The sequence below is a fragment of the Massilia arenae genome, from assembly GCF_008014745.1.
Lineage (GTDB): Bacteria > Pseudomonadota > Gammaproteobacteria > Burkholderiales > Burkholderiaceae_D > Telluria > Telluria arenae.
On record NZ_VPFD01000024.1, the window covers coordinates 1 to 96446 of the forward strand.

General features: G+C 64.0%; 88 protein-coding genes and 2 tRNA genes. 43 read left to right on the plus strand and 47 right to left on the minus strand.

Annotated features, from left to right (window positions below):
- Positions 1-367 precede the first annotated feature (367 nt).
- The 4 genes from FVD38_RS19465 to FVD38_RS19480 form a co-directional block, all read right to left on the minus strand.
- Positions 368-443 (minus strand) — tRNA-Lys (locus tag FVD38_RS19465).
- 73 nt (positions 444-516) lie between these two features.
- Complete coding sequence (tfpB, locus tag FVD38_RS19470; protein WP_147936352.1) at positions 517-2313, minus strand: type IV pilus assembly ATPase TfpB; 1797 nt, start codon at positions 2311-2313, stop codon at positions 517-519.
- 19 nt (positions 2314-2332) lie between these two features.
- Entirely contained in the window at positions 2333-3115 is a 783-nt protein-coding gene (locus FVD38_RS19475) for a spermine/spermidine synthase domain-containing protein (protein WP_147936353.1), read from the minus strand.
- Between the two features lie 137 nt (positions 3116-3252).
- Complete coding sequence (locus tag FVD38_RS19480; RefSeq protein ID WP_123069141.1) at positions 3253-3798, minus strand: glycine zipper 2TM domain-containing protein; 546 nt, start codon at positions 3796-3798, stop codon at positions 3253-3255.
- A 263-nt stretch (positions 3799-4061) separates the two neighbouring features.
- Between FVD38_RS19480 and FVD38_RS26965 the strand changes: the two genes are divergently transcribed.
- The 5 genes from FVD38_RS26965 (at position 4062) to FVD38_RS19505 (ending at position 9311) form a co-directional block, all read left to right on the plus strand.
- Entirely contained in the window at positions 4062-4589 is a 528-nt protein-coding gene (locus FVD38_RS26965) for a barstar family protein (protein WP_370660651.1), read from the plus strand.
- A 63-nt stretch (positions 4590-4652) separates the two neighbouring features.
- Positions 4653-5294 (plus strand): phosphoribosylglycinamide formyltransferase, encoded by a 642-nt coding sequence (gene purN / locus FVD38_RS19490; protein ID WP_147936354.1) that lies wholly within the window; start codon positions 4653-4655, stop codon positions 5292-5294.
- Between the two features lie 12 nt (positions 5295-5306).
- Positions 5307-6641: an RsmB/NOP family class I SAM-dependent RNA methyltransferase gene (locus tag FVD38_RS19495; protein WP_147936355.1), complete on the plus strand. Its 1335-nt coding sequence runs from the start codon at positions 5307-5309 to the stop codon at positions 6639-6641.
- Between the two features lie 9 nt (positions 6642-6650).
- Positions 6651-8006, plus strand: coding sequence for a mechanosensitive ion channel family protein (locus tag FVD38_RS19500; RefSeq protein WP_147936356.1), 1356 nt, complete (start codon positions 6651-6653; stop codon positions 8004-8006).
- 93 nt (positions 8007-8099) lie between these two features.
- Positions 8100-9311, plus strand: a complete 1212-nt coding sequence (locus FVD38_RS19505; RefSeq protein ID WP_147936357.1) for a DesA family fatty acid desaturase — start codon at positions 8100-8102, stop codon at positions 9309-9311.
- A 70-nt stretch (positions 9312-9381) separates the two neighbouring features.
- On the opposite strand, the gene FVD38_RS19510 is transcribed toward FVD38_RS19505, so the two are convergent.
- From FVD38_RS19510 to radC, 4 genes are all read right to left on the minus strand, one after another.
- Entirely contained in the window at positions 9382-10956 is a 1575-nt protein-coding gene (locus tag FVD38_RS19510) for a DUF418 domain-containing protein (RefSeq protein ID WP_147936358.1), read from the minus strand.
- A gap of 85 nt (positions 10957-11041) precedes the next feature.
- Entirely contained in the window at positions 11042-11209 is a 168-nt protein-coding gene (gene rpmG / locus FVD38_RS19515; RefSeq protein WP_005665735.1) for a 50S ribosomal protein L33, read from the minus strand.
- 13 nt (positions 11210-11222) lie between these two features.
- Positions 11223-11459 carry a 50S ribosomal protein L28 gene (rpmB, locus tag FVD38_RS19520; protein ID WP_123069134.1) on the minus strand — a complete coding sequence of 79 codons (237 nt, stop codon included), beginning with the start codon at positions 11457-11459 and terminating at the stop codon, positions 11223-11225.
- 220 nt (positions 11460-11679) lie between these two features.
- Positions 11680-12351, minus strand: coding sequence for a RadC family protein (radC, locus tag FVD38_RS19525; RefSeq protein ID WP_147936359.1), 672 nt, complete (start codon positions 12349-12351; stop codon positions 11680-11682).
- A gap of 102 nt (positions 12352-12453) precedes the next feature.
- Between radC and FVD38_RS19530 the strand changes: the two genes are divergently transcribed.
- From FVD38_RS19530 to FVD38_RS19555, 6 genes are all read left to right on the plus strand, one after another.
- Positions 12454-12906 (plus strand): FKBP-type peptidyl-prolyl cis-trans isomerase, encoded by a 453-nt coding sequence (locus tag FVD38_RS19530; RefSeq protein WP_147936360.1) that lies wholly within the window; start codon positions 12454-12456, stop codon positions 12904-12906.
- A 17-nt stretch (positions 12907-12923) separates the two neighbouring features.
- The gene (gene ispH / locus FVD38_RS19535) at positions 12924-13883 is read left to right on the plus strand and encodes a 4-hydroxy-3-methylbut-2-enyl diphosphate reductase (RefSeq protein ID WP_187271651.1); all 960 of its coding nucleotides are present in this window, start codon (positions 12924-12926) and stop codon (positions 13881-13883) included.
- 198 nt (positions 13884-14081) lie between these two features.
- The gene (locus FVD38_RS19540) at positions 14082-15011 is read left to right on the plus strand and encodes a branched-chain amino acid ABC transporter permease (RefSeq protein WP_147936362.1); all 930 of its coding nucleotides are present in this window, start codon (positions 14082-14084) and stop codon (positions 15009-15011) included.
- 16 nt (positions 15012-15027) lie between these two features.
- Entirely contained in the window at positions 15028-16239 is a 1212-nt protein-coding gene (locus tag FVD38_RS19545) for an ABC transporter permease subunit (RefSeq protein ID WP_147936363.1), read from the plus strand.
- 14 nt (positions 16240-16253) lie between these two features.
- The gene (locus FVD38_RS19550) at positions 16254-17024 is read left to right on the plus strand and encodes an ABC transporter ATP-binding protein (protein WP_147936364.1); all 771 of its coding nucleotides are present in this window, start codon (positions 16254-16256) and stop codon (positions 17022-17024) included.
- Complete coding sequence (locus FVD38_RS19555; RefSeq protein WP_147936365.1) at positions 17024-17746, plus strand: ABC transporter ATP-binding protein; 723 nt, start codon at positions 17024-17026, stop codon at positions 17744-17746. Before FVD38_RS19550 ends, FVD38_RS19555 begins: the two co-directional genes overlap by 1 nt.
- Before the next feature lie 74 nt (positions 17747-17820).
- On the opposite strand, the gene FVD38_RS19560 is transcribed toward FVD38_RS19555, so the two are convergent.
- On the minus strand, positions 17821-18405 hold the full coding sequence (locus tag FVD38_RS19560) for a phasin family protein (RefSeq protein ID WP_109346610.1): 585 nt from the start codon (positions 18403-18405) through the stop codon (positions 17821-17823).
- A gap of 337 nt (positions 18406-18742) precedes the next feature.
- Between FVD38_RS19560 and FVD38_RS19565 the strand changes: the two genes are divergently transcribed.
- From FVD38_RS19565 to pbpG, 3 genes are all read left to right on the plus strand, one after another.
- Positions 18743-19651 (plus strand): DMT family transporter, encoded by a 909-nt coding sequence (locus tag FVD38_RS19565; protein ID WP_147936366.1) that lies wholly within the window; start codon positions 18743-18745, stop codon positions 19649-19651.
- Complete coding sequence (locus tag FVD38_RS19570; RefSeq protein WP_147936367.1) at positions 19648-20346, plus strand: nitroreductase; 699 nt, start codon at positions 19648-19650, stop codon at positions 20344-20346. Before FVD38_RS19565 ends, FVD38_RS19570 begins: the two co-directional genes overlap by 4 nt.
- Positions 20347-20567: 221 nt before the next feature.
- Entirely contained in the window at positions 20568-21674 is a 1107-nt protein-coding gene (pbpG, locus tag FVD38_RS19575) for a D-alanyl-D-alanine endopeptidase (RefSeq protein ID WP_147936368.1), read from the plus strand.
- Positions 21675-21800: 126 nt separating this feature from the next.
- Here the strand turns inward: pbpG and FVD38_RS19580 are convergent, their stop codons facing one another.
- Entirely contained in the window at positions 21801-22586 is a 786-nt protein-coding gene (locus FVD38_RS19580; RefSeq protein WP_123069122.1) for an IclR family transcriptional regulator, read from the minus strand.
- A gap of 139 nt (positions 22587-22725) precedes the next feature.
- On the opposite strand from FVD38_RS19580, the gene FVD38_RS19585 reads away from it, so the two are divergent.
- The 6 genes from FVD38_RS19585 (at position 22726) to FVD38_RS19610 (ending at position 27891) form a co-directional block, all read left to right on the plus strand.
- Positions 22726-23124 carry a diacylglycerol kinase gene (locus FVD38_RS19585; RefSeq protein ID WP_370660650.1) on the plus strand — a complete coding sequence of 133 codons (399 nt, stop codon included), beginning with the start codon at positions 22726-22728 and terminating at the stop codon, positions 23122-23124.
- A gap of 90 nt (positions 23125-23214) precedes the next feature.
- On the plus strand, positions 23215-23853 hold the full coding sequence (locus FVD38_RS19590; protein WP_147936369.1) for a peroxiredoxin: 639 nt from the start codon (positions 23215-23217) through the stop codon (positions 23851-23853).
- Between the two features lie 250 nt (positions 23854-24103).
- Positions 24104-24973: a sulfate ABC transporter permease subunit CysT gene (gene cysT / locus FVD38_RS19595; RefSeq protein ID WP_147936370.1), complete on the plus strand. Its 870-nt coding sequence runs from the start codon at positions 24104-24106 to the stop codon at positions 24971-24973.
- Complete coding sequence (gene cysW, locus FVD38_RS19600) at positions 24970-25875, plus strand: sulfate ABC transporter permease subunit CysW (protein WP_147936371.1); 906 nt, start codon at positions 24970-24972, stop codon at positions 25873-25875. The genes cysT and cysW overlap by 4 nt, the downstream gene beginning before the upstream one ends.
- A 16-nt stretch (positions 25876-25891) precedes the next feature.
- The gene (locus FVD38_RS19605; protein ID WP_123069117.1) at positions 25892-26965 is read left to right on the plus strand and encodes a sulfate/molybdate ABC transporter ATP-binding protein; all 1074 of its coding nucleotides are present in this window, start codon (positions 25892-25894) and stop codon (positions 26963-26965) included.
- Positions 26962-27891: a CysB family HTH-type transcriptional regulator gene (locus FVD38_RS19610; RefSeq protein WP_147936372.1), complete on the plus strand. Its 930-nt coding sequence runs from the start codon at positions 26962-26964 to the stop codon at positions 27889-27891. The genes FVD38_RS19605 and FVD38_RS19610 overlap by 4 nt, the downstream gene beginning before the upstream one ends.
- Here the strand turns inward: FVD38_RS19610 and FVD38_RS19615 are convergent.
- From FVD38_RS19615 to FVD38_RS19635, 5 genes are all read right to left on the minus strand, one after another.
- Complete coding sequence (locus FVD38_RS19615; RefSeq protein ID WP_147936373.1) at positions 27824-29383, minus strand: PepSY-associated TM helix domain-containing protein; 1560 nt, start codon at positions 29381-29383, stop codon at positions 27824-27826. The two genes, FVD38_RS19610 and FVD38_RS19615, sit on opposite strands and share 68 nt — an antisense overlap.
- Before the next feature lies 1 nt (position 29384).
- Positions 29385-31805, minus strand: coding sequence for a TonB-dependent siderophore receptor (locus FVD38_RS19620; protein WP_229493848.1), 2421 nt, complete (start codon positions 31803-31805; stop codon positions 29385-29387).
- Positions 31806-31887: 82 nt separating this feature from the next.
- On the minus strand, positions 31888-32874 hold the full coding sequence (locus FVD38_RS19625) for a FecR domain-containing protein (RefSeq protein WP_147936374.1): 987 nt from the start codon (positions 32872-32874) through the stop codon (positions 31888-31890).
- A 2-nt stretch (positions 32875-32876) separates the two neighbouring features.
- Complete coding sequence (locus FVD38_RS19630; protein ID WP_147936375.1) at positions 32877-33407, minus strand: sigma-70 family RNA polymerase sigma factor; 531 nt, start codon at positions 33405-33407, stop codon at positions 32877-32879.
- A 69-nt stretch (positions 33408-33476) separates the two neighbouring features.
- Positions 33477-33956, minus strand: coding sequence for an Lrp/AsnC family transcriptional regulator (locus FVD38_RS19635; protein ID WP_187271652.1), 480 nt, complete (start codon positions 33954-33956; stop codon positions 33477-33479).
- 73 nt (positions 33957-34029) lie between these two features.
- Here FVD38_RS19635 and FVD38_RS19640 point away from each other — a divergent pair, with 73 nt between their 5' ends.
- Positions 34030-34926: an EamA family transporter gene (locus tag FVD38_RS19640; protein WP_147936376.1), complete on the plus strand. Its 897-nt coding sequence runs from the start codon at positions 34030-34032 to the stop codon at positions 34924-34926.
- Between the two features lie 39 nt (positions 34927-34965).
- Here FVD38_RS19640 and FVD38_RS19645 read toward each other — a convergent pair whose 3' ends face one another.
- The 5 genes from FVD38_RS19645 to FVD38_RS19665 form a co-directional block, all read right to left on the minus strand.
- The gene (locus FVD38_RS19645) at positions 34966-36012 is read right to left on the minus strand and encodes an aldo/keto reductase (RefSeq protein WP_147936377.1); all 1047 of its coding nucleotides are present in this window, start codon (positions 36010-36012) and stop codon (positions 34966-34968) included.
- A gap of 2 nt (positions 36013-36014) precedes the next feature.
- Positions 36015-37067 (minus strand): quinone-dependent dihydroorotate dehydrogenase, encoded by a 1053-nt coding sequence (locus FVD38_RS19650; RefSeq protein WP_147936378.1) that lies wholly within the window; start codon positions 37065-37067, stop codon positions 36015-36017.
- A 117-nt stretch (positions 37068-37184) separates the two neighbouring features.
- The gene (locus FVD38_RS19655; RefSeq protein WP_147936379.1) at positions 37185-37913 is read right to left on the minus strand and encodes an arginyltransferase; all 729 of its coding nucleotides are present in this window, start codon (positions 37911-37913) and stop codon (positions 37185-37187) included.
- Positions 37914-37976: 63 nt separating this feature from the next.
- Entirely contained in the window at positions 37977-38795 is an 819-nt protein-coding gene (gene aat, locus FVD38_RS19660; RefSeq protein ID WP_147936380.1) for a leucyl/phenylalanyl-tRNA--protein transferase, read from the minus strand.
- Position 38796: 1 nt separating this feature from the next.
- Complete coding sequence (locus tag FVD38_RS19665; protein WP_147936381.1) at positions 38797-39378, minus strand: NUDIX hydrolase; 582 nt, start codon at positions 39376-39378, stop codon at positions 38797-38799.
- A 183-nt stretch (positions 39379-39561) separates the two neighbouring features.
- Here FVD38_RS19665 and FVD38_RS19670 point away from each other — a divergent pair.
- Together FVD38_RS19670 and FVD38_RS19675 are read left to right on the plus strand one after the other, a co-directional pair.
- Positions 39562-39638: transfer RNA gene (locus tag FVD38_RS19670), tRNA-Met, on the plus strand.
- Positions 39639-39846: 208 nt separating this feature from the next.
- Positions 39847-40260 (plus strand): T6SS immunity protein Tdi1 domain-containing protein, encoded by a 414-nt coding sequence (locus tag FVD38_RS19675; protein WP_147936382.1) that lies wholly within the window; start codon positions 39847-39849, stop codon positions 40258-40260.
- 33 nt (positions 40261-40293) lie between these two features.
- On the opposite strand, the gene FVD38_RS19680 is transcribed toward FVD38_RS19675, so the two are convergent.
- The 18 genes from FVD38_RS19680 to FVD38_RS19765 form a co-directional block, all read right to left on the minus strand.
- Positions 40294-41358 (minus strand): glycosyltransferase family 2 protein, encoded by a 1065-nt coding sequence (locus tag FVD38_RS19680; protein ID WP_147936383.1) that lies wholly within the window; start codon positions 41356-41358, stop codon positions 40294-40296.
- A gap of 62 nt (positions 41359-41420) precedes the next feature.
- Positions 41421-42320 carry a DNA-3-methyladenine glycosylase family protein gene (locus FVD38_RS19685; protein ID WP_147936423.1) on the minus strand — a complete coding sequence of 300 codons (900 nt, stop codon included), beginning with the start codon at positions 42318-42320 and terminating at the stop codon, positions 41421-41423.
- Between the two features lie 3 nt (positions 42321-42323).
- On the minus strand, positions 42324-43244 hold the full coding sequence (locus tag FVD38_RS19690) for a DMT family transporter (protein WP_229493850.1): 921 nt from the start codon (positions 43242-43244) through the stop codon (positions 42324-42326).
- 96 nt (positions 43245-43340) lie between these two features.
- A complete protein-coding gene (locus FVD38_RS19695; RefSeq protein ID WP_147936384.1) occupies positions 43341-44336 on the minus strand; it encodes an XdhC family protein in 996 nt (331 codons plus the stop codon).
- Between the two features lie 259 nt (positions 44337-44595).
- A complete protein-coding gene (locus FVD38_RS19700) occupies positions 44596-45687 on the minus strand; it encodes a M48 family metallopeptidase (protein ID WP_147936385.1) in 1092 nt (363 codons plus the stop codon).
- Positions 45688-45699: 12 nt separating this feature from the next.
- Entirely contained in the window at positions 45700-46149 is a 450-nt protein-coding gene (gene dut, locus FVD38_RS19705) for a dUTP diphosphatase (protein ID WP_123068883.1), read from the minus strand.
- Between the two features lie 19 nt (positions 46150-46168).
- A complete protein-coding gene (gene coaBC / locus FVD38_RS19710) occupies positions 46169-47389 on the minus strand; it encodes a bifunctional phosphopantothenoylcysteine decarboxylase/phosphopantothenate--cysteine ligase CoaBC (RefSeq protein WP_147936386.1) in 1221 nt (406 codons plus the stop codon).
- 12 nt (positions 47390-47401) lie between these two features.
- Positions 47402-47929 carry a signal peptidase II gene (lspA, locus tag FVD38_RS19715; protein WP_147936387.1) on the minus strand — a complete coding sequence of 176 codons (528 nt, stop codon included), beginning with the start codon at positions 47927-47929 and terminating at the stop codon, positions 47402-47404.
- An 81-nt stretch (positions 47930-48010) separates the two neighbouring features.
- Positions 48011-50908: an isoleucine--tRNA ligase gene (gene ileS / locus FVD38_RS19720; protein ID WP_147936388.1), complete on the minus strand. Its 2898-nt coding sequence runs from the start codon at positions 50906-50908 to the stop codon at positions 48011-48013.
- Between the two features lie 99 nt (positions 50909-51007).
- A complete protein-coding gene (locus FVD38_RS19725; RefSeq protein WP_147936389.1) occupies positions 51008-51979 on the minus strand; it encodes a bifunctional riboflavin kinase/FAD synthetase in 972 nt (323 codons plus the stop codon).
- 241 nt (positions 51980-52220) lie between these two features.
- The gene (locus tag FVD38_RS19730) at positions 52221-53450 is read right to left on the minus strand and encodes a tetratricopeptide repeat protein (RefSeq protein WP_147936390.1); all 1230 of its coding nucleotides are present in this window, start codon (positions 53448-53450) and stop codon (positions 52221-52223) included.
- A 70-nt stretch (positions 53451-53520) separates the two neighbouring features.
- Positions 53521-53952, minus strand: a complete 432-nt coding sequence (locus tag FVD38_RS19735; protein WP_183407367.1) for an ExbD/TolR family protein — start codon at positions 53950-53952, stop codon at positions 53521-53523.
- 79 nt (positions 53953-54031) lie between these two features.
- On the minus strand, positions 54032-54448 hold the full coding sequence (locus FVD38_RS19740; RefSeq protein WP_123068877.1) for an ExbD/TolR family protein: 417 nt from the start codon (positions 54446-54448) through the stop codon (positions 54032-54034).
- Positions 54449-54451: 3 nt separating this feature from the next.
- A complete protein-coding gene (locus FVD38_RS19745; RefSeq protein ID WP_187271653.1) occupies positions 54452-55387 on the minus strand; it encodes a MotA/TolQ/ExbB proton channel family protein in 936 nt (311 codons plus the stop codon).
- Positions 55388-55471: 84 nt separating this feature from the next.
- Entirely contained in the window at positions 55472-56134 is a 663-nt protein-coding gene (locus FVD38_RS19750; protein ID WP_123068891.1) for an energy transducer TonB, read from the minus strand.
- 814 nt (positions 56135-56948) lie between these two features.
- Positions 56949-58475, minus strand: coding sequence for a SpoVR family protein (locus FVD38_RS19755; RefSeq protein WP_147936391.1), 1527 nt, complete (start codon positions 58473-58475; stop codon positions 56949-56951).
- A gap of 35 nt (positions 58476-58510) precedes the next feature.
- Positions 58511-59782 (minus strand): YeaH/YhbH family protein, encoded by a 1272-nt coding sequence (locus FVD38_RS19760; protein ID WP_147936392.1) that lies wholly within the window; start codon positions 59780-59782, stop codon positions 58511-58513.
- 347 nt (positions 59783-60129) lie between these two features.
- A complete protein-coding gene (locus FVD38_RS19765) occupies positions 60130-62052 on the minus strand; it encodes a PrkA family serine protein kinase (protein ID WP_147936393.1) in 1923 nt (640 codons plus the stop codon).
- 629 nt (positions 62053-62681) lie between these two features.
- On the opposite strand from FVD38_RS19765, the gene FVD38_RS19770 reads away from it, so the two are divergent.
- The 4 genes from FVD38_RS19770 to FVD38_RS19785 are packed head-to-tail and all read left to right on the plus strand — an operon-like array spanning position 62682 to position 68061.
- Positions 62682-63689 carry an adenosine deaminase gene (locus FVD38_RS19770; RefSeq protein ID WP_147936394.1) on the plus strand — a complete coding sequence of 336 codons (1008 nt, stop codon included), beginning with the start codon at positions 62682-62684 and terminating at the stop codon, positions 63687-63689.
- A 22-nt stretch (positions 63690-63711) separates the two neighbouring features.
- A complete protein-coding gene (locus tag FVD38_RS19775; RefSeq protein ID WP_147936395.1) occupies positions 63712-66243 on the plus strand; it encodes an ABC transporter permease in 2532 nt (843 codons plus the stop codon).
- Positions 66244-66297: 54 nt separating this feature from the next.
- Positions 66298-66723 (plus strand): group II truncated hemoglobin, encoded by a 426-nt coding sequence (locus tag FVD38_RS19780; protein WP_147936396.1) that lies wholly within the window; start codon positions 66298-66300, stop codon positions 66721-66723.
- 9 nt (positions 66724-66732) lie between these two features.
- Entirely contained in the window at positions 66733-68061 is a 1329-nt protein-coding gene (locus FVD38_RS19785; RefSeq protein WP_147936397.1) for a DNA recombination protein RmuC, read from the plus strand.
- Positions 68062-68210: 149 nt separating this feature from the next.
- Here the strand turns inward: FVD38_RS19785 and FVD38_RS19790 are convergent, their stop codons facing one another.
- The 4 genes from FVD38_RS19790 to FVD38_RS19805 form a co-directional block, all read right to left on the minus strand.
- Complete coding sequence (locus FVD38_RS19790) at positions 68211-68450, minus strand: type II toxin-antitoxin system Y4mF family antitoxin (RefSeq protein ID WP_147936398.1); 240 nt, start codon at positions 68448-68450, stop codon at positions 68211-68213.
- Between the two features lie 142 nt (positions 68451-68592).
- Positions 68593-70476 carry a molybdopterin molybdotransferase MoeA gene (gene moeA, locus FVD38_RS19795; RefSeq protein WP_147936399.1) on the minus strand — a complete coding sequence of 628 codons (1884 nt, stop codon included), beginning with the start codon at positions 70474-70476 and terminating at the stop codon, positions 68593-68595.
- Between the two features lie 11 nt (positions 70477-70487).
- Positions 70488-71600, minus strand: coding sequence for a GTP 3',8-cyclase MoaA (moaA, locus tag FVD38_RS19800; protein WP_147936400.1), 1113 nt, complete (start codon positions 71598-71600; stop codon positions 70488-70490).
- A gap of 134 nt (positions 71601-71734) precedes the next feature.
- Entirely contained in the window at positions 71735-74914 is a 3180-nt protein-coding gene (locus FVD38_RS19805; protein WP_147936401.1) for an Rne/Rng family ribonuclease, read from the minus strand.
- Between the two features lie 659 nt (positions 74915-75573).
- Between FVD38_RS19805 and FVD38_RS19810 the strand changes: the two genes are divergently transcribed.
- Genes FVD38_RS19810 through FVD38_RS19825 form a run of 4 tightly spaced genes read left to right on the plus strand, consistent with a single transcriptional unit; the run spans position 75574 to position 78693 of the window.
- Positions 75574-76557 (plus strand): RluA family pseudouridine synthase, encoded by a 984-nt coding sequence (locus tag FVD38_RS19810; RefSeq protein WP_183407470.1) that lies wholly within the window; start codon positions 75574-75576, stop codon positions 76555-76557.
- 60 nt (positions 76558-76617) lie between these two features.
- The gene (locus FVD38_RS19815) at positions 76618-77277 is read left to right on the plus strand and encodes an HAD-IIIA family hydrolase (protein ID WP_147936402.1); all 660 of its coding nucleotides are present in this window, start codon (positions 76618-76620) and stop codon (positions 77275-77277) included.
- Between the two features lie 16 nt (positions 77278-77293).
- Positions 77294-77671: a Rieske (2Fe-2S) protein gene (locus FVD38_RS19820; RefSeq protein WP_147936403.1), complete on the plus strand. Its 378-nt coding sequence runs from the start codon at positions 77294-77296 to the stop codon at positions 77669-77671.
- 26 nt (positions 77672-77697) lie between these two features.
- On the plus strand, positions 77698-78693 hold the full coding sequence (locus FVD38_RS19825; protein ID WP_147936404.1) for a S49 family peptidase: 996 nt from the start codon (positions 77698-77700) through the stop codon (positions 78691-78693).
- Between the two features lie 366 nt (positions 78694-79059).
- On the opposite strand, the gene FVD38_RS19830 is transcribed toward FVD38_RS19825, so the two are convergent.
- Complete coding sequence (locus tag FVD38_RS19830) at positions 79060-79476, minus strand: hypothetical protein (RefSeq protein ID WP_147936405.1); 417 nt, start codon at positions 79474-79476, stop codon at positions 79060-79062.
- Positions 79477-79738: 262 nt separating this feature from the next.
- Here FVD38_RS19830 and FVD38_RS19835 point away from each other — a divergent pair, with 262 nt between their 5' ends.
- The 3 genes from FVD38_RS19835 (at position 79739) to FVD38_RS19845 (ending at position 82771) form a co-directional block, all read left to right on the plus strand.
- Positions 79739-80455 (plus strand): pseudouridine synthase, encoded by a 717-nt coding sequence (locus FVD38_RS19835; protein ID WP_147936406.1) that lies wholly within the window; start codon positions 79739-79741, stop codon positions 80453-80455.
- A 143-nt stretch (positions 80456-80598) separates the two neighbouring features.
- On the plus strand, positions 80599-81735 hold the full coding sequence (locus FVD38_RS19840; RefSeq protein ID WP_147936407.1) for a phospholipase A: 1137 nt from the start codon (positions 80599-80601) through the stop codon (positions 81733-81735).
- A 37-nt stretch (positions 81736-81772) separates the two neighbouring features.
- Positions 81773-82771 carry a fumarylacetoacetate hydrolase family protein gene (locus FVD38_RS19845; protein ID WP_147936408.1) on the plus strand — a complete coding sequence of 333 codons (999 nt, stop codon included), beginning with the start codon at positions 81773-81775 and terminating at the stop codon, positions 82769-82771.
- Between the two features lie 119 nt (positions 82772-82890).
- On the opposite strand, the gene FVD38_RS19850 is transcribed toward FVD38_RS19845, so the two are convergent.
- Entirely contained in the window at positions 82891-84078 is a 1188-nt protein-coding gene (locus FVD38_RS19850; protein ID WP_147936409.1) for a hypothetical protein, read from the minus strand.
- A gap of 292 nt (positions 84079-84370) precedes the next feature.
- Between FVD38_RS19850 and FVD38_RS19855 the strand changes: the two genes are divergently transcribed.
- From FVD38_RS19855 to flhA, 3 genes are all read left to right on the plus strand, one after another.
- A complete protein-coding gene (locus FVD38_RS19855) occupies positions 84371-85657 on the plus strand; it encodes an MraY family glycosyltransferase (protein ID WP_229493852.1) in 1287 nt (428 codons plus the stop codon).
- Between the two features lie 126 nt (positions 85658-85783).
- Positions 85784-86953 (plus strand): flagellar biosynthesis protein FlhB, encoded by a 1170-nt coding sequence (flhB, locus tag FVD38_RS19860; RefSeq protein ID WP_147936411.1) that lies wholly within the window; start codon positions 85784-85786, stop codon positions 86951-86953.
- Positions 86954-86974: 21 nt separating this feature from the next.
- Positions 86975-89089 carry a flagellar biosynthesis protein FlhA gene (flhA, locus tag FVD38_RS19865; protein ID WP_147936412.1) on the plus strand — a complete coding sequence of 705 codons (2115 nt, stop codon included), beginning with the start codon at positions 86975-86977 and terminating at the stop codon, positions 89087-89089.
- A 29-nt stretch (positions 89090-89118) separates the two neighbouring features.
- Here the strand turns inward: flhA and FVD38_RS19870 are convergent, their stop codons facing one another.
- The 3 genes from FVD38_RS19870 to FVD38_RS19880 form a co-directional block, all read right to left on the minus strand.
- Positions 89119-89400 carry a hypothetical protein gene (locus FVD38_RS19870; RefSeq protein ID WP_123070314.1) on the minus strand — a complete coding sequence of 94 codons (282 nt, stop codon included), beginning with the start codon at positions 89398-89400 and terminating at the stop codon, positions 89119-89121.
- Entirely contained in the window at positions 89397-89855 is a 459-nt protein-coding gene (locus tag FVD38_RS19875) for a DUF2778 domain-containing protein (RefSeq protein WP_147936413.1), read from the minus strand. The genes FVD38_RS19870 and FVD38_RS19875 overlap by 4 nt, the downstream gene beginning before the upstream one ends.
- A 695-nt stretch (positions 89856-90550) precedes the next feature.
- Positions 90551-90898, minus strand: coding sequence for a hypothetical protein (locus FVD38_RS19880; protein ID WP_123070316.1), 348 nt, complete (start codon positions 90896-90898; stop codon positions 90551-90553).
- Positions 90899-91164: 266 nt separating this feature from the next.
- Between FVD38_RS19880 and flhF the strand changes: the two genes are divergently transcribed.
- The 6 genes from flhF (at position 91165) to FVD38_RS19910 (ending at position 96233) form a co-directional block, all read left to right on the plus strand.
- Positions 91165-92547: a flagellar biosynthesis GTPase FlhF gene (gene flhF / locus FVD38_RS19885; protein ID WP_147936414.1), complete on the plus strand. Its 1383-nt coding sequence runs from the start codon at positions 91165-91167 to the stop codon at positions 92545-92547.
- Entirely contained in the window at positions 92540-93361 is an 822-nt protein-coding gene (locus tag FVD38_RS19890) for a MinD/ParA family ATP-binding protein (RefSeq protein WP_147936415.1), read from the plus strand. The genes flhF and FVD38_RS19890 overlap by 8 nt, the downstream gene beginning before the upstream one ends.
- Before the next feature lie 45 nt (positions 93362-93406).
- Positions 93407-94135: an RNA polymerase sigma factor FliA gene (locus tag FVD38_RS19895; RefSeq protein WP_147936416.1), complete on the plus strand. Its 729-nt coding sequence runs from the start codon at positions 93407-93409 to the stop codon at positions 94133-94135.
- Positions 94117-94860 carry a flagellar motor protein gene (locus FVD38_RS19900; RefSeq protein WP_147936417.1) on the plus strand — a complete coding sequence of 248 codons (744 nt, stop codon included), beginning with the start codon at positions 94117-94119 and terminating at the stop codon, positions 94858-94860. The genes FVD38_RS19895 and FVD38_RS19900 overlap by 19 nt, the downstream gene beginning before the upstream one ends.
- 16 nt (positions 94861-94876) lie before the next feature.
- Entirely contained in the window at positions 94877-95632 is a 756-nt protein-coding gene (gene motD / locus FVD38_RS19905) for a flagellar motor protein MotD (protein ID WP_147936418.1), read from the plus strand.
- A 97-nt stretch (positions 95633-95729) separates the two neighbouring features.
- Positions 95730-96233 carry a hypothetical protein gene (locus FVD38_RS19910; RefSeq protein ID WP_147936419.1) on the plus strand — a complete coding sequence of 168 codons (504 nt, stop codon included), beginning with the start codon at positions 95730-95732 and terminating at the stop codon, positions 96231-96233.
- Positions 96234-96446 lie beyond the last annotated feature (213 nt).

Below are 96446 nucleotides of genomic sequence, written 5' to 3' on the forward strand. Positions count from 1 at the left end.
CAAAACGCCCGTCCTCGCGCTCAAGGAATGGCAACAGAAGCGACCTGAGTTATTCGTTAAACGCGTTTATGATCAAACGGGACTCGACAGTTATTGACGATATCGATTTGATCCAGGTACTCAGGCTTCGTACAACAATTCCATGTCGAGTCGTAATGACGATTTATCTCAGGAAGCCATACTACTCGACGATAATGAACATTCCGACGGCTGACATCGTCGCAGAGGTAAATCGATGATCGGACGAGGGAATAGGCACGCTTATGACGACGAACGCGTCATGAAAACGTAAGTGGAGGCGGCGGAAAACACGAAAACAAAAAAGGCGTCACGATCTCGTAACGCCTTCTTTTGCTGCAACATATTCTGGTAGGCCGTGCGTGGCTCGAACACGCGACCAACGGATTAAAAGTCCGCTGCTCTACCAACTGAGCTAACGACCCGAAGAGGCAGCATTATAGCGGGCGATTGCGGTTTGCGCTAGGGTGGCCCAACATTTTCGACACAAGCCCCCGCTCACGCCAGCGCCGACGTGACCTTCAACACTTCATCCGCCGTCGTCACCCCTTCGACCACCTTCATGGCCCCAGCAATGCGCAGCGGCTTCATCCCATCCTTCACACTCTGCTCACGCAAGGTCCGCATCTCTCCCGATTCACGAATCAAACGCCCGAACCCTTCGCTCACGGTCAGCAACTCATAAATGCCGGTCCGTCCCCGATACCCGGTCTGCCGGCATTCCGGACACCCCACCGCCCGATACACGGTCGCAGGCTTTGCGATCTTCCACGCCCCGCCTATGCTATCCCACACCTCATCGCTCATTTCCCCGCCCGGCGCCTTGCACACAGGGCAGAGCGTACGCACCAGCCGCTGCGCCATCACGCCGATCAGGGTCGCCTCCAGCAGATAATCCGGCACGCCCAATTCCAGCAGGCGCACCACCGCCGACGGCGCATCGTTGGTATGCAGCGTCGAAAACACCAGGTGTCCCGTCAACGCCGCCTGGATCGCCATCTCGGCCGTTTCCAGGTCGCGGATCTCGCCCACCATGATGATGTCGGGGTCCTGCCGCATCAGCGAACGCACGCCGTCGGCAAATGACAGGTCGATCCCCGGCTGCACCTGCATCTGGTTGAATGCCGGTTCGACCATCTCGATCGGATCCTCGACCGTGCACACATTCACTTCGCTGGTCGCCAGCGCCTTGAGCGTCGTGTAAAGCGTCGTGGTCTTGCCCGATCCTGTCGGTCCGGTCACGAGAATGATGCCGTGCGGGCGCTTCGTCAGCCCATCCCAGCGCTGCGCATCGTCGGGCGGGAATCCCAGTTCCGGCAGGGTCTTGACGACGACGTCCGGATCGAAGATACGCATCACCAGCTTTTCGCCGAACGCGGTCGGCATCGTCGATAGCCGTAATTCGACTTCCTGCCCGCCCGCGGTGCGCGTCTTGATGCGGCCATCCTGCGGCCGGCGTTTTTCGATCACGTCCATCCGCCCCAGCAGCTTGATGCGCGCGGTCATCGCGATCATCACCGCCGCCGGCACCTGATAGACCTGGTGCAGCACGCCATCGATTCGAAAACGCACGGTCGCGAATTCGCGCTTGGGTTCGAGGTGGATATCCGAGGCGCGCTGCTCGAAGGCATAGCCCCACAGCCAGTCGACGATATTGACGATGTGCTGGTCGTTGGCGTCGAATTGCTTGTTCGATTTTCCCAGCTCGACCAGTTGCTCGAAGTTGTTGCGCATCGCGACGTCCTGCCCGCTGCTGCGGCTCGCGTCGCGAATCGATTTGGCCAGCGCGAAGAACTGCGAAATGTATTGGGCGATGTCGAGCGGACTGGCCAATACGAGCTCGATGCGGCGGCGCGAGACCTTGGCGATCTCGGCTTCCCATTCGGTCAGCGCCGGATCGGCCGTCGCCACCACCAAGGTGGTCGGCGTCATCTCCACCGGCAGGATATTGAAGCGCGCCGCATAGCTGGCCGACATCACGTCCGCCACCTTGGTGAAATCGATCTTGAGCGGATCGATGCGTATGAAAGGCAGGCCGACCTTGGCCGCGCACCATTCGGTCAGCACATCCAGCGTCAGCAACCGGTGCGGCGGCAGGTGTGACACCAGTTTGCACTGCGCCACCGCCGTCAGCGGATGCATGATGCCCGGCGCGTTCTTCATTATTCCCTGGGCCTGGGCGAAATCGGCTTTGACTTTATCCTTGGTGACGATCCCGTCGGCCAGCAGCCACGAGAAAATCGATTGCAGGTCGAGCTTGCGCAGGCTGGCGGGTTTTTGCGGGATGGCGTTCACGGTGGCCCTGGCTGAATAGTCAATCGGTGGCGAACAATCCCTTGACCCAGGATTTCGCAGGCAGCTTGGTCTGCGCCACGATCTGCGCGGCGCGCGCCGCGAGCGTGTCCTTGTCGAGCGTGGGGCGGGTCTTGAAGCACAGCGCCACCACATTCCCGTCGTGCACTTCGGGCAGGCAGATCACGTGGCCGAAGGCGAATTTCATCGCCTTCAGGTTCTTGGCGAAGCTCGGGTGGTCGCCGAACAGGTTGACGGTCATGATGCCATCCTGCGTCAGGCAGGCGGCGCAGGCCTGGTAGAACTCGGGCGTGTCGAGCACCGGGCCGCGCGCGGTGGCGTCGTACAGGTCGCACTGCAGCACATGATAGGCCTCGTGGTTGGCAGGATCCTCGACGAAGTCGAGCGCATCCATCTCCAGCACGCGCAGGCGCTCGTCCTCGGGTGGCAGCTTGAACATCGAGTTGCAGATCGCGATCACGGATTCGTTGAGTTCGACGGCGGTCACGCTCGCCTCGGGGAACTGGCGGTAGCAGAACTTGGTCAGGGTGGCCGTTCCCAGGCCAAGCTGGGCAATGGCCTGCGGCGTCTCGTTGAACAGCATCCACGCCATCATCTGTTGCGCATATTCGAGCTCGGGCCAGTCAGGCTTGCGGATGCGCATGGCGCCTTGCACCCATTCCGTGCCGAAGTGGAGATAACGGACACCGTCCTGTTCGGACAGCGTGACGGGTGCGAATTTCGGTTTGCGCGCCGGACGGCGCGAGGATTCGACTTGTTCGATGGATTTACGTTTGATGAGCATAAAGAAGCCTGGTGGAATCGCCCTATTATCGGGGGACGGGTTCCCCCGGCGCAAGCTCGGGGATAAGTTCTAAATGCAACAACGCGGCCTCTTGGGCCGCGTTGCTCGATTCCCAACGGCGTGGATCGACAGCGCGATCAGTATTGGCTGTATGCCTGGCCCTGGCCGTTGTAGCTGTCCAGAGGCTCGACCGAGACGCGCAGGCGCACGCGGTTGCCCGGATCACGGCTCATCAGCGACGTGTAGTTCTGGCCACGGTATTCATAGGTCACGTTGTAGCCGGCGGTGCGCGATTCGATCGCTTCCACGGTGCGGCATTGCTGCACCGCTTGTTCTTGCACACTGCTGCCTTGCGGACGGCCATTGTTCTGGACGCGGTCGCCCACCATGGCGCCGGCGATCGCGCCCGCTGCCGATGCGGCCACCTTACCGTTGCCGCCGCCGACCTGGCTGCCCAGCAGGGCGCCGGCGATACCGCCGATGATCGTGCCGCCTGCGCCGCGTTCCTGCTGCACTGGCACTTGCACGTATTCGGTACGGCATTCCTGGCGCGGGGTACGGACCTGCTCGAGACGCGGCTCGACACGCACCACACGGCCGAAGTCTTCGAAGTCGGCGGCCTGGGCCAGCGGCAGGGTAGCGATGCCGAGTGCCGAGATGATCAGTTTGGCTTGCAAGTTCATGGTAGTACCTCGTTGAGTGGTGCGACTTGGTTCGTCGATTCGTTACAGACTTGATGGTACGCCTATCGCAAAAAACCATCGAATCCGCGTGGCAACAAAATGTAACAGCGAATAAAGCGCGCAACAACTCGCGCCAGAATGAAACCGGCCCCCAATACGGTGTTTTCGTGTCACATATGTACCTACCGATTCTTACAAATAGGCATCTGAAACTCACATTTGGGTTGCTTCCAATACCACAAAACGTTACCCTTACACAAATCATGGACTTATTGGCGTATAGCAACGACAGCGAGGTAAGAAGTAGCAGCGCTACCCAGCGCCGCGAGGGGTGGCGCCATGGCGCGTTATTGACAGGTCGATTTGAGGAAAAAATGAGTTTGTTGATGAGAGTGGCGCCAAATCTTGTTCAAGCGATTCGCGCGTTTAACGTTGGCGATTTGCAACAGGAGGCCGGGCGCCTCGGTCATCACTTCTTGTATGCCCACTGCGCCAATACGCTCACCAAGCAGCAGGTCTGCGCCCGCATCGGCGAGAATTTTTATTTCCCCAAACCGTGCAGCAAGAATTTCGATGCGCTGCGCACCTGCCTGACCGAGACCATCCACGCAGCTGGCCCGCAGCCGGGCTTCATCGTGGTGCTCGAGCAGTTGCCGAGCGCTCAGAAATTCGACAAGGAAGCGCGCGAAAACCTGCTCGACGTGTTCCGTGATGCGGCCGAATTCTGGGCCGAGAAGAAGGTGCCGTTCCGCGTGTTCTACTCGTTTGCAACGGTCCCGCCGACCGCCTGAGGCCACGGGAAACCCTCCCTGAGGGCTGCGGTTGGCAGCCGGCGTTACGGTACAATGCCGGCTATGAAAAACATCGTGATCCTCATTTCCGGCCGCGGAAGCAATATGGAAGCGGTCGTGCGCGCGGCCCAGGCTGAAGGCTGGCCTGCCCGTATTGCAGCGGTGATCAGCAACAAACCCGACGCCGGCGGCCTGGCGTATGCGCAGTCGCGCGGCATCCCGACCGCCGTGGTGTCGAACAAGGATTTCGCCACCCGCGCCGAATTCGACGCCAGATTGCAGGAAGTCATCGACACCTTCCAGCCCGACCTGGTCGTGCTGGCCGGCTTCATGCGTATCCTGACCGCGCCCTTCGTGGAGCACTATGCGGGCCGGATGTTGAACATTCACCCGTCGCTGCTGCCCCTGTTCCCGGGGCTGCACACGCACCAGCAGGCGCTTGACGCCGGCATGACCGAACACGGCGCGACCGTGCACTTCGTCACCGCCGAACTCGATCATGGCCCGTCGGTGCTGCAGGCCAGGATTCCCGTCCTGCCGGGCGACACGCCGGACCTGCTGGCTGCCCGCCTGCTGGCCGAGGAACACAAGATCTACCCACGCGCCGTACGCCTGTTCATCGAAGACCGCCTGGTCATCGAAGACGGCGCGGTGCGCATCGTCGAGTCCATGGATCGCTCCCGGGCCGACGCCATCAGTATTTAATCAAGGATTTACATGAGATTGCCTCCAGCGATCGTCGCCAAGACCGAAGAAGTCTTGCGCGAGATTCTCCGTTTTACTTCGCCAGCCGACGTCACCCTGTCGCGCTTCTTCAAGGACAACCCGCGCTTCGGCGGCCGCGAGCGCGGCGTCATCGCCGAAGCCGTGTATGCCGTGCTGCGCAATAAATCGTTCTTCACCGACTTCGCCGGCCATGGCAACACGCCTTCGATGCGCAAGCTGGCCCTGCTGGGCCTGGCCGAGACTGTCGGCATCGACAGCATCGGCGGCCTGACCGAAGACGAGACCGAGTTCCTCACCCGCATCAAGGAAGTCGACCGCAACCTGCTGCCGGGCCCGATCCGCGCGAACCTGCCGCAATGGCTGTACGACAAGCTGGTGGCCCAGTTCGGTGAGCAGGAAGCCCTGGAACTGGCGGCCGTACTGAACACCTCGGCGCCGCTGGACCTGCGCGTCAATTCCATCAAGGCCGATCGCGACGACGTGATCGCCCAGCTGGCGCAAGCGCCGATCGTGGCCGAGCCGATGCCGTTCGCGCCGCTGGGCCTGCGCGTGATGAAAAAGCCGGCGCTGCAGAACCTGCCGCTGTTCAAGGAAGGCGCAATCGAAGTGCAGGACGAGGGCAGCCAGGTGCTGGCCCAGATCGTCGGCGCGCGCCGCGGCGAGATGGTGGTCGACTTCTGCGCCGGCGCCGGCGGCAAGACGCTGGCCCTGGGTGCGCTGATGCGCAATACCGGCCGCCTGTACGCCTTCGACGTGTCCGAGAAGCGCCTGACCAAGCTGAAGCCGCGCATGGCGCGCAGTGGCCTGTCGAACGTGCATCCGGTGGTGATCGCGCACGAGCGCGATGCGAAAGTTAAACGTCTGGCCGGCAAGATCGACCGCGTGCTGGTCGATGCACCATGCTCGGGCCTGGGTACCCTGCGCCGCAATCCGGACGTCAAGTGGCGCCAGCAGGCGGGCGCCGTGGCTGAGATGCAAGAGAAGCAAGCCTCGATCCTGGACGCCGCCGCGCGCCTGGTCAAGGGCGGTGGCCGCCTGGTGTATGCTACCTGCAGCCTGCTGAACGAAGAGAATGACTTCATCGTCGAAGGCTTCCTGGCCAATCACGCCGATTTCGAGCTGGTGCCGATGAGCCAGGTGCTGGCCGAACAAAAGATCCCGCTCGAGATGGGCGACTACCTGAAACTGCTGCCGCACCAGCATCAAACGGACGGCTTCTTCGCCGCCGTCCTGCAGCGCAAGGCGCTGGCCAAGCCGGTCAAGGCCGTTGTCGCCGATGAGGCGGACGCGGACGCAGCCGCAGCCGCAGCCGCGGACGGAGAGTAAGGAGTTCCGATGCCGCTGTCAGACCTGCTGAACGTCCTGCTGGACGATGCCCGCCGTCCCGCCATCGTCTGGCAGATCGTCGCCCTTGCCCTGTGCGTAGCGGTGAGCTGGGGCCTGGCGCGGCTGATTCACCGCTCGCTGCTGAAAGACCGGGCCCAGACGGGCGGCCTGATCAGTGTCGGCCTGGGCAGTTTCAGCCGCGTGCTGTGGCCGCTCCTGACCGTCGGTCTGCTGGCGCTGGCCAAGACCGTGCTGGAGCAATACCAGGGCGTGTCGCTGCTGCGCGTGGCGCTGCCGCTGTTCATCTCGCTTGCGGTGATCCGCACCTTCTTCTACCTGCTGCGGCGCGCCTTCGCGCGGCGCGGCCAGGTGGGCGCGGCCTTGCAGACCTTCGAGAAGGTGTTTGCCTTCGTGGTCTGGATCATCGTCGCCATGCACCTGACCGGCATCCTGCCGGACGTGATCAGGGTCCTCGAAAATACCGTCCTGCCGGTCGGCAAGAACAAGATTTCGATCGCCGACCTGTTGCAGGGCGCGATCTCGATCGTCGTGCTGATGATGCTGGCGCTGTGGGCCGGCGCCGCGCTCGAAGAACGCCTGATGGGCTTCGAGCGCATGCACAGCTCGCTCAGGGTGGCGATGGCGCGCGTGGGCCGCGCGGCCCTGATCCTGGTCGCGGTGCTGTTCAGCCTGTCGCTGGCCGGGCTCGACCTGACCGTGCTGTCGGTGTTCGGCGGCGCGTTGGGTGTCGGCCTGGGTCTGGGCATGCAGCGCATCGCCAGTAACTACGTGTCCGGTTTCATCATCCTATTCGAGCGCAGCCTGTCGATCGGCGATCCGATCACGCTGGATAAATATTCCGGCAAGGTGGCGCGCATCAACACGCGCTACACGGTGTTGCGCGGTTCCGACGGCACGCAGACGCTGCTGCCGAACGAGATGCTGATCACGGGCGTGGTGCTGAACCAGTCGGGCACCAACCGCAACGTGCGCGCGATCACCAAGCTGGTCGTGTCCTACGACAGCGACCTGTCCGTGGTCATGCCGCTGCTGGAAGCTCAGCCGATCGGCGTGGCGCGCGTGCTCGAGACGCCGGCGCCGAACGTGCTGCTCAATGCCTTCGTGGCCGACGGCTACGAACTCGAAGTCGGCTTCTGGCTTGGCGACCCGGAGAACGGGCAGGGCGGTCCGATCTCCGAAGTGAACCGCAAGATCTACGCACTTGTGCATTCCGGCGCGATCAAACTCGGACATCCGTCGATGGACACGCGCTTGCTCGACGCCCACATCACGAAGGTGGTGGGGCGGACTCCACAGGAAGAAGGCCGGGACGACATCGGGGCTGACGCAAATTTGGGCAAGTAAAACTGCCGTGCGGCAGTAGAACCACGTAAAATGCCCGGGTTATAGGTGTGCGGTCACAGTGGTTGCACATTGAATAAGCCCTTTGGAGACTGAATGAATTTCTTTAACGACGCCCTGCACGCCGTGCTGTCGTTCTTGTCCACCGGCCTGCTCGATTTCTCGGCCTGGCAAATCGTGATCTACACGCTGGTGGTCACGCATATCACGATCGCCGCCGTGACGATCTATCTGCATCGTCACCAGGCGCACCGTGCGCTCGACCTGCATCCGATCCCGAGCCACTTCTTCCGCTTCTGGCTGTGGCTGACCACCGGCCAGGTCACCAAGGAATGGGCGTCGATCCACCGCAAGCACCACGCCAAGTGCGATACCGAAGAAGATCCGCACAGCCCGCAGACGCGCGGCATCCGCAAGGTGCTGTTCGAAGGCGCCGAGCTGTACCGTGCCGAAAGCAAGGTCAAGGAAACCATGGACAAGTATGGCCATGGCACGCCGGACGACTGGATCGAGCGCCATGTGTACACCGGCCGCAGCATGCTGGGCGTCGCGTCGCTGCTGGTGATCAACGTTGCCCTGTTCGGCGTACTCGGCCTGACCGTGTGGGCGATCCAGATGATGTGGATCCCGATCACGGCGGCCGGCATCATCAATGGCCTGGGTCACTGGTGGGGTTATCGCAACTACGATTGCAACGATGCCGCGACCAATATCTTCCCGTGGGGCATCCTGATCGGTGGCGAAGAGCTGCACAACAACCACCACACCTATGCCACCTCGGCCAAGCTGTCGAGCAAGTGGTATGAGATCGACCTGGGCTGGGGCTATATCCGCATGCTGGAAATGGTCGGCCTGGCCAAGGTCAAGAAGGTGGCGCCGAAGCCGAAGCTGGCCAAGGACAAGGTGCAAGCCGACTTCGATACACTGCAGTCGGTGATCGCCAACCGCTACGACGTGATGGCCAAGTATGCCAAGTCGGTGCGCCACGCCTTCCACGAAGAATTCGAGCACCTCAAGCACAAGGCGCAACTGGAATCGCGCTTCCTGAAAAGTTCGCGCAAGCTGATGCAGCGCGAGCCGGCCAAGCTGGAATCGTCGCAGCAGCAGCAACTGGTCGAGCTGTTCCAGCACAGCAAGGCGCTGGAGACCATGCACACCATGCGCGTGGAGCTGGGCGCCATCTGGGAGCGTTCGCATTCGACCCGCGACCAGCTGCTGCACCAGCTGCAGGACTGGTGCAACCGCGCCGAAGCATCGAAGATCAAGGCACTGCAGGACTTTTCGATCCGCCTGCGCACCTACGCCTGATCCTGGCGATCGGTAGATGGTAAAGACAACGGCTTCTTCGGAAGCCGTTGTTGTTTGTGCCGTTTGTGCCTTAAGCGCCACGCCGCATCGGCGGCCAGCTCAGGTAAGTCAGCGCCCGCCACGCCCACTCGAGCGGCCCGTACTGGAATCGCGTCAGCCACCAGTGGCTGAACACGATCTGCAGCGCACACAGCAGCAGCGCGATACCGACCTGCTCCGTCCTGCCGATGCCCCACAGCCCCAGCCCGTGGGCGTAAAACAGCAGCGAAAACACGAGCGACTGCATCAGGTAATTGCTCAGCGCCATACGCCCGAACGGCGCCAGGATGCGCACCCGGGCCAGCATGCCCTTGCTGTACAGCGCCAGCAGCACCGCCGCGACGTAGCCGAGCGAGGCGGGCAAGCTGCCCAGGGTCATCAAGGCGTTCGCCAGGTCATAGCCCCCGTCGTCGGCGCCGGGCGGACGGCCGGTGCTGATCAGGCTGCTGAGCAGGCCAAGCCCAACCCCGAAGCCGATCCCGCCCACGGCCAGGCGCCTGAACAGGGGCAAATGGCGGACGGCGTTGGCGATCACGCCGGAGCGCACGAACCAGACCCCGACCAGGAACACGCTCACGCCCACCACGACGAAGCCGGTTTCGTCGCGCATGCGCGCCTCCAGGTGGCCCACGCGCATCGCGACCGCGTCCGCATAGCTGCCGTTGGTAAGCACCTGCTTCTCTTCGATGCTGCGCGCCGTGCGCTCGCGGTATTGCAAGAGGGTGGCGGACGCGGCGTCGGTCTCTTCGCCGGTGGCGCTGACGCTGGACGCTGGCGCCAGCTGGGGCGCGAAGTGGCGGATGCCGCCGTCGAGCGCGGTCAGGCCATAAGTGAGCATGAAGATCGCGATGCCGGCCCGCAGCGGCCGTGCTCGTTCGGGCTGCTCGAAGCCCCAGGTTAGCAAGCCGAGCAGCACCAGGACGGCGCCGATCGCCAGCAGCGCCCCCATATCGCCCTCGCCACGGACCAAGTTGAGCACGGCCGCTAGCAGCATCAGGCTGCCCGGGACGATCGCCACCAGCGGGAACAGCGCGCGTCGTTCGCTGCGCAGGTACACGCCCACCAGGCCGGCGAACACGAGCGGCGTGACCAGCCAGCCGGCGAAGCGAAAGGCCGGCAGCTGGGCCAGCAGGAAGCAGGCGGCCATGGCGGCGATCATCCAGCGTCCGCTGGCGAACAGCATCAGCATCAAGGCCAGCGCGCCGATCGCATAGCTGATCAGGATGTCGCCGCTCCATAGCAGCACGTAGTGCAGCAGGCCGAGCAGGCCGAGGACGGCGATCCGGCGGCCATAGGCGGGCAGGAAAGGGCGCTCGGCCGTGCGCGCGCGTTCCAGCATCAGGGCGAAACCCATGCCGAACAGCAGCGAGAAAATGGTCCAGAACTTGCCGCTAACAAAATACGCGGCGACGAAGGCCACCAGCCAGTCCAGGCCGTGCAGCCCGGCCGGAATGCCGTTGCCGGTTTCGGCCACGGGGCGGTTGAAGAATTCGACGTTGGCGATGCAGATGCCGATCAGTGCAAAGCCGCGCAGAACATCGAGGGCATCGAGACGGTTTTGGCTAGGGGTGGGAACGAAGGTGGAAGAGGAAGGCAGACAGGTCATCCCCCGATGGTAGCGCGGATTGAGGGGACAACAAAAAAGCCGCCGGGCTTGCGCGCCGGCGGCTTCGTCAAGAAGACAAGATCGATTACTTGATCTTGGTTTCCTTGTAGATCACGTGCTTACGTGCTTTCGGGTCGAATTTGGTGATTTCCATCTTCGCCGGCATCGTGCGCTTGTTCTTGGTGGTGGTGTAGAAGTGACCGGTACCTGCGGTCGATTCCAGCTTGATTTTGTCGCGGCCAGTTTTTGCCATGATAGCTCCCTAATTAAACTTTTTCGCCGCGGGCGCGCATGTCGGCCAGCACGACGTCGATGCCGAGCTTGTCGATCACGCGCAGGCCGGCGTTCGACAGACGCAGCGAAACCCAACGGTTTTCGGATTCGACGTAGATACGACGGTTCTGCAGGTTAGGCAGGAAACGACGCTTCGTTTTGTTGTTAGCGTGGGAGACGTTGTTACCAACCATCACACCCTTGCCGGTTACTTGGCAAACACGTGCCATAGTGCACTCCTTAAATATGTTCCAGACTTGGAAAAATGAGAGTATAGCGTGAAAAGCAAAGCGGAATCAATCACTTACGAAAAACAAAGGTGTCTTTATTTGATGGAAAAATTTAACAATTCCTGATGAGTGTCGTAACTCGCTGTTTACGCTGTGTAATTTCAAGCAAACATGACAGCGTGCGTAAGGACGCGGGCGAGGCTTTGCTGAGGTTTATCCGTCACAACTGCCCACTCTCGGCAAAGGAATGCACCTGGTTGCCCGCCACCACGAAGTGATCGAGCACCCGGATGTCGACCAGAGACAGCGCCTGCACCAGGGCACTTGTCAGCCGCAGGTCTGCTTCGCTTGGTTCGGCCACGCCGGATGGGTGGTTGTGCGCCAGGATCACGCCGGCCGCATTGCGCCGCAGCGCCGCCTTGACCACCTCGCGTGGATAGACGCTCGTATGCGTGAGCGTGCCTCTGAACATTTCTTCGCAATTGATCAGTCGATTCTTCACGTCCAGGAACAGCACCATGAACGATTCATGGGTCTGCAGTGCGAACTGGCTGCGCAGGTAGTGGCGCACCGCCTCGGGCGAGCACAGCGCCTCGCGCCGGAACTGTTCGGCCACCGCGCGCCGCGCCAGCTCGAGCGCGGCCTGCAGTTGCGCGTACTTGGCCGGTCCCAGGCCGTGCAGCCGGCCGAACTCGCCCGACTCGGCATGCAGCAGCCGGTGCAGCGAGCCGAAGTGCGCCAGCGTATCGCCGGCCAGGGTCACCGCGCTTTTTCCCGCCACGCCCACGCGCAGGAAAATCGCCAGCAATTCGGTGTCAGACAGCGCATGCGGTCCATCGCGCAGCAGGCGCTCGCGTGGACGGTCTTGTTCAGGCCAATCGCAAATTCCCATATTTGATTCCTCGCTAAAAAAAGAGGCAGCCAAGGCGCAAGCGGCGCGCGTGGCTTACAATAGCGCTTTGCCTGATCAGGTATGCCCGTCATCACAAAGAACATGTCCAACGCTGCTCCCGTCGTCAACGAATCCTCTTACCTGACCCTGCATTACCGCCTGGCAGTCGCCGGCGGTTCGGATGTGGTCACGACTTTCAATGGCACACCCGCCACCTTGCTGCTGGGCCAGGGCCAGCTGGCGCCCTTCCTCGAGGCGCGCCTGATCGGCATGCCGGAAGGCACGCACCAGACCTTCGAGCTCAGCGCTGCGGAGGCATTCGGCGAGCGCAATCCCGAGCTGATCCAGTCGGTGTCGAAAGCCACGCTGGAAGAAAATTCAGTGCCGGGCACGGAGTACAACGTGGGCGAGGTGGTCGAGTTCAACGCGCCGAAGGGCGGCCGTTTCGCCGGAGTCCTGCTGGAATCGCGCGCCGATTCGGCCCTGTTCGATTTCAACCACCCGATGGCCGGCCGCGCCCTGCAATTCGAAGTGAAACTGATTTCGGTTCTGTAAGGACGACAGGAATAATGATGGAAAACGAAATTCTGCTGGCCCAGCCGCGCGGCTTCTGCGCCGGCGTGGACCGTGCGATCGAGATCGTCGAGCGCGCCCTGAAACAATTCGGCGCGCCGATCTACGTGCGCCACGAAATCGTGCACAACGCCTATGTAGTCGAAGACCTGCGCACCAAGGGCGCGATCTTCATCGAGGAACTCGAAGACGTCCCGCCAGGTAACACGCTGGTGTTCTCGGCCCACGGCGTCTCGAAGGCCGTGCGCGCCGACGCCGAGGCGCGCGGACTCACCATTTTTGATGCCACCTGCCCGCTGGTAACCAAGGTCCACGTCGAAGTGGCGAAGATGAGGAAGCAGGGCGCCGAGATCATCATGATCGGCCACGACGGCCACCCCGAGGTCGAAGGCACCATGGGCCAGGCCGAAGAAGGCATGCACCTGGTCGAGACGGTCGACGACGTGCAGACGCTGCAAGTGCGCAATCCGGAACTGCTGGCCTATGTGTCGCAGACCACCCTGTCGGTCGACGACACCCTGGACATCATCGCGGCGCTCAAGGCGCGCTTCCCGAACATCATCGAGCCGAAGAAGGGCGATATCTGCTACGCCACCACCAACCGCCAGGAAGCCGTGAAGTTCATGGCGCCGCAGGTCGAGGTCGTGGTGGTCGTGGGCAGCCCGAACAGCTCGAACTCGAACCGCCTGCGCGAAGTGGCCGAAAAAATGGGCACGCCGGCCTATATGGTCGACAACGCCGGCAAGATCGACCCCAGCTGGATCGCGGGCAAGAAGCGGATCGGCGTGACCGCCGGCGCCTCGGCGCCCGAGGTGCTGGTGCAGGCCGTGATCGACCGCCTGAAAGAACTGGGCGCGGCCAGCGTGCGCGCGCTCGAAGGCGTTGAGGAACACGTGACCTTCCCGCTGCCAAAAGGCCTGGACGGCGCAAGGACCGAGCCGGCACCGCCATCCGCCTGAACTTTATTTTTCGTTTTCTCAGAAAACAAAATTTGCTACAGTAACGATTTACCATGATTAGTTTTCCAAAAGCCAAGTTATGATGGCGAGCTCGGAAAATTAGTCATGGTGAACCAGACCATGAACGGCACTTCGGGAGTCATCCCGCGGTGCCGTTTTTGCTGGAATCAATACAGGCGGCTCAATACAGGCGGAACGATGGAAACATTTATTCAACAGCTACTGAACGGCCTGGTGCTGGGCAGTATGTATGCGCTGGTCGCGCTCGGCTACACGATGGTGTACGGCGTGCTCAACCTGATCAACTTCGCCCACGGCGACGTGCTGATGATCGGCGCCATGCTCGGCCTGACGATCCTGCAACTGCTCGAGGCGTATATTCCCGGCCTGCCGGGCTATGTCCAGCTGGCGGTCGCCATCCTCGGCGCGATTCCCCTCACCATGCTGGTCAGCATCCTCATCGAACGCGTCGCCTACCGCCGCCTGCGCAACGCGCCGCGGCTGGCGCCGCTGATCACGGCGATCGGCGTCTCGATCCTGCTGCAGACCTTCGCCATGATGATCTGGGGCCGCAGCCCGATCCCGTTCCCGCAACTGCTGTCGTCCGAACCGATCATGATCGGCGGCGCCATGATCTCGCAGACGCAAGTGCTGCTGCTGGTGCTGGCGGCCGTCGCCATGGGCGCCCTGGTGCTGCTGGTCGAGCGCACCAAGATGGGCCGCGCGATGCGCGCCGTGGCCGAAAACCCGCGCGTGGCCGGCCTGATGGGCGTGGACGCGAATCGCGTGATCGTCGCCACCTTCGCCATCGGTGCCGCGCTGGCGGCCGTCGCCGGCGTGATGTGGGGCGCCAACTATGCGTCGATCACCTTCACCATGGGCGTGCTGCCGGGCCTGAAGGCCTTCTGCGCCGCGGTGCTGGGCGGGATCGGCAACATCTATGGCGCCATGCTCGGCGGCCTGCTGCTAGGGATCATCGAAGCGCTCGGCGCCGGCTATATCGGCGACCTGACCGGCGGCTTCCTCGGCAGCCACTACCAGGACATCTTCGCCTTCGTGGTGCTGATCCTGGTCCTGACCCTGCGGCCGTCCGGCATCATGGGCGAACGCGTGGCCGACCGCGCCTGACCACGAGGAGCACACCATGGCACTCCTTACCTTCGATACCCAGCACAAGCCGCGCCAGGCTTATATCAGCATGGCGGCGGTGCTGATCCTGATGCTGATCTTCCCCTTCGTCGCTTCGCAGTTCGGCAACTCGTGGGTGCGCATCATCGACATCGCGCTGCTGTACATCATGCTGGCGCTGGGCCTGAACATCGTGGTCGGCTTCGCGGGCCTCCTCGACCTGGGCTATATCGCCTTCTTCGCGGTCGGCGCCTACCTGGTCGGCCTGTTCTCGTCGCCGCAGTTCGCGGCGCTGCTCGAATCGCTCATCTATTATTCGCCGGCCATCGGCGAAGCGCTGGTGGCCTTCTTCGGTCCCGAGATCGCCACCAACGGCATCCACCTGTCGCTGTGGGCCATCGTGCCGCTGGCGGCGCTGTTCGCCGCGCTGTGCGGCGCGCTGCTGGGCGCCCCGACCCTCAAGCTGCGCGGCGACTACCTCGCCATCGTGACGCTGGGCTTCGGCGAGATCATCCGCATCTTCATGAACAACTTGAACGACCCGATCAACTTCACCAACGGGCCGCAGGGGATCAATATGATCGACCCGATCCGCGTGTTCGGGGTGTCGCTGGCGGGCGAGCCGGGCTCCGGCGCCAACGTCATGATCGGCGACTATGCGATGCCCTCGGTGAACGCCTATTACTTCCTGTTCCTGGCGATGGTGATCGCGACGATCTTCATCACCAGCCGCCTGCAGCATTCGCGCCTGGGCCGGGCCTGGGTGGCGATCCGCGAAGACGAGATCGCGGCCAAGGCGATGGGCATCAATACCCGCAACGTCAAGCTGCTGGCGTTCGCGATGGGGGCGTCCTTCGGCGGCGTGGCCGGCGCGATGTTCGGCGCGTTCCAGGGGTTTGTATCGCCCGAATCGTTCTCGCTGACCGAATCGATCGCGGTGCTGGCGATGGTGGTCCTGGGCGGCATCGGCCATATCCCGGGCGTGGTGCTGGGCGGCGTGCTGCTGGCGGCCTTGCCCGAGGTGCTGCGCCACGTGGTCGATCCGTTGCAGCAGGCCGTGTTCGGCAAGGTGATCATCGAGGCCGAGGTGCTGCGCCAGCTGCTGTACGGCCTGGCCCTGGTGCTGATCATGCTGATCCGCCCGGCCGGCCTGTGGCCGTCGCCGAACAAGGAAGAGCGTCCCAACGCCGCTTTGGCGCGCGAAGAAGAAGAAGGTTTGAGCGCGTGATGAGTGAACAGACCATGAGCGAACAAATCCTCCTCGATATCCAGGGCGTCAATAAACGCTTCGGCGGCCTGCAGGCGCTGACCGACGTCGGCATCCGGATCATGCAGGGCCAGATCTATGGCCTGATCGGCCCCAATGGCGCCGGCAAGACCACCTTCTTCAACGTGATCACGGGCCTGTACCAACCGGACAGCGGCAGCTTCGAGCTGGCCGGCAAGCCGTACTCGCCGTCGGCGCCGCATGACGTGGCCAAGGCCGGCATCGCGCGCACCTTCCAGAACATCCGCCTGTTCGGCGAGATGAGCGCGCTCGAGAACGTGATGGTCGGCCGCCACGTGCGCACGAAGCAGGGCGTGCTGGGCGCGATCCTGCGCCACAAGGCGGCGCGCGAAGAGGAAGCCGCGATCCGCCTGCGCGCCCAGGAGCTGCTCGATTTCGTCGGCATCGGAAAGTATGCCAACCGCACCGCGAAGTTCCTGTCGTACGGCGACCAGCGCCGCCTGGAAATCGCGCGCGCGCTCGCCACCGATCCGCAGCTCTTGGCGCTGGACGAACCGGCGGCCGGCATGAACGCCACCGAAAAGCTGGCGCTGCGCGAGCTGCTGGTAAAAATCAAGGCCGAGGGCCGGACCGTGCTGCTGATCGAGCACGACGTCAAGCTCATGATGGGCCTGTGCGACCGCATCACGGTCCTCGAATACGGCAAGCAGATCGCCGAAGGCCTGCCAGGCGAGATCCAGAAAAACCAGGCCGTGATCGACGCCTACCTGGGAGGTGCCCACTGATGGCTGACATCGTTCTGAAAATCGCCGGCCTGAAGGTCGCCTATGGCGGCATCAAGGCGGTCAAGGGCGTCGACCTCGAGGTGGCGAAAGGCGAGCTGGTGACGCTGATCGGCGCCAACGGCGCCGGCAAGACCACGACCCTGAAGGCCATCACCGGCACCCTCCCGCCGTGCAAGGTCGAGGGGGCGATCGAGTATCTCGGCCAGCCGCTGCGCGGCACGCAGTCGTTCCGGATGGTGCGCCAGAAGCTGGCCATGGTGCCGGAAGGGCGGGGCGTGTTCACCCGCATGTCGATCCACGAAAACCTGTTGATGGGCGCTTACACGCGCGACGACAAGGCCGCGATCGATGCCGACATCGAGAAGTGGTACACCGTCTTCCCGCGCCTGAAAGAGCGCTCCAGCCAGCTGGCCGGCACCCTGTCGGGCGGCGAACAGCAGATGCTGGCGATGGCGCGCGCGCTAATGTGCCATCCGACCCTGCTGCTGCTGGACGAGCCGTCAATGGGCCTGGCCCCGATCATGGTCGAGAAGATCTTCGAGGTGATCCGCGACGTGTCGCAGCAAGGCATCACGATCCTGCTGGTGGAGCAGAACGCGAAACTGGCGCTGCAGGCCGCGCACCGCGGCTACGTGATGGATTCGGGCGCGATCACCATGACCGGCAATGCGCGCGATATGTTGAACGATCCGCGGGTACAGGCGGCGTATCTGGGCGAGTAGGTTCGCCGGGCAGAAATAAAAAGGCCGCCAGACGCGACTGCGTCTGGCGGCCTTTTTATTTGACCAGCCGCAGCTTAGGCCGCAGCGGCAGCCGTGGCAGCGCTGGCAGCATTGCCAGCTTTAGCAGCAGTCGCAGAAAATTGCGACACGGCGGCGTTCATATTGCTTTCCAGCGCTTCGACCGCCTGCTTGGAGGTCTTGCTGAATTGCTCGTAGCCGGCGTTGGCGTTGCTGATCGCGGTCTTGACGGCGGCGACGAAGCTTTCCGAGCCGGCCGGGGCGTTCTTGCTCACTTCGTCGACCAGCGAGATGACCTTGCGGTTGGCTTCGACGATCTGGCTTTCGGCGGCTTTCGAGAATTCGGCGCCGGTGCCGGTGGCGATCGAGGCCAGCTGGCGGCTGTACGACAGGGCTTTCTCGGCGTTCGGCTGGGCTTGCGAGGCGGTCAGCGAGAAGAATTCTTGTGGGTCCTTGGCGCTCAGCAGCTGGCGAGCAGCGGCCGACGAATCTTCCAGGGTCGAGCGTGCGGTGCTGATGTTCAGCTCAACCAGCTTCTCCACGCCTTCGAAGGTCTTCGAAGTCAGTGCCGAAAACAGGGCGAATTGGGATTCCAGGCTAGCCTTGGTGGCGTTCGAAAATTGTTCAGGGATTGCAAACATGTGGCTCTCCAAATATGTCGTTTCAAGAATGGACTATTGCTCTGTGAGACAGGTTCTTCATAAAAAGCGACGAAACTCTTTTTGTGCACCGCAACAGGGCAGATTTTCTGTCAGTTCGCTTCATGCGTCAAGCGTTTTTGATGCGATGCACCATCCAAGATACATAATTTTCTTGAATGCATTTAATGCAAGAAAAGTCAATTGATCTGGCGCAAATCGAATGCATCTTTCAGCCGCCCAAAACCCCATGGTAGAGCGCATGCTAGACTCGGTGCTTGCGATTTGCGCTTGTATATTCAATAAGTGCCGTGCACTATCACGGCGCATTGCCAGGACCATGTCGACCCACGCACCTTCCATCTCCGGCAGCTCCTGGCTGTCGCCCGTGCCCCTGTTCTTTGTCTTCCTCTGGAGCACGGGTTTCATCGTCGCGAAGCTCGGCCTGCCGTACGCGCCGCCGCTGACCTTCCTCATCGTGCGTTGCCTGGGTGTGCTGGCGGTGCTGCTGCCCCTGATCCTGCTCTGCCGCGCGCCCTGGCCGCGCGGCCAGGTCCTGCACCTCGCGGTCTCGGGCCTGCTGCTGCAGGCGGGCTACCTGGGCGGCGTGTGGGCCGCCATCAAGCTCGGCATGCCGGCGGGGCTGACCGCCCTGATCGTCGGCATGCAGCCTATCCTCACCGCCGCCGCCGCGCCGCTGATCGGCGAGCGGGTGCGGCCGATCCAGTGGCTGGGCCTGCTGCTCGGCCTGTCCGGCGTGGCCCTGGTGGTCTATGCCAAGCTGGGCCTGGCCGGCCTGTCGCCCGCCGCCCTCGGCCTGTGCGTGTTCGCGCTGCTGAGCATTACGGCCGGCACCATGTACCAGCGCCGCTTCTGCCCCCGCTTCGACCTGCGCAGCGGCACCGCGATCCAGTTCGGGGCCACGGTGCTGGTGCTGGCGCCGATCGCGGTGTGGCTGGAAGACCTCGATCCGGCGTTTTCGACGGTGACCTGGAGCGCCGACTTCATCATCGCCTGGCTGTGGTCGGTGTTCGCGCTGTCGATCGGCGCCATCTTCCTGCTGTTCAAACTCATCGGGCGCAGCCAGGCGACCGAGGTGACGAGCCTGATGTACCTGACCCCGCCGACCACGGCCATCATGGCCTGGCTGCTGTTCGGCGAAGCCTTCAACGCGCTCGGCCTGGCGGGAATGGCGGTGGCCGTCACCGGCGTCGCCTTCGTCGTGCGCAAACCAAAGGAGACCACATGACCATCGAGAATCCCGGCCAGGCAGCGGTCGACGCCGCCATCACCTCGCGCCGTTCGATCCGCGCCTTCCTCGACAAGCCGGTCGCGCGCGAAGACATCGCCCGCATCCTGGACGTGGCGGCGCGCGCGCCGTCCGGCACCAACACCCAGCCGTGGAAAGTCCACGTGCTGACCGGGGAAGCGCGCGCGCGCCTGTCGGGCGCGATCCTGGCGGCGTACGCCGACCCCGGGCAGGCCGCCCAGCACCACGAGGAATATCCCTACTATCCGCGCGAATGGGTGTCGCCGTATATCGACCGGCGCCGCAAGGTCGGCTGGGATTTATATAGCCTGCTGGGCCTGACGCGCGATAACAAAGCCGGCATGGCGGCCCAGCATGGGCGCAACTTCGCCTTCTTCGATGCGCCGGTCGGGATGATCTTTACTATCGACCGCATCATGGAGCAGGGCTCCTGGCTCGATTACGGGATGTTCTTGCAGAACATCATGGTGGCGGCGCGAGCGAGGGGACTGGATACCTGCCCGCAAGCCGCTTTTACGCAGTATCATCGGATCATCGCGGCCGAACTGGGGCTGCCGGCGAGCGAGATGGTGGTGTGCGGCATGGCGCTGGGCTGGGCCGATCCGGCGCGGATCGAGAACAGCCTGGCAACCGAGCGCGAACCCAGCCACGTGTTCGCCCGCTTCATGGACTAAAGTAACAAGTAATAATATCTCGTTGATATTAAACGAAAGTTTCGCAAGGAAGAGTCTGTTGGTTTTTGCGGATTATTGCCGCACAGAATATTCTTTTCTCTTGCGATCGAGCGTCGTTCCGCTACACTTCCATCTGTATCTCATCAGTTTGGTCCAGGGGCGTCTCGATGTTTAAACTTGCTTTGGCTGCAGTTGTCGCCACGTTGTTCGCTATTGCACCCATGCAGGCATCCGGTGCGGGGGCGGGCGCAGGTGCGGGCGCAACCGAACAAGCGAAGAAAGCCAAGCCTGCCAAGGTTGCCAAGAAAAAGCCCAAGCGCAAAGCCAAGGCCAAGACCACCAAGAAGCGCAAGGAAGTCGCGGTCGCCGGCGACAATGGCCAGCGCATGGTGCGCCGGGTCCGGACCGTCAACGGCAAGCGCGTCGTCACCTATCATCCGGCACGCACCGCGGCAGCAGGCGCCGTCGCAGTTGCGGCGGCCGCGACGGCGGGCGACAAGGCTGGCTTGCACAAGACCGACGATCCGCTGTCCCTGCGTTCCAGCGTCGCCTATGTGGTCGACCAGAACAGCGCCGAAGTGCTGTTCGAGAAGAACGCCAACGTCGCGCTGCCGATCGCCTCGATCACCAAGCTGATGACCGGCATGGTCGTCATGGAGGCAAAGCAAGACCTCGACGAAGTGCTGCGCGTCACCGACGCCGACGTCGACCGCCTGAAATACAGCAGCTCACGGCTGTCGGTCGGCTCGCGCATGACGCGGCGCGAACTGCTGCACATCACCCTCATGAGTTCCGAGAACCGCGCCGCCTCGGCGCTGGGCCGCAACTACCCGGGCGGCATCGAGGCCTTTGTCACCGCGATGAACGCCAAGGCGCGCGCACTCGGCATGATGGATACCCATTACGTCGATTCGAGCGGCCTGTCGAGCCGCAACGTTTCGAGCGCGCGCGACCTCGTCAAGCTGGTGATGGCGGCCCACGAAGACCCGCTGCTGCGCGAATTCTCCACCACGCCGAAATCGACCGTGCAGGCCAGCGGCCGCACCATGCATTACGCGAACACCAACTACCTGGTGTCGCTGCCTGACTGGAATATCGGCCTGCAAAAGACCGGCTTCATCAACGAAGCGGGGCGCTGCCTGGTGATGCAGGCCATGATCCATGGCCGCAATGTGGTGATGGTGTTCCTGGATTCAAAAGGCAAGATGTCGCGCACGGCCGACGCCGGCCGCATCCGCCGCTGGATCGAGTCGCTGCCGGACCGCATGGATGTCGATGCGGTGCGCGCGCCGACCATCACGGCCAGCGCGCCGGCGTTGCCGCATTAATGCCGTCGTTCCCGCGGAGGCGGGAACCCAAGCTTGCCGGCATCGACCCTACGTTATTTATTTCGTCGATGCGAAAGACTTAGGTTCCCGCCTTCGCGGGAACGACGTGTTAGTGCCGCGGGTGAGTTATACGTTCGGCACCGCCCGATAGCCCAGCGTCGACGAAATCCGCGACGCCGTCTGCACCAGGTCTTCGAGCCAGTCTTCCTGCAAGCGGTCGGCCGGCGCCGAGATCGACAATCCCGCCACCAGCTTGCCGCTGTCGTCATGGATGCCGGCCGCCATGCAGCGCACGCCCAGTTCCAGTTCTTCGTTGTCGCGCGCATAGCCGCGCGCCCGCACCAGGCTCAGTTCGCGTTCCAGCCGCGCCAGTTCGGTGATCGAATTGCGCGTGTGGCCGGACAGCCCCGTGCGGGTGGCATAGGCGCGGATCGCCTTGACGTCGTCCACCGACAGAAACAGCTTGCCGGTGGATGTCAGGTGCAGCGGGCCGCGTCCGCCGATGGCGCGCACCACCTGCATCCCCGAACGCTCCGAGAAGGCGCGGTCGATGTAGACGATCTCGTCGCCCTGGCGCACCGACAGGTTGACCGTCTGCTGGGTCTTGCGGTGCAGGGCGCGCATGGCGTCGAGCGCCGCTTCGCGCACCGACAGCCGGCTCTTGACCACATTGCCCAGTTCCAGCAGGCGCATGCCCAGGCGGTAGGTTCCCGGCTCGACCCGGTCGACGAAGCGCGTGACGACCATGTCGTTGAGGATCCGGTGCGCGGTCGAAGGATGCAGGCCTGACACCCGCGACAATTCCTTGAGGCTCACAGGGTCGGTATAGCTCGCCAACGCATCGAGCAGCGCCATCATGCGTTCGATGACCTGGATCGACGTCTTGGCTGGAGTAGGGGTTTCCATTTTCATGATGTGGTTGGTGCAGTGCAGTATCGTTCACTTTATACCATGATGTGAAAAGACCATGCAAACCGGCGGGTTGCGTCGCAGGCCAACTTGCCACATGCTTGTGCGCGGACGGGGCATAATGTCGTTCCTGCATGTTTGAATGCCAAGAACGATGGAAAACCCGATCAGCGAATTCAAGACCTTGCGCGGCCTGGAGCGCATTGGCGCCGCCTGCCGCAATACCTGGGACGGCCTGCGCTGGGCCTGGCGCAGCGAAGCGGCGTTCCGGCAAGAGGTGGTGTTGATCGTCATCGCCACCGTGGTGGCGCTGCTGTTGCCGGTGTCCGGCTTCCAGAAGCTGGCCCTGGTCGGCGTGCTGGTCGTGGTGCTGGTGGTCGAGCTGATCAATTCGGCGATCGAGGCGGTGGTCGACCGCATCTCGCTGGAACGGCATCCGCTGTCCAAGGCGGCCAAGGACCTGGGCAGCGCCGCGGTGGCCTTGACCCTGCTGCTGGCTGCCGCCACCTGGGCCGTCGTGCTGTACAACCGCTTTGTTTGAAGCCATCCGCGTGGATGGCGCGTTTATTGAGAGCCGTCCCTGCCCACACCTGCGGGCGGCGCTATGTATGACTCAACCATGGAGAAGACTATGACCTTACGCCTCGGCGACACCGCTCCCGATTTCGAACAGGATTCCAGCATCGGCAAGATCCGCTTCCACGAGTGGGCGGGCGATTCCTGGGTGGTGCTGTTCTCGCACCCGGCCGACTTCACGCCGGTGTGCACGACCGAACTGGGCCTGACCGCCAAGCTCAAGCCGGAGTTCGACAAGCGCAACGTCAAGGCGATCGCGCTGTCGGTCGACCCGGCCGACAAGCACATCGACTGGATCAAGGATATCGAAGAGACGCAGAAAACCGTGGTCGGCTTCCCGATCGTGGCCGATGCCGACCGTTCGGTGTCGACCCTGTACGACATGATCCATCCTGAGCAGTCGGCCACCGCCACCGTGCGCTCGCTGTTCGTGATCGATCCGAACAAGAAGATCCGCCTGACCATTACCTACCCGATGAGCACCGGTCGCAACTTCGACGAAGTGCTGCGCGTGATCGACGCTCTGCAGCTGACCGACGGCTACACCGTCGCCACGCCGGGCAACTGGAAGGATGGCGACAACGTCATCATCCCGCTGACCGTCACCGATCCCGACGTCATCAAGCAGAAGTACCCGAAAGGCTTCGAAGCGCCGCGTCCTTATCTGCGCCTGACGCCACAGCCGAACAAGTAATCCGCACCTCACGCCTCGCACCGATGCGGCGAGCCCGGCAATGCCAGGCTCGCCGTTTTTATTTGGTGTTTCACAACGACGGCCAAAAAATAACGCGCTCCGTACGAATTTTTCCGCATAAGAACATGCGTTTTTGCCTCGCTGCCACATAGCAATTCGCATCTAAACAAATAATTATTCTTTCGTTTGCTTTATGAGCATAGCGTGAGAATATGCGATTCCGATAGAAGAATTTGTAATAAGGACTCGCATGACTTCGCTTGCATTGCCGGGAAACGCGGCAGCAACCAAGCCCAGGCGGCCGGGACGGGTCATTCCCGGTTTTGGCATCTCGCTGGGCTTTACGCTGTTCTACCTGGCGCTGATCGTCCTCATCCCGCTGTCCGCGGTGTTCCTGAATACCTTCAGCATGAGCTGGGCGGATTTCTGGGCGACCGTCACGTCCGAGCGCGTGATGGCGTCCTACCGCCTCAGTTTCGGCGCGTCCCTGATCGCGGCTGCCCTCAACGTCGTCTTCGGCGGCATCGTGGCCTGGGTGCTGGTGCGCTACCAGTTCCCCGGCAAGCGCCTGGTCGACGCCCTGGTCGACCTGCCGTTCGCGCTGCCGACCGCGGTGGCCGGCATCACGCTCACCGCGCTGTACGCCCACAACGGCTGGATCGGCCAGTACCTGGCCACGCTGGGCATCAAGGTGGCGTTCACGCCGCTGGGCGTGGTGGTGGCGCTGACCCTCATCGGCCTGCCGTTCGTCGTGCGCACGGTGCAGCCGGTGCTCGAAGAAGCCGAGAAGGAACTGGAAGAAGCCGCCGCCAGCCTGGGCGCCGCGCCGCTGCAGACCTTCATCCGCGTGGTGCTGCCGACCATCACCCCGGCGCTGCTGACCGGCTTCGCGCTGGCCTTCGCGCGCGCCACCGGCGAATACGGTTCCGTCATCTTCATCGCCGGCAACCTGCCGATGGTGTCCGAGATCACGCCGTTGCTCATCATTTCCAAGCTGGAGCAATACGATTACGCCGGCGCGACCGCGATCGCGGTGGTGATGCTGGTGTTCTCCTTCATCCTGCTGCTGGCGATTAATCTTCTCCAGGCGTGGACGCGCAAACGGGCGGGCAAGTCATGAGCGCGGTCCTCGACAACGTGGCGCCGGCCAAGCGCCCGGCGACCAATAAACGCCTCGACACCAGCGTGCTCGAGCCGGGCTGGGTGCGCATCAGCCTGATCGCCGTCGCGCTCATCTTCCTGACCCTGTTCCTGTTCATCCCGCTCGCCGCGGTGTTCACCGAGGCGCTCAAGAAGGGATGGGAGGTGTATGTCGAATCGGTGATCGATGCCGATGCACTGTCGGCCATCAAGCTGACCCTGATCGCAGCCGCGATCTCGGTGCCGCTGAACCTGGTGTTCGGCGTGGCGGCGGCATGGGCCATCGCCAAGTTCGAATTCAGGGGCAAGAGCATCCTCTTGACCCTGATCGACCTGCCGTTCTCGATCTCGCCGGTGATCGCGGGCCTGATGTATGTGCTGGTGTTCGGCGCCTCGGGCTGGTTCGGCCCATGGCTGGCGGAACACGACATCAAGATCCTGTTCGCGGTGCCGGGCATCGTGCTGGCCACCGTGTTCATCACCTTCCCCTTCGTGGCGCGCGAGCTGATTCCGCTGATGCAGCAGCAGGGCACCGAGGAAGAAGAAGCCGCGCTGGTGCTGGGCGCCTCGGGCTGGTCGACCTTCTGGCGCGTGACGATGCCGAACATCAAATGGGGCCTGCTGTATGGCGTGATCCTGTGTAATGCCCGTGCGATGGGCGAGTTCGGCGCGGTGTCGGTGGTCTCGGGTCACATCCGCGGCGAGACCAACACGATGCCGCTGCACGTCGAGATCCTCTACAACGAATACAACTTCACGGCCGCCTTCGCCGTCGCATCGCTGCTGGCACTGCTGGCACTGGTGACGCTGGCCATCAAGTCCTTTATCGAATGGCGTCTGCACGAGTCCCGCAAGGCCTCGACCGCAGCCGCCCCTCACTGAAACGCCGGAGTCACGCATGACGATCGAAGTACAACATATCCGCAAGCAGTTCGGCCAGTTCACCGCGCTCGACGACGTCTCGCTGCAGTTCCCCGATGGCGAGCTGACCGCCTTGCTCGGCCCCTCGGGCTGCGGCAAGACCACGCTGCTGCGCATCATCGCCGGTCTCGAATACCCGGATTCCGGTTCCGTGCTGCTCGACGGCCAGGATTCCTCGCACCGCCACGTGCGCGAACGCCAGGTCGGCTTCGTGTTCCAGCACTATGCGCTGTTCAAGCACATGACCGTGTTCGAGAACGTCGCCTTCGGCCTGCGCGTCAAGCCGCGCAAGGATCGCCCGAGCGAATCGCAGATCCGCGAGAAAGTCAAAAAGCTGCTCGAGCTGGTGCAGCTCGACTGGATCGCCGACCGCTATCCGCCGCAGCTGTCGGGCGGCCAGCGCCAGCGCATCGCCCTGGCGCGCGCGCTCGCGGTCGAGCCACGCGTGCTGCTGCTGGATGAACCGTTCGGTGCGCTCGACGCCAAGGTGCGCAAGGAATTGCGCCGCTGGCTGCGCCGCCTGCACGACGACCTGCACGTGACCTCGATCTTCGTCACCCACGACCAGGAAGAGGCGCTCGAAGTGGCCGACCAGGTGGTCCTGATGAACAAGGGCCGCGTCGAGCAGCTGGGCAGCCCGGACCAGGTGTACAACAACCCGGCCTCGCCCTTCGTCTACGGCTTCCTGGGCAACGTCAACCTGTTCCACGGCCGCGTCACCGACGGCGTGCTGGCCAGCGGCGACGTGAGCTTCCAGGCGCCCCAGCATGCCGGCGTGCGCGATGGCGCCGGCATCGGCTACGTGCGTCCGCACGACCTGGACGTCGAGCGCTACACGCCTGGCGCCGCGGGCGTGGTGGCAAAACTGCGCCGCGCGCATGCGATCGGCCCGCTGGCCCAGCTCGACCTGGAGCGCGCCGACAACCAGCAGATCATCGAGGCGGTGATGCCGAACGAGCGCTTCGCCAGCCTGGGCCTCAAGGAAGGCGAGACGCTGGTCGTGCGTCCGCGCCGCATCGAAGTGTTCGTCGACGAAGGAAACGCGATATGAACTTCCAGCAGCTGCGCTCGGTCCGCGAAGCGGCCCGCCGCGATTTCAACCTGACCGAAGTCGCCAACGCCCTGTTCACCTCGCAGCCGGGCGTGTCGCGCCAGATCCGCGAACTCGAAGAGGAACTCGGCGTGGTCATCTTCGAGCGCAACGGCAAGCGCCTGACCGGCCTCACGCCGCCCGGCAAGGGCATCCTGCGCATCGTCGAAAAGCTGCTGGTCGAAGCCGAGAACCTGCAGCAGGCCAGCCGCGAATACGCCGCGCAAGACAGCGGCACGCTCACGGTCGCCGTGACCCACACCCAGGCGCGCTATGCGCTGCCGCAGGTGGTGCAGTCGTTCCGCGCCGCCTTCCCCAATGTGCGCATCGCCCTGCAGCAGAGCTCACCGGAACACATCGCCGAATGGGTGGCGTCGGGCAAGGCCGACGTCGGGATCGCAACCGAAGGCCTGTCGGCCTTCCCCGACCTGGTGTCCTTCCCGTGCTACCGCTGGAGCCACCTGATCGTGGCGCCCGAGGGGCATCCGATCTTCGCCAGCAAGACGCCGCTGCGCCTGGAAGACCTGGCCGAGCATCCTTTGATCACCTACGACGTCGGCTTCACCGGCCGCAGCCACATCGACGCGGCTTTCGTCGAAGCCGGACTGGCGCCGGACATCGTGCTCACCGCGATGGATTCGGACGTCATCAAGCAGTATGTGTCGCTGGGCCTGGGCGTGGGCATCGTGGCGTCGATGGCTTTCGATCACGGCCGCGACAAGGGGCTGCGCGCGATCGAGGCCTCGCACCTGTTCGCCCAGAACGTGACGCGCCTGGCGGTGCGCCGCGGCAGCTATCTGCGCGCGTATGCCTTCCACTTCATCGAGCGTTTCGCCCAGGGCTATACGCGGGCGGATATCGAGAAGGCGATCGCGACCGCCGACTGACGAACCAGCTGATGCCAGCCATGCAGATGAAGGCGGCATCGAAGGCGAGGAAAGAGCGGCCGCTGGTCCAGGCATTCACCAGCGGCAGGCTGGCCCACAGCGCGCCCGACACCAGCGCCAGTGCGCGCCAGCCCCGCGCCGCCGGGCGGCAGGCCGCATAGATTGCCGCCACGGCCCAGGCCAGGAAGAAGCAGTGGACTTCCCACTGCGCACGCGCCGCCAGCTCCAGCGGCAGCAGGCGGTTGGCCAGCATGAATGCCGCCACCGCGATCGACAGGCCGGCCACGCAGGCCACATTCCCCCGTTCGACCAGCAGCAGCCCGACGCCGGCTTGTTGCGCCTTTTGCCGGCGCTTGACCGCCCACAGCATCATGCCGGTCGCTACCATCGCGGCGCCGGCCAGGCTGCTCATGAAGTACAGCCAGCGCAGCAGGGGATCGGCAAAGCGCCCCAGGTGCAGCGCGTAGGCGCCGCCCCAGGTGCTGACTGCGGCGCTGCTGGTGTCGTGCGCCGTCAGCAGGGCGCCGCTGGCGCCATCGAACAGCAGCCAGGACGGTGCGACCGAGACCCGGTCGCCGTCGCCGCGCACGATCGCGATGCGCGCCGCGCTGGCGCCGGGATGGGTCACGACGATGCGTCCCACCTTGCCGGCGCCCCAGCGCGCGTCCGCCTGCGCCACCAGCGGCGCCAGCCCGGCCAGCGGCGCCGCGCTGCCAGTACGCGGCGGCGTATCGAAGCGCGGCTGCATCACCTTCGCCATTTCCGGGCGCGCCTGCTGCGCACCGAAGGCCGCCAGCGCCGGCCACGGCATGTAGAAGAACATCAGCGTCACCAGCCCGGTGTACAGGATCATCAGGTAGAACGGCAGCGACAGCACCGAGAAGCCGTTGTGCGCGTCGAGCCAGGAGCGCTGTCCCTTGCCCGGCCTGAAGGTGAAGAAGTCGCTGAAGATGCGGCGGTGGATGACGATCCCGCTCACCACGACGGCCAGCGACATGATCGTGCACAGGCCGACGATCCAGCGGCCGAGCGTGGCCGGCAGGTAGTGCAGCGAGAAGTGGAAGTAATAGAAGAATTCGCCGCCCTGGGTTGCGCGCGGCGTGAGCACGGCGCCGCTGGCGGGGTCGAGCAGCGCGCGTTCCCTGATGTTGCCACGCCCTTCGCCGCTCTCCCATGCGGCCTCGATCGCATTGGCGCGCGCGCCGGGCAGGACGACTTGCCACTGGTCGGCGTTAGCGCCTTGCCGCGCCAGCGTGTCGAGCGCGCGCTGCGCCGCCACGGCCTGGTCGAGCACGGCGGGCGGGGCCGGGATCTCGGGCCGCAGCCACTGCGTGAGCTCGTCGCGGTAGTAGCTGATGCCGCCGGTGACGAAGATGGCGAACAGCAGCCATCCGCCCAGCAGGCCGGCCCACAGGTGCAGGCCGGCCATCGACTGGCGCAGGCGCGCTGGCGCTGGCGCTGGTGCCGGCGCTGGTGCTGGACGAGTGGTCACGTCAGAAGCGATAGCTGGCGCTCACATTGGCGGTGCGCTCGGCGCTGCGATAGCAGAAACTACGGTCGCAATCGAACAGGACCTGCTTGTCGAACAGGTTGTTGAGGTTGACCGAGAAGCGCCATGGGCCGCGCTCGACGCCGAAGGCGGCATCGACCATGCCGTAGTCCGGATTGGTGAGGCCTTCATAGCCGTAGTCCTGGTAGGAGCGCGACTTGCCGTAGTAGCGCAGTCCCAGCGCGCCATAGGCTTGCACGGCGTCAAACAGCCTGAAGTCGTAGCGCGTCCACACCGAGGCGCTGTGCTTGACCGCGCCGGGTTGCCACAGGCCGCGGTCGCCGTAGTTGCTGCGCGTGATCTCGGTATCGAGCCAGGTGTATTGCGCCACCACGCTCAGGTTGCGCGAGATATTGGTGCGCGCCTCGAGCTCGAGGCCCTGCGATTCGACTTCGCCGGTCTGCACCGTGGCGGCCGGATCCTGCGGCGCGGCGGTCGTGACGTTCTGGCGCACGAGGTTGAAGACCGAGGCGGTGTACACCGTGGTGGCGTTTTCCGGCTGGTAGCGCAGGCCGGCCTCGAGCTGGCGGCCGGTAGACGGCTTGAGCAGCTCGCCGGTGACGTCGCGGCCGATCGTGGGCGTGAACGAGGTGGCGTAGCTGACATAAGGCGCCCAGCCGGAATCGAACAGGTAGACGCCGCCCAGGCGGCCGGTGGTCTTGCTGGCCGACTGGCGGTAGGCCAGGGTAGAGGTGCCGGCGGCCGGCAGCTCGCGCGTGTTCGAATTCCTGGCGCGGTCGTGGCGCAGGCCGGCGGTCACCACCCACTTGTCCCATTTCAGCTGGTCTTGCAGGTACAGGCCGGTCTGCTCGAGCGGATACACCTCGTTGCGTGGCGCGGCCGCCGGTACGATGGTCTCGTGCCCGCCGTAGACCGGCGCGTACAGGTCGAGGTTCGGCATCGGCGTGATCGCATACGGATAACGGTCGGTGGTCTTGTTGTCGGCGTAGTCGAGGCCGACCAGCACCTGGTGGGCCAGGGCGCCGGTCGTGAAGCTGGCCTGCAGGCGGGTATCGGCCTGCAGTCCGCGCCAGGCCGAACCGCGCGGATAGAACAGGCGCGTCACCGAGCGACCATCGGGCAGCAGCGCGCGCGGGAAGACGTTGGTCTCGTCGCGATCGAGTTCGGTGTAGCGCAGGTTTTGCTGCACCGTCCAGGTGTCGTTGAAGCGGTGCTCGAACTCGTAGCCGACCGCGTGGTTCTCGCGCTCCCAGCGGTTGTCGCGCCCGCCCAGGTTCACGCTGGCCGCCGGCTGGCCCAGCGGGTCGGGATTGCGCAGCTGGTTGGGCCAGGCATACGACTGGTCGTCCTTCTGGTATTGCGCCAGCAGGGTCAGGCGGGTGTCGGCGCTCGGCTGCCAGGTCAGGGCCGGCGCCACGTAGACACGGTCGTCGCTGTCGAGGTCCAGGCGAGTGCCCGATTCGCGCGCCAGCACCGTGAGCCGCCAGGTCCACTCGCCATGTTCATCGAGCGCGCCGCCGACGTCGGCCTTGAACTGCTTGCGGTCGTAGGTGCCGTATTCGACGCCGATCTCGCGTACGGCGTCGCGCGAGGGCCGCTTGGAGACGGCGTTGATCATGCCGCCCGGGGGCGACTGGCCGTACAGCACCGAGGCCGGACCGCGCAGCACTTCCAGGCGTTCCAGGCCATATGGTTCGATCGGCGCGGCATAGGCCCGGCCGGAAGTGAGCAGGCCGTCGCGGAAGATGCCGGCGGCGCCCAGGTCGAAACCGCGCAGCATCGAGAATTCATCGACCGCCCACGGTTTCATGTTCGGCGTCACGCCGGCCGTGTAGCGCAGCGCTTCGTCGAGCGTCTCGGCCTTGCGGCTGGCCAGTTCGTCGGCCGTGATCACCGACACCGATTGCGGGTTCTCGATCAGGCGCGTCAGGGTCTTGGTGGCGGTGCTGCTGCGCCTGGCGACGAAGCCGTCGACGTCGCCCGGTGCCTGCGTGCGGTCGGCCCGCACCAGCACCTTCGGCAGCGCCGGCAGGGTGGCCGAACGCGGCATGGCGGCGGCCGGCGCTGCCGGAGCCTGCTGCAGGATATAGCGGCCCTCGCCCTGCGATACGGCCTGCAGCCCGCTGCCGGCCAGCAGGCGCGACAGGGCCTCGTGTGGCGGCAGCATGCCTTGCACGCCGGGGCTGGAAACGTCGGCGGTGAGCGCGCCGTTGGCGGCGACGTAGACACCCGACTCGGCCGAGAAGCGCGCCAGCACGGCGTTCAGCGGGCCGGCCGCGATGCTGAAGTTGCGTGGCGCGGCTTGCTGGACCGGGGCGGCGTCGGCCGCGACGGCGGGCAGGGAAGAGGCGAACATGCTGCATGCCAGCAGGCGGGCGGCGAGGGCGGTTGGCGATCGTGTCATACGGGCTTTCGGAAAGGAGCAAGAATGAAGGTCTTCACCCTGCTTTCCGAACGGTGCGCAAAAAGGGGAACCAGATGCCGTATTATTTTTCCGGGCCGACGCTGACCCACCATGGCAACACCTGGCGCACCCGCACCGGTAGCGCCGCCTCCAGCATGGACAGCGCCTGGCCGGTGTCGTCGAGCGGGAAGGCGCCGACCACGCGCAGCCCGGCGATCGCCGGATCGCAGCCCAGGTGGCCATGCCGGTAGCGCGACAGTTCGGACAAAAACGCTTCGAGCGACAGGTCTTCGGCGATCAGCATGCCCCGCGTCCACGCGTCGCGCGTGGCCGGCAGTGCGACGGCGTCCGAGACGCCATCGCGCGTGAACGTGATCTCCTGGCCCGCCTCGACGACCAGCATGGGGCCATGCGCGTCGAACGGCGTGACCTCGACCCGGCCTTCGCTCACGCCAAGGCGCGAGCGGCCGTCGAATTGCCGCACCTGGAAGCGGGTGCCGAGCGCGCGCATGCTGCCCTGGCGGCTCCGCACCACCAGGGGACGGCGCGCATCCTGGCCGCTCTCGAGCAGGATCTCTCCCTGGTGCAGCACCACCAGGCGCAGCGCGTCGTCGAAGCGCTGGTCAACGACCGTGCCGGAGTCGAGCCAGAGCCGGGTGCCGTCGTCGAGCACCGTCTCGCTGCGTTCGCCCACGCCGACGCGGTGCGAGGCCGCGAGTCCGGCCAGCGCCACCTGCACCTGCTCCTGGCGCGCCATCTGCCAGCCAAGCCCCGTGGTGAGGGCGGCCAGTGCGAGCGTCTTGAGCAGCTTTCGGCGCTGGCGCTGTGCGCCGGAAGCGTGAAGGGCCGCGCTGGAAGCTTCCGGCGTCTGCCTGGCGATGGCGACGTTCTGGCTGATGGCTTCCACCCGTGCCCAGGCCTGCCGGTTGCCGGTATCGCGCGCCAGCCAGTCTTGCCAGTGCCGCCGTTCGGCATCGTCGACCGCGCCGGAGCGGAAGGTGGCGTACCACTCGGCCGCCTGCTCGAGACTGGCGTAGGGGATGTCCTGCGGCGCGGTCCGGGCGGGCATGCTCAGGCCAGCGCCGCGTGGAAGGACGATGCCGCCGTCAGGCAGTGCAGCATGGCCTGGGCCATGTATTTCTTGACCATGCGCTCCGACACCTGCAGCCGCGCGCCGATTTCGGCATACGTGAGATCGTGCAGGTGCGCCAGCAGGAAGGCCGCGCGCGGCTTGTCGGGCAGGGCGGCGAGGATGCGGTCGACCTCGACCAGGGTCTCGATGATGATGGCCTGGTGCTCGGCCGAGGGCTGCAGCGCGTCGGGACGGTCCATCATGGCGGCCAGCCAGGCGCGCTCGATGTCCTCGCGGCGCCAGTGGTCGATCACCAGCCCCCTGGCGATGGTGGTGAGATAGGCGCGCGGGTTGCGCTCGCCGTCCAGCGCGCGCGGGCGCACCAACAGGCGCAGGAAGGTGTCCTGGACCAGGTCCTCGGCCGTGAAACCGCAGCCCAGCTTGCGGCGCAACCATGCCTGCAGCCAGCCGTGGTGGTCGGCGTAGAGCATGGCCAGCTGGGGTTGCGCGACGGTGTCAAGACCCGCCATCCGGGTAGTCCTTTAATAATTGAGAATGGTTCTCATTATTATATAGGTCTTGGCGAAGTCAATAAAAATTCATGCCAGAGGCACGTAGGAGCCGGTTTTGAGGCAACGCAAAGCGACGGACGTCTGGAAGCGCTGCACATTGTCGTCGCCGCCGAACAGCCGTTGCGCGATGTCCTCGAAGTCGAGCATCGTGGCGGCGGAGATCATCAGCAAGAAGTCGGTCTCCCCCGTAATCATGTAGCACTGCTGGACCGCCGGCTCGGCCATGATTCGCTGGCGCATTCCTTCGGTACGCTGAGGGTGCTCGTCGTGCACGCGCACCGAGACAGTCAACAGTAGCGGGCGCCCGAGCCGATTGGCATCCAGGATGGCAAGCTCGGCCTGGATGACTCCGCTCTCGCGCAGTCGCTGGATGCGGCGCTGGACGGCCGGCGCCGAGAGATTGACGGTTTTGGCGATCTCTCGCTGCGAGACCGTGTTGTCGCGCTGCAGAAGGTCGAGGATGGCCAGGTCGAATTTGTCCAGGCCTGGAAGGGGCGGTAGCATCATCCGAGAGCGAAAGTTGCGCGAGGAGGGTTGAACAAGAGTGCAAATATCGATTCTACCGCACTAGAATTTCGTGATGTCCTCCTATAAATCCCACCCACTCGTTCCGATACTGTCGGTGTTTGGCTCGATCACGTTTCTCTGCCTGGGTACGTCACTGGCAAAGCACACCTTGTTTCCGCTATTCGGTGCACAAGGGACGACCGCGATCCGCGTCGGTTTTTCAGCACTCCTGCTGCTTGCGGTCTGGCGCCCATGGCGTCAGGCGATATCGCGAACCGACGCCGGCACGCTCATTTGTTACGGTGTTGCCCTGGGCTTGTTGAACCTGTGTTTTTACTTGTCGCTCCGTACCATTCCGTTCGGTGTCGCGGTGGCGATCGAGTTCTCCGGGCCGCTGGCGGTAGCCTTGTTCTCGTCACGCCGGCCCCTGGATTTTGCCTGGATTCTGGTGGCAGTGATGGGCCTTGGATTGCTTCTCCCGATGGGGAACACGGTAAGCGAACTCGATCCCGTCGGCGTGATGTATGCGCTGGCGGCAGCGGTGTTTTGGGCTGGCTATATTCTGTGTGGCAGACGAATGGAACATCTGCACGCGGGACACTCGGTCGCTCTGGGACTGGCGGTAGCTGCCCTGGTGGTCGTGCCCGTCGGGCTTCCCTATATCGGAACCGCGCTGTTTTCGCCCTGGGTGTTCGCAGTTGGCCTGTGTGTGGCGATCGCTTCCAGCGCGATTCCGTTTTCGCTTGAAATGATCGCTCTCAAACGGCTGCCGCCGCAGGCTTTTGGCGTCATGATCAGCATGGAGCCGGCGCTCGCGGCATTGCTGGCGCTGGTACTGCTGGATGAACGACTGAGCTCGCTCCAATGGTTGGCAATCGGTTTGATCGCCCTGGCGTCGGCAGGCAGCAGCGTCACGGTGCGCAGGACGGGAAACAGCTCACCGGGCAGCCGCACCTCGTTTGCCGAATAAAGTCAGCGGTCCGGCAAAATACACGCCGGCGCCGTTCGCTCATTGACCTGGATTCGTGATCCGGCCGTGGATCTCGTCGATCCGTTTGACCACCTCATCGCTGAGCACGATCTGCGCCGCATCGATGTTTTCCTCGAGCTGCGCCAGCGTGGTCGCCCCGACGATGGTCGAACCCATGAACCAGCGCGAATAGCACCACGCCAGCGCCATCTGCGCCGGCGTCAAGCCATGCTCGCGCGCCAGCGCCGCGTACTCGCGGGTCGCGTCGAACACCGCCGGTCGCAGATAGCGCGGGCTCCAGGTGGGCGGATAGATTGTCAGGCGGCCGCGCGCCCGCGGGTCGTCGACGTACTTGGCGCTCAGCTGGCCGAATGCCAGCGGGCTGTAGGCCAGCAGGCTGACGTCTTCGCGGTAGCAGACTTCGTCCAGCAAGGTGGTCTCGAAGGCGCGCGCGGTCAGGTTGTACAGATTCTGGATGGTGGCGATGCGCGGCAGGCCGTGGATCTCGGCCTGCTTGACGAACTCGCACACGCCCCACGGGCTTTCGTTCGACACGCCGATGTGGCGGATCTTGCCCTCCCTGACCAGGTCGGCCAGGGCGCGCAGCGTCTCTTCGATCGCCACGCCGTTGCGTTCCTTGCGCGGATCGAACTGGTTCGCGCCGAAGATCGGCACGTTGCGGCTCGGCCAGTGCAACTGGTAGAGGTCGATGTAGTCGGTCTGCAGACGCTGCAGGCTGGCGTCGACGGCCGCGCGCAGGTTGGCGGCGTCGTGGTTGTGTTTTGAACCGCGGATCCAGGCCTGGCTGCCGTTCGGGCCGGCGATCTTGGTCGCCAGCACCAGCTTGTCGCGGCCGCCGCGCGCCTTGAGCCAGGAGCCGATGAAGCGCTCGGTCGAGCCCTGGGTCGCCGCGTTCGGCGGCACCGGATACAGCTCGGCGGTATCGATGAAGTTGATGCCGCGCTCGAGGGCGTAGTCCAGCTGGGCGTGCGCGTCCTGCTCGGTATTCTGCTCGCCGAAGGTCATCGTGCCGAGGCAGACGGTGCTCACCTCGAGGTCGGTACGGCCCTGTGTCTTGCGTTGCATGTTCACTTCTTCTTTTTCTTTTCGCGCAGCGCATCGGCGCATTCGCGCACCAGGCCCGGGCCGGCGTAGATCAGGCCACTGTACAGCTGTACCAGCTTGGCGCCGGCCTCGATCTTGGCCTTGGCGTCCGGGCCGCGCATGATGCCGCCCACGCCGATGATCGGGATGTCGTCGCGCAGCTCGGTCTTGAGCGCGCGGATCACGATGTTCGATTGCTCGAACACCGGCGCGCCGGAGAGGCCGCCGGCCTGCTGCGCATGCTTCATGCCTTCGACGTCGCGCCGGTTGAGCGTGGTGTTGGTGGCGATCACGCCGTCGATCTTGTGGCGCAGCAGGGCGCCGGCGATGTCGCGGATCTGGTCGCCGTCGACGTCGGGCGCGATCTTGAGCGTGATCGGCACGTAGTGGCCGTGGTGGTCGGCCAGCTTGGTCTGCTCCGCCTTCAGCTGCGCCAGCAGGTCGTCCAGTTCAGACGCGCCCTGCAGCTGGCGCAGGTTCTTGGTATTGGGCGACGAGATGTTGACCGTCACATAGCTCGCATACGGGTACACCTTGCGCAGGCAGTGCAGGTAATCCTCGGCCGCGCGTTCGATCGGCGTGTCGGCGTTCTTGCCGATGTTCAGGCCCAACACGCCGCGGCGTTCCTGGTAGAAGCGCGAGGCCTGCACATTGGCCACGAAGGCGTCGACGCCGCCGTTGTTGAAGCCCATGCGGTTGATGATGCCGCGCGCGCGCGGCAGGCGGAAGATGCGCGGCTTGGGGTTGCCGGCCTGGCCGCGCGGGGTCACAGTGCCGATCTCGATCGAGCCGAAGCCGAGGGCGGCCAAGCCGTCGATGTAGGCGCCATCCTTGTCCAGGCCGGCGGCCAGGCCGACCGGGTTGGGGAAGGTGATGCCCATGACGGTGCGCGGGTCGGGCAGGGGCTTCCTGAACGCCCCCGTCAGGCCGAGCGCGCCTGCCCGCCGCAGCATGGGCAGGGTCAGGTTGTGGGCCGTCTCCGGATCGAGGGAGAACAGTGCGGGGCGAACGAGGGTGTACAGGAATTTATCGGGCATGGGGAACTCAGTTAAGTTTTCCCCATCATTTTAACTTGACGCGCTGCGGCAAACGTATTCGTGTGTCAATGACTTTGTTAGCACATGTATCACAAGCGGCAAGGGCGGCCTGGAATGCTAGCGCTGCAGCACACCCCATTCGCCGTCAATGCGGGCTTCGAGCGGCCGGAAGTTGATCTTGTAGGCCATCTTGGGGCTCTGTTCGATCCAGTACCCGAGATAGACATAGGACAGTCCGAGCTCGTGGGCCTGGTTCACCTGCCACAGGATGTTGTAGGTGCCGTAGGAGGCATTCTCGACGTCGGGATCGAAGAAGGTATAGACCGACGACAGGCCGTCGGACAGCACGTCGATGATCGACACCATGCGCAGGGTGCCGTCGCGCTCGCGGAATTCGACCAGGCGCGTGTTGACGCGGCTTTGCAGCAGGAACTGGGCATATTGGTCGCGGCTGTCCTGGTCCATGCCGCCGCCCACGTGGCGCGTGGTCTGGTAGCGCAGGTAGAGCGCGTAGTGCTCGTCGGAGAAGGCCAGGTTGGCCACCATCGCGACCAGGTCGCCATGGCGCTTCCAGGCGCGGCGCTGGGTGCGGTTGGGCGTGAAGTCCTCGCACTTGACGCGCACCGGGATGCAGGCCTGGCAGCCGTCGCAGTAGGGGCGGTAAGTGAAGATGCCGCTGCGCCGGAAGCCGTTCTTGACCAGTTCGGAATATACGTCGGCGTTGATGAGGTGCGACGGTGTGGCGACCTGCGAACGCGCCTGGCGCGCGTCGAGATAGCTGCAGGGATAGGGCGCCGTCGTGTAGAACTGCAGCGTCGCGAATGGCAGGTCGTGTAGGTGCGTCATGCAAAAAACTCTCGAGACGACGTGTGATGAACCTATTCTAGCGAAAACCCGCGCGCGATACCGTTAGCCATCCAACGGTATCGCGGGCGAGTTGCCGGATCGGTCGGGCGCCGCGGCTGATGCTGCGGGCGTTACGGAAGCTGCGGACGGTATGTCGTCCCGCGCCGCGAACGGCGGGCCGACCGTCCAGTCGCCGATAGGCGGCTCAGCGATTGCGGCGCGCAGGTGCTCCAGGAAGCGGCTGCGCGGGATCGGCGCCGCGCCGAGCGAGGCCAGGTGGCCGGTCTCCTGCTGGCAGTCGACCATCCGCACGCCGTGCCGGCGCAGGAAAGCCACCAGGTAGGCCAGCGCGACCTTGGAAGCGTCGGACACGCGCGCGAACATCGATTCGCCATAGAACATGCGGCCTATGCAGACGCCATAGGCGCCGCCGACCAGTTCGCCGTCGAGCCAGACTTCGGACGAGTGGGCATAGCCCAGCGCGTGCAGGCCGCTGTAGCCGTCGACGATCTCGTCCGAGATCCAGGTGCCGGGGCCGTCGCGGCGCGGCGCGGCGCAGGCGCGCATGACGTCGCTGAAGGCGGAGTCGAAGCGCACGTCCCAACGGCCCCCGGCTAGGCGGCTGCGCTCGACCTTGCGCAGCGTCTTGGCCAGGCTATCGCTTACCTTGAAGTCGGCCGTGTACAGCACCATGCGCGGGTCGGTGCTCCACCACAGGATGGGCTGGCCTTCGGAAAACCAGGGAAAGATGCCGTTGCGGTAAGCCTGCAGCAGGCGCGGCGGCGACAGGTCGGCGCCGGCCGCGAGCAGGCCCGGCGCTTCGACCGTCAATGCCTTGGATACGTCGGGAAACGGCGTATCGGTCTCGAGCCAGGGAATCATCTCAGTCCGGTTCGCGTGGGGCGATCATCGGGCGATGGATGTCGCGGCTGTGAAAGCCAAAGGCGCCCCCCTCGCGCACTTTGATCCGGTCGGCGAAGAACAGTTCCAGCGTGCTGCGGATGGTGGGGAAGGCCAGGTCGTCCCACGGGATTTCGTCTTCGGTGAATAATTGGACGTCGAGGCTTTCGATGCCGGCCGCGAAATCGAGGTCGAGCAGGCGCGCGCGGTAGAACAGGTGGACCTGGTGCACGTGGGCCACGTTGAGCAGGGTGAACAAAGGCCCGAGCTCGACGTTGGCGCCGGCTTCTTCCTCGGTCTCGCGCACGGCGGCCTGTTCGGTGGTCTCCTCGTTTTCCATGAAGCCGGCCGGCAGGGTCCAGTAGCCGTAGCGCGGCTCGATGGCGCGCTTGCACAGCAAGACCTGGATGTTGCCTTCGCGCTCCCAGACGGGGATCGAGCCGACGACGAGTTTCGGATTCTGGTAATGGATCGTGTTGCAATGGGTGCAGACGTAGCGCGGCCGGTTGTCGCCTTCGGGGATGGAAAGCAGCACGGGGTGGGCGCACTCGGAGCAGAATTTCATGGTCGTGTGACGAATTGGTATTGGCATTACTTTACACCGAATGCGGCGGCGGTAGGGCAGTGCCCGGGTGGTGAGCAGGGCCTGTTTGGCGCAGGCCATGAGTTATATCGTGTTGCAATCGCACATGGGCGCAGTATTGCATTTGCCTAATGAGGTGAATGGGCGTATAATTCATTTCACAGACGCGGGGTGGAGCAGTCTGGCAGCTCGTCGGGCTCATAACCCGAAGGTCACAGGTTCAAATCCTGTCCCCGCAACCAGATTCAAAGCCGCTGATTCGCAAGAGTCAGCGGCTTTTTCGTTTTTCAGGCCGACATTTTTCATGTCTGGCAACTACCTTTCCCCGTCTTAACGGCCTCGACGCAGGTCAAACCCGCTCGTCTCTGCTGCAATGCACACGAGCCCGCCCTGTCCAACCCTGCGAACCGCCGCGCGCATGCGCCATGGCGACATTCAGGGGCGATGACCATGATCGATGTAGACGACATCAACGAGGCCTGGGGCTGGGTCGGCATGAGCGCCGTCGAAGTTCTCGGGGCCAATGCCTTCGGCAACCTCATCATCCGCGACGAGGACGACCATTTCTGGTGCCTGCGTCCGCAAGAACTGGTGTGCGAGCCGCTGGCGCGCAGCCGCGCCGCGCTCGATGCGCTGGCCTACAACCAGGATTTCCTCAACGACTGGTATATGCCCGAGGCGGTGCGGCTGGCCGAAGCCGCGCTGGGGCCGCTGACCGAAGGGCGCAAATACTGTCTCAAGATTCCCAGCGCGCTGGGCGGGAATTATGGCTGCGACAATCTCGCCACCGTGCCGCTGGCTGAGCTCATCCGGTTCTCGGGCGAGGGCGCGCAGCAGTTCGATGGTTTGCCGCGCTGGTGCTGAGCGCCATGCCGGCGTCTTTCGGCCGGCAATCGTCTAGCGGCTGCCGCCTTCCCTGCGCCCTGCCGCCTGGGAGCGAAGACGGCCGGCGACAATATGCCACGCCGCCGACGGCACGAACAGTGGAAGCATGGGGTCCATCGCCAGATGCTTTCTCAGCAATGGTGGGTTGATGGTCTTGCGGTTCACCAACCGGTGCAGGATGTCCTTCAACATGGTCTGACGCAGTTCGGACAGCCGCGCACGGTTTCGTTTCAGCTGTGCTTCATCGAGCTGGAACAAACGAGGCAGGGCCAGTTCCAGCTTGGTTTCATAATGCAGCCGGTCCAGCGATTTTTCGGTGCCCCAGCCCGAGCCGGCATGGATGTTCACGCCACGGCCGCAGGTGACTTCCGCCGTGGTGCCGAAGGCATAGGCATCCGTCAGGGTACTCAGCTGCAGCCAGAACAGGAAGTCTTCACCGGCATTGACGAATTCCTCGCGAAAGCGCAGCGCGGCAAACTTCTTGAAGCGGTACACCACGGTCGGGGTTCCAATGACGTTCGCCCTCAGGATCTGCTCCGTCATATTGCCGCGGTAGTGTGCTACCGGCCCGCAGTCGGTGAGGGCCGGGTGTTCGTCTATCCTGAAGCCACTGGTTTGTTCAAAAACCGTTTTTGTCTGGCCAATGCGAAAATAATCGGAAAAATAAAAGTCGTTGCCACGCTCCAAGGCGGCATGTGCGCGCAAAAGATGCGCCGGATGCCACGTGTCGTCTGAGTCGAGGAAGGCCACGTAGTGGCAATGCGGCGACACATTGTCCAATCCCTTGTTGCGGGCGGACGCGGGGCCGCCGTTGGGCTGTTCGACGACACGGACCTTGAGCTGCGGGAAATTTCTCAGCACAGCCGCAACCTCGTCCCGCGCCGGTATCGGCGAACTGTCGTCGACCACGATCACTTCTTCAGGCAAAAGTTCCTGGTTGACAATTGAGGCAAGGGCTTGCTGGAGAAGGCCCTCCTGACGCTGGAAGTAGGGAATCACGACCGCAATCGCCGCGTCGGAAACATGCGTTTCAGCTCCGCTCGGGCCGCTGTTTGGATGGGAAAACGTCGTACTCATGTTGCTGAATATATCACACGCACACGACGATCCACCGTCCGTTTTTCCTGGCGAAAACGGTGTCAACCGCGATCGTCTTCGTGCTTTGCAGTCAGGCTCGCCCACAGATAGGCGGCCGCCATGGTGCGGTGCGGCGCATAGCGCGCCAGCAGGTGCTGGGCTTCGAGCAGCGTCGGCCGCTGGGCGCTGCCGGTCAGATTGTGCAGGGCGTTGCGCACGGCCACGTCGCCTTCGAGCGAACAATCCGTGTAGCCGTAGCCGCGCAGCAGCACGTAATTGACGGTCCAGGGGCCGATGCCCTTGATCGCCAGCAGTTCCTGGCTGACCACGGCGGCATCGCGTTCCCGCTCGAGCGACAGGCTGCCATCGACCACCATGCGCGCCACGCGCAGCACGGTCTCGGCCTTCGCGCCGGAGAACTTGCGGCTGGTCAGGTCTTCCAGGGCGAGGCGGGTGACGTCTTGCGCTTCCGGATAGCACCACAAGCCACTTGAATGCGGGCGGCCGGCCAACTGGATCAGCGTGCGGCGCAGCGCGATCGCGAACGTCAGATTGATCTGCTGGCCGATGATGGCCCAGGTGAGCGCTTCGAATACGGTGGCCGATTGCACGATGCGCAGGCCGGGCTGGCGCGCCAGCATGGGGCCGAGCACGGGATCGTCGTGCGCAAAGGCGGCGAAGGCGGCCGGGTCGATGCGCAGGCCCAGCACGTTCAGCAGCGCATCCTGGACCAGGGTTTCCAGCGCCGGCGTGGCCGGCCCATCGCAGGCGATGCGGCAGCGGGCCTGGCGGCCGTCGAAGCGAATGTCGAGCAGGGTCGGCACGCCGCCCAGCAGCACGCCCTTGCGCAGCCCTTCGGGCGACACCTGCTCGGCCACGCCCTCGGCGTCGCGGCCATGGAAGGCGATGACGTCGGCGATGCGGTAGCCAGGCGGCAGGATGATGTCCTGCGTCGTCTCCATCATTTATTTGCCGCCCGCCGGTGCGGCGGCGCGCCCGAAGCGTGGCCTGAAGCCCGTCACCAGCGCGGTCCCGAGCAGCACGATGGCCGAGCCGGCGATCGTGTGCCAGCCGATGGCTTCATGCAGGAACAGCGCACCCCACAGGATCCCGAACAAGGGATTGAGGAAGGTGACGGTGAGCGCCGAGGTGGTGCCGACTTCCTCGATCAGCTTGAAATAGATGATGTAGGCGATGCCGCTGCAGACCACGCCCAGCGCCAGCACGGCGGCCATGATGCCCATCGACGGCTCGCCCGGCGCCGGGAAGAAGAACACCAGCGGCAGCACCAGGATGGCGGCCGCCCACATCGAGCCGTGGGCGTTGGCGAACGGCGCCACCTTATTTCCCCCACCTTGGGCGGACTTGGCGTACTGGCTGGCGATGCTGTAGCTGAAGGCCGCGACCAGGGCCGCGCCGACGGCGATGCCGGCGCCAGGCCGTTCTGCCACGTGGTCGAAGCCGACCAGCAGCGCCACGCCGCCGGTGCCGAGCAGCAGGCCGAGCGCGCTGCGTCCGGACACCTTCTGGCGCGCCCACGCGGCGCCGACCAGCGCGCCCCACATCGGCGCGGTGGCGTTCAGCACCGACAGCACCGACGCCGACAGGGTGCGCGCGGCGAAGGCGAACAGCAGGAAGGGCAGGGCCGAATTGAACAGGCCGAGGATCAGGTAATGCTTCCAGTGGCGGCGTACGCCGAGCGGGGCGCCCTTGCCGCGCAGGTGGAGGAAGCAGGCCACCAGCGCCAGGAACAGGGCGGCGAAGCCGACCCGGTATTCGATCAGCAGCGCCGGTCCGAGCACGGGCGCGGCGATGCGCATGAAGAGGAAGGAGCCGCCCCAGATGGCGGCCAGCGCCACCAGGCGCAGCATGTTCGCGGTGTTCATTGGTAAAAAGATGGCCCGTCTGATAACGGGCCATTGTGGCAGGACCGGCGTTTTCCTGCCAGCCGCTCCTTGCTTTTGAATTGAAGCTGCCGATCGTCAGGCGGCGCTGGCCAGCGTCAGCGCGGCGGCGTGCGGCACCAGCATCTGCTGCGGCACCGCGTTCTTCACGGCCGTCATCTCGGCCATGATCGAGATCGCGATCTCGGCCGGCGTCTTGCTGCCGATGTAGATGCCGATCGGGCCGTGCAGGCGCGCCAGTTCGGTCTCGGTGAGGTCGAACAGCTTGAGGCGCTCGCGCCGCTTGGCGTTGTTGGCGCGCGAGCCGATGGCGCCGACGTAGAAGGCGTCGGACTTGAGCGCTTCCATCAGCGCCAGGTCGTCCAGCTTGGGATCGTGGGTCAGCGCCACCACGGCGCTGCGCGCATCGAGCTTCGCCTCGATCACCAGGTCGTCGGGCATGGCATGCACCAGGCTCACGCCGGGGATGGAAAAGCCGCTGCGGTATTCCTCGCGCGGGTCGCACACGGTGACGCGGTAATCCATGCCGGCCGCGATCGTGGCCAGAAAGCGCGACAGCGGGCCGGCGCCGATGATGTACAGGCGCCAGCGCGGGCCGTGCAGCGTATGCAGCACGCCATCCTCGATGCGCTGGATGGCGCTGGCCTGCGCTTTGCCGAGGGTGACCGCGCCGCTGGCCAGGTGCACGCGGCGCTCGACCAGCTCGCCGCCATCGAGGCGCTCCAGCAGTTCGGGAATGCGGCTCTCGGTCGACAGCGGCTCGATCGCCAGTTCGATGGTGCCGCCGCAGGGCAGGCCGAAGCGGTGCGCCTCGTCGGCGCTGATGCCGTAGCTGATGATCTCGGGGAGGGCGATCTCGATGCCGTTGTCGCGCACGCGGGCGATCAGGTCGTCCTCGATGCAGCCGCCGGAGACCGAGCCGACCACCTGGCCGTCCTCGCAGATGGCGAGCGTGGCGCCGACCGGGCGCGGGCTCGAGCCCCAGGTCTTGATCACCGTGACCAGCTGGCAGCGCTGGCCGCCCGCCAGCCAGGCGGCACAGGTTTTCAGTACGTCGAGGTCGATGCTGTCCATGGTGTGGTCGCCGCCATATGCGGGGTAGGTACAAGATGGACAATCATACAAAAAAAGCGGGGAGGGCGTTGGAGGTGGCGTGCGAGGGTCGGGAAGCAGGGGGCTGCTCGAATGACTTGGGTTCCCGCCTTCGCGGGAACGACGGTTTTTCGGCTAGCGGTCGATAAGTGACCGTAGCTGCCAGCTTCAAGACCGTCGTTCCCGCGCAGGCGGGAACCCAAGCAAGTGCCGCAGTGTTATCCCCCGCAGCCCCCCAACCTCAAGGCACCAGCGGCTTCTTGCCACTCTTCTTGGCCTTCACCTCGGCCACCGTCTTGTCGATCGCCGCGATGCGCTGCGTGGTCGACGGGTGGTTGGCCGTGTAGCCGTTGAGGATGCGGGCCGGGTAGGTGGCCGCCAGGCGCTTCCAGAAGGCGGACGCGCCTTCGATGCGGTAGCCGGCGCGCGCCACCAGGTAGACGCCTAAGCGGTCGGCCGCCACGTCGTCGGCCACCGGCATGGCCTTGATGCCGCCGCTGCCGATCAGCATCGAGGTGTCGGGCGTGATCGCGGTGAGGTTGTCGATGATGCTGCCGATGGTGGCCGCATTGCGCTGCGTGGCCGCGTGGCCCAGCATATTGTGCGCCATCGTGCGCGCCACGACATAGGCCAGTTCGTCGTCGTTCTGGGCGAAGCCCAGCATGCCGCGGGTGACCATCACGCGCGAGCCGTCGGCGTAGGCGTTGATATTGTCGGCGTTGCCCAGTTCGATCGCGAAGGCGCAGGCGCGGGTGACCGGGATGGTCAGGTCGCGCTGGTTGCCGTTGCGTTCGATCGTCAGCGGCAGGCTGGCCTGCTTCGACATGATCGGGCCGAACACGGCGCCGGCCTGGGACAGGGCGTTCGGGCCCTCGGGCAGCTGCGTGCCGGCCGCCGCCAGCAGGCGGTCGCCCTGGCGCAGGCCGGCCCGCGCCGCGCCGCTGCCATTCAGAACGTTAGTGACCTGCAGGCGCTCGCCCATGCCCAGCACCACCCAGGCCGCCTCGTTGTACTGGCCCGGATAGGTGTAGCGGTTCTTGGCCGTGAAGCCCAGCAGGTTGCGGGCGTGCTTGGTGCACAGCTCGGCGTTGTCGATCAGGAGGGGAGCCGCGATCCGGTACAGGCGGTCGTGCTGGGTCGCCATGCGGGTGAGCGTGTCGGCTGCCGCCGCCATTTGCGGCGTGACCTCGGGCTTGCCCGGCGCCTGGCTCGGGATCACGCCCGGCGTGGTCGACGATTGCATCTGGCCTGGCGTGCTGCAGGCGGCTAGCAAGGCCGCCGTGCCCGCGACCAGGGCCGCGGACTTGAAGCGTTGAAGACGGTTTGGGATCATGGTCCTCCTCTATTATTGTTTGCCGGTGCTGCCGAATCCTCCGGCGCCACGGTCGCTCGATGCGAACTCCTCTACCACATTGAAGCCGACCTGCAGCACCGGCACGACGATCAGCTGCGCCAGCCGGTCCATCGGCTGCAGCACGAAGGTGGTGGCGCCGCGGTTCCAGGTGGAGACCATCAGCTGGCCCTGGTAATCGGAGTCGATCAAGCCTACCAGATTGCCCAGAACGATGCCGCTCTTATGGCCGAGCCCACTGCGCGGCAGGATCATGGCGGCATAGCCCGGATCGCCGATGTGGATGGCGAGACCGGTCGGCACCAGCACCGTCTGGCCAGGCTCGATGGTGAGCGGCGCATCGATGCAGGCGCGCAGGTCGAGGCCCGCGCTGCCCGGGGTGCCGTAGGCCGGCAGCAGGTCTTGCATGCGCGGGTCGAGGATCTTGAGGTCGATATTCTTCATGTGATACTTGTTATGTGTTTTAGGTAAGCAGGGAGCGCTGTTCGAGTCGCTTGGCGATCTCGGACACCAGCTGGCGCGCCAGCGTGAGCTTGTCGGCCCGCTCGAGCACCGTGTGGCCGCTCTCGTCGAACAGGATCACGGTATTGTCATCCTGCCCGAAAGTCTGGTGGCCGATATTGCCCACCAACAGAGGGATGCCCTTCTTTTCGCGCTTGGCCGCGCCGTACTGTTCCAGCTGCTCGGATTCGGCCGCGAAGCCCACGCAGTAGGGCCAGCCCGAGAGGGTGACGGTGGCCGCCACCGACGCCAGGATGTCGGCGTTCTGCGCGAACTCCAGCTGCGGCGGCGCGCCATCAAGCGTCTTCTTGATCTTCTGGTCGCTGGCATTGGCCACACGCCAGTCGGCCACCGCCGCCACGCCGATGAACACGTGCTGGCCTTCCACGCCCGCCATCACGGCGTCGTGCATCTGCTGCGCGGTGAGCACGTCGATGCGGCGCACGCCATGCGGCGTGGGCAGCGACACCGGACCCGAGACCAGGGTCACTTCGGCGCCGGCTTCGCGCGCCGCGCGCGCCAGCGCATAACCCATCTTGCCCGACGACAGATTGGTGATGCCGCGCACCGGATCGATCGGCTCGAAGGTCGGGCCGGCCGTGATCAGCACGCGCCGTCCGGCCAGCACCTTGTGCTGGAACGAGGCGATCAGTTCTTCGACCAGTTCCTCGGCCTCCAACATGCGGCCCAGGCCCGTCTCGCCGCAGGCCTGCGAGCCGCAGCCGGGGCCGAACAGCTTGATGCCGTCCTCACGCAGCTGGGCGACGTTGCGCTGGGTGGCCGGGTTTTCCCACATCTCGACGTTCATCGCCGGCGCCACGTGCAGCGGCACATGGCGCGGGCGCGCCACGCACAGCGTCGACAGCAGGTCGTCGGCCGCGCCGTGCGCGAGCTTGCGCATGAAGTCGGCCGAGCAGGGGGCGATCAGGATCGCGTCGGCGTTGCGGGTCAGGTCGATGTGGGCCATATTGTTGGCCATGCGCGCGTCCCACTGGTCCAGGTAGACCGGCTGGCCCGACAGGGCCTGCATGGTGACCGCGCCGATGAAGTGCGTGGCGGCCTCGGTCATGACCACCTGCACGCTGGCGCCCTGCTTGACCAGGGCGCGACACAGCTCGGCCGCCTTGTAGCAGGCCACGCCGCCGGTCAGGCCGAGGACGATGCGCTTGCCTTTCAGCTCCATGTTCAAGCTCCTTTAAGTCTTGTTCACCCGGCGCAGCTCGTCGAGGACGAACAGCACCGCACCCACCGAGATGCCGATGTCGGCGATATTAAAGGCCGGGAAGTGGCCGATGCCGTTCCAGTAGAAATCGAGGAAGTCGATCACGTGGCCGTGCACCACGCGGTCGATGCCGTTGCCGATCGCGCCGGCCATGATCAGGGCCAGGGCGAAGCAGAACAGGCGCTGGCTCGCGTTCTTCGACATCATATAGATGCAGAACACCACGGCGCCGATCGCGATCCCCAGGAACAGCCAGCGCTGCCAGCCGCCGGCGTCGCCCAGGAAGCTGAACGCGGCGCCCGGGTTGTACACCTTGATCAGGTTGAAGAAGCTCGTGATCGGCAGCGTTTCGGCATAGGCGAAAGTACGTTCGACGGTGATCTTGGTGACCTGGTCGAGCAGGACGATGATCAGGGACAGGCCGATCCAGGGGAACAGGCTGGCCTTGCTGCTGGTGACGAGTTTCAGTCCTGGTACGGCTGGTTTCTTTTTGGTTGCCATGGTGTGTGGTATCGGTACGCGCCATGCCGCCCGGGAGGCGGCATGGCGGAAAAACCCGCGGGTCGATCGACCCGCGGGAGCTTAGGCGTAGCGGCGCTTCTCGCCGGCGCCGAACAGGTTGCTGGTGCAGCGGCCGCACAGCGTCGGATGCGCGTGGTCGTGGCCGACGTCGCGGCGGTAGTGCCAGCAGCGCTCGCACTTTTCGGCCGTCGACGGTTCCACGGTCACGCTTTCGTCGGCCTCGGCCGCCACTTCGCTGACGGTCGCCTGCGAGGTGATGAAGACGAACTTCAGGTCGTCATCCAGGCTGGCCAGCGCGCGGTACTTGTCGCCAGACGCCTTGATCGCCAGCTCGGCCTGCAGCGAGGAGCCGATGGCGCCTGAGGTGCGGACTTCTTCGAGCTGCTTGGTGACGTCGAGGCGCACCTGGCGCAGCAACGCGTACTTGGCCAGGAGGGCGTCGCCGTCTTCGAGTGCAGGGAAGGTCCACAGCGTCTGGGTGAAGATGGTCTCGTCGCTGGCGGCAAAATCCTCGGCGCCGGCAAACTTCTCCCACGCTTCTTCAGCGGTGAACGACAGGATCGGTGCCATCACGCGCAGCAGCGAGTGGGCGATGTGCCACAGCGCGGTCTGCGCCGAGCGGCGCGCCTGCGATTCCACGCCGGTGGTGTACAGGCGGTCCTTCAGGATGTCGAGGTAGAAGCCGCCCAGGTCTTCCGAGCAGTAGTTCTGCAGGCGGGACACGACCGGGTGGAACTCGTAGCGCTCGAAGTGGGCGGCGACGTCGTTCTGCAACTGGGCCATCGAGGCGATCGCATAGCGGTCGATCTCGAGCAGCTCGGCCATCGGCACCGCGTGCTGCGCCGGGTCGAAGTCCGAGGTGTTCGCCAGCAGGAAGCGCAGCGTGTTGCGGATGCGGCGGTACGACTCGGTCACGCGCTTGAGGATCTCTTCGCCGATCGACAATTCGCCGGTGTAGTCGGTCGAGGCCACCCACAGGCGCAGGATGTCGGCCCCGAGGGTGTCCGAGATCTTTTGCGGCGCCATCGTGTTGCCGAGCGACTTGGACATCTTCTTGCCGTGTTCGTCGACGGTGAAGCCGTGGGTCAGCAGCGCCTTGTACGGCGGTTCGCCATTGAGCATCGACGAGGTCAGGAGCGACGAGTGGAACCAGCCGCGGTGCTGGTCCGAGCCTTCCAGGTACAGGTCGGCCGGGAAGCTCGACTGCGCCTTGTGCGAGCCGCGCAGCACGGTCTGGTGGGTGCTGCCCGAATCGAACCAGACGTCCAGCGTGTCCTTGTTCTTTTCAAAGATCGCGGCGTCCTCGCCCAGCAGGGTGGCCGGGTCGAGTTCGTGCCAGGCCTCGATGCCGCCCGCTTCGATCAGCTTGGCCACCTGCTCCAGCAGTTCCGGGGTGCGCGGGTGCAGCGCGCCGGTTTCCTTGTGCACGAAGAAGGCCATCGGCACGCCCCACTGGCGCTGGCGCGACAGGGTCCAGTCCGGACGGTTCTCGATCATGCCGTGCAGGCGTGCCTGGCCCCAGTCCGGGAAGAACTGCGTCTTCTCGATGCCGGCCAGCGCGGTCTGGCGCAGGGTGGCGCCGCCATCCTTCGGCACGACGTCCATGCCGGCGAACCACTGGTTGGTGGCGCGGTAGACGATCGGGGTCTTATGGCGCCAGCAGTGCATATAGCTGTGGTCGAACATCTTCAGTTCGAACAGGGCGCCCGCTTCGGTCAGCGCGCCGCAGATCGGTTTACTCGCTTCCCAGATCGTCATGCCGCCGAACAGCGGCAGGGTCGAGGCGAAGCGGCCATCGCCCATCACGGGCTTGAGCATCTCGTCGTCCTTCATGCCGTGTGCCTTGCACGACTGGAAGTCTTCCAGGCCGTAGGACGGCGCCGAGTGGACCACGCCGGTGCCGCTGTCGACGGTCACGTAGTCGGCCAGGTAGACCGGCGACAGGCGATCGTAGAACGTGTCCTGCGCGTGCAGCGGGTGCTTGAAGCGGATGCCTTCGAGCTTGGCGCCGACGGTGGTGGCGATGACCGTGCCTTCCAGCTTGTAGCGGGCCAGCACCGACTCCACCAGCTCCGAGCCCAGGATCAGCAGTTGCGGCTGGCCGTCACGCTCGACCTGCACCAGTGAGTAGCCGACTTCCGGGCCCACGTTCAGGGCCTGGTTGGACGGGATGGTCCACGGGGTCGTGGTCCAGATGACGATGAAGCCTTTGTCGACCGGGAGTTTATCCAGGCCGAAGGCGGCGGCGATCTTGTCGTGTTCGTAGAACGGGAAGCCGACGTCGATCGCCGGGTCGCGCTTGTCCTGGTATTCGACTTCGGCCTCGGCCAGCGCCGAACCGCAGTCGAAGCACCAGTTCACGGGCTTCAGGCCCCGATAGACATAGCCTTTTTCGAGCAGGGTGCCGAGCGCGCGCAGCTCGTCGGCCTCATTGCCGTGGGCCATGGTCATGTACGGGTTGTCCCACTCGCCCAGCACGCCCAGGCGGATGAAGCCGGTGCGCTGGCGGTCGATCTGCTCGAGCGCATAGGCGCGTGCCTTTTGCAGCACTTCGGCGGTCGGCAGGTTCTTGCCGTACAGTTTTTCGATCTGGATCTCGATCGGCATGCCGTGGCAATCCCAGCCCGGCACGTAGGGCGCGTCGAAGCCGGCGATGGTGCGCGACTTGATCACCATGTCCTTGAGGATCTTGTTGACGGCGTGGCCCAGGTGGATGTCGCCGTTGGCGTACGGCGGACCGTCGTGCAGGATGAAGGTCGGACGGCCCGCGGCCGCCTTGCGCACGCGCTCGTAGATTTTTTTATCCTGCCATTGCTTGATCCAGCCCGGTTCGCGCTTGGCGAGGTCGCCCCGCATCGGGAACGGGGTGTCGGTCATATTGACCGGGTATTTGCTTTCAGGCTTTTTTGGGCCCTTGGGCGCCTTGGACTGGCCGTTGTTCTGTGTGGTATCGGACATAAGCTTCTTCTGGTAAGTGTTCGGTGTGCACGGCGCAGCGCGCCGCGGCAGAGTCTGGTGAGGCGCTTCCAACAAGCCGTTACGGCCCGGGAAGCGCGCTCAAATTCGGTCGGTCGCCGTCAGCGCGCTGTTGCGGTGGGCGAAGAACGCGCGCGCCTGGGCCGCGTCGTTGTCGATCGCGGCGGTGAGCGTGGCCAGGTCGTCGTATTTCTCTTCGTCGCGCAGCTTGGCCAGGAATTCCACGCGCACCAGCTTGCCGTAGCATTGCTGGCCATAGTCGAAAACATGGACTTCAAGCAGCATACGGCCGGCATCCTCGACGGTCGGACGCACGCCCAGGCTGGCCACGGCCGGCAGCGGCGCGTCCGCCAGGCCGTGCACCTGCACGACGAAGATGCCAGACAGGGCAGGGCGGTGCGCGACCCGCAGGTTCATGGTCGGAAAGCCCAGCGTGCGGCCCAGCTTCTGGCCATGGATCACGTGGCCCGACATCGCATATGGATGGCCGAGCAGCTCCCTGGTACGGGCGAAATCGCCTTCCAGCAGGGCAGCGCGCACGGCCGAGGACGAGATGCGCTGGTCGCCATGCATGACGGCGTCGAGGGTGTGGACGTCGAAGCCGAACTCGCGGCCGGCCTCGACCAGCATCGCGATATCGCCCAGGCGCCGGGCGCCGAAGCGGAAATCGTCGCCGACCATCAGCCATTTGACGTGCAGGCCGTCGACCAGCACGCGCTCGATGAAGTCGCGCGGCGACATGGCGGCGAACTGTTCGTTGAAATGCTCGACGATGACGCGGTCGATGCCGGCCTGGTCGAGATCTTCGAGTTTGTCGCGCAGGTTGGCGATGCGGGCCGGGGCGCGCGACAGGTCGCCGGATTTGCGGGCGAAGTATTCGCGCGGATGGGGTTCGAACGTCATCACGGCCGCTTCCAGGCCGAGCCCCTCGGCGGCGCTGCGCACGTGGGCCAGCAGGGCCTGGTGGCCGCGATGGACGCCGTCGAAATTGCCGATCGTGAGCGCGCAGGGCGCACGCGCCCTGTCGTTGGGAAGTCCGCGAAATACCTTCATCAAATCTGGGTCCGGTTGCGCGCCGCGCTACGTTGGAGCGGCGCCAAAACCCTGATTATACGGTAACTCGGTAGTTGCATATGGGCGACGGCCGTAGGGATCGTTAACGCAAAAACGTCGTCCCCGCGAAGGCGGGGACCCAAGCTTGCCAGCGCAGCTACTTCGTTGGACCGAAGTGGACTGCGCGAAACCTTGGGTCCCCGCCTGCGCGGGGACGACGGGGTAATGCCGCTGTTGCTGATTAGCTCAGCGGATTGTTGATCGCCAGGATCCAGTAGCGGGCCAGTTCGGCGGTGCCGTCCTTGCCGCCCACGGTCTTGAGCGTGGCGATGGCTTGCTGCTTCTTGCCAGCAACAGCGTAGGCTTCGCCCAGGCGCAGCTTGGCGTCTTCAGGGTTCTTCAGGCCACCGGCCTTGATCGCCGCATCCATCATCTTGAGGCCCTTGTCAGCCTGGCCAGCCTGCACCAGTGCATAACCCAGGCCCACCAGCGAGTCCTGGTCCTTGACCGCGGTGTGCTCGGCTTCCAGTGCAGCGAAGTTCTTGTTCTGCTCTGCCAGGTTCTTCTCGGCCAGGTCCTTCAGGCGCTGGTGACGCGCGGCGTCGGTGCCGGTGCCCAGGGCGCCAGCCTTGTAGCCCTTGTCGATGATCTTGAGCGCTTCGGCCGGGGCTTTCGCCTGCAGCACCAGCTGGGCCATTTCCATGTACTCGCTCGGCTTCTTGAGCAGGTTGTTGGCCAGCTTCAGGCGGTACACGTCGACGTTCAGGCGCTGCGAGTAGCCTGGCTGACGCTGCACGCGGTTCAGCAGGTCGGTCCAGTACTGGGCCTTCGGATAGCTGGAGGCCAGCTTCTCGATAGTGCGCACGTAGCCGGCGGTATCGTTCTTCTTGAGCTGGATATTGGCCAGCATGCCGAGCTGGTCTTCGCTCAGGCGGCCGCTTTTCTCGATGGTGCGCAGTTCTTGCTCGAGGGCAGCGGTATTGCCTTGTTTGTAATAGTTCTGCAGCAGGTAAGCGCGCAGTTTTGGATCTTCTTTCTGCTTGAGCAGGGTCTGGATGGTGCTGTTCGCCTTGTTCAGATCGCCTGCACGCATATAGATACCCACCAGGCCTTCGGCGAATTGCGAACGCTCGTTGGCGTTCAGCTTGCCAGAGGCGAGCAGGGCTTCGAAGGATTTGGCGGCAGTATCGTAATCGCCGGCCGACGATGCTGCCCCGGCGCGCACGCGCTCGATCAGGTAGCTTTCATTGGCGGTCTTGTTGCCCACCTTGTCCAGTCCGCGCAGGGTAGCCAGTGCTTCTTTGTGCTTGCCCTGTTTCATCTGGGCCTGGGCTTGCTGCAGCGGTTTGCCAATCTCCGGGCGCATCGCTTCCTGCGCGACGGCGGAAGACAGGCCGATTACCGGGGTGAGCGCGGTAAAGCCCAGAGCGGCCATTGCAAGGCTGAGGTGAGCGAGACGGAACTTGATCATCTGAAAAATCCTTATTTCAAAATGGACACGGCAGGGATAGCCCTGCCGTGTTGGTCAAAACATGGAACGATTACTGGAACTGCTCGTTACCGACCATGCCGATTTTGGTGACGCCAATACGCTGGGCAGATGCCATGACACCGGCAACAACCTTGTACTCTACCAGCTTATTCGGACGCAAGTGCACTTCGGGCTGGTCAGGGATGGCGGCAACAGCGTTCATCTTGGCTTCCAGCGCAGCGCGGTCCGGCACGACTTCGCCATCCCAGAGGATGGTACCGTCGAAGTCGACGTCGATCGTGATCACGACAGGCTTGATATCGCTCAGCGGCGGGTTACCAACTGGCATGTTCAGATTGACCGAGTGATCTTGCTTCGGAATCGTAATAATCAGCATGATGATAAGAACGAGCAAGACGTCGATCAGCGGCGTCATGTTCATTTCCATCATCGGTTCCGGATCCGCATCCGCTGCGGAGCCTCCACCTACGTTCATACTCATGGTGTGTCCTTATCAAATGTTGGGGAGAAGGTTACGGCGCCCGGCGCGAAAGCCAGGCGCCGCGTGCAGCGCTATCAGCTTATTGCGGCTGAATAACGAAACCAACCTTCTGCACACCAGCACGTTGTGCCGTGTAAATGACCCGGCCGATTGCTTCGTAGCGGGCTTCCTGGTCGCCACGAACTTTCACCGCCGGTTGCGGCACTTTCACCGACTGCTCCGCGAGGAACTTGAACAGCTCGTCCGTGTTCGCGAGGTGAGTCTGGTTGTAGTACATCTCACCGTCTTTATTGACGGTGATATTGACGTCTTCCGGTTTGGACAGGGTGACCTGGTTCTCTTCTTCAGGCAGCGTAACTTTCTGCAGATTCAGAACCACCGGGCTCGTGATCAGGAAGATGATCAGAAGAACCAACATGATGTCAACGAGTGGCGTCGTGTTGATCTCTGAATTCAGTGCATCTTCGCCGGAATCGGAACCGACACTCATCGACATAATTTATCCAATCTTTTTAGCTTGTGCAGCTGCGTTCGAGGTCGACATTGCGCCCGAGATCAGCACCGAGTGCACGTCAGCCGAGAACGAGCGGACTTCTTCCAGCACGGTCTTGTTACGACGCACCAGCCAGTTGTAACCCAGGACGGCAGGAACTGCAACGAACAGACCGAAGGCGGTCATGATCAGTGCTTCACCGACTGGACCTGCGACCTTGTCGATCGAGGCGTTACCCGACATGCCGATGGCGGTCAGTGCGTTGTAGATGCCCCAGACGGTACCGAACAGACCGATGAACGGCGAGGTCGAACCGACGGTTGCCAGGAACGACAGGCCATCTTGCAGACGCGACTGGACGCGGTCGACCGAACGCTGGATCTGCATGGTGACCCAGGTCGACAGGTCGATCTGCTCGAGCAGGGCGCCGTCGTGGTGCTGGGTAGCCTTGGTGCCGGTTTCAGCGATGAAGCGGAATGGCGAGCCTTCTTTCAGCTGAGCCGAACCAGCAGCGATCGACGGTGCTTTCCAGAACTTGGATTGCATTTCTTTGGCTTGACGCATCACTTTTTGCTGATCGATCAGCTTGGTGATGATGATGTACCACGAACCGATCGACATCAGCGACAGGATGATCAGGGTGCCCTTGTTGACGAAGTCGCCGTGTTCCCACATGGCTTGCAGGCCGTACGGGTTGTAGACTTCTTCGGTCTGCTCGCCACCTGGAGCAGCGGCTGGCGCGCCAGCATCTGCAGGAGCAGCAGCGTCAGCAGGAGCAGCAGCTGGATCGACAGCTGGTGCAGCTGCGTCGGTCGCCACTGGAGCCGCGTCGGCTGCCGGGGTTTCTTGAGCGAAGGCCGGGGCCGAGACCAGAGCCGATGCTGCAGTAACCGACAACAGGACAGCCGCCAGGAAAGCGGACAAACGGGTATTCTTAAACATGCTTCCTCCAAAGATATTAAATAGACAGTTCGCTGAACTAATGACAACGACAATCAAAATTTGAGACGGTGTTCTGCCTCGGTTTTATTCCAGCGTCCAGACGTACTGCACCGCTGTCCACGCCTGTTCCGGCTTGCCATCAATCATGGCGGGCTTGAATCGGCATTTGCTCAGAGCCGATTGCGCGGCCCGGTCCAAGTCACGGAAGCCACTCGACTTCGCCAGCTTGGCTTCGATCACCCGACCATCGACACCGATCAGGAACTGCAGGGTCGTGGTACCGGTTTCTTCATTGCGCTGCGACGAACGCGGATATTCCGGACGTGCGCAAGTATTAAAGTCAGCGACTGCCTCGGTGCGGCTAGGACCACGTGCCGGCGGTGCCGGCGGAGCCGGAGGTGCTGGCGGTGCCGGCGGAGCCAGCTGGGTGGTTGGCGGCGGCGTGTTGGTCGCGGTAGCGATCGTGTTTTGCGGTGGCGGCGGTTGCTGCACCTGCACTTCGACCGGCGGGATGAACGGCGGCGGCGGCGCTTTCATTTCTGGCGGCGGCGGCGGCGGCGGAGTTTCCGGCGGCGGTGGCGGCGCGGTCTCTTCAATCAGCTTGGTTTCCACAGCTTCGGTCACCGTGGTGACAATCCGGGTACCCAGGCCAGCCACGAGTGCCCATCCCACGAGAATGTGGAAGATGAGGACAACGATGAATCCTGTGAGATTCTTCCCGGGTTGCTTCTCATTCGAAAAATTCATGCCATATTTCTCCAATACCAACTCTTTTTTGTTGCTACCAAACCCACTAAACACGACAAAAGCCTAGAGCCGCATCCGGGACATCGAAGAATTATACCTACGAATTCTTTTTTGCACATACATTTTTACAGCACCGAAAGGTGCGCTAACTACCTGTAAATGCAGGCAAACAAGCTCATCTATACAAGCCTGGCGAGGTCGATTTGAGGGGTTCGGAAGGCCGGAAAATGTGTAGTTTTATGTATCGATTCTCCTCATCGCGTGGAAGATCAGTGCAGATGCCATATTCACCAAATTTCTGACGCTAAATCAGCAAGTTGACGAATTTCATATGACACCACAATGGCCTTTCTGCAAACAATAGCCTATTCTCATCAGCCCCCGACTTCCTGCATTGTCCTGGAAGTCGTCCCGAGTGTACATACGGTATAGATAAAAGCGATACCCGTTATTGCATTTGAGCTGCCTCAACAGTGCGTCAGTTGATGACTTCGGCTTGACAGGAATGAAAGCTGCGCACTCCTACACCCTGCGAGACAAACTATATTACTTAGTTAGTGCTAGACCCTTCACCGACAAATTGCCATGTCGTGGTTGTGACAGCGCTAACATGTGATGTCGCGAACATACCATGAAATCTGTATGTTGGCGATACCGGATGAGCGTAATTGAACATGCATAAGCAAGGCGCGTTGCTTGAGGCGCGTCGCGTCGGCGGCTTTGCCGCCGACGCGACGGCAGTTCGTGGTTTGAGCGCGTGAGCGGGCCGCCGCAACAGCCGGCGGCGACCCACACGCATGAGGTGCTTGGGAGGTTAGCGCCCGCGCTTCTCGCGCCGGCACTCGAGGAAGCTGACCACGTGCCCGGCCGGATCGGCTGTCTCCAGCCGCACGTCGAAGCCCCATAGCCGGGCCACGTGCTTGAGCACCTCTTGCGCCTGGCCGTTGAGCGGGCGGCGGTTGTATTGGGTGTGGCGCAGGGTGAGGGCGCGGTCGTCGCGTGTATTGACTTGCCAGACCTGGATGTTCGGCTCGCGGCTGCCCAGGTTGTATTGCTCGGCCAGCTTGTGGCGCACGTAGCGGTAGCCGGCTTCGTCGTGGATGGCCGAGATGGTCAGCTTGTCGCTGCGGTCGTCGTCCAGCACGGCAAAGAAATGGAAGTCGCGAATCAGCTTGGGCGACAGGTACTGGGCGATGAAGCTCTCGTCCTTGAAGTTGCGCATCGCGAAGTCGAGCGTCTTGAGCCAGTCGCTGCCGGCGATGTCGGGGAACCAGGTTTTGTCTTCATCGGTCGGGTTTTCGCAGATGCGCCGGATGTCGGTCATCATCGCGAAGCCGAGGGCGTAGGGATTGATCCCGCTGTAATACGGGCTGTTCGCCGGCGGCTGGTAAACCACATTCGTATGGCTTTGCAGGAACTCGAGCATGAAGCCGTCGCCGACGATCCCCTCTTTATACAGGTCTTGCAGGATCGTGTAGTGCCAGAAGGTGGCCCAGCCCTCGTTCATCACCTGGGTCTGGCGCTGCGGATAGAAGTACTGCGAGATCTTGCGCGTGATCCGCACCAGTTCACGCTGCCAGGGCTCGAGCAGCGGCGCGTATTTCTCGATGAAATACAGCAGGTTTTCCTCGGGCTCGGGCGGAAAACGGTGGGTCGGCGCATCCGCCGCCGCCTGTTCTTCGCGCTGGGGCAGGGTGCGCCAGATCGAATTGACCTGGGATTGCGCGTATTCCTCGCGTTCCTTGGTGCGCGCCGCCTCTTGCGCCACCGACAGCTTGGCCGGCCGTTTATAGCGGTCGACGCCGTAGTTCTGCAACGCATGGCAGGAATCGAGCAGCTCTTCGACCGCATCGATGCCGTAGCGCTGCTCGCATTCGGCGATATAGTTCTTGGCAAACACCATATAGTCGACGATGGCGTCGGCATCGGTCCAGCTGCGGAACAGGTAATTTCCCTTGAAGAAAGAATTGTGGCCGTAGGCGGCATGGGCGATCACCAGCGCCTGCATCGTCAGGCTGTTTTCTTCCATCAGGTAGGCGATGCAGGGATTCGAGTTGATGACGATCTCGTAGGCCAGGCCCATCTGGCCGCGGCGGTAGCTCTTCTCGGTGCTGAGGAAGTGCTTGCCGAACGACCAGTGGTTATAGGAGACCGGCATGCCTACCGAGGTGTAGGCATCCATCATTTGCTCGGCGGTAATGATTTCGAGCTGGTTCGGATAGGTGTCCAGGCCGTAGCGCTTGGCCACCCGCTTGATTTCTTCGTGTGCCTGCTCGATCAGGTCGAAGGTCCACTCCGACTGTTCGGGCAGGGCGCGCGGATTGCTTGGATCTCTTGGCATGGGGCGCCTCGTTGTGAATGCATCTGTTCCGCAGGCTATTTGGCCTGCTTCTTGAACAGTTCCCGGAATACCGGGTAGATATCGGCCGGGGTCACGATCTTTTGCATCGCGAAGTTGCGGTGCTGGGCGGCGACGTCGCAGTATTGTTCCCACAAATTCTGCGGCGGGCCATCGGTGATCTCGACATAGGTGTAATACTGCACGCGCGGCATGATCGCGCTGGTCAGAATCTGCTTGCACAGCACCGAGTCGTTATCCCAGTTGTCGCCGTCCGAGGCTTGCGCCACATAGGCGTTCCAGTCGGCGCTGCCGTAGCGTTCGGTGATCACCTTCTGCAGCAGGTGCAGGGCCGAGGAGACGACGGTGCCGCCCGACTCGCGCGAATGGAAGAACTCGTTCTCGTCGACCTCGGCCGCCGCCGTGTGATGGCGGATGAAGACGACGTCGATCTTTTCGTAGACCCGCTTGAGGAAGAGATACAGCAGGATGAAGAAGCGCTTGGCCGTATCCTTGCGCGTCTCGTCCATCGAGCCCGATACGTCCATGATGCAGAACATCACGGCCTGGGTGCTGGGCTTGGGGACCTTGATCCGGTTCGAGTAACGCAGGTCGAACGGATCGATGAAGGGAATGGCATTCAGGCGGATGTGCAGGTGGTGGATGCGGTCCTTCAGTGCGACCACCTGTTCGTCGTCGGATGGCGCGCCTTCGTTGAGCAAGGCCTGCAGCGCTTCTTCCGCCTCGGCCAGCTGGCGCCGGGCAGGGCCACCGACGGCGATGCGGCGCCCGAGCGCGCCGCGCAGCGAGCGCAGCACATGGATGTTCGAGGGCGTGCCGGACACGTTGTAGCCGGCGCGCTGGTTCTTGTATTCGATGGTCTGGGACAGCTGCGTCTTGACCATGTTCGGCAGCTCGAGATCCTCGAAGAAGTAATTCATGAATTCTTCGCGCGACAGCTCGAAGATGAAATCGTCCTCGACGGTCTGGTCGCTATTGCCGGCGCGGCCGCGCCCGGCGCCGCCACCGCCGCCGCGGGGGCGGTTGAACTGGTCGCCTTTTTGGTATTCGGTATTGCCGGGGTTGACGGTTTCGTACACGCCGCCATGGGCGTGGCCGAAATGCGGTTCGTTCACGTCCTTGACGGGAATGGTGACTTTTTCACCGTTCTCGATGTCGGTGATCGAGCGGCCCTTGATGGCGCGGCCGACAGCATCCTTGATCTGCGCCTTGTAGCGGCGCAGGAAACGTTCGCGGTTGACCGCTGACTTGTTCTTGCCCTGCAAGCGACGGTCGATGAGGTAAGTCAAAACAGGCCTCCTGCTTAATATGGAGCCTATCCCGGTAGGTGGGAGTCGCTCCTGCCGCGCCTGGTAAGCGTGCGCTGCGTTGCTCGTCGTTGCATGGCTCGCCATGCGGCCTCCTCGCGCCTTGCTCACGCGTACCATGCATCGGCATTAGCTTCCCCCCACTTACCGGGATAGGCTCCAGGCGCGGAACTGTCGGCACAAGATCTACCGCTCGCGCTCTGGCGCCGTCGCATGCGACGGCACCTCTATCTTAATACGCTGCGCGAACGAGCGTGCGACGCACGCGCAGCGTCGCGTGTTGCCGGTGGCGGCCTGCGGCGAACCGGCAACACGGGAGTTTCCCCCCGTTACGAGGATTTCCGCACGCGCAGATACCATTCGCACAACAGACGCACCTGCTTCGGTGTATAGCCTTTCTCTACCATGCGGGCGACGAAGTCGGCATGCTTGTTCGCATCCTCGGCACTCGCTTTTGCATTGAAGGAAATTACCGGCAAAAGTTCCTCAGTATTCGAGAACATCTTCTTCTCGATCACGCTGCGGAACTTCTCGTAGCTAGTCCAGGCCGGATTCTTGCCGGCATTGGTGGCGCGCGCCCTGAGGCTGAAGTTGACGATCTCGTTGCGGAAATCCTTCGGATTCGATATCCCGGCCGGCTTTTCGATCTTTTCCAGCTCGGAATTGAGAGATTCGCGGTCGAAGCTTTCGCCGGTATCCGGATCGCGGAATTCCTGGTCCTGGATCCAGAAGTCGGCGAAGGTCACGTAGCGGTCGAAGATGTTCTGGCCATACTCGGAATAGCTTTCCAGGTAGGCGGTCTGGATCTCCTTGCCGATGAAATCGACGTAGCGCTGCGCCAGGTGCTCCTTGATATAGGAGAGGTAGCGCTGCTCGGTCTCGGGCGGGAACTGCTCGCGCTCGATCTGCTGTTCGAGCACGTACAGCAGGTGTACCGGATTGGCCGCCACCTCGGTATTGTCGAAGTTGAAGACCTTGGACAGGATCTTGAAAGCGAAGCGGGTCGACAGGCCGTTCATGCCTTCGTCCACGCCGGCATAGTCGACGTATTCGTGCAGCGACTTTGCCTTGGGATCGGTGTCCTTGAGGTTATCGCCATCGTAGACCAGCATCTTGGAGAAAATGCTCGAATTCTCGGGATCCTTCAGGCGCGACAGCACGGCGAACTGCGACATCATGCGCAAGGTGCCGGGTGCGCACGGCGCCTTGTCGAGCGAGGAATTACGCAGCAGCTTGTCGTAGATCTGGATTTCATCGGACACGCGCAGGCAATACGGCACCTTCACGATATAGATGCGGTCGAGGAAAGCCTCGTTGTTGCGGTTGTTGCGGAAGGTCTTCCACTCGGATTCGTTCGAGTGCGCCAGCACGATGCCGTCGAAGGGAATCGCGCCGAAGCCTTCGGTACCCTTGTAGTTGCTCTCTTGCGTGGCGGTCAGCAGCGGATGCAGCACCTTGATCGGCGCCTTGAACATCTCGACGAATTCCATCAGGCCCTGGTTCGCCAGGCACAGGCCGCCGGAATAGCTGTAGGCGTCCGGATCGTCTTGCGGGAAATCCTCGAGCTTGCGGATATCGACCTTGCCGACCAGCGAAGAGATGTCCTGGTTGTTTTCGTCACCCGGTTCGGTCTTGGAAATCGCGATCTGTTTCAGGATCGATGGATAGCGTCTGACGACGCGGAATTTTTCGATGTCGCCGCCAAATTCGTGCAGGCGCTTGACGGCCCACGGGCTTGGAATGGCGCGCAGGTAGCGGCGCGGAATGCCATAGTCTTCTTCGAGGATGGTGCCGTCTTCTTCTTCGCTGAACAGGCCCAGCGGCGATTCATTTACCGGCGAGCCCTTGATTGCATAAAAGGGCACGAGTTCCATCAGGCTTTTGAGTTTTTCGGCGATCGACGATTTGCCGCCGCCGACCGGGCCGAGTAAATACAGGATCTGCTTGCGCTCTTCGAGTCCTTGCGCCGCATGGCGGAAATAAGACACCACCTGCTCGATCACTTCTTCCATGCCGTAGAACTCGCGGAAGGCCGGATAGATCTTGATCACCTTGTTGGCGAAGATGCGCGACAGGCGTGGATCGAGGCGGGTATCGACCAGGGTGGGTTCGCCGATCGCGGCCAGCATGCGCTCAGGCGCGCTGGCATAGGTCAGCGGGTCTTTCTTGCACAGTTGGAGATATTCCGTCAGGGAGTATTCTTCTTCCCGAGTACGCTCATAGCGGGCCGCGTAGTTTTCAAAGATGCTCATTGAAGTTCCTTTAATGTGCCAACAACGAATCACTGTCACAGCAGCTACTGTCGAAGCTGCCCGGGGCCCCGGTAACTTTGTCGCGTACTCCCTGTTCGGTCGTCACGTGCCGCGCCGGGATGGCCGGCGCCGTTTGTGGAATTCACGTGCGATTGCTTTTGTCGATTCGGCGGCTCGCCAAGGCGGTGCGCCAAGGCGGTGCGCCAAATCCTCGCGTGGTGGAGAACGCTTTTTTGCGTTTATGAAATTTATTATGTGCCTATTAGTTTCCGAAGTCAAAGCAGTGTCGTGCAAGCTGTTGAGGCGGTGCCAAGTGCTTGATTCAACTATCGAAAGTCGGTTTTTGCAGGCGTCGCGGCGGCCCAGAGAAGGTGGGGCCGGAACACGGCGTCGAGGCCGGTTTGAACGAAAGAACGGCGTGCCGGCGGCACCTCCATTTTCTTCCGTTGTGCGCCGATAGTGCACGAACTGCTCAACACGCGGCGCACGCGAATCGTGCATGTCATAGAGCCGAACGCAGCCATTTTCGCCTTGCCGCAGGCGGAAAGCGCGCATGCGTTACACTTGCCGGTCGGGTCGGAGTGACCCGGACTATTGAATATTGTCTGATGTACCTGTTGGAGAAAACCATGCTCGACGAACGCCTGCGCAAGCTGCTGCGAAACATGCCCAAGGCAGAACTGCACATCCACATCGAGGGCTCGCTCGAACCGGAACTGATTTTTGAGCTTGCGCAAAGAAACGGCGTCGACCTCGCCTATAGCTCGGTCGAAGCGTTGCGTGAGGCCTACGCTTTCACCGATCTCCAATCTTTCCTCGACATTTATTATGCCGGCGCCAGCGTACTGCTGAAGGAACAAGACTTCTACGACATGACCGCGGCCTATCTGGCGCGCGCCCATGCCGACAATGTCCGCCACGCCGAGATCTTCTTCGATCCGCAAACCCATACCGCGCGCGGCGTGCCGTTCGAGACCGCCATCAACGGCATCTGGCGCGCCTGCCAGGACGCCCCGCTCAGCGCCAGCCTGATCATGTGCTTCCTGCGCCACCTGTCCGAAGACGAGGCGCTCGCCACGCTCGAAGAATCGCTGCCGTTCCGCGATAAATTCATCGGCGTCGGCCTCGATTCGTCCGAGGTCGGCCACCCGCCCGAGAAATTCGCGCGCGTGTTCGAGCGCGCCCGTGCGCTCGGCCTGCGCCTGGTCGCGCATGCGGGCGAGGAGGGCCCGCCGGCCTATATCGAAAGCGCGCTCGACGTGCTCAAGGTCGAACGCATCGACCACGGCGTGCGCAGCCTGGAAAGCCCGGCCCTGGTCGAGCGCCTGGCGCGCGAGCAGATGGCGCTCACCGTATGCCCGCTGTCGAACATCAAGCTGCGCGTGTTCGACGTGATGGGTTCGCACAATCTGCGCACCCTGCTCGACGCGAACCTGGCGGTGACCGTCAACTCGGACGATCCGGCCTATTTCGGCGGCTACGTCAACGAGAACTACTTCGCCGCCTTCGACGCGCTGCCGCTGGATGAAGGCCATGCGCGCCAGCTGGCGCGCAACAGCTTCCAAGCCGCCTTCGTCGACCCGGAGCGCAAGCGCGCCTTCCTCGCTGAAGTCGACGACTTCTTCGCCAACGCCTGACCTTTTAGAACGGAGCGGATCCATGTTCGTCCAGGCTCTTCGCATGACGGCGCGCGACTGGCGCGCCGGTGAGCTGCGCTTCCTGCTGGTGGCGCTGATCGTCGCGGTCGCGGCTTTGAGTTCGGTCGGCTTCTTCATCGACCGCATGCGCTCGGGCATGGACCGCGACGCCCACCAGCTGCTCGGCGCCGACCTGCTGGTCAATACCGACGACCCGGTGCGCCAGGCGTGGCGCGACGAAGCCCTGAAACGGGGCCTGCTGCTGGCCGACACCGTCACCTTCCCGAGCATGGCGCAAGCCGGCGAGGGCGACGACTCGCTGGCCCAGCTGTCGTCGATCAAGGCGGTATCGACAGGCTATCCGCTGCGCGGCCAGGTGAGCATCACGACCGATCCCGTCGCCGCCGGCGGCGCGCAGGGCACGCCCACGCGCGAGGTGCCGGCGCGCGGCACGGTCTGGGTCGATCCGGGCCTCTTGCCGCAGCTGCGCACCGAGGTCGGCGCCACGCTCACGCTCGGCAACAGCCAGTTCCGCATCGCCCAGCTGATCGCCACCGAACCCGATAAAGGCGCCTCGTTCGCCAACTTCGCGCCGCGCGTGATGCTGGCGCTGGAAGACCTGCAAGCCACCGGCCTGATCGACGACTTCGCGCGCGTGAGCTTCCGCCTGATGGTCGCATCGAAAGACGCGAACGACATGGCCGCGGTGCGCGACTACGAACAGTGGATACGCGCCCAGATCCGCGATAACAATATCAAGGGCGTGCGCATCGAGACGCTAGAAAACGGCCGCCCCGAGATGCGCGCGACGCTCGACCGCGCCGGCCTGTTCCTGTCGCTGGTGGGCTTGCTGTCGGCGATGCTGGCGGCGGTCGCGGTGGCGATGGCGGCGCGCCGCTTCATGGGCCGCCACCTGGACGCCTGCGCCATGTTGCGCTGCCTGGGCCTGACCCAGAACCAGGTCACCGTGCTGTACCTGCTCGAATTCGGCTTTATCGGTCTGCTGGGCAGCGCGCTCGGGGTGCTGGTCGGCTTCGGCGCGCACTTCGTGCTGCTCGAAATGATCGCCTCGCTGATCAACACCGATTTGCCGCCGGTGTCGGTGCTGCCCGCGCTGCAGGGCGTGGCGACGGGGATGCTGCTGCTGGTCGGCTTCGCGCTGCCGCCGATTCTCCAGTTGCGCAACGTGCCGCACAACCGGGTGATCCGGCGCGAGCAGGGCGCGCCGCAGCCGGCCGCGCTGGCGACCTATGGCCTGGGCATCGGCGTGTTCTTCCTGCTGCTCCTGTGGCAGGCGGGCGACCCCACCCTGGCCCTGATCACCGCCGGCGGCTTCCTGGGCGGTTTCGCCTTCTTCGCCCTGGTGGCCTGGCTCGGCCTGCAAGGCCTGCGCCGGATGCGCGGCGCCTTCCAGCACCAGGCCTGGCGCTTCGCCGTCAACTCGCTGCAGCGCCGGCCCGGCGCCACCGTGGTGCAGGTGGTGTCGCTGGCGCTGGGCCTGATGGCGCTGCTCTTGCTGACCGTGGTGCGGGGCGACCTGATGTCGGCCTGGCAGCTGGCCACGCCGGCCGATGCGCCGAACCGCTTCGTGATCAACATCCTGCCCGAGCAAAAGCAGGGCGTCGAAGGCCAGCTGATTGCGGCCGGCGTCAAGGAACCGGTGCTGTATCCGATGATCCGCGGCCGCCTGACGGCCATCAACGGCGACGCGATCACGCGCGACACCTTTGCGGACGGCGAGGCGCGGCGCCTGGCCAACCGCGAATTCAACCTGTCGACCACGGATGTGCTGCCGCAGGCGAACGAGGTGGTACAGGGCGAGTGGTTCAAGGACGCGCCGGGCGTGGCCGAGGCCTCGGTCGAGCAGAGTATCATGGAGCGCCTGGGCCTGAAGCTCGGCGACAGCATGCGCTTCGACATGGCGGGCTTGCTGGTCGAGGCGAAGATCACCAGCGTGCGCAAGCTCGAATGGGGCTCGATGCGCGCCAACTTCTTCGTCATCATCAATCCGGCGGCGATGATGGACGCGCCGACCACCTATATGACGGCCTTCCACGTGCCGCCCGAGGGCGCGAACCTGGGCAATGCGCTGACCCGCAACCACCCCAACCTGACGGTGATCGACGTCTCGGGCATCATCCGCCAGCTGCAGGACGTGCTGGACCAGGTGGTGACGGCAGTCGAGTTCCTGTTCCTGTTCACGCTCGCTTCCGGCGTGCTGGTGCTGTATGCGGCGCTGATGGGATCGCAGTCCGAGCGCACGCGCGAGGCCGGCCTGCTGCGCGCACTGGGCGCCACGCGCCAGCAGCTGGCGCAGTCTCAGCGCATCGAGTTCGTGCTGGTGGGCGGCCTGGCCGGCCTCCTGGCGGCGAGCGGCGCGGCGGCGCTGGGCTGGGCTTTGGCCACCTACCAGTTCAAGTTCCCATGGGTGTTCGAGCCGGGCGTATGGATCGCGGGCCTGTTCGTCGGCGCGCTGTGCGCGATCGTGGGCGGCTGGCTCGGCCTGCGCGGGGTGCTGCGGCAGCCGCCGTTGCAGACGTTGCGCGAAGCATAAGCGACGATGGCACGGCCGCGGACAAGGTCCGCGGCCGTGCGCTATCATGGCGGGATGTCCGAACACAACACCGAAACACAGACCGACGTGCAGGCCGAACCCCAGACCCTGTACGAGATGATGGGCGGCGGCGAGCGCTTGCGGGCGTTGGTCGACCGCTTCTATGACCTGATGCAGCTGGAGCCCGATTTCGCCGGCATCCACGCCATGCATCCGGTGCCCAACGACAGCTCGCGCGAGAAGACCTTCATGTTCCTGTCCGGCTGGATGGGCGGTCCCGACCTGTACATCGAACGCTACGGCCACCCGCGCCTGCGCGCGCGCCACCTGCCGTTCGCGATCGGCAGCGCGGAACGCGACCAGTGGCTGCGCTGCATGGCTTGGGCCATGGAAGACATGGGCTACGACGACACGCTGCGCGTGCGCATGATGAATTCCTTCTTCCAGACCGCGGACTGGATGCGCAATAAACCTGATTGATTGTCACCCATGACCGTTGCCGAAATCCTAATCCTGGTCGGCCTCGTCATCGTGGCCGGCCTGCTGGTCGCCGTGCTGATGCTGCTCCTGCGCATGCGCGGCAATGGCGACGGCAACCACGTCGAGCGCCTCGAGCGCGAACTGCGCCAGGAGCTGCAATCGAGCGCCCAGGCTACGCGCCAGGAACTGTCCTCTCATTTGGCGCAATATCACAATGCCACCGTCCAGCAACTGGACAGCATGCGCCAGCAGATGCAGCTGCATTCCAGTAGCGGGCGTGAGGAACAGGCGCGCGCACTGAAGCGCTTCGCCGACACCTTGCAGCAGACGCTGGGCAATCTCACCGAATCGAACGCCCAGCGCATGCTCGAGGTGCGCACCACGCTGGAAACCAAGATCCGCGACTTGCAAAACGATAACGCCAAGCGCCTCGAAGAGATGCGCCAGACGGTCGACGAAAAACTGCATGCGACGCTGGAGACGCGCCTCTCCGAATCGTTCCGCCAGGTGTCGGAGCGGCTGGAAAAAGTGCACCAGGGCCTGGGCGAGATGCAGCAGCTGGCGATCGGCGTGGGCGACCTGAAGCGGGTGCTCACGAACGTCAAGACCCGCGGCACCTGGGGCGAGGTGCAACTGGAAATGCTGCTGGAGCAGGTGCTCACTGTTGAGCAGTATGCCAAGAACGTCGAGACGGTGGCCGGTTCGAACGCGCGGGTCGAGTTCGCGATCAAGCTGCCCGGCGCGGGCGATGGCGGCAAGCCGGTATGGCTGCCGATCGACGCCAAGTTCCCCAAGGAGCAGTACGAACGCCTGCTGGCGGCAGCCGATGTCGCCGATGCCGATGGCGTGGCGCGCGCCGGCGCCGAGCTGGAACGGGCGGTGCGGGGCGAAGCGCGCACCATCTGCGACAAATACGTGTCGCCGCCGCAGACCACCGACTTCGCCATCCTGTTCCTGCCCACCGAGGGCCTGTACGCCGAGGTGATGCGCCGTCCCGGCCTGGCCGACGACCTGCAGCGCACCTTGCGGGTGACGATCGCCGGTCCGTCGACCCTGGCCGCGCTGTTGAACAGCCTGCAGATGGGCTTTCGCACGCTGGCGCTCGAGAAGCGTTCTTCCGAGGTGTGGCAGGTGCTGGGCGCGGTCAAGACCGAGTTCACCAAGTTCGGCGACGTGCTGGCGACCACCAAGCTGACGCTGGAGAAGGCCGCCAAGAACATCGAAAACGCCGAGGTGCGCAGCCGTCAGATGGCGCGCAAGCTCAAGTCGGTGGAGGCGTTGCCGAGCGAGGCGGCGCAGCTGATGCTGGGGCCGGATGGCCTGGAGCGGGACGACTGACGTTCGGCCGCTCTGGCGTTCTCAATGAGAGGCGCCGAGCATGTTGGTGCGCAGCTTTTTGGTGAGCGATCCCGTGAAGCGACGCGCCGTTACACGGTGGCCCGGCATCAATATGGGAAGCGTTTGGGGCCATGCGGACTTGGTCACGATTAGCGCTTCCTGATGACGAGATCGAGGCCCAGCAAGTTGAGGACGTCGATCACCTTTTGTGCCTGGACCGTTTCCTTGCCGTGTTCGAGGTCGATGATGAACCTGTTCCCAAGTCCCGCCAGGCCCGACACGTCTACTTGCGTCAATTTCTGGGCCTTGCGTGTTTGCCGGATCAGTTTGCCAAGTTCACCTACCGATGTAATGGAGATCTCATCAACGGTATTGCGCGGCGTCTCCATACCTTTTCCTTTCAACCCGATCGGTAAGATTTGAAGTGATTATGCCTGAAAATTGGGCGAAAATCACCGATCGGTAAGGATTGCTATGATCTTGAGCAAAAAACGACCGTGCAATACCGATCGGTAAGATTTTTTTATTGTTTTAGAACAGGCCCTCGAACGGCAGAATATCCACCATCTCTCCCGCCGCGACACTGCCTTGCCCATCATGCAGCACAACCATGCAATTCGCCTCCGACATCGAGCGCAGGATGCCCGAGCCCTGCGACCCGGTGATGCGCACTTCAGGTTCCCCGTCCGCCCCGCGCGCGACGATGCCGCGCTGGTATTCGGTACGCCCAGGCTTCTTGCGGATCGCCTCGCTTGATCGCGCACGCAGCAGCGGCAGCGGCGCCTCGGCCCCCATCATGCGCAGCAGCGCCTCGCGCGCGAAGAAGTAGAACGACACCATCACCGCCACTGGATTGCCCGGCAGCCCGAACAAGAAAGCGCTGCGGCCGTTGGACGATACCCGGCCGAAGGCCAGCGGCCGGCCCGGACGCATGCCGATCTTCCAGAACGTCACGTCGCCCAGCCGGGCCATCACCTGCCTGGTGTAGTCGGCCGCGCCCACCGACACGCCGCCCGAGGTGATGATCGCGTCGGCGTTCTCGCAGGCGGTGCGCAGCGCTTCTTCCAGTGCTTCGGGACTGTCGCGCACCACGCCCATGTCGATGATCTCGCAACCCAGGCGCTGCAGCATGCCGTAGATCGTGTAGCGGTTGCTGTCATAGACGCAACCTTCATCGAGCGTTTCGCCGATCGAGCGCAATTCATCGCCGGTCGAGAAGAAGGCGACGCGCAGGCGGCGCTGAACGGGGATCTCGGCGAAGCCGAGTGAGGCGCACAGGCCCAGGTCGGCCGGACGGATGACGCGGCCGGCCTTCAACGCAGCGCTGCCGGCCTTCAGGTCTTCGCCGGCCAGGCGGCGGTTGTCCCCCGCACGAATCGCGCCGGCGCGCAGGGTGACCGTGTCGTCGGTCGTGCTCTCGGCGAATTCCTGCGGCAGCACGCTGTCGCAACCGGCCGGCATCACTCCGCCGGTCATGATGCGCACGCATTCGCCGGGATTGATAACGATGTCGAGCGGCTTGCCGGCATAGGCGATGCCGACCACGTTCAAGGTGACGGTGCCGTCGGCCGGCAGGTCGCCGCCGCGCAGCGCGTAGCCATCCATGGCCGAGTTGTCGTGCGCCGGCACGTTGATCGGCGAGACCAGGTCACGCGCCAACACGCGGCCGAGCGCAGTGCGCAGCGCGACCATCTCGACCGCGCGCACGGGTTGCACGAAGTCGCGGATGATGCGCTGGGCGTCCTGCACGCGCAGGGCGTCCGGATCGTAGCCGTTGATGCAGCTCGCTACCTGGGCCAGGCTGGCGGGAAAGGGCGGAGAAGCGTCGTCCAGCCCGCGCAGCTCGTCCAGCGTATTGATGTTGCGGAAGGCGTCGGCGTCGTCGAAGACCACTTCGACCGCCTTCAGGTCGCGGTGCCAGCCGTCGACGCGGCGGCCGCCCTCGGCAAGATAGGCCGACAGCTGAGGCAGGCGGTCCACGCGCACCAGGCAGAACACGGGATGCGGCTGTGGGCGCTGGCCGGCTTCCTGCGTTGCGGCGTAGGCGACGTCGGCGTCGGCTGCCTCCAGCGCGGTGGACAAGCGAGAAGCCAGGTCGGCCGGCAGGAAGGGCGAGTCGCAGGGGACGGCCAGCAGGTAGGGCGTGGCACAGTGGCGCAGGCCGGCTTCGAGACCGGCGAGCGGCCCCGGGTAGGGTTCCACTCCGTCGGCTATCTCATCCGGCAACACCATCACATCGAACCCGCGATAAGTGTCGAGATTGCGGTTGGCGCTGATCGCCACCGGCCCGACCTGCGGCCGCAGGCGCGCCAGCACGTGCTCGACCATGGTGCTCGACCGGAAGGGCTGCAAGCCCTTGTCGACATTGCCCATGCGCGAGCCGCGACCGCCCGCCAATACCAGTCCGCTGATCATCCCTTGTTCCATCATCCGCCTATATAGGACATTTCAACCTTGCGCGCCCCGTCGCGCTGCCCGATGCCGGTCTGGGCCGTACGTGTCTCTGAATAGCGGTCGGCCCGTCCGCGCCACAGCTGGGCAATGGCGCCCGACAGTTCGAGGTCGCTGCGATCGGCGCGCAGCAACGCGCGCAGGTCGTGGCCGCGGGTGGCGAACAGGCAGGTGTACAGCTTGCCTTCGGTCGACAGGCGCAGGCGCGAACAGTCGCCGCAGAAGGCCTGGGTGACGCTCGAGATGACGCCGATCTCGCCGCTGCCGTCCGCGTAGCGCCAGCGCGAGGCGGTCTCGCCGCTGTAGTTGGCCGCGACCGGTTCGAGCGGCAGCTCGGCCGAGATGCGCCGCACCACTTCGTGCGACGGTACGACGTCGCGCATATTCCAGCCGTTCGAGGCGCCGACGTCCATGAATTCGATGAAGCGCAGGATGGTCGGCGAGCCCTTGAAGTGGCGCGCCATGGGCAGGATCTGGTCGTCGTTGGTGCCGCCCTTGACCACCATATTGACCTTGACCGGCCCAAGGCCGGCCGCGTGGGCGGCGTCGATGCCGTTCAGTACGTCGGCGACGGCGAAGTCGACGTCGTTCATGCTGCGGAACACCGTGTCGTCCATCGCGTCGAGCGAGACCGTGACGCGGTCCAGGCCGGCGTCTTTCAGGGCCTGGGCCTTGCGCGCCAGGATCGAGCCGTTGGTGGTGAGCGTGAGGTCGAGCGGACGGCCGCTGGGCGTCGGCAGCGCGCGCAGCATCGCGACCAGGCGTTCGAGGTTCTTGCGCAGCAGCGGCTCGCCGCCGGTCAGGCGCAGCTTCTCGACGCCATGCGCGATGAACAGCCGCGCCACGCGCGTGATTTCCTCGAACGACAGCAGGTCGCCGTGCGGCAGGTACTGGTAATCCTTGTCGAACACTTCCTTCGGCATGCAGTACACGCAGCGGAAGTTGCAGCGGTCGGTGACCGAGATGCGCAGGTCGTGCAGGGGCCGGCCGAGGGCGTCGCTCAAGAGGCCGGTCGGAGCTTCGGGCACGGCCGGGACCTGCAGCGCGGATGATCGCAGGTCATTGATCAGAATGATTTTTTCAGCCATTTCAGTACGATAGCACGGTGCTGATGAAGCTGCCCGTGCCGATCCAGATGGAAGTGCTGCGGCTTAACGCAGTCCAATAAAAAACGCCGTTCCCGGCTATGCGGGAACGGCGTATGGGTCTTCCCGACTAGCGCTTACTGGCGCGTCGTATCGACCTGCACCAGCGGCTCGTCGACCGGCGCGACCACGGCCTTGCGGGCGCGGCCCAGGCGAACCGGGGTTGCCACTGCGGCTTCCTGGGCGGCGCGCAGTTTTTCAGGGTCGGTGGCTGCCAGTTGCAGGCCGGCCTGGGCCAGCACGTCGTCCAGCTTGGCCGGTGCTTCGACAGGCGCTGCCGGCGCTGCCGGAGCAGCAGCCAGCGCGGCGCCAGGCGCCGGGGCGCTGACCGCAGGCACGGCGGCTGGCGTCGGCGCGACGGTGATGGCCGGTGCGGCTGCAGGAGCCGTCTCGACCGCCGATGCGGCGACCGGTGCAGCCACCGGCGCGGTGTCGACCACCGGAGCCGGTGCTGGCGCCTGCTCGACCGGAGCCGGGGCAGGTGCAACTGCCGGGGCCGGCGCAGGTGCAGGCTCGGCGGCGGCACTTGCCGCAGCCACCGACGCAGCCGTCGGGAACATGTTCTGCTGAGCAGCAACCGAAGCCGCAGTCGGGAACGGGATCTGCTCGGCAGCCACTGGCGCCGGTGCGACCGGGGCAGCAGGTGCTGGAACTGGTGCAGGAGCAGGAGCAGGAGCAGGAGCGGCAGCCTTCTCGGCCTCCGCTTTCTCAGCCGCCACCGACGCCGAGGTCGGGAACGGCCATGCATCCTGGGCAGTGGCGCGTGCCGGCTTGGCCTTGGCTGCCTTGGCGGCTGCGGCAACCTTGGCCGCTTCTTCATCGGCTACCGGGGTGAATGCCGGCGCTTCGTCCGAACCTTCCAGCGCCTCGCAGCCCTCGACCTGGTCACGGTCGCGGCGGTTGCGGTTGCGGCCACCACGGCGGCGGCGGCGGCGTGGCTCGTCGCCATCGCCTTCGCCATCGAGTTCTTCGCCATCCGGGCCGATCGTCGTCACCGACTTCACGACCTGCTGCACGATTTCCTGGCTGCCTTCGGGACCGGTCGTGCTCACCGAGACGACCTCGGTGGAAACGACCTGGCTCACGCTCACTTCATCGAGCTTGGCTTCGATGGCCTGGGTGGTGCGTTCGGTACGCTCGGTACGCTCGCGCGGCTGGCGTGGCTGGCGCTCCTTGCGCTCAGGACGCTCGGTGGCTTCGACACGCGGTGCGCCTTCGACCAGCTCGCGCGGCTCACGCGGCTCGCGTGGCTTGCGCTCGCGTGGCTGACGTGGCTGGCGGCCTTCGCGGGTCTCTTCGCCCGGTGCGCCCTTGGTAACTTCCTCGCCCGGCGCGCCCTTGGCGACGGTGGTGGCAACCGCGTCGCGCTCTTCGCGCTCACGGCCCGGCTTGGCGCCGCGTTCGCCATTGCGGCCGCCGTTGCGGCCACCCTTGTTGCGGTTGTTGCGCTCGCCGCGCTCGGCTGGCGCAGGCGCGGCCGGCTTCTCGGCCACGGCTGGCGCCGGAGCCGGTTCTTCAGGTTTGCCGAAGAAGAAGTCGCGCAGGCGGCCAAAGAAACTCTTCTCGGCCGGCGCAGGAGCAGGAGCGGCGGCCGGGGCGGCTGCGGCTTTCACCGGCTTGGCCGCTTCGCTGCGGTCGACCACCGGGGCCGGCTGGGCCGGGGTGATGGTCTTGACGACGGCTTCCTGGCGTGGCTTCGCTTCTTCTTTCTGGCGCTTGGCGTAGGCCATGTCGGTGTCGGCGGTCTCGGCCATCGCATAGCTGGCGTGCGCGTCTTCCAGGCGCGGATCGTCGTGCTTGATGCGCTCGAGCTTGTAGTGCGGGGTGTCCAGATGCTTGTTCGGGATCAGGATCACGGTGATGCGGTGGCGGTTCTCGATCTTGAGCACTTCGCCGCGCTTTTCGTTCAGCAGGAAGGCAGCGACGTCGACCGGCACTTGCACGTGGATCGCGGCCGAATTCTCTTTCATGGCCTCTTCCTGGATGATACGCAGGACTTGCAGGGCCGACGATTCGGTATCACGGATGTGGCCGGTGCCCGAGCAGCGCGGGCAGGTCACGTGCGAGCCTTCCGACAGCGAAGGACGCAGGCGCTGGCGCGAAAGCTCCATCAAGCCAAACCGCGAAATCTTGCCCATCTGGACGCGGGCGCGGTCGTGGTGCAGGGCGTCCTTGAGACGCTGCTCGACTTCGCGCTGGTTCTTGGCCACTTCCATGTCGATGAAGTCGATCACGATCAGGCCGCCCAGGTCGCGCAGGCGCAGCTGGCGGGCGACTTCGTCGGCCGCTTCGCAGTTGGTGTTGAAGGCGGTGGTCTCGATGTCCGAGCCGCGGGTGGCGCGGGCCGAGTTGACGTCGATGGAGACCAGGGCTTCGGTGTGGTCGATCACGATCGCGCCGCCCGATGGCAGCGGCACGGTGCGCGCGTAGGCGGTCTCGATCTGGTGTTCGATCTGGAAACGCGAGAACAGCGGCACGTCGTCGCTATAACGCTTCACGCGGTGCGCCATGTCGGGCATCACGTGGCTCATGAACTGCTGGGCCTGTTCGTAGATCTCGTCGGTGTCGATCAGGACTTCGCCGATATCGGGCTGGAAGTAATCGCGGATGGCGCGGATGACCAGCGACGATTCCTGGTAGATCAGGAAAGCGCCGGCGGACGACTTGCCGGCGCCTTCGATTGCGCGCCACAGCTGCATCAGGTAGTTCAAGTCCCACTGCAGCTCTTCGACGTTGCGGCCGATGCCGGCGGTGCGGGCGATCACCGACATGCCTTGCGGCAGGTCGAGCTTGTCCATGGTTTCGCGCAGTTCCTGACGCTCTTCGCCTTCGACGCGGCGCGACACGCCGCCGCCGCGCGGATTGTTCGGCATCAAGACCAGGTAGCGGCCGGCCAGCGAGATGAACGAGGTCAGGGCGGCGCCCTTGTTACCGCGCTCTTCTTTCTCGACCTGGACCATGATTTCCTGGCCTTCGCGCAGCGCTTCCTTGATGGAGCAGTTGCGGACGTCGACGCCCTCGCGGAAATACGTGCGGGCGACTTCTTTGAAGGGGAGGAATCCGTGGCGGTCTTCGCCGTAGGAGACGAAGCAGGCTTCGAGGGAGGGTTCGATGCGGGTGATGACACCCTTGTAGATATTGGACTTGCGCTGTTCGCGACCGGCAGTCTCGATATCGATGTCGATCAGTTTTTGACCGTCGACGATCGCTACGCGCAGCTCCTCTTGCTGCGTAGCGTTAAACAACATGCGTTTCATTTTTATAAACTCCGCGACCCGTGGGCCGTGTGATGGCCGCCCTCGCGGGCGGCGCAGCTACAGGGATGTATGCGGGGATGGGAGTTCAGGAGGGGGAATGCCCGTAGCGTGCGATACAGCGAGAAAAACCGCTGCAGCAACAGGGCGCTGTGGGGCCGAACGTCATTGTCTACGCACGCCGCAACCTCAGCCGGCCGATTGCCACCACGTTGGGGTTGGCACAGCGGCGAGCGAAAGGGACGTGCTAACAGCCAGCCGGATCGATGCCAGCAACCGTCCAGGACCTGGAGGCGAACAGACAGCCTTGCTCAAGTCATGAGGATGGTTCTGCATCGAGCCCGGCGAAAAACGACAAGCGTTATCGACACCATCACCCGGCAAGCAAGATCTGCTTGCCGGTACTTATCCTTAAGAATCCTGACAATCCAATCCTGCATCCTTGCGCGCAACCCGATTACAACTGCAGGTGCAACCCTGATCGGCGCGAGGATGTGCGTACACATTTCTTTCCATCGAATTTGCAATGAGCAGGGCCGATGGAGCGCGCCCCTGTGTAAAATATCGTTTTAATTCTTACACCAGCAGAGGTTTGACCGCCGCCTGTCGATTATATATTCAAAATGAAGGACTTACAGAGAATTTCTGGGAAGACAGAGCGAATGGCGACCCAAAACGATGTTGTTTCCCCTTCATCACAACAGGCTCTGCAGGCGCAGTTCGTGACAATCGGCGAAGAAGACGCCGGACAGCGTATCGATAACTACCTGTTGCGTGTCTGTAAAGGCGTACCGAAGAGTCATATTTACCGCATCCTCCGTTCGGGTGAGGTCCGTGTCAACAAGGGCCGCATCGACCAGCTGTACCGGCTGGCCGAGGGCGATACCGTGCGCATCCCGCCGATCCGCATCGCCGAAAAAGCCAATAATGACACCGTGCCGGGAACCGAATTCCCCATCGTGTTTGAAGACGCGCATTTACTCGTCATTAACAAGCCGGCCGGCGTGGCCGTGCATGGCGGCTCCGGCGTGTCCTACGGCGTGATCGAGCAGTTGCGCGCGGCGCGGCCGGACGCCAAGTTCCTGGAACTGGTGCACCGACTCGACCGCGAAACCTCGGGCCTGCTCCTGATCGGCAAGAAGCGCAGCGCGCTGACAAACCTGCACGACCAGATGCGCGACGGCACGACCGACAAACGTTATTTCGCGGCCGTGAAGGGCGACTGGCAGAACAAGCGCCAGCACGTCAAATTGCCGCTGCATAAATACACGACGGCCGATGGCGAGAAGCGGGTCGTGGTCCAGGCCGGTGGCCAGGAGGCGCACACGATTTTCAATCTATTGAAAAAATGGCAGCATTTCGCCTTGCTCGAAGCTGAGCTCAAGACCGGCCGCACGCACCAGATCCGTGTCCACCTGGCATCAAGCGGCTTCCCGATCCTGGGCGACGAAAAGTATGGCGACTTCGCATTCAATAAACAGTTGCACAAGGCGGGGCAGGGACGCGGGGCGCTCAAGCGTATGTTCCTGCACGCGCACCAGATCACGTTCACCCACCCGGACAGCGGCGAGCGGATGACCTTGCGCGCGCCGATGCCGGAAGAGTGCGAGCGGTTCTTGGTAAGCTTGGGAGGCGCAAGTGCGTGATATAAGCTTGCGCACGACCAAAAAACTACGGAGACAGGCGCCCTGGGCTGCCGCTAACTAATGGCAAGAAAACAATTTGACCTGATCGTGTTCGACTGGGACGGCACGCTGATGGACAGCACGGCCGCCATCGTCAAGTGCATCCAGGCGGCGGCGCGCGACCTCGGCCTGCCGGTTCCGAGCGACAGCTCGGCCGCCCACGTCATCGGCCTCGGCCTGGCCGAGGCAATGCAGGCGGTGATGCCCGACATCCAGCCGGCCATGTACCCGCGCATGGTCGAGCGCTACCGCTACCACTTCCTCACCAAGGACCACGAACTGGTGCTGTTCAAGGGCGTTCGGGAGATGTTGGCCGATCTTAACAACGAGGGTTACTTCCTGGCCGTGGCCACCGGCAAGAGCCGGGTAGGCCTTAACCGGGCCCTGAACGCCACTGGCCTGCTGTCGATCTTCGACGCTACACGTTGCGCGGATGAGACATTTTCGAAACCCCATCCGGCCATGCTGCAAGAACTGACCCGCGAGCTGGGCCAGGACCTGCGCCGCACCGTGATGATCGGCGACACCACCCACGATCTTTTGATGGCGAACAATGCCGGCGCGTCCGGCATCGCCGTCGAGTTCGGCGCTCACCCCGTGTCCCAGCTGCAAGCCTGCCATCCACTGTTCTCGGCGCGCTCGATCCCCGAGCTGCATGCCTGGCTGCTCGAGCATGCCTGAAGCAGGGAGTTTGCAGATGGCGGAAGATGAGCGCCTGTTCGTGTGCGATGCCGATGATTTGATCGACTCCGGCCGCGGCGTGCGCTTTGCGCTGCTGGCCTGGGGGCAGCCGGCCACCGGTTTCGTGATCCGCCACGGCGGCCAGGTCTATGGCTACCTGAACCGCTGCGCCCACGTTCCGATCGAGCTCGACTGGCGCGAAGGGGAATTCTTCGAGTCCGGCGGCCAGTACCTGATGTGCGCCACCCACGGCGCGGTCTACGAGCCCGGCAGCGGCAAGTGCACCGGCGGCCCGTGCCGCGGCGGGCGCCTGCATCCGATCACCGTACATGAAGGCGCGGGCGAGATATACTGGCTGCCCGACGAGCGGTTCCGCGCACCTGCGCAGGGATAGCGCTCGCCGTCGACCCATCCGACTTTATGAGTGACCAAACGAACCACCCCGGCGACAGCCGGCTCGCATCGAATCCGACGATTGGCAACTGGGAGCGCGAAACGCTCGAGAAACTGGTGTTCGCCACCGTCCAGGAGCGGCGCCGCGCCCGGCGCTGGAGCATTTTCTTCAAACTGAGTTTCCTCACCGTGGCCCTGCTGGCGCTGTGGGCCTATTACGACTTCAATTTCGGCAGCGGCGACGTCGAAAACCTGGGCCGCCATACGGCCCTGATCGAAATCAACGGCGAGATCGAAGCAGAGGGCAGCGGCGCGGCCGATACCGTGATTCCTTCGCTGAACAAGGCGTTTTCCGATCCCGGCTCGGCGGCGGTGGTGCTGCGCATCGACAGCCCCGGCGGCAGCCCGGTGCAGGCCGGCATCATCGTGGACGAGATCCAGCGCCTCAAGCGCGGCTACCCCGATAAACCGCTGTACGTGGTGGTGGACGAGATCTGCGCTTCGGGCGGCTACTACATCGCCTCGGCGGCCGACCGCATCTATGTCAACAAGGCCTCGATCGTCGGCTCGGTGGGCGTGCTGATGGACAGCTTCGGCTTCACCGGCACCATGGACAAGCTCGGCATCGAGCGGCGCCTGATGACGGCCGGCGAGAACAAGGGTTTCATGGATCCGTTCAGCCCGCAGTCCGCGAAGCACCGCGAGCACGCCCAGGAGATGCTCAACGAGATCCACCAGCAATTCATCGAGGTGGTGCGGGCCGGGCGCGGCAAGCGCCTGAAGGAAACCCCGGAAACCTTCTCCGGCCTGTACTGGACCGGCGCCAAGGCGGTCGACATGGGCCTGGCCGACGCCTTCGGCACCGTCGACACGGTGGCGCGCGACATCGTCAAGGCCGAGGACATCGTCGATTACACGGCGCACGAAGGCCTGCCAGAAAGGGTGCTCAAGAAATTTGGCGCCGCGGTCGGCGAAAGCGCGGTCAAGGCGGCGTATCACGGCGCCGTGCCGAAATTGCGCTGAGCATTTTGTACTTGAATACAGACGGCGAGCGTCTATAGTGGAACGGTAGCGCGAGCAGCAAGGGTCAAGAGGCAAATGCTTCGGTCGGCCCGGACGGCGACACGCTATCGACCGCACGCGGTGCGGTTTTCGAGAGAATTCAATTCCTCATGGTAGTACGTCCCTGGGAGGCTTGCCGCATGGCGCGCCTGCCGCAGGAACGGAAACGACGGCCTTGGCCGTCGTTTCCATTTTTGCACTTCACCAATTTGCACTTCATCGGCTTGTACCTCATCGGTACGGCTACCGCTCTCTTCCAGTTTTTCCGTGGCCCTGTTTTCCGGTCTCATCGGGTGCCTCCGGCGTCCTGCCGGGAGGCGTGCCGGTTCAGGTACAAGTGCCGCACTGCCGGGAATCGCCGTCGCGATCCGAACGGCAGGGGGACTGCGAATTCTGCTGCGTAGGGTATTGGTTATTTTGTTGTGGGACCTGCAAGCCACCTTGTGACAAGTTCGCTTGTGGCGGATACCACATCGCCGGCTTTCGCAAGGGTGTCAGCTGCTCGTGCTGGGCGAAGCCGCCACGGTCGAGCCACGCCTGGTGGTCGCGCACGGTGCGGGCATACCAGGCGGCGCGCAGCGGTGGGTGGCCGCCATGGAGGTGGGGGAGGCCGCCGCCGCGCCAGCGCGCCATGGCGAGTCGGGTTGGGAAAAGCGCCGCGTGGTCCTTGGCGAGCCGTTGGCGCGCACAATGGGACTCTTGAGCGGAAAGCTTTCCATTTGCTGTGTCGAGATCGTCGTTCACGTTCATTCCTATCCTCTGGCTATGGCTTCCTCATAACAAAGACGCCTTAGGTGCCGTTAGGCGGATTCCTAACGTGTTGAAGTCTATCAATGCGAATTTCGAAAGGCTTGACACTGCTCAAATTAACGAATGCATGCAAAATGGGTCAGAGGTAACGCTACCAACTAGCCCGATATGGCTAACAGATTGTCCCGATAACGCTAACAGATTTGACTGGCAACGCTTTGCCCAGGCGCCCGCGCATCTGGTAAAGTCTCGGCCCATGAGTAAATTGTCCCTAGACCGTATCCTGCAATCGCAGGGATTCGGCACCCGCAAATATTGCCGCGCGCTGATCGAGGACGGCGACGTCGCCGTCAACGGCGAGACCTTCGACAGCTACAAGGCCACCTTCGACACCGACGGTCTGGTCCTGACCGTGTTCGACGAAGAATGGCCGTATCGCGAGCACGCCTATATCGCGCTGTACAAGCCGGCCAACTTCGAATGCTCGCGCAAGCCGAGCCACCATCCGGGCGTGCTGACCTTGCTGCCAGAACAGTTCACCTGGCGCGATGTGCAGCCGGTCGGCCGCCTCGACCACGACACCACGGGCATGCTCCTGATGTCGGACGACGGCCCCTTCATCCACGCCCAGTCCTCGCCCAAGCGCCACGTGCCCAAGGTCTACCAGGCCACGACCGCCGAGCCGGTGACAGCCGAGCTGGTCGCCCACATGCTGGCCGGCGTGCAGCTGAACGACGAACCGGCGCCTTTGACGGCGGTATCCTGTGTCCAGCGCGGCGAACATACCCTCGAGATCGTCCTGGAGCAGGGCAAATACCACCAGGTCAAACGGATGCTGGCCGCCGCCGGCAATCACTGCAGCGCGCTGCACCGCTCGCAGATCGGCGGCCTGACCCTGGAATCGCTCGGCCTTGAAGAGGGCGAATGGTGCTTCCTGGACCAGGCCCAGCTTGACCTGCTGGTGCCTGCCTGAACAAGGCGGGCCCAAGGGCGTAGAAGTCGCCGCATGCCTGAGTGCAATACGTGCGACATCGATAAGAAATATCCGCGACACTTACGCGCGATGGCAACTGAACATCAGTTGCTGCACGAACGTTTTGATATAGAACAATAAATATGCACGCTTATCGCCCGAGACTTCCCCACGCCATCGCCCTGATTCCGCTCCTGCTGGCCTTGCCAGCATTGGCCCAAACCGCGCCGCAAACCCTGGCCGAATGCGCCGCCATCGCCGACGGCAGCCAGCGCCTGACCTGCTTCGACGGCGTCGTCGCCAGCCAGGCGTCGGCTGCCGCGGGTGCCGGTCCGGCCACTGCGGCCGTGGCCACGCCCACCACCCCGGCCGCCGTGCCGCCGGTGCCGACCACGGCGCCGATAGCCGAGGGCGCTTTCGATGCGCCGCGCACCAGCGCGGTGGACCGCACCGCCTCGGTCGACCCGGTGGTGCAGGCCGCGGCCCAGTACACGCTGAGCAGCCACTGGGAGCTCGACTCGCGTGACAAGCGCGGCGTGTTCAAGTTCCGTCCGCACCACCCGAGCTATCTGATCGCGACCCGGACCCACCGTCCGAACGAAGAGCCTTACCGCGATTTTTGGGAGGCAGACCCGGATGCCGAAGGTTTGTCGAAGGCCGAGCTCGAATTCCAGCTCAGCTTCAAGATGAAGCTGGTCGAGACGCTGTTCGAATTGCCGGTCGACGTCTGGTTCGGCTACACCCAGAACAGCTTCTGGCAGGCCGCCAACCACGAAGCGTCCAGCCCCTTCCGCGAGACCAATTACCAGCCCGAGGTCATGGTCGTCACGCCGCTCGACTACGCGCTAGCCGGCGTCAATGTGCGTTTCCTGAACCTGGGCTTCGTGCACCAGTCGAATGGTCAGTCTTCGACCCTGTCGCGCAGCTGGAACCGCTTCTACGCCCAGGTCGGCCTGGAGCGCGGTCCGCTGAGCATGACTGTCAAGGCCTGGAAGCGGGTCAATGAATCGGCCGAAGACGACAACAACCCGGATATCATCGACTACATGGGCCGCTTCGAAGTGGCTGGCAACTATCGCCTGAACGGCGGGCATGAGCTGTCGGCCCTGGTGCGGCGCAACTTCAGCACCGACAAGGGCGCGGTCCAGGTCGGCTGGGCCTTCCCGCTGGCCGGCCCGGTCAAGGGTTATATCAATGCCTTCGCCGGCTATGGACAGAGCATGATCGACTACAACTATTTCCAGCGCAGCGTCGGCGCCGGTGTCATCGTTAAATATTGATCTGTAGAATGGCGGGCTCGATTCCCGGAGTCCGCCCATGAAACTCGCCACCCTCGACGACGGCACCCGCGACGGCCAGCTGGCCGTGGTGTCGCGTGACCTCAAAACCGCCCACGTCGCCGACGGTATCGCGCCCAGCCTGCGCGCCGCCCTCGACGACTGGGGTTTTATCGCGCCCCAGCTCGACGCCCTGTACCGCCAACTGAACGAGGGCACGGCGCGCCGTCCGTTCGACTTCGACCCGGCCCGCTGCATGGCCCCGCTGCCGCGCGCGAGCGGGCGCGTGTGCGGCGCCGCCTACCTGCATCACCACGAGCTGGAGCGCCGCGCCCTGGGTCGCGAACTGCCGGCGGCATGGCGCGAGGCGCCGCAGCTGGCCTGGGCGGCGAGCGACGGTTTCCTCGGTCCGCGGCAAGAGCTGGTGCTGGCGCGCGAGGAATGGGGCATCGATTTCGGCGCCGAACTGGCAGTCGTGAGCGGCGACCTGGCGCAGGGCGCGACGCCGGACCAGGCGCACGGCCAGATTCGCCTGCTGTTGCTGGCCAATGCCGTGACCTTGCAGAACCTGGTGGCGGATGAGCGGGCCGCGGGCCTGGGCCTGCTGCATGCAAAGCCGGCAACTGCGTTCGCGCCGGTGGCGGTGACGCCGGACGAGCTGGGCGAGGCCTGGCGCGGCGGCAAGGCCGCGCTGCCGCTGCGGGTGGTGTGGAACGGCAATCCGGTCGGCACCCTGGAGGCGGGCGAGGACATGGCCTTCAATTTCCCGCAATTGCTGGCGGCGCTGGCCGGCAGCCGCAAGGTCGCGGCGGGCACGGTCGTCGGCGCCGGCGTGGTGGCGAACCGCGCAACGCGCCGCCACACCCCGGGTTACGCCAGCATCGCCACCCAGCGCTGGCAGGAAACGATCGATGGCGGCGAAGCCGTCACCCAGTACCTGCGTTTCGGCGACACGGTGCGCATCGAGATGCTCGATGAGAACGGCAAATCGCTGTTTGGGGCGATCGAGCAGACGCTCAAACATCCGGATTCGGCCTGAGACACTTGCACGTCGCCCCCGCGGAGGCGGGGGCCTAAGTTTGCATGCAGCCCTGTGGTGCGGGCAGCACTTGGATCCCCGCCTTCGCGGGGATGACGTTGGTTATGGGTAACTATTGTTCAACGTTGCGAGTTCCAGAATTCGTCGGAAACGCGCTCGCCACCTACACGCACCTCCACCGGCCGGCTGACACGGCGCAGCGCGTCGGCGCGCAGCAGGCGGCCGTCCGGCTCGTGCAGCCGGTACCACAGGAAGGCCACGCCGGACAGGGACAGGCGTTCGCCGCCGAACAGGTTGCCGCGCACCTGGGTCAGGCCTTCCAGCCGCAGGTCGACGTCCAGCACCAGGGCGCCGGCGCTGCGCTCGGCCTGGCCGAGGTAGCGCGCGGCGGTGAACAGGGGGCTCTTGTCGCTGGCCTCGCCCGCCCGTAAGCCCTCGGTGAAGGCGTCGACCGCCTTCAGCTGGGCCCTGGCGGCGGCCTCGACGGCCTGCAGCTCTTTCTTGAGCTCGCCCTTGGCGGCGTCGGCCAGCACCTCCAGCCGCGCCGCGTGCTGGGCCAGCACCGACCGTTCCGCTCCCACCAGCCTGACCTGGTCGAGCAGGCGGGTGTGGCGCGCGATGTCGAGTTCGCCCATATAGCCGCCGCTCAGTCCGGCGAGGCGGGTAGGGCAGCTGCGCGCGAGCGCGCTGGCGAACAGGGCGCGCGCGCCGTCGCCATAGGCGCTGCCGGCCAGCGTGGCGTCGCTCTTGAACAGGCTGGCCAGGTCGGCGCCGGCGCGCAGCAATACCGTGGGCGCCGTGAGCCAGATCAGCGGTATTGCCGGGCGGCGGTCAGCCGATTCCGGGGTCTGCGCGTTAATGTAGCGTTGCAGCTCGAGATTGCGCTCGGCCAATTCCTGCGCGGTGCGTGCAAGGGCGCCGTCGACGGTGCGCGCCGCCACCACGCCCTGGCTGACGACCGGGTCGTACAGGGTGACCTGGCGATCCTGGGGCAGGCCGGCGCAGACTTCATGTGCGAGTTCCAGCGCCAGGTCGAAGGCGCGCGCCAGGCCGGCGGCGCCGAGCTTGCCCGCTTCGACGTTGCCGCTCAAGGCCTTGGCCTGGACCGGCGGCAGGCGCGCCAGCAGTTCGGCGCGCTCGGCTTCGGCCAGCGCCTGCCGGGTTTCCGCTTCCAGCAGGCGGGCCCGGGCTTCCAGTAATTCGGGGGAAGGGACGCCCTGCGGCCGGGCCGTCCCCGGGTACAGCGCGCTCAGGCATAACACAATGCAGAAAATGAGCATTTGCGGATTGCGATTATGTTTCGCCATGGTCCACCTTATTTGTGAACAAGAAATAAATCTATCCAAATGTCACTGGAGAAAAGTGTAACAATTTGTCGAGAAATATTAGGAGAAGTTTCAGGGCGATTGATTGGCAGATCGCAACCTACCTAGAATCGTCGAATTGTTCTTGCACAATCAATGGCTTGCATTACGGGACAGAGCATTTGTGACATTGGGATAGAATCCTTGCCCGGGCACGTTTGCCGGAAAATCAACGAGAAATGCGCTAGAATTGACGAGTTAACAAAGTGGTTCTATGAGTATTAATAACCTTCCCATGGCCGGCCTCGAAATCGGCTTTGCCACATCGCTGATCTGCTCCCTCCTGCTCGTGTTCACCACACGCTGGCATGGGCGCTATTCGCTTGACGCGACGCGCGGTGTGCAGAAATTCCATATCACTCCGACCCCGCGCATCGGCGGCGCCGCCATCATGATCGGCCTGTGGATGGCGCTGGGCGTCCTGCCGCAGGCGCAGCAGGAACTGCTGCTGCCGGTGCTGGTGGCCGCCTTGCCGGCCTTCGTGTTCGGCCTGGCCGAAGACCTGACCCGCACCGTCTCGGTGCGCGCGCGCCTGCTGGCGACCATGGCCAGCGGTGCGGTCTGCTGGTTCCTGACCGGCGTCACCCTGCAATACACCGGCCTGGCGCTGATCGACGGCCTGCTGGGCTGGCTGCCGTTCTCGGTGCTGTTCACCGCCTTCGCGGTGGGCGGCGTGGCCAATGCGGTCAATATCATCGACGGTTTCAACGGCCTGGCCAGCGGCACGGTCGTGATCGGCCTGGCCACCCTGGGCCTGATCGCCCTGGGCGCCGGCGACGTCCACCTGGCACAGCTGTGCTTCGTGATCTGCGCGGTGACGGCCGGCTTCTTCGTCGTCAATTTCCCGTTTGGTAAATTATTCCTCGGCGACGGCGGCGCCTACCTGCTGGGCTTCCTGCTGGCCTGGCTGTCGGTGATGCTGGTCTACCGCAATCCGTCGGTCTCGGCCTGGGCCCCGCTGCTGGCCTGCGCCTACCCGGTCTTCGAAACGCTGTTCACCATCTGCCGCCGCCTGTGGTGCCGCCGCCATCCGGGCCATCCGGACAGCTGGCACCTGCACAGCCTGGTCAAGACGGCGATCACCGCGCGCTACCTGCGCATGCTGCCGGCGCCGCTGCGCAATGCCTGCGTGTCGCCGGTGTCGTGGAGCATTGCCCTGGTGCCGGCCGCGCTGGCCGTCAACCATGCCGGCACGCCCGACGTGCTGATGCAGGGTGTGGTCGCCAGTTTCGCGCTGTACCTGGGCGTCTACGGCCTGGTGGTTGCCGCCTGGCGCGCCCGCCGCCGCCTGCCGACCCATATGGCCGCCGCCCCGCTGGCGCCGGCCACCACGGCCACGGTCAAGGTGGTCAAGCCGATCGCCAACCCAATCGCCCCGATCGTCCCGATGTCGGCGCCGGTCATCTCTCCGGTCATCGTGGCGGCCCGCGTCGCCAAGCCGAGCGCGGCCAACCAGGCAACGCCCTTGTCTGACCTCGGCCGCGAGCAGCCGGCCCGGGCCTTCGTCCGCCGGCGTATGTAATTCCTACCAGCCGCGAACAGCGGCTGGTTTCCCGTCCTGTTTTCTTGCTAGCCGCACGGCAATTCCGGCGATAATTTCATTTGCGCGGTACAAAGGCGCATGTGACATAGTTTTGGCGGAGTAGCGATGTCGGAAGATAGCGACGCAGAGAAGACAGAAGACGCATCGCCCCGTAAGATCGAGAAGGCGCGCGAGGAAGGCGACGTTCCCAGATCGCGGGAACTGGCCACCTTCACCGTCCTGATCACCGCCGGCGCTTGCCTGTGGGCCTTTGGCGGCATGCTCGTCGGTAAACTGAGCCTGGCGCTCAAGTCCGGCCTGTCGCTGGATCGCGAACAGGTCTTCAATCCCGCTATCCTGATCGAACGCATCCTCAACGACCTGGTGGGCGTGCTGCTGGCCTGCCTGCCGATCGCCGGCGCCATCATGCTCATCGCCCTGGTGTCGCCGCTGCTGATCGGCGGCTGGCTGTTCTCGTCCAAGGCGTTCATGCCCAATTTCGGGAAGCTGAACCCGATCAAGGGTATTGGCAATATGTTCTCGAAAAACGCCCTGGTCGAGCTGTTCAAGGCGGTCGCCAAGACCATCGTGGTCGGCGTGGTGGCCTATATCGTCGTCAGCGGCCAGAAGGAGGCGATGCTGGGCCTGGCGGTCGAGCCCCTCAACGAAAGCAGCGCCCACGTGGGCGCCATGATCGGCAAATCCTTCCTGTTCATCGTCGGCGCGCTGGGCTTCATCGCCCTGATTGACGGTCCTTACCAGTTATGGCACTGGAAAGACAAACTGAAAATGACGCGCCAGGAAATGATCCAGGAATCGAAGGAGTCGGACGGCAATCCTCAGATTAAGGGGAAGATTCGCCAGCTGCAGCGCGAAATGGCCCGGGGCCGGATGATGCAAAATGTTCCCACTGCAGATGTGATCGTCACTAACCCGACCCACTATGCAGTGGCGCTGAAGTATACGGATGGCAAAGGCGCGCCGCGGGTCGTGGCCAAGGGCATCGACGACGTGGCCGCCAAGATCCGCGAGCTGGGCCAGGAACACAAGGTCACGCTGATGGAAGCCCCGGCCCTGGCCCGCGCCCTGTACAAGCATACCGATATCGACGACGAGATCCCGGAAAAGCTGTACTCGGCGGTGGCGGAAGTGCTGGCTTATGTCTACCAGCTGCGCGCCTACAAGAAGGGTGACGGGGATTACCCGGATCGCCCGACGAAGTTGAAAGTGCCTGACGAGATGGACCCGCTGAACCCGGCGTCGCAAGCGCCGCCTAAGCCAGGGGGGCCGAATTGAACTGATCACGGAGTGAACTGAATGACCAACAGCATGAAACTGCCAGCCTGGATGAGCGGCCTTGGTGCACAAGGCAGCAAGGCGGCAGCGCCGGTCCTGATCATCATGCTGCTGGCAATGATGATCCTGCCGTTGCCGGCCTTCGTGCTCGACGTCTTCTTCAGCTTCAATATCGCGCTGTCGATCATCATCCTGCTGACCGCGCTGTATACGGTCAAGCCGCTCGACTTCCTGGCCTTCCCGGCCATCCTGCTGGTCTCGACCATGCTACGCCTGGCGTTGAACGTGGCGTCCACCCGTATTGTCCTGACCGAGGGCCACACCGGCTCCGCCGCGGCCGGCAAGGTGGTCGAGGCCTTCGGCCACTTCCTGATCGGCGGTAACTACACCGTCGGTATCGTCGTCTTCATCATCCTCACCATCATCAACTTTTCGGTCGTGACCAAGGGCGCGGGCCGTATCGCCGAGGTGGGTGCGCGTTTCGCCCTGGACGCGATGCCAGGTAAGCAGATGGCGATCGACGCCGACCTGAACGCCGGCCTGATCGGTGAAGCCGAAGCCCGCAAGCGCCGCCAGGAAGTCTCGCAAGAAGCCGAATTCTACGGCGCCATGGATGGCGCCTCGAAATACGTCAAGGGTGACGCCGTCGCCGGTATCATGATTACCGTGATCAACATTGTCGGCGGCCTGATCGTCGGCGTGGTGATGCACGACTTGGCCATGGGCGAAGCGACCAAGATCTACACCCTGCTGGCCATCGGTGACGGCCTGGTGTCGCAGATTCCTTCGCTGATCATCTCGATCGCGGCCGGTATGGTCGTGTCGCGTGTCGCCAATGACGAAGACGTCAGCTCGCAGCTGACTAACCAGCTGCTGGCGCGTCCTGAATCGATGTACATCACGGCCGCCATCATCGGTGGCCTGGGCCTGATCCCGGGCATGCCGAACCTGATCTTCCTGCTGCTGGGTGGTGCGCTGGCCGGCACCGGCTACATGATCTCCAAGCGCCAGAAGGCGGCGCCGGCCAAGGAAGAAGCGGCCGCCGCGGCCGCCGCCGACGCCACTGCCGCCAAACAGGCGCCAGCCGAGAGCGAAGAAGCGACCTGGCAGGACGTCATGCCGGTCGACACCCTGGGCCTGGAAGTCGGCTACCGCCTGATTCCGCTGGTCGACAAGAACCAGGGCGGCGAGCTGCTCAAGCGCATCAAGGGCATCCGCAAGAAGTTCGCGCAAGAAGTGGGCTTCCTGGCGCCGCCGGTACACATCCGCGACAACCTGGAACTGAAGCCATCGGCCTACCGCATCACCCTGAAGGGCGTGGAAGTGGGCAGCGGCGAAGCGATCAACGGCCAGTTCCTGGCGATCAACCCGGGCATGGCCAGCGGCACGCTGCCAGGCCTGGTGACCACCGATCCGGCCTTTGGCCTGCCGGCCACCTGGATCGAAGCCGGCCTGCGCGACGAAGCGCAGAGCATGGGCTACACCGTGGTCGACGCCGGCACCGTCGTGGCGACCCACCTGAACCACCTGATCACGATGCACGCGTCGGAACTGCTGGGCCGCATGGAAGTGCAGGCGCTGCTGGACCACCTGGGCAAGGAAACGCCGAAGCTGGTCGAAGACCTGGTGCCGAAAGTCGTCTCGCTGTCGACCCTGCAGAAAGTGCTGCAGAACCTGCTGGTCGAAGGCGTGCATATCCGCGACATGCGCTCGGTCATCGAGGCGCTGTCGGAGCACGCGAACATGACGCAGGATCCGTCGGAACTGACCGCCGTGGTGCGTGTGGCCCTGGGCCGCGCCATCGTCCAGCAGCTGTTCCCGGGCGAGAACGAGTTGTCGGTGATGACCCTGGACAACCGCCTCGAGCGCCTGCTGCTGCAAGCCATGGGCAATGGCGGCGACGGTACCGGCATCGAGCCGGGCCTGGCCGACACCATCGCCCAGCAGGCGGCCAACTCGGCCAACCAGCAGGAGCAGATGGGCCACACCCCGGTGCTGCTGGTGCCGGCCCCGCTGCGCGTGCTGCTGTCGCGCTTCCTGCGCCGCGCTGTGCCGCAGCTGAAAGTGCTGTCGCATGCGGAAGTGCCGGAGAGCAAAACAATTCGGGTGACCAGCCTAGTGGGTGTGCCGATGTAATGGGGGAGGGCGGTTCGTGTGCTGCCCGGTCAGTCGGCGAGCGCCGTGAAGCGGCCGGCTCTGCGCCAGATGAATCTGCAGAGCGCCGTGACGAGCAGCACGACGATGAATGAAAAGCCAAGTGCGAGCAGCGTTTCGAGATCGGCCAGTTCCTCGCCATTTGTCGAACCATACACATCGATTGCCCAGAGTGCGAATGACTCGGGAACTCGAGGGAAAAGGTCGGGGCGGACAAGGATCAGTCGGGTGAGCGCGACGGTAGCGACAAGGGTCCAGATGGCGAGAAGAAAACGCGTAACGGTTTTGTTCACCTGACGATGACCCTTCCATAGGCCTGTAGCGAGCTTCCCGGAACGTCCACCTGATTACTTGCTTTGAGATGGGCGCGCAAAGTATTGAAGTCAGCCAGACTCTCCAAAGTGATGCATCCCTGGCTTACGCCGCCGACTCGGTTCGGATGAAGTCTGAAGTTTCCTCGCTTTACATTGTCGCAAAATACTTCGTCATCAATCTTCCCGTCGGCTGCATAGAGGGCGAACCACTCCGATCGGTCTCGTAACAGATCACGTAGAGCGCCTAGTCTGCCGCCCGACTGACGGTCCACAATATAGTAGCTGCCGGGAGGAATAGGACCGACGTTGGGAGTACAAATGAACTGTCGTTGGTTCACATGCCTTCCCAAGCCTGAGAACGCTGGAAAGTGAGTAGCGCCTATCTTAAACAGGCTCATCGGCTTGCCGTTGAGTTCGAACGTGCACTCGACCATGCGCTATCTCCTGGAAATTTAGTCCACACGCTTTTGATCATAGGGAGATGGCGTAGGCAGTCAGTGAGTCTTCGCAATACCTTGGCAGGTATACCGGCGTGGCGTGGGGCTACCCTGATCGTTCAGGGCGCAGCACCAGCGGGCGGTATTTGCGCCAGACCCAACGTGATAGCAATGTGACAGGGGGGGCGGCGTGCGAATGCTGCCTGGTCAGTCAACTCCATGTAATGCGACCGTAAATGCCGCGCTGGGAGCGTCGACTACCGATCGACTGTGCGGTCGCGGATACGTTGCCAAATAAGGATGCCCGAATATGTGAGTCCCAGGACGAGAGGAAACGCGACGGCTAGTCCGAGCAGTACCTCGAGATCCCGAATTTCTTCCGCATTGTTTGCGCCATACAGATCAACAAGCCATATCGCGAATGGCTGGGGGATCGTCGGGAGCCGACTTGAATTGACGACCCATAGATGTGTAAGGGCGAAGCTGGCAAAAATGACCCATAGCGCGAGAATGAGTCGTTGGTTTGTCTTTTTCACCGGACGGTCACTCTTCCGTAGACTTTTAGTGTGCTGCCAGGAATACTCTTCTGGCCCACGCCATCTCCATGAGCGCTGTGCTCCCAAGCTGTCGATCATAGGTAAATGGCGTATGCCGTCGATGAGCCTGCTCAAAACTGGCCTGTTCGGCAGCAGTCACTTGACGAACACCGTGCGCTCAACCTGCCCAAGGTCGGTAATGGTCACCAGCACATCCAGCGGCGTGTCGGAGTCGGCATGCAGATAGAACTCGACGCCGCCTGGCCCGCCCTCGGAATCGTGCGGTCCGATATTGGTCACATACACATTGGCCTGGCCCAAGTGGGGGTGGCCGGGAGAGGAATCGCTGGTAAAGGTCACAGCGCCCGGCCCAGCCCCACCGCTCCACTCCACGGCGGTGACCATGACGGCGGAGCGCTCGCACATCTTTTGCCAGTCCCAGTTGTAATTGCATCGCACGCGGCCCTGGACGTTGCGGTACAACAGTCGAATTGATTTGACCATGGTCTCCTCCCTGCGCCATCGATAAGGTGGCCTTGTCTGTTTAGACCTTTCTGCGGCGGCAAAGATCGCCCAGCCATAGACGCCTTTTGACGACAAATCCGGCTTGTCACTCCGTCAAAAGGTATCGGTTTTACTGATTCCGTCGAAATAGACCATTTTCCCCATCCTTTTCCCATGATGGTTTCCTGAGGGCATCGTCAATAATGCTTCCTATCGACAGGCATCGTGCCCGTCATGCAGAACCAGATTGAAGCGCGGAGAACCAGATGAAGGTTAAGAAATTTACGGCAGCAACTTCCCGAGATGCATTGCGCAAGGTGCGCGAAGCGCTGGGGCCGGATGCCGTCATCCTCTCCAACCGTCCAGTCGACGGCCAGGTCGAGATCCTCGCGCTGGACAACGATGACGTGGCCTCGCTGGCCGCGCCGGCCGTTGACTCCGAAATGGCCCAGCCGAAGCCCAACCTGCAACTGCAGCATCTGGAAGACCTGGCGCCCGCACCGGCCCCCGCCGCCGCCCCGGCCTTCCTGTCGCGCCGCCTGCAGGACGCCGCGCCAGCCGCGCCGATCGCGCCAGCCTACGCCGAGCCAGCCCCGACCTACGCCGAGCGCCGCGCTCCGGCCGCGGAGCCGGCGATCGACATGAGCGCCATGACCTCGATGATGAGCGCCGCCATCTCCCAGGCCAAGGAATCGGCCGCCGCCGAAATGAACGGCATGATGAGCGAGATCCGCGCCATGCGCGGCTTGATGGAAACCCAGCTGGCCGAACTGTCGTGGAACGCCACCGCCCAGCGCGAGCCGCAAAAGGCGACCGTGCTGCGCGAGATGCTGGCCGCCGGTTTCTCGGCCACCCTGGCGCGCTTCCTGATCGAAAAAATGCCGGCAACCAAGGATGCCGCCGAAGCCATGCGCTGGGTCAAGTCCGTGCTGACCCGTAACCTGACCACCATCGGCAACGAAGACGCGCTGCTGGAGCAGGGCGGCGTCTACGCCCTGGTCGGCCCGACCGGCGTCGGCAAGACCACCACCACCGCCAAGCTGGCCGCGCGCTGCGTGATGCGCCACGGCCCGGACAAGCTGGCCCTGATCACCACCGATGCCTACCGTATCGGCGGCCACGAACAACTGCGCATCTACGGCAAGATCCTGGGCGTGATGGTGCACTCGGTGAAGGACGAAGCCGACCTGCGCATCGCCCTGAAGGAACTGCGCAACAAGCACACCGTGCTGATCGACACCATCGGCATGTCGCAGCGCGACCACATGGTGGCCGAACAGGTCGCTATGCTGTCCGGTTCGGGCGCCGACGTGAAGCGTCTGCTGTGCCTGAACTCGACCTCGACCAACGAGACGCTGAACGAAGTGGTGCGCGCCTATCAGGGCAGCGGCCTGCATGGCGCCATCATGACCAAGATGGACGAAGCCGCATCGATCGGCGGCGTGCTCGACGTCGTGATCCGCCAGAAGCTGAACCTGCACTACATCTCGAACGGCCAGCGCGTGCCGGAAGACCTGCACGTGGCCGACCGCGCCATGCTGGTCGACCGCGCCTTCCGCAACCGCGGCAACGCGGCCGCAGACGCAGACCTGCCGCTGATGATGGCCGCCGCCCAATCCGCAGCCGCACGCGAGGTGAACCTTGGCTAGTTTCGATTTCGACCAGGCCGAAGGCCTGCGTCGCATGCTGCAGGGCCCGCGTCCGCGCGTGGTCACGTTTCTGTCGGCCACGCCGGAAGATGACAAGGGCGCCATGCTGGTCAACCTGGGCGCCTCGCTGGCCCAGGCCGGCAACGACGTGCTGATCGTCGATGCCTGCGAAGTGGAATACGGCGTTGCGCGCCGGCTCGGCATGAACCGCAGCGCCTCGCTGTTGCAGGTGGCGCGCCAGGAAAGCGCCTTGAACCAAGTGATCCGCCCGGCGCCGCAAGGCTTCTCGGTGGTGCCGATGGGCGCGCCCGAGACGGCGGCCGAGGCGCGCCGCCTGGGCAATACCTTCGACGTGCTGGCGCTGCAATCGGGGATCGTGATCGTCGACGCCGAACTCGGCCCGGACGGCGATTTCCCGGTGGCCTCGATGGTTGAATCCGAGATCGTGGTCCAGGTATCCACCAGCGCGGCGTCGATCACGAATGCCTATTCGCTGGTCAAGCGCTTGTCGCAGCAACTGGGCCGGCGCCCTTTCGGGATCCTTGTTACCGGTGCGACAGAGGCAGAGGCCAAGGTGGTATACGATAATATGTCAGCAGCAGCAACACGTTACCTTGCCGTCAAGCTCAGTTTCATGGGCGCGGTGCCGGCCGACGAGTGCCTAGCAAGGGCCGCGCGCCTTGGCCGGGCCGTGGTCGACGCCTTCCCATTGGCCGGCGCTTCGGTGGCGTTTCGCCAGCTGGCAGGCAAGTTCGCGCTGCACGCCATGCCGCAGTTCGGCAAGCAGGGGAGCGCGGCCCATTTTGGTTCGTAATCGATATCGGCAATAGAGCACAGCAGAGAGAAGACTTACACCAGCATGTACACGGTCAAAGGGAAAGCGGACAAGAATTCTTTGCTGACGGAGCATATGCCGTTGGTAAAGCGCCTTGCCCACCACATGAAGGCCAAGCTGCCGCCTTCGGTGGAAGTGGATGACCTGGTGCAAGCCGGCATGATCGGCCTGCTGGATGCCATCAACCGCTACGAAGACAACCACGGCGCCCAGTTCGAGACCTATGCGGTGCTGCGCATCCGCGGCGCCATGCTCGACGAGCTGCGCAGCAGCGACTGGATGCCGCGCAGTACGCGCCAGAACATGCGCAAGGTCGAAAGCGCGATGCACGAGCTGCAGCAGCGCCTGGGCCGGCCGCCGAGCGAATCAGAAGTCGCCAAGTCGCTCAAGCTTTCGCTCGAGGATTACCAGGACATACTGGCCGACTCGGGCGGCCACCAGCTGCTCTATTACGAAGATTTCCACGACGACGACGGCGACGGCAACTTCCTCGACCGCTACGCGGTGGACGACAGCGACCCCTTGCGCGGCCTGATGGAAACCGACTTCCGCCACGCGGTGATCGAGGCCATCGACAACTTGCCGCCGCGCGAGAAGCTGTTGATGGGCCTGTACTACGAAGAAGAGCTGAACCTGAAGGAAATCGGCGCCGTCATGGGCGTCTCTGAATCGCGGGTGTCGCAGCTGCACACCCAGGCCGTTGCGCGCCTGCGCACCACCTTGCGGGAGCATATATGGACTGGGCCAGCGTAATCGGCCTGGTGCTGGCGATCGCCGGCATCTTCCTCGGCTACACGCTCGATGGCGGCAGGTTCGCATCGCTGATGCAGCCGGCCGCCTTCGCCATTGTCGTCGTCGGCACCTTCGGCGCCGTGCTGCTGCAGAGCGAAACGCGCACCTTCCTGCGCGGCATCGGCATGCTGCGCTGGGTGTTCGTACCGCCCAAGAACGGGCGCCAGAAGCTGTCGCGCGACATCACCCTGTGGAGCCAGACGGCGCGCCGCGACGGCCTGCTGTCGCTCGAGCAGTATATGGCCAAGGCCGATCCCTTCGTGGCCAAGGGCCTGCGACTGGTGGTGGACGGCATCGCGCCGGACAAGCTGCGCAGTTTGCTGGAGCACGAGATCAACGGCTATGAATTCGCCCAGCGGCAAGCGGCGCGCATCTGGGAGTCGGCGGCCGGCTATGCGCCGACGATCGGCATCCTGGGCGCCGTGCTGGGCCTGATCCACGTGATGGAAAACCTGTCCGACCCGGCGCGCCTGGGTTCCGGCATCGCGGTCGCTTTCGTCTCTACCGTGTACGGCGTCGGCCTGGCCAACCTGTTCTTCTACCCGGTCGGCAACAAGCTCAAGGCCATCGTCAACGACCGGGTCTCGCAGTACGAGATCCTGGCCGAAGTCTTCGCGGATCTCGCCAGCGGCGACCATGGCCGCGTGGTCGACGAACGCGTCGCCAGCCTGCTGGCGCGGCACTGATCGACAGGTCTATCTCATGGCCCGCAAGCGCTACGATGACGACGTCCCGCAGGAGCACCACGAGCGCTGGCTGATTTCGTACGCTGACCTGATCACCTTGTTGTTCGCCTTCTTCGTGGTGATGTATGCGATCTCCATCGTCAACGAGGGCAAGTACCAGGTGCTGTCGGACGCGCTGGGCGACGCCTTCGGCGGACGCGGCGCGGCGACCCAGGTCAATACCAACGTCGAGCCGGTGCTGCCGCTGTCGCACATCATCAACCGCAAGCGCAACGAGGCCGCCCGCCGCGAGCAGGAGCGCATGGGCGTGATGGCGCGCGAGCTGTCGGCGACCCTGCTGCCGCTGGTGAAATCGGGCCAGGTGCGGGTGACCCAGAACGCGCGCGGCATCAGCGTCGAGATCAATGCCAGCGTACTGTTCGAGCAGGGCCAGGCCTTGCTCGACCCTGAAGCGCGCGAAGTGCTGGGCGCCGTGGCCAGCCTCTTGAAGGACGATACCCACCGCATCGAAGTCGAGGGCCATACCGACGACGTGCCGATCGCCAGCCCCGTGTATCCATCCAACTGGGAACTGTCGACCGCGCGCGCATCGAGCGTGGTGCGGCTGTTCATCGACAACGGCCTGCCGCCCGCGCGCCTGTCGGCGATCGGCTTTGCCGACACGCGGCCGGTGGCGCCGAACACGGACATCGCCGGGCAAACCCGCAACCGGCGGGTGGCGGTGACGATCCTGGCGGCCCTGCCTGAAACAGGCGGTAACATACTGCCCTGAACTGTAACGACAACTCGTGTCATAATCGAAAGGCGATTGCAGCGTTTGCGGCGGCGTGTTGGTAAACCGAGGTGGCCCCGTCCCGGAAGGAGGCAAGATGCATGTCAAACGAAGCATGCCGGCAGCTGTGCTGGCGACGTTGCTGGCGCTGGGCGGCCTGGCCGGCGCGGTCAAGGCCGTGGAGGCCAAGGTGAACGTGCATCACCGGCTCGAAGTCGAGACCGGCGCCAAGTCGGTCAAGGTGCGGGTGCTGATCGAGAACCGCGGCGACCAGTCGGTATGGATCCCGCGCGAGATCGCCCTGGGCGACGACCTCTCCGCCCCGCGCTTCAACCTGCGTACGCCCGGGGAAGAAGTGGCCTATACGGGCCGCATGGTCAAGCGCGCCGCGCCGGGCCCGGCCGACTACCTCGAGGTCAAGCCGCAGACCACCCACCTGAACACGATCGACATCACCGAAGCCTATGCCTTCAAGCCGGGGCAGCACAGCTACGAGATCCGCTATGCGGGGCCGTGGCTGAGTAGCCTGGGCAAGCTCGATGCGGCCAGCATCAAGAGCAGTCCGGCGATTCCGGTGAAGTTTTCGTTTACGCAGCGGTAGGCTTTGACCGCTTGCTGTATTCGGGCGCCAGATTGCCTCGTTAGCCCAAAACCGTCGTTCCCGCGCAGGCGGGAACCTAAGTTTTGTACGTTTCGTTAGCGCATGCAACTTAGGTTCCCGCCTGCGCGCACTGCTGTCCGGAATAATCTTCTTGATTTTTCCATCAGAATAGGCGTCCCTGTTTGAGTGCCAAGTCCTCTCGATATCGACGCT

Bases quoted from the DNA above. Each gene is read 5' to 3' on its own strand.
- FVD38_RS19475 (WP_147936353.1), bottom strand. From the start codon at position 3,115: ATGCTCATCAAACGTAAATCCATCGAACAAGTCGAATCCTCGCGCCGT.
- FVD38_RS19480 (WP_123069141.1), bottom strand. From the start codon at position 3,798: ATGAACTTGCAAGCCAAACTGATCATCTCGGCACTCGGCATCGCTACC.
- FVD38_RS26965 (WP_370660651.1), top strand. From the start codon at position 4,062: ATGGACTTATTGGCGTATAGCAACGACAGCGAGGTAAGAAGTAGCAGC.
- purN (WP_147936354.1), top strand. From the start codon at position 4,653: ATGAAAAACATCGTGATCCTCATTTCCGGCCGCGGAAGCAATATGGAA.
- FVD38_RS19495 (WP_147936355.1), top strand. From the start codon at position 5,307: ATGAGATTGCCTCCAGCGATCGTCGCCAAGACCGAAGAAGTCTTGCGC.
- FVD38_RS19500 (WP_147936356.1), top strand. From the start codon at position 6,651: ATGCCGCTGTCAGACCTGCTGAACGTCCTGCTGGACGATGCCCGCCGT.
- FVD38_RS19505 (WP_147936357.1), top strand. From the start codon at position 8,100: ATGAATTTCTTTAACGACGCCCTGCACGCCGTGCTGTCGTTCTTGTCC.
- FVD38_RS19510 (WP_147936358.1), bottom strand. From the start codon at position 10,956: ATGACCTGTCTGCCTTCCTCTTCCACCTTCGTTCCCACCCCTAGCCAA.
- rpmG (WP_005665735.1), bottom strand. From the start codon at position 11,209: ATGGCAAAAACTGGCCGCGACAAAATCAAGCTGGAATCGACCGCAGGT.
- rpmB (WP_123069134.1), bottom strand. From the start codon at position 11,459: ATGGCACGTGTTTGCCAAGTAACCGGCAAGGGTGTGATGGTTGGTAAC.
- radC (WP_147936359.1), bottom strand. From the start codon at position 12,351: ATGGGAATTTGCGATTGGCCTGAACAAGACCGTCCACGCGAGCGCCTG.
- FVD38_RS19530 (WP_147936360.1), top strand. From the start codon at position 12,454: ATGTCCAACGCTGCTCCCGTCGTCAACGAATCCTCTTACCTGACCCTG.
- ispH (WP_187271651.1), top strand. From the start codon at position 12,924: ATGGAAAACGAAATTCTGCTGGCCCAGCCGCGCGGCTTCTGCGCCGGC.
- FVD38_RS19540 (WP_147936362.1), top strand. From the start codon at position 14,082: ATGGAAACATTTATTCAACAGCTACTGAACGGCCTGGTGCTGGGCAGT.
- FVD38_RS19545 (WP_147936363.1), top strand. From the start codon at position 15,028: ATGGCACTCCTTACCTTCGATACCCAGCACAAGCCGCGCCAGGCTTAT.
- FVD38_RS19550 (WP_147936364.1), top strand. From the start codon at position 16,254: ATGAGCGAACAAATCCTCCTCGATATCCAGGGCGTCAATAAACGCTTC.
- FVD38_RS19555 (WP_147936365.1), top strand. From the start codon at position 17,024: ATGGCTGACATCGTTCTGAAAATCGCCGGCCTGAAGGTCGCCTATGGC.
- FVD38_RS19560 (WP_109346610.1), bottom strand. From the start codon at position 18,405: ATGTTTGCAATCCCTGAACAATTTTCGAACGCCACCAAGGCTAGCCTG.
- FVD38_RS19565 (WP_147936366.1), top strand. From the start codon at position 18,743: ATGTCGACCCACGCACCTTCCATCTCCGGCAGCTCCTGGCTGTCGCCC.
- FVD38_RS19570 (WP_147936367.1), top strand. From the start codon at position 19,648: ATGACCATCGAGAATCCCGGCCAGGCAGCGGTCGACGCCGCCATCACC.
- pbpG (WP_147936368.1), top strand. From the start codon at position 20,568: ATGCAGGCATCCGGTGCGGGGGCGGGCGCAGGTGCGGGCGCAACCGAA.
- FVD38_RS19580 (WP_123069122.1), bottom strand. From the start codon at position 22,586: ATGAAAATGGAAACCCCTACTCCAGCCAAGACGTCGATCCAGGTCATC.
- FVD38_RS19585 (WP_370660650.1), top strand. From the start codon at position 22,726: ATGCCAAGAACGATGGAAAACCCGATCAGCGAATTCAAGACCTTGCGC.
- FVD38_RS19590 (WP_147936369.1), top strand. From the start codon at position 23,215: ATGACCTTACGCCTCGGCGACACCGCTCCCGATTTCGAACAGGATTCC.
- cysT (WP_147936370.1), top strand. From the start codon at position 24,104: ATGACTTCGCTTGCATTGCCGGGAAACGCGGCAGCAACCAAGCCCAGG.
- cysW (WP_147936371.1), top strand. From the start codon at position 24,970: ATGAGCGCGGTCCTCGACAACGTGGCGCCGGCCAAGCGCCCGGCGACC.
- FVD38_RS19605 (WP_123069117.1), top strand. From the start codon at position 25,892: ATGACGATCGAAGTACAACATATCCGCAAGCAGTTCGGCCAGTTCACC.
- FVD38_RS19610 (WP_147936372.1), top strand. From the start codon at position 26,962: ATGAACTTCCAGCAGCTGCGCTCGGTCCGCGAAGCGGCCCGCCGCGAT.
- FVD38_RS19620 (WP_229493848.1), bottom strand. From the start codon at position 31,805: ATGACACGATCGCCAACCGCCCTCGCCGCCCGCCTGCTGGCATGCAGC.
- FVD38_RS19625 (WP_147936374.1), bottom strand. From the start codon at position 32,874: ATGCCCGCCCGGACCGCGCCGCAGGACATCCCCTACGCCAGTCTCGAG.
- FVD38_RS19630 (WP_147936375.1), bottom strand. From the start codon at position 33,407: ATGGCGGGTCTTGACACCGTCGCGCAACCCCAGCTGGCCATGCTCTAC.
- FVD38_RS19635 (WP_187271652.1), bottom strand. From the start codon at position 33,956: ATGATGCTACCGCCCCTTCCAGGCCTGGACAAATTCGACCTGGCCATC.
- FVD38_RS19640 (WP_147936376.1), top strand. From the start codon at position 34,030: ATGTCCTCCTATAAATCCCACCCACTCGTTCCGATACTGTCGGTGTTT.
- FVD38_RS19645 (WP_147936377.1), bottom strand. From the start codon at position 36,012: ATGCAACGCAAGACACAGGGCCGTACCGACCTCGAGGTGAGCACCGTC.
- FVD38_RS19650 (WP_147936378.1), bottom strand. From the start codon at position 37,067: ATGCCCGATAAATTCCTGTACACCCTCGTTCGCCCCGCACTGTTCTCC.
- FVD38_RS19655 (WP_147936379.1), bottom strand. From the start codon at position 37,913: ATGACGCACCTACACGACCTGCCATTCGCGACGCTGCAGTTCTACACG.
- aat (WP_147936380.1), bottom strand. From the start codon at position 38,795: ATGATTCCCTGGCTCGAGACCGATACGCCGTTTCCCGACGTATCCAAG.
- FVD38_RS19665 (WP_147936381.1), bottom strand. From the start codon at position 39,378: ATGAAATTCTGCTCCGAGTGCGCCCACCCCGTGCTGCTTTCCATCCCC.
- FVD38_RS19675 (WP_147936382.1), top strand. From the start codon at position 39,847: ATGATCGATGTAGACGACATCAACGAGGCCTGGGGCTGGGTCGGCATG.
- FVD38_RS19680 (WP_147936383.1), bottom strand. From the start codon at position 41,358: ATGAGTACGACGTTTTCCCATCCAAACAGCGGCCCGAGCGGAGCTGAA.
- FVD38_RS19685 (WP_147936423.1), bottom strand. From the start codon at position 42,320: ATGGAGACGACGCAGGACATCATCCTGCCGCCTGGCTACCGCATCGCC.
- FVD38_RS19690 (WP_229493850.1), bottom strand. From the start codon at position 43,244: ATGAACACCGCGAACATGCTGCGCCTGGTGGCGCTGGCCGCCATCTGG.
- FVD38_RS19695 (WP_147936384.1), bottom strand. From the start codon at position 44,336: ATGGACAGCATCGACCTCGACGTACTGAAAACCTGTGCCGCCTGGCTG.
- FVD38_RS19700 (WP_147936385.1), bottom strand. From the start codon at position 45,687: ATGATCCCAAACCGTCTTCAACGCTTCAAGTCCGCGGCCCTGGTCGCG.
- dut (WP_123068883.1), bottom strand. From the start codon at position 46,149: ATGAAGAATATCGACCTCAAGATCCTCGACCCGCGCATGCAAGACCTG.
- coaBC (WP_147936386.1), bottom strand. From the start codon at position 47,389: ATGGAGCTGAAAGGCAAGCGCATCGTCCTCGGCCTGACCGGCGGCGTG.
- lspA (WP_147936387.1), bottom strand. From the start codon at position 47,929: ATGGCAACCAAAAAGAAACCAGCCGTACCAGGACTGAAACTCGTCACC.
- ileS (WP_147936388.1), bottom strand. From the start codon at position 50,908: ATGTCCGATACCACACAGAACAACGGCCAGTCCAAGGCGCCCAAGGGC.
- FVD38_RS19725 (WP_147936389.1), bottom strand. From the start codon at position 51,979: ATGAAGGTATTTCGCGGACTTCCCAACGACAGGGCGCGTGCGCCCTGC.
- FVD38_RS19730 (WP_147936390.1), bottom strand. From the start codon at position 53,450: ATGATCAAGTTCCGTCTCGCTCACCTCAGCCTTGCAATGGCCGCTCTG.
- FVD38_RS19735 (WP_183407367.1), bottom strand. From the start codon at position 53,952: ATGAGTATGAACGTAGGTGGAGGCTCCGCAGCGGATGCGGATCCGGAA.
- FVD38_RS19740 (WP_123068877.1), bottom strand. From the start codon at position 54,448: ATGTCGATGAGTGTCGGTTCCGATTCCGGCGAAGATGCACTGAATTCA.
- FVD38_RS19745 (WP_187271653.1), bottom strand. From the start codon at position 55,387: ATGTTTAAGAATACCCGTTTGTCCGCTTTCCTGGCGGCTGTCCTGTTG.
- FVD38_RS19750 (WP_123068891.1), bottom strand. From the start codon at position 56,134: ATGAATTTTTCGAATGAGAAGCAACCCGGGAAGAATCTCACAGGATTC.
- FVD38_RS19755 (WP_147936391.1), bottom strand. From the start codon at position 58,475: ATGCCAAGAGATCCAAGCAATCCGCGCGCCCTGCCCGAACAGTCGGAG.
- FVD38_RS19765 (WP_147936393.1), bottom strand. From the start codon at position 62,052: ATGAGCATCTTTGAAAACTACGCGGCCCGCTATGAGCGTACTCGGGAA.
- FVD38_RS19770 (WP_147936394.1), top strand. From the start codon at position 62,682: ATGCTCGACGAACGCCTGCGCAAGCTGCTGCGAAACATGCCCAAGGCA.
- FVD38_RS19775 (WP_147936395.1), top strand. From the start codon at position 63,712: ATGTTCGTCCAGGCTCTTCGCATGACGGCGCGCGACTGGCGCGCCGGT.
- FVD38_RS19780 (WP_147936396.1), top strand. From the start codon at position 66,298: ATGTCCGAACACAACACCGAAACACAGACCGACGTGCAGGCCGAACCC.
- FVD38_RS19785 (WP_147936397.1), top strand. From the start codon at position 66,733: ATGACCGTTGCCGAAATCCTAATCCTGGTCGGCCTCGTCATCGTGGCC.
- FVD38_RS19790 (WP_147936398.1), bottom strand. From the start codon at position 68,450: ATGGAGACGCCGCGCAATACCGTTGATGAGATCTCCATTACATCGGTA.
- moeA (WP_147936399.1), bottom strand. From the start codon at position 70,476: ATGATCAGCGGACTGGTATTGGCGGGCGGTCGCGGCTCGCGCATGGGC.
- moaA (WP_147936400.1), bottom strand. From the start codon at position 71,600: ATGGCTGAAAAAATCATTCTGATCAATGACCTGCGATCATCCGCGCTG.
- FVD38_RS19805 (WP_147936401.1), bottom strand. From the start codon at position 74,914: ATGAAACGCATGTTGTTTAACGCTACGCAGCAAGAGGAGCTGCGCGTA.
- FVD38_RS19810 (WP_183407470.1), top strand. From the start codon at position 75,574: ATGGCGACCCAAAACGATGTTGTTTCCCCTTCATCACAACAGGCTCTG.
- FVD38_RS19815 (WP_147936402.1), top strand. From the start codon at position 76,618: ATGGCAAGAAAACAATTTGACCTGATCGTGTTCGACTGGGACGGCACG.
- FVD38_RS19820 (WP_147936403.1), top strand. From the start codon at position 77,294: ATGGCGGAAGATGAGCGCCTGTTCGTGTGCGATGCCGATGATTTGATC.
- FVD38_RS19825 (WP_147936404.1), top strand. From the start codon at position 77,698: ATGAGTGACCAAACGAACCACCCCGGCGACAGCCGGCTCGCATCGAAT.
- FVD38_RS19835 (WP_147936406.1), top strand. From the start codon at position 79,739: ATGAGTAAATTGTCCCTAGACCGTATCCTGCAATCGCAGGGATTCGGC.
- FVD38_RS19840 (WP_147936407.1), top strand. From the start codon at position 80,599: ATGCACGCTTATCGCCCGAGACTTCCCCACGCCATCGCCCTGATTCCG.
- FVD38_RS19845 (WP_147936408.1), top strand. From the start codon at position 81,773: ATGAAACTCGCCACCCTCGACGACGGCACCCGCGACGGCCAGCTGGCC.
- FVD38_RS19850 (WP_147936409.1), bottom strand. From the start codon at position 84,078: ATGGCGAAACATAATCGCAATCCGCAAATGCTCATTTTCTGCATTGTG.
- FVD38_RS19855 (WP_229493852.1), top strand. From the start codon at position 84,371: ATGGCCGGCCTCGAAATCGGCTTTGCCACATCGCTGATCTGCTCCCTC.
- flhB (WP_147936411.1), top strand. From the start codon at position 85,784: ATGTCGGAAGATAGCGACGCAGAGAAGACAGAAGACGCATCGCCCCGT.
- flhA (WP_147936412.1), top strand. From the start codon at position 86,975: ATGACCAACAGCATGAAACTGCCAGCCTGGATGAGCGGCCTTGGTGCA.
- FVD38_RS19875 (WP_147936413.1), bottom strand. From the start codon at position 89,855: ATGGTCGAGTGCACGTTCGAACTCAACGGCAAGCCGATGAGCCTGTTT.
- FVD38_RS19880 (WP_123070316.1), bottom strand. From the start codon at position 90,898: ATGGTCAAATCAATTCGACTGTTGTACCGCAACGTCCAGGGCCGCGTG.
- flhF (WP_147936414.1), top strand. From the start codon at position 91,165: ATGAAGGTTAAGAAATTTACGGCAGCAACTTCCCGAGATGCATTGCGC.
- FVD38_RS19895 (WP_147936416.1), top strand. From the start codon at position 93,407: ATGTACACGGTCAAAGGGAAAGCGGACAAGAATTCTTTGCTGACGGAG.
- FVD38_RS19900 (WP_147936417.1), top strand. From the start codon at position 94,117: ATGGACTGGGCCAGCGTAATCGGCCTGGTGCTGGCGATCGCCGGCATC.
- motD (WP_147936418.1), top strand. From the start codon at position 94,877: ATGGCCCGCAAGCGCTACGATGACGACGTCCCGCAGGAGCACCACGAG.
- FVD38_RS19910 (WP_147936419.1), top strand. From the start codon at position 95,730: ATGCATGTCAAACGAAGCATGCCGGCAGCTGTGCTGGCGACGTTGCTG.